This window comes from uncultured Tenacibaculum sp. (assembly GCF_947494125.1).
Taxonomy (GTDB): domain Bacteria; phylum Bacteroidota; class Bacteroidia; order Flavobacteriales; family Flavobacteriaceae; genus Polaribacter.
In genome coordinates this window covers 57,672-173,014 of record NZ_CANLTU010000004.1, presented here as the reverse complement: position 1 = coordinate 173,014, position 115,343 = coordinate 57,672, and the positions used below count along the sequence as shown (strand labels likewise).

The window sequence follows — 115,343 nt, the reverse complement described above, 5'->3', positions numbered from 1 at the left end:
GGTATCGTAAAACACTTCCAGTTCCACCACCAATAAAAACTAATACTAGTTGTTTCATATCTATGCGAAAATAATAAAACCTCACAAATTTTGTGAGGTTTTATTCATATATAGTTTTTGTGCCCTTATTTAATAGGGTAGTATATGTCTGTTTGAATTTCTGCTGGTTTTACCTTACTTGGATCATTAGCATAAAGTTCCCAAATTGGCCATTTTTGAGTAAGTTTATTTTCCTCTAAATACTCGGCTATTTTCATGTGAGCATCATAATCACCGTCACCATAGTTACCAAATTTTGAGATCATAATGTTATTTCCTGCAGGTAATTTAATTACTTCCATTCCTTTGTCAGGTGTAAGATCTTTGTTTAATAACAAGCCAATATAAAACTCTGTTTCTCCAGATGCTTCATCATATTTAGTATATACAGATCCAGGAGTATAATCACCTTCTTTTAAGCCGTTTTTAGCGGCATACATTCCTGCTTTTGGCATGTATTGCATAAATAAACGGGTCATTTCATCATGATCAATTTTAATTTTATGAGGGTAGCCAATAAAAACTTTTTCAGGAAGTTCTTCTGTTGAAATTTCACTTAAAGTAAATTTTGGAGCTTCAGGCATTGTTTCTAAAATTACTTTTTCTAAGTTGTCTAATCCTTTTTCTTCCATTGGTCCAAGCATATTGTCCCAACCTCCAGAAAGTGCTGCAAACATTTTAAATACGAATGGAGAATCTTCAGCCTTCATACCCCAAGTTACATTAGTGCCTTCGGCTACTTCTTCAAAAGTCCAATAAATATCTCCAGGATCATTGTCCATAAAAGAAATTTTTTGATCAATAGATTTGTTTTTAACTAGTGCTACTGTTTCCATTTTCCCTGGCCCGTCTTTACTGGTCCAGCTATCAGAAGCACCAACACCTACAGTTTTTTCACCATAAGTAACAACAATAGTAGTATCTTCATCGTGCCAAGGACCCCATTTTTCCCAAGTTTTTAAATCATTTACGGTATTAAAAGCATGTGATATTGGAGTTTTAATAACTTTACTTCTTTTTACATCATAACTACCAGAATAAGTGCCAATATAAATTAAGCCTATAACAATTACCGCAGCTAGAAGAAGTAGTAAGTATTTTAAGATTTTCATGATTATTGTAGTTTTGTTTATTGTAAAGTTACTGATTTTTAAATCTTTATCTTAAGGTTATATCATCAGCATCTGTCCAATTCCATTTTCCTACTATAACACCTTTTTCTACAGTAACAACACCTGGGTTAGCTCTAATTACAGTTTTTAATGCAGTTTCATCACAAAAACCAAAGGTATAAGGTAGCCCCATTTCTTTTTGAGTAGCAGCTAAATCTTCAATATAAGAAGCAGTTAAAACATAAACTTCATATCCTTTAGTTTTAGCATCTGCAGCTACTTTTGAAATAGCAGGTAATCCTTCTTTTTCTGTTTTATCAAAATTGTAAAGTATAATAAGCATTGCTTTCTCTTTAGCAAGCATATTTTCTAATTGATCTCCATCATCTGTTTCAATAGCAAAATCATGAATAGGTGGAACTTCGTCACTTCCTTCTTGATATTCCATGCCTTGGGCAATGTTTGTTCCTATAGAATATGCTCTAAAATCTATAATAGGCAAGTGATTTAAAACATGATACACAATTACTAGAGAAAAGAATATTGAAGCATACGTAGCTAATGATCCTACTTTTTTAGAAATTAAAGGCTTAATGTGTCTTAATCCTAAAATTAAAATCACAATAAAAATCATGAATACTACATTCTTGTAAAAAGTTTCTTTAGGTGTAAGCTTTAAAGCATCACCAAAACAACCACAATCGGTAACTTTATTATAAGTATAAGAGTACCATGTTAAGAATAAGAAAATTAAATTAAGGCTAAATAAACTCCAAACAGTGAATTTAGGTTTAAAACCAACAAGAAGCATCACTCCTAAAACTAATTCTGATACAATTAATAGAATAGCAAAAGGTAAAGTATAAGGTATTAAAAATTCCATATTTAATACGCCCTCACTAAAATATTCTTGGAATTTATATTGAGAACCAATTGGGTCTACCAATTTTACAAATCCTGAATAAATAAATAAAAGTCCTACTAGAACTCTTGAGATATGTGTTAAAGTTTTTAAAATCATTTTTAAGGGTTTAGGTTTAACTATCTAATTCTGAATGATGAATCAAAGCAAAAATAGCATAATTAATCATATCTTGATAATTTGCGTCTATTCCCTCTGAAACTATTGTTTTTCCTTGGTTATCTTCAATTTGTTTTACTCGAAGTAGTTTTTGAAGAATTAAATCTGTTAAAGAAGAAATTCTCATGTCTCTCCAAGCCTCACCATAGTCATGGTTTTTGTTTTCCATTAACTCTTTGGTAATTTTTATATGCTTATTGTATAAAATGGTTGCTTTTTCTGTATTTAAATCAGGCTGTTCAACAACTCCCTGCTCTAATTGAATTAAGGCCATTATTGAATAATTAATAATTCCAATAAATTCAGATTTTTCACCCTCATCTACTTTACGCTCGGTATTCTCTTGTAATTGACGTATACGCTGAGCTTTTATAAATATTTGATCGGTTAATGAAGGTAGTCTAAGTATTCTCCAAGCGCTACCATAGTCACTCATTTTTTTTGTAAACAAACTTCTACATTCTTCAACAACGGCATCGTATTGTTTGGATGTGTTTTGCATCTTCTTTATTTAAAAGTAATCGACCAAAAATAGTAAATATTACAAGCTTTTCGTTTATTTTTACTTGGAAATTTATTATGATGACAATTAATTGTAAAGGAAGTTTAATAGACCTCACTTCTCCCAAAGTTATGGGGATTTTGAATATTACTCCTGATTCTTTTTTTGATGGAGGTAAATATAAAAATGAAAAAGAGATTTTACATCAAGCAGAAAAAATGCTAAACGAAGGAGCAACATTTATTGATGTTGGAGCTTATTCCTCTAGACCTGGCGCTAAGCATATTTCTGAAGAAGAAGAATTACAGCGAATTACACCTGTAGTTGAATTATTAATAAATAATTTTCCTGAAATTATTATTTCTGTTGATTCTTTTAGAAGTAGGGTAGTGGAAGAAACTATTAATTCTGGCGCTGCAATAATTAACGATATTTCTGGAGGCTTGATGGATGGCAAAATGTTTGAAATGGTTGCAAAATTACAAGTGCCATACATTATGATGCATATGCAAGGTACTCCAATGAATATGCAAGAAAAACCAACTTATAAAGACATAGTTGTTGAAATAACTTCATTTTTTACGGATCAAATATTTAAACTTCGCCAATTAAAAGTTAATGATATTATTGTTGATGTAGGTTTTGGTTTTGGAAAAACATCAGAACACAACTATGAATTATTACAAAAATTAGCATTATTTAAAAATTTAGAGGTTCCAATTTTAACAGGTGTTTCTAGAAAATCAATGTTATATAAGTTGCTAGGTATATTACCTAAGCAAGCTTTAAATGCAACTACTGTAGCTAATACTATTGCTTTGCTAAATGGTGCTAATATTCTAAGAGTTCATGATGTGAAAGAAGCAGTTGAAACTATTAAAATAGTGGAACAATTATCATAAAATGATTACATTTACTAAAACTTCAATAGAATAAATGAGTTTAGATTTTATCGATTTTTCGTTTCTTGATGTACTTGATATTATTTTAGTAGCCGTATTGCTATATTATATATATAAATTGTTAAAAGGAACAGTAGCTATTAATATTGTTATTGGTATTGCTTTAATTTTTTTAATATGGAAGATAACTCAAGCACTTCATATGGAAATGTTAAGCGGTATTTTAGGCTATTTGCTTTCTGGAGGTGTTATTGCGTTGATAATTGTATTTCAACAAGAAATAAGAAAGTTTTTATTAATGATTGGTACCACAAATTTTTCTACTAAACGTGGTTTTTTAAATCAATTGAAATTTTTGCAATCAGAAATTAATTCAGAAATAGATATTGAAACTATTTTAAAGGCATGTATTAATTTATCAAAAACAAAAACAGGTGCGTTGTTAGTTATTGAGAAAACAAATAATCTTGACTTTTTGGTGAATACTGGAGATAAAATGAATGCTTTAATAAACGAGGCTATTATAGAAAGTATTTTTTATAAGAACAGTCCATTACATGATGGAGCTACGGTAATTAGAGATAATTATATTATAGCTACACGCGTTGTTTTACCTGTTTCTGATAGTACTAAGATTCCTTCTCGATTTGGGTTAAGGCATAGAGCAGCTATTGGTGTAACTGAAAAAACAGATGCTATTTGTTTGTTAGTTTCTGAAGAAACAGGAGAAATATCGTATATAAATAACGGAGAGTTTGTGCTGTATAAAACTCCAGAAGAGTTATTTAAGAAATTACAAAAAGATTTAACTGCATAAAGAAGAGCACTAAAATTATAAAAAACTATTGCTATTATTTTTTTACTTCAATAACTGCATTTTCCCAAACAAGTAAAATAACTTTACAGAGTTAGTTGTTTTTCATAATCCTTAAGAACAGTGAAAAACCTAATAATAGAGAAATTAACTGGTTAAGTATTTTTATTAAAAGATTGTAGTTATAATAAGGCTTATTTTTCAATCTTTCCTTTATTTATACACAATATCGTTTACTTTTTTTGAAAATCTTTGTAAAATTTTTATTGTAAAATAGCTTGTTATTATAGTTCCAATTATAAGGATTCCGTTAGCGCCAATAGAATTATGTAGAAAATTTAAAATCTTAAATAGTTTTCCTTTTTCAGGAAAACCAGCATTAAAGAATTTACTATACCCTAAAATTGTTATCGAAATAATCCCTAATACCCAGAGTATATTGTTATTGTAGAAGAGTTTTTTTAGATACCCTTCTGGTTTAATGTTTTTTATTAATGATGTTTTACTGGCAATAAATCCACCTACTTCATGCGCTAATTCTATACTTTCAAAAATAAAACTAATTGATTCCTCTTCTTTTCCTTTATAATCTATATTAATCTTTTTAGAGTCTTCATTCATCTCAATTTTAATAATTGAAGAATAATTAACATTAGCATGATCGTTTAAATACTTATTTGAATTTTTATTGACAATAGATTTTAAAGAAATTTCATCATTAAACTCTTCTGTACTAAACCATAAAGAAGTACTTTCTAATAATAGGGTTTTGGTAATTGAACCTTTTAAGTTTATTAATTTATTAACCATGTAACTTTACTTTTAGAGATTGTTTAAAACTTAACATATTAGATACATTAATTATTAAAATGTTACAGTTTATCAATTTTATTTTGTTACAAAACTGTTACATTTTTGTTTGTTACAATAATTTACGAAACTCAATATTTATGTGAGTTTGCATAGTTGTATTTTTATTTTTTGTTATAAAACTAGAGTGATTTAGTTAAAAGGATAAATAAGAAATTTATATTGATTTGGGTTATTAGAAGTTTTTATAGAGGTTTTGGACAATAGTTATCTCAAGTTCTAATTCAGGAAACTCATGTTATATTTGTTTTCATATGATTCAATAAGTCTCGCAAAAAATGGTTGAGTTTTTTTAAAAATAAATTTTTTAAGTTAAAGTAGTATGAATCAATAATTATTAAACAAAAAAAATTATCGATTAATTAAATTAAAAAATAAAAAAAGCTCGCGTTAGCGAGCTTTTTAATTTTTATAATAATCTAAAATTATTTAGCAGGAGCCATTTTAGATTGAATAGCAGTCATTACACTGTTAAATTTCTTCACACCTTCAGCGTCTAAAGAACTAGCGATTTCTTTTCCTTTAGCAGCTAATTCTACACCTTTTTTAGCTAATTCAGCATTTTTAAGAACATCACCTTTAGCAGCGATATAATCTTTAGCGTATGTAGCATAATTGTTTAAGTATTCTCCAACTTTTTCGTCTTTAAATTCAGGAATTGTAACACCTTCTAATGCAGATTTTACAGCTTCTGTAGCTTTTTCTACTGCCGCTTCAGTTTCTTCTACAACTTTAGTTGCAGCCTCTTTTGTAGCTTCTGCAGCTTTTTCTGTTGCCTCAACAGCAGCATCAGTTGTTGCTTTAGTTTCTTCTTTTGCGTTTTTACATGAAGTTGCTAATAATGCTCCGACAACGAATACTGATAAAATTACTTTTTTCATGATTGAATGATTTTTAGTTTTTAAGATTGAGCAACAAATTTATTGTTTTGAGACTCTTAAACAAATTATTTATGAAATAATTTCGGAGCTAAATTGTTTGTCATAGAGGTTTTTGTAATAGCCGTTGTCTTTTTTTAGTAGTTCAAGGTGGTTGCCTTGTTCTACTATTTCACCTTTATCCATAACAATAATAGTATCAGAATTTTTAATGGTTGCTAGTCGGTGAGCAATTACTATAGACGTTCTATTTTTTGTTATTTTATCTGTAGCATATTGTATCATTTGTTCAGAATGAGTGTCGACAGAAGAAGTTGCTTCATCTAAAATTAAAATACTTGGTTTGCTAACATAGGCTCGAAGAAAAGCAATTAATTGGCGTTGTCCAGAGGAAAGCATTGCTCCTCGTTCTTTAACATTGTATGAATAGTTGTTTGGTAAGCTCATAATAAATTCATGAATACCAATTTGTTTCGCGGCTTTTTGCACTTCTTCAAGAGAAATGTTTTCGTTTTTTAAAGTAATATTATTTAAGATAGTGTCTGAAAAAAGAAAAACATCTTGTAAAACGATAGCTACTTTTTTGCGTAAAGAGTTAATTTCATATTCTTCAACAGGAATTTCATCTATACATATTGAACCATTGTCAATTTCATAAAAACGGTTAATAAGGTTTATAATTGTTGATTTCCCTGCTCCTGTAGCACCAACAATAGCAACAGTGTCTCCTTTTTTAACATTAAAGCTTATTCCTTTTAAAATCTCTTCTCCTTTTATATAGCTAAAACGAACATCTTTAAAGCTAATGTTTCCTTGTAAAGATTCTGTTGTAATGTTTCCTTTTTTATTTATTGAGCTTTCGGTGTCAATTACTTTAAAAACACGTTCTCCAGCTACAATTCCCATTTGTAGTTGATTAAACTTATCGGCAATTTGACGAAGTGGTCTAAATAACATTTGTGCCATTTTAATGAAACCAATAATTGCTCCTATTGTTATCGCACTATTTTCAATTACTTGTAAACCTCCATACCAAACAATTAAACCTATAGCTATAGATGATAAGATTTCGGCAATTGGAAAAAAAATAGAATAATACCAAACAGTTTTTATATGTGCTTTTTTATGCTTGTTATTAATTTTTACAAAATTTTGATATTCAATTTTTTCGCGATTAAAAAGCTGTACAATTTTCATTCCTGTTACTCTTTCTTGTACAAAACCATTAAGATTTGCTACTTGATTTCGTACATCTTGAAATGTTGATTTTATTGCTATTTGAAAAAGTTTTGTTGCATAAATTAAAACAGGTAAGGTTGCTAGTGCTATTATGGTAAGTTTCCAATTGGTAAATACCATTACAATAATAACCACAATCATTTTTAAAATATCACTAACAATCATAAAAACCCCTTGTGTAAAGAAATTTGCAATTGTTTCTATATCAGAAACTACTCGAGTTACTAGTTTTCCAACCGAAGAGTTGTCGAAATAGCTCATTTTAAAATCGAGTATTTTTTTAAATGTTTTGGTTCTAATATCTTTTATAATATGCTGACCTACCCAATTGGCATTGTAAATAAAACTAAACTGAAATAATACTTGAATTAACAATACGACAAGCATTGCTATAGTATAGTATAATAAAGTTGTTGGATTTTTATTAGCTACAAAATCATCAATAGCAGTCATTAAAATAACTGGGCTCAATACCGAGAAACCTGCGAGTAATATTGTAGAACTTGCAGCTATAAAAAATCGAGTGCGGTATTTTTTTGCAAAACTCATAAGTCTTACAAAAATTTTAATGTCGAATGCTTTTCCTGTTGATGTACTCACTATATATAATCGTATGCTACTTGCGTTAAAAATAATCCTTTTGCAGGTACCGATGTTCCTGCGTTACTTCTATTTTTACTTTCTATAATTTTTTTAAAATCGTCAATTGTAATTTTACCTAAGCCAACATCCATTAAAGTACCTACTATAGCTCTTACCATATTTCTTAAAAATCTATTGGCACTAATGTGAAATGTTAGTTCATTTCCTTTTAAAATCCATTTTGCATTTGTTACGTTGCAATTAAAAGTGAAGACTTCAGTTTTTACTTTTGAAAAACATTCAAAATCTTCATAATCATATAAAATAGCTGCTGCTTGATTCATTAGATCAATATTTAACTCTTGTTTATATAATTGCCAAGAGCTATCTAATAAAAAAGGATTGCGGCCAAGCCATATTTTATATTCATAACTTCTACTGCTAGCATCAAAACGTGCATGCGCTTCATCGTGAACCAATTTAGTGCTAAAAATAACAATATCATCAGGTAAAATTGAATTTAGTCTGAAAGCAAAATTATTGTCAAGTTTTTTGTCAGTATCAAAATGTGCAAACATTTGTGAGGCATGCACACCAGCATCTGTTCTACCAGCACCTACAATACTTATTTCTTCTCTAAGTACTGTGCTAATAGCTTTATTTATTTTTTCTTGAACTGTAATTGCGTCTGGTTGTACTTGCCAACCATGATAGTTTTTTCCGTTATAAGCTAACTCGATAAAATACCTCAAATAAAATGAAATTTTAAAAAGCTAAATTATGAAATTATAGACTTAGTTTGATGTCTTAAGTAAATTAAATACTTCTGTATTGTTCATATATAATTATGTGTAGTTTTTTGTTTGTGATTATTGTCTCTACTGTTTTGGATTTATTAGTTTTGTTGTAATGAAAAAAATCCTGTTACTTTCCGATACTCATAGTTTTATAGATGCTCAAATATTAAAATTTGTAAAGCAAGCAGATGAAGTTTGGCATGCTGGAGATATTGGTGATTTAAACGTTACTGATACTTTAAAGAAATACAAACCATTACGAGCTGTTTATGGAAATATTGATGATAAAGATGCTAGAGCTGAATTTCCATTAGATAATAAATTTATTGTAGAAGGGGTATCTGTATGGATTACTCATATAGGAGGGTATCCTAATAAATATAATATGAGAGTAAAAGAAGATTTAAAAAAAGAGACTCCTAAATTATTTATTTGTGGACACTCTCATATCTTAAAAGTTCAGTTTGATGAAAAGTTAAACTTGTTACACTTGAATCCAGGTGCAGCTGGTAAACATGGTTTTCATAAAGTGAGAACAATGCTTCGGTTTGAATTAAGTAAAGGAACTATTACTAATATGGAAGTTATAGAGTTAGCTCACAGAGGATAAACCATGTTGCTTTTGTTGTTGTGTAGGTACCATTATAAAAACTTCGGTACCTTTATTTAATTCAGAGTCAATAGTAAGTTTTCCGTCCATTACTTTGATACGAGCCTCTATTTGATTAAGTCCAATACCATCATTAATAGAAGAAGATGAGGTAGTAAAACCTACCCCATCATCTTTAACAAGAATAGTTAGTTGATTATTCTTTCCTTTTAATATTATTTGTGCATTGCTTGCCTTACTATGTTTTATAATGTTATTTATTAGTTCTTGAATAACATTAAATATTTTAATTTCAAATTCTTGATTGTATCGATTTATATTATTCGCTGCAACTTCAAATTGTAATTGACTGTTTGAGTATTTTTTAACAACATCTTTTAGAGCATATTCTAAACCGAATTTTAATAGAATAGAGGAAATTAAATTATGTGAAAGGTCTCTAACTTTTTGAGAAGCTTCTAAAATAATTTCACGCGTTTTTTCAATTTCTTGAGGTGCATCACCATTGAATTGCTTTTTTGTAGCACTTAAATGCATATTAGCTGATGATAATAAAGCGCTAACATTATCGTGTAATGTTTCGGCTATCTGTTTTCGTTCCGTTTCCTTACCGTCAATTGTAGCGTTTAATATCTTTGTTTGCGCATCCGATTTTAATTTTTCTATACTTTGTTGTTGTAATAAATTACTTTCAGAAAGCTTTAATTGCAGATTTCTTTGGCGTAATTTGTAATTGTAAATTACTACCCCAGATATTATTATTATAAGTAAACTTAAAGTGCCAAAGAGTAATGAGGTTTTAGCTTGTTGGGCCTTTTCCAATTCTGTTTTATTTTTAATTAAAAGAGCTTTTTGTTGTTCTAAGTTCTCTTTGTGCTGATTTTCAATTTTCAATAGTATATCTTTAACTTCTGCTTCTCTAAGGCTATCACGAATATTGAAGGATTTGTCAAGGTAATTATAGGCCTGATATTTTTTTTGATTATACATTGCCCAAGAGATATTTTCGTAAAAGACTTCTTTAAATTTTAAAGATTTTATATCTTCATAGTTTTCAATTAAATATATTGCTTTAAGGTAATATTGCCTCGCTTTTTCATACAGTTTTTGTTCTAGGTAAACATTAGCAAGGCTTGCAATAGAAGCTGCTTCGGATGCTTTGTCTCCTATTTTCTTTTTTATTTCTATCGCTTTTAGAGCATATTTTTCAGCTTTAGGGAAATCTTGTTTTTGCGTGAAATAGTATAAGTTAGAAAGATTATTAAATGCTTTAGCTTTAACTAGAAGTTGATTATTGTTAATAGTTTTAAAATGTATTATTTTATTATAATAATATTCTGCACTATCATTATTGTTCAAATTGTGGAATGAAGAACCAGTTTTAAAAAGTATGTTAATATAGCTTGAATCTATTTTGGGAGAAAAAATAACCTTTCTTCTATTGTCTATAGGATTTTTGCTTTTTTCGTGTAATTTAATAGATTCTTTATAATAAACTAAGGCTTTTTTGTAGTTTCCATTTTCTCTGAAAATATCCCCAATTAAGTCATGTACCAAAATTTGTATATCATACATTTCATTATTCTTACAGTAATCTAGAAAAAACAATGCCTTTTCTAGAGATTGAGAATACTCTTTATTATCAAATAAAGTTTTAATGAGGTTGTATCTAGATATATTAATACTATCATTTTTTGTAAAGTTTTGAGTAGCAATAATTTTAGTTGTACCAAAACTTAATAAAGTAAATAGATATAAAGCTTTTAGTTTATGCATTAATATTAGATTAATATACTTCTTCAATTACTTGTCTAGGTCTTCTTTCTGCTACTGCCATTTCTGTATCATATTTATTAGAATATTTATGATTAACAAAGTCTAACTTAAGAAGATTATTTGAAGAAATATTTAGTTGTCTTGAAAATTCTTTTTGTTTAGATAATCCATTAGATAGGTGTATTTCATAAGTCTCTATATCCTCATTATAAACAAATTCAGTAGTTACATTATCATTAACTTTAAAATCTAAATGAAAAGTACCATCTGTTTTCTTCGTAATACTATAAGAATTTAAAAACTCGGTAATACCACCTTTAGCAAAGGTAATGTTTTCATCTTCAATAAATATTTTAGTTCTTTTTCCTTTGTTAGCTTCTAAAAAACCAATTTTTAACTGGTCGTTTTTAATAGCAAAGTCATTCCTGTGATTGTTTTCTGTATTATGATTTGCTTCTGATAATATAATTTCATTGGAAGCATCTACATTTTTTACTGTAGTAACGTCTGTATTGTTAGTAGTTTTAAAATCAATAGAATATGCACCGTTTGCATCTCTTTTAAGAGTATATGATTTTAATAAATTTTCTTGAGTATTAATAAGACCTTCATTTTCATTAGAAGAACAAGATGCGAAAATTAGACTCAATGCTAGGATTAAAGGAGTGATTTTGTTCATGATGTAATGTTTTAAATTGTTATGCTATTATGGTGAAAAGAAAAAAGCGGTGTACTAAATATAGATAGTGTCGGGGGACGCTCTATTTTAGGGGGTATAAAGAAAACAAAATGAAGGGTTTTTCTAATTGTGTTATTTCAAACACGTACACCGCTATTTTAATATTTTTATATTGAGTAGATAGTTATTAGCGACGCACACTATAAAGTGTGTACTGTATAGATTGCGGGGGACATTTTCTTTTATTTGGGGGATTAAAGAAAAATAATTGAAGGGTTTTCTATACCTATACTATGTTGTTTTTTACAGCGTACATCGCCAAACCTACTACATTTTTAACTTTTAATTTTTTATATAAATTCCTACGATATGTTTCAACCGTTTTGATACTTACTTTTAAGTGATCTGCTATTTCACTTGAACTTTTTTCTAAAGCTATTTGTTTCAAAACTTCCATTTCTCTCTCTGTTAAATCGTTATGAGTGAGTTCCTGTTCTTCTGCTTTAGATTCAGACATATATAATTCAAGTAATTTACTTTTAATATCATCACTAAAATATTGAATGCCATTATGTACAGCTTTAATTGCGTCTATAATGTGGTCACTTGCACAGCTTTTGTCTACAAATCCGTTAGCACCTAGTAGTACCATTTCTTGTACTAATTTGGGGTCGCTTAGACTTGAAAGTATTATCGTTTTAATTTTTGTGTTACGTTGTTTAAACGTTTTTAAAACTTCAATACCATCCATTTCTGGCATGTTAATATCTAAAACTAAAACATCAGCTTTGTTTCTAGTAGACCAATTGACAACCTGTTTTCCTGTTAAGGAATAACCTTCAATTTCTATATCGTCTTCGGTATTTAATAAAGCGATAACTCCATCTATTAAGATCTTGTGGTCATCAGCTATGTGAACTTTTATCTTGTAATCCATCGTTGTTACATTTACAAATCTATAGTATATAAGTGTTGTGTACAATACTCAATACCCCTAAACGTTGCCTAAGGGTTTTCCCTAGTCAGTTAGGGTTAACCCTAAATCCTTTAACATTTCTTTAACATTTAAGTTTCTAAAAGTCAATGAGTGAGTGTGTAACAAAAATAGAAAACCGAGATTAAGAATCTCGGTTTTTTCGCACTAAATATACTAAGATGTTAGGTTTATCGTAATCTATCTACAGATTTTACAAGATCTTCATCCTTCTTAATGGCTTTATTTGCTAAAACTAACAGCAAAATAACAATGACAGGAAAAAACATCCCAATACCTTTCTCAGAAACTAAAGCTTCTCCAGATAATGTTTGTGACAGATATATCAATATTCCTAATAAAAAAAGGTTTATCAATATGTTTAAGCGCCCTAAGACAAATTGTAACTGACGATTTTTAAATAAAAATAAAGTTACAACTGATAATAAAGCTGAAGTGAAAAATAATACAGGAGTCATTTTTTCTAATATAGAAGCTCCAGAGAATAAATCCATAATATATATAGGAGTACTTGTTTTTAAATTTGTCCAAAGACTAAAAATAAAAGTCAAACCACCAGAAATAATTCCGGCTATTAATAGATATATAGATTGTATTCTTTGTATCATGTTTTTTATTGGGTAGCAAATGTAATATTTCTTTTTTTAAAAAGAAATATTACAAGTTAAAATATTTGTATATATTTGTCGTATAAGTAACCGCGCAATTAACTATTATATAGCCCCTATATAATAATAGCAATCATTAAAACTTAATAAAATTCAATTCTTTTTCACAAAGAATTATATAACTTAATTACTTTTACTAATGTTCGAAATTTCGGAATTAAAAACTAAAAAATTAACAGATTTACAAGCAATAGCTAAAACTATTGGCTTAACTAAAGTGAGTCAGTTAAAAAAATTAGATTTAGTTTATAAGATTTTAGACGCACAAGCAGAGGCCAGCGCTAATGAAGCAAAGCCAAAAGTTGAAAAGACTAAGAGAAAAAGAATAGCTAAAACTGAAAATGAGACTGTTGAGAAAAAACAGCCTGAGAAAAAAGTTGTAGAAAAAACAGAAACTAAGACTGAAACTAAAAAAGTTGAAGTTCCTGTAAAAGCTGTTGAAAAGAAAACTGAAACTAAAAAAGAGGTTGTTGCTAAAAAACGACCAGTTGAAACTAAAAAGCAGGTTGAAGGAAAGAAGCAAGTTGAGGAGAAAAAGCAAGTAGCTGTCCAAAACAAGCAATCTTCTGAAGTTAAACAAACAGGAGACGATAAAAAATCTCAACACGCTAATAATAGACAGCAACAACGAAATAATAGAGGCAATAAACCGCATAATAAAAATCAAAACTCTAATAAACCACACCATAAAAGTGGCAATAAATATAGAGATCCTGATTTTGAGTTTGATGGAATTATTGAAAGTGAAGGTGTATTAGAAATGATGCCTGATGGGTATGGTTTTTTACGTTCTTCTGATTATAATTATTTATCATCTCCAGATGATATTTATGTGTCTCAATCACAAATAAAATTATTTGGATTAAAAACTGGAGATACTGTACTTGGAAATGTGCGTCCACCTAAAGAAGGAGAAAAATATTTTCCTTTAATTAGAGTGTCAAAAATAAATGGGTTAAGCCCGAATATAGTTCGCGATCGTGTATCGTTTGAACATTTAACACCTTTGTTTTCTGAGGAAAAATTCAATTTGGCAGAGAAAGGTAGCTCATTGTCTACAAGAATTATTGATTTGTTTTCTCCAATAGGAAAAGGACAACGTGGTATGATTGTAGCACAACCAAAAACTGGTAAAACAATGTTATTGAAAGATGTTGCAAATGCTATCGCAGCGAATCATCCAGAAGTATATCAAATTGTTTTATTAATTGATGAAAGACCGGAGGAGGTTACCGACATGAAACGTAACGTTCGTGGAGAGGTAGTTGCTTCTACTTTTGATGAGCCAGCTGACAAGCATGTACGTGTTGCAAATATTGTTTTAGAAAAAGCAAAACGTTTGGTAGAATGTGGTCATGATGTAGTTATCTTATTAGATTCAATTACTCGTTTGGCAAGAGCTTATAATACAGTTGCACCAGCTTCTGGTAAAATATTATCGGGAGGTATAGATGCAAATGCACTACACAAGCCAAAACGTTTCTTTGGTGCGGCTCGTAATATTGAGAATGGAGGTTCGTTAACTATTATTGCTACAGCTCTTACCGAAACAGGTTCTAAAATGGATGAGGTAATCTTTGAAGAATTTAAAGGTACTGGTAATATGGAATTACAATTAGATCGTAATATTTCTAATCGTAGAATTTATCCAGCTATTGATTTAATTAAATCTAGTACACGTCGTGATGATTTATTATTAGATGATAAAACTGTGCAACGTATGTGGGTATTACGTAAATACTTAGCAGATATGAATCCAGTGGAAGCTATGACGTTTATTAACGATAGAATTAAGTTTTCTAAAAATAACGATGAGTTTTTAATTTCTATGAATGGTTAATACCTTATAGAAATATTAGATAAAAAAAAGTCCTGCATTTATGCAGGACTTTTTTTATTTAGGAACAATTATGTGGTTAAGTGGAATATCATACTGATTACAATCTGAAATGTTATCTATTGGTTGAAAAAAGTTAAGTCCAATACTAACGACTTCTTTTTTACATTCAGATAAAAATCTATCATAAAATCCTTTACCGTAACCAACTCTATAGTTTTGTTGGTCAGAAATTAAAAGAGGGACAAAAACCATATCTATTTTCTTTACATCAATTTGTTGAGCGTTCATTGGTTCAGGAATACCATAAGTGTTTATTTCTAAAGTTGTTGATTTATCAAAAATAAAATGTTGTAAAGTGTTTGTTTTAAAATCACTTTTACTAATAATTATTGTCTTTTTTTGCTTTCTAAGAAAACCAATAATAGGGTAGGTATTTATTTCATTTAACTTTTCTATTGGAAGAAAAATGTGAATATTTTTATAGTTGGAAAAGTCAATTTTTGAAACTTGAGCATAAATGTTTTGCTCAAGGTTCGCTATTTCAGTATCAGATAAATTTTTTCTTTTGAGTTTATAAACTTTTCGAAGTTCCTTTTTTTTCATAATATTATAAATTCTGAAGCTCTTCGCGTAGTTTTTTTGTTAATCCTTTTACTATTAAATCATATGAGTGGTCAATTAATTCAAAAGCAAATTTATCAGAAACATCATTGTTTAAAATAATGGTATTCCAATGTTTTTTATTCATGTGCCAACCAGGATTTATACTATCATATTCTCCTCTTAATTCTAATGACCATTCTGGATCGCATTTTAAATTTATTTTTGTTTCACCTTTTTCCCAACTATCTAATCCTACTAAAGCAAACATTTTATTCATTACTTTAAAAACTAAAGTAACTTCATCGAAAGGAAAATGTTCTGTAACTCCTTTTTTTGTTATACAGTAATTTCTAAGTTGTTCTATATCCATTTGTTATTTTAAAATTCGTTCAAGTACTCTTTCTGGGTGTTTTAGTTCTGTAAAACCATATTGTTTGTATAAACCTTGTGCGTCTTTTGTTTTTAACATCCAGGTTTTACATTGTTGTAATTCCTTTACTTGTGTAATAGTTTCTATAAGTTTTTTTGAATATCCATTACCTCTGTGTTCAGGCAAGATAAATATATCCATTAAATAAGCAAAAACTGTATAATCTGTTGCAACTCTTCCAAAACCTATTTGATTATCATTTATATAAACTCCAAAACATAAACAATTTTCAATTGTTTTTTTTACTTCACTTACAGTTCTCCCTTTTGCCCAATATGAATTAGTTAAGAAAGAATGAATGACATTAATTTGAAGTTTAGTTTTATCTGTAGAAATAGTTATCATTCATTTAATGATTTTGTATTTGGTAATTCTAATGCTGTATAATCTAATTTCCATCCTATGGTTTCTACTAAGTTTTCCATAAGAGATATAGCTTCCAAAGCTTCTTTATTAGCGGTTTGCATTAAATTACTTTCGGGTATTTTTTGTAGAATATGTTCTTTTGCTTCTTTATTTACTTCTGTTAAATCTTCTGAACTAAATTTATTTAACAAGCCATTTTGAATATCATAAAAACGAAGGTTTGGTTCTATTGAAAAAACTTCAGGCTTAGGGAATTCAGATAAAATTAAAGACTTTTTTTTAGTATCGGTTTGTACAATGATTTTTCTAAAATCGAAACCAATATGAACTTTTGCATTGATTAGAATTATAGCCTTTTTTTTACTTGTAAATAAACCTAGAAATTTTTCTTTGGTGTTTTCATGGTGGTAAATTTCTGCAAATTCTCCTTCGACTGTAATTAATTTAGATACTTTTTTTATTTTATCTAATAATACAACAGATTGTTTTTCAGTTAAACTTTTCTTGCTTACTGAAGAAAATTTTTGAAAAATAAAATAAGAGATAATTGCTCCGCCAGCTAAACCTAAAAAAAGTAATTCCATAAAGACGAATTTACATAAAATCTCTTAATGTTTTATAGAGGTAGAAGCTAATTATTAAGTTACTTTTTGTAGGGGTAAGTTTGTGTGTGCTTTTAAATTATAGGTTTTGTAGAGCGTAAATTAGCTAAACATTTTTTTTATTACCCAAGCTGGACCGATTAATAAAAACTGTAAATCTTTTATAAATGAAGGTTTTGCTCCTTCAACTTTGTGTCCATAAAATTGACCTATCCAGGCTATTACGAATATAGCTATAGATGTGTATAATAATGGCACATGTTTTCCTAAGTAGAAATTACCTACAATACATAGTATAGAAAAAATTAACATTTTTAGAAACATAGAAAAAGACAATCGTAAGTAGAATAATAAAACCAATAAAAGCGCTACAGTAGCCCAATTTTCAATAAACGGATTGTTTAGTTGTAATAAATTACTTAGAAATTGGGAAGGAATACTCATAAATATTCCAACAATACTAAAAAAAATGGCAGGAACACAGATATAATGAATTGAAATATTTGTTTCATTTTGATGGCTTACTGCATATTCATCAAACCATTGTTGTAGCGTTTTCATAGTGTGTTAAGTTTTATAGAAACAATTTGGTGTTTCATAAAAACGAATTTACATAAAAAAATGTACTTAATTTATGTATAAAAAAACTCATGTGCATAATTAAATACAACATGAATTTTAAAACAAACATAAATCACCTAATTAATTATTCCGCATTTAAACCTTAAAAACAGAAACGTTATAGTTGTTTTATTTTGTAATTTATCTTTTAAGAAACTAATTGTTTAACAAAGGATAAGAAGTGTTTTAGTATTAAATATGATTTGGAGTGCTTTTTATAATTGAGAGGCTTCTACAAAGGCAGCAGAATCTTCATAAAACTGATACTCTTTAATTTTACTATCTTCTATAATGCAACGCTGTACCCAATCGCTAATAAACATTTTACTTGTTGTTTTTATCTGATGTTTAAATTTTCCGTTTGCAAAAACGACTTGTTTATCAGCTATTATTTCCTCTACAATAAATTCTATGGTATCAAATTGATTAACAATATTCTGTAAAAATTGTTTTGCATTTTCTTTGGTTTTATAAGTGCCATGCAGTTGATCTTTTCTACGATCCTCTTTACGTACACTTATAATCAAACAATCTTCATGAAAAATATTTAGTACTTTTTCCATATTACCTTGTTGGAAGGCTTCGAAATATTCTTGGACTACAGTAATACTCTGTTTTGTGTTTTTCATTTGTATTTTGTTTTTATGATGTTACTTTACAATTAATCTGTCTAAAGCATATTTTCCTCCACCTGAAAAAATTAAAGCAATTGACATTCCTAACCATAGTATGAAGTATTCATAGCCTTCTCCTGCTTGATTTCCGAACCAATTCATAAAAAAACCATGTTCTAAATGTGTAGTAAATACTATGCCAAACCCTATTCCTGTAAATGCTATAGCTAAAAAACGTGTAGCTAATCCTGCAATTAGAGCTAGAGCACCAATGGATTCTAAGATAATGGTTGAAAAGGCGATTAACCATGGTAGGTTTAAGGATTCGGTGAAGTAGTTCATAGTATTTTCAAAACCACTTCCGCCAAACCATCCGAATAATTTTTGTGCGCCATGAACGAAAACTACAACTCCTAATAATGTTCTAATAATTAAAGGGTTTAAATCGGTATTTGTTTTAAAAATTAAGTCTTTCATTTATTATGTTATCTAATTATAACGCAAAGATGACGTGTATTAGATTGATAAAAATTAAGGTATCTTAAGTAAATTGTTAAAAGAGTAAATTACCATATTACAATGTTGCACCAATAAATAAACCTACGTGTTTAGTTCCTGTATTTTTTGTAGAAAAAGGATTAAACCATGGCATTCCTATCCCCATCTTTATTGATTTAAACTCGATGCCAATTCGGTAGAGGTTACTATACTTAATGTTTTTACCGAAATATGTTGTAGTTTGAATTTGGAAACGACTGTAAAATTTTACTTTATCGCTTATTTTTGGCTTATATTCTAAGTATAGCATATTAACAAAAGAAGCAATGTCTGAAACGGTTATATTAGAATAAATACTTACAATAAGTTTTTTGTTTTTAAGTAAATATTGAATACCTAGTCTAATTTTGGCCTCTTTATTTGTTAATTCTCCCGTTAGACCTAAGTTCCAATGTTTGTGTATTTTGTAGAATAATTGATTTCTAAATAAATAGGAGTTGTTTTTTGATTCTTCATCATAACTTTTTTTAATAGAACTCAAATTAAAAAAAGAGAATTTACTATTTCCAATTGTTTTGTAAAATGAATGTTGATAATAAAAATTATCTACTGAGCTAAACACCTCTATAGGTATTGAAACGTTTTGACAGTATAGAGTTTGACTTAAAAGGAACAACAATATACATGTTATTTTGATTCTCATCTTTATTGATTTTTAGTAGACAACAAAGATGAAACTCTATACAATCAAAAAAATTAAGATAACTTAAGAACAGGTTTGTAATTAAGATATTTTGAGAATATTATTTATGTAGTTTTTTTCTAATAGTACTTAAATGTTCAGGTGTTACACCTAAATAAGAAGCTACCATATATTGAGGTACAGATTGTTCTATATCTCTATATCTTTTTATAAAATCTATATATCGAGATTCTGCTGTTTCGCTCATTGATTTAAGTGTGCGATTTTGATTTGCTACATATGCATTTTGCATCTTTATTCTAAAAAATCGCTCCATTGCAGGGACTTTACCAAATAATTCTTCTAATTTATCTCTATAAATTTGAAGTACTGTTGTTGGTTTTAGTGCTTGAACAAAATGTTGAGCAGGAGTTTGGGTTAAATAGCTATATAAATCATTTACCCACCAGTTTTTAACTCCAAATTGGACAATATACTCTTGGCCTTCTTTATTTATATAATAAGACCTAAGACAGCCTTTAGTTATAAATCGCATATGATTGGATACATCACCTTTAAATAGAAGAGTTTCTTTTTTAGAAAGATATTTAGGTTCGAACGCTTCCATAATCAGAGTAGCTTCATTATCGGTAATTGAAACTAATTCTTTTATATTGTCAATTAATGGTAGGTAAGGATTGTCTTGAATCATGTTTTTAGAAAGAATAAGTTCTTTGTTTTTAGCAAATGACAAAGCTAAAGAATTTTGAAACACTCATTTTCATCTTTTGACGATTAATACGATTATAACTCTCTTTGTTATTCTTGATTGTTTGAAATGCCTTAGAGACGTTTCAATACACTTTTATTGTAAAAAAATATTTAGTTTTCTATTCATTTGAGATAATGAAAGAAGAAGTTAATAAGAGATTGCTATTTTTAAAAAAAAACTCTTCACAGGTAGTTGAGAAGAGTTTTTTAGATATTTATTTCTTTATTTTTAAAGAAAAAACGGAAAAAGATATTCCTCCTAGTATAATTAGTATTCCAGCAATTGTTAAGCCAGTTTCAATATTATTTAAAAGCGTCATAAATAAAATAAAGCCTCCAATTAAGTTAAATGCACCAGATATAATTCGAACAACTAACATGTTCATTTTTAGTTTATGATTTGTATTTAACACTGAAAAAGAAAAAATTAACTCTAAGATACCATACACCATTGTAAAAAAGGTGATAATTGTTAAAAATGATTCTAAAGATGTTGGTAGAAAAATAATAGCTATTGCAAAGGAAATCATACCTAAGCCTTGTAATAAATGATAGTTTTTTGCTAAAGAATGTATTTTGTTTGCATTAGCAAATTGTATTGCCAAAACACCACTGATTATAAATAATATTGGTGTTGCAATTTTAGATATCGAGATACCAATATTCTGAGAAAACAGAATAGACAATCCACCTAAAAACATACTGATTCCACTTAATAATAATAAATTTGTTTTGTTCATTTTATATACTTTTTAATAGTTTAGATTTCTTTTTATTGATAGCGTGATAAAAAGAAGTAAATGTTTAGTTGTATTATGGTGTGATTGTATGTAATGCTATTTATTATGTATTCCCATCCAGAAAACCCCTACTTGATGTAATTTATATGTAGCAATACCATTTTTCACAAACGGTAATTTGTTTAGTATAGATTTTGCTTCTTTTTTGGTATTAGTATTTACAAAAAACACAAAATCAGTCTTATTATTAGCAACTTGTGTACCTTCAATATCAAAATAAGCATTTTCAATTATTCCTTTTTTCCATAAGTCAATTACTGTATCACTTTGTGACTTTGTAATTTCATCACTTGGCTTAGATTTAGTTGTCCATACTGAAACATATGATTTAGTAAGTCTTCTTTTGTTTATTTCTTCTCTATTACGCTTTAACCACAGGTTGCCTACAGGATATATACTATAAGTAGCAATTGCATTTTTTACGACAACTAAATCGTTTAAAATAACTTCTGCAGCTTCTTTGTTTTCTGCTTTAAGAAAAAAAGTTATGTTAGGGAAATAAGAAAACTTATCTACTTTTGCGCTACTATCGTAATAAACGTTTTCTATTTTATTTTCTTTCCACATTTTTAAAAGTTGATCAGATTGTTGCATTGCATTATCTTCAACAAGTTTCTCATCTTTTGTAGTCCATTTAAAAACGACAGCATAATTTTGTGAAGCTTTAAATCTTTTTGTTTCTTTAATTTCAGTAGCTTTTTTCTTTTCTGTAACTTTTTCTTTTTTCTTACTGTTTGTGCAACTAATAACACTAATTATTGTTACTGCTAAAACTATTATTTTTTTCATGTTTATATTGTTTATATTGTTTATAATGAGTTTTCACCTTTCTCTCCGTTTACCCAACGTTGCATCATTACTCTTTGTGCGGGAGTTTGTTCTATGCCTCCAGCAAGAATATCTAAAAATTTATCCCAAATGTTTTTCTTTTGTGACGCTTCTTTTTTAATAGCTTCATAAGCTTCTAAGTATTCTTTGTTATATTTCTCAGCTTCCTCAATAGAATACTTTGCAGGAATATGTTTTAAAATAGTATCAGTAAGATTATTAACTTCTTCAGGACTATACTCTTCAATTAGTTTTAATTGTAAATAGCACGCTTCTGCTTCATTTTTTATTTCAGAATGAGAGTTATTTATTTTCTCCCAACATTGATTCCACTCATCAGTTTTATTTTCTGGAATAACATTCCTACCAATAGAATGCATTTCAGATAATGATTGGGTTATTGTTTTAGAAAATTTTTGATAAGAATTCCAGTCACTTGATAAGTTTTCAGAATTTTTACTTTTTATCTTGGTTATTGTATTGGATAAAATTAGTTTTAGTTCATTTAAATTATTTTTGTAATTGCTTTTTTCAATCACCCATTCTTCTTGTGTTTCGCTTTTTGAAAATTGTTTAACCAAAGAAGAAACTGCATTTAATTCATTTTCAAGTAATAAGCCAATAGACTTCATGTTTGACCAATTATTTGATAAGCCTAAAGCTAAATATCTAATCGATACAACTGCTTTGATTACAGCGTTACTATTATCGTTGTTGTCCATTTTATAATTATTTATCTAAATGTAAATTCTTCATCATAAATACTACTTTGTTTAACACCTTCTTGTTTTAGTTGTTTCGTAATATTTTCTTTTAAAGCCTTTGGTCCACAAATAAGATAAGCTCTCTTTTCAGGATCTCTTATGCTTAAATCATCTACAGTAATGTGACCTCTCTTTTCAGAATTCCATAAAATAAATTCGAAAAGAGGATTAGATTTAGCAATTGTTTCTAATGGTGTTTTGTATACAGCTTCACTTTCGTTATTTACACACCAGTATAATACTACTTTATTTGTGTAATAATCATTTATAAGAGCTAGAAAAGGAGTGATACCTATTCCACCAGCTATCCAAACTTGTTCTTTTTCTTTTGAATATCCTGAAGAAAATTTACCATAAGGCCCTTCAACAAAAACATCATCGTTAATATTTACCTTGTTAGCAAAATTATCTGTATAATCACCTAAACCTTTAATTGTTATTTTTAGATTTTTTTGATGCGGATGGCTACTAATTGTAAAAGGATGCTGTTCCCTTTTGTTGATTGATGGAAAAGTAAAAAAGGCAAATTGACCTGCTTTAAAATTCAAAGACTTATTTTGAGCTACTAATTCTAATTCTGTAATATTATTACCAAGATTTTTAACTTGTTTAACAGCGTAATTCAGTTTTTTATTGAATAAATCAAACAAGAAAGCTTTATAAACCCAAGCTAGTATACCTATCATAGCCATGCTAAAAACATAAATTCTTGTAATTGGTAGTTGTTTTATTAAGCTATCTACCATAAAGCCATGAATAACACCTAATGTATAGAAAACTCCCATAAGTTTGTGGAAATTAATCCATTTATGATATGGTATTTTCTTTTTGAAGACAGGTACAGCAGAAACTATTACACCTATAAGAATTAATATTAATGCATAAAACCCTAAAGGTTTTCCTGGATTAAAATCTATTGCTCTTGGAACTACTATAAAATGGGCTAGTAATAATATAACAGCAATAACACCAGAGCGTTTATGTATTAAATACATTTTATCAAGACCTCCAAATAGGTTTTCTACCCATTTGGCTCTAGTCGCCATTAAAAAATTAAAAGCAAAAACTGTTACTACCCATGAAGAGAAAATTTCTCCTATAATTCTATGTGAATTTAGCCCCGAAGCATTTTGAAGCCTGCCAAAAAACATAGTATCTGAATCAACCTCTGTAAAGTTTCCGCTAAAAAAATAAAGATCTATACACCAGAAAATAAGGTGTATTCCTACAATAATAGGGAAGTAAATTTCTTGTTTTAAGATTCGCATATTTAAGTTTTTGTCAAACTTATAGCTTCTCTATATTCTTCAATTGTATAAATTGGTCGTTTTTGCCTTTGAATAATAAAGTAGGTGTATGTCCGGTGTGTTTTTTAACTTCTCTTATAAAATGAGCTTGATCAAAAAAACCTTTTTCAGGAAAAAAATTTCCTTCTCTTATATGCAAATAAGAGCGATAACATTTTTGGATATTTAAATACTTTTTTAATGTTACTCCTACATATTTATTTAAGTATCTGTTTATTTGTCTATGTGTCCAATATATCTGATTAGCAACTTCGTTAGCTTGTACATTTTTGTAATTACGATATAAAAATTGACTTAACCTCAATCTATTTCCTTGAATTTCATTTTCAGAATTTAGTTCTTTGTAAAACCTATCTTCTAACTGTTTAGTAATGCTTTCAAAAGAATTGATGTTTAAATTATTGATGTCAAACTTGCTAAAGTTTAATTGTTCTACTGAGTTTAGTATAGATTTTATTTCTCTTTTTAGGATAGCTTCAGAAGCTATTATTTTAAATTTTACACCATAAGTAGTTACTTTAGCAGGTACAACAATATTTATTTCTTTAGTCCAAATACCAGTTAGGAAATAAGATATTATTTTGTTTTCTTTTACTTGAATTATAAGTTTGAAGTATCCATCTGGGCAAATAGTCATTTCCTCAGGCTTATTAGAAAGGTTTTTTGCTTTAAAATAGAGTGATATAAAATCTTCTAATCCTTCTGAAGGATATAGCTCAGAGTATTGATGATTGTTGTTAGATTCTTTCACTATATAAATTTTGATAAATCTAAAGTAAACTAAAAAATATAAATTGTATAAAATGATCGTTTATGAAAATTGAATACTTTAAGCTAAAAATTATGTTTCTTTATATAATGTGAAAAGTCTAAAAACTAGAAAACCTTGATAATCATAAGATTAACAAGGTTTTAGTTGTAATTGATATTACATTTAGTCGGGGTGGCAGAATTTGAATGTGATTCGTACCGCTCTGTATATCAGTATTTTATTTTACTATTTTTCGAGTAGGACACCTATTAAGACACCTACAACAGCCATTTCAGCTTTCAATATAACAAATGTAAGTAATTGATTATAAAATATATAGATTTAAAGTAGTTTCTGCAAAAGCTATTTAATAAAATATACGTAACTACTTTTTATATACACCACTTTGGAGTTCAAGATCACCAGTTTTCAAATGAGACAGTAAATTCATTAGTTTTGGTTTTGTTGTTTCCCCCATTAAGACATTCAATCCCATTTTAGGAGGACCAAATTCTTTCAATCTGTCTACAAGCGCATCAAAAAAATCAATTCCTGCTTGACTTTGATTAATGGATTGTTCTTTTGTTAATCCTAATTCTTTTAAAATAGTATCCATTTCTTCAGCTTTAAATAAAAAACTAAGACTTGCCGTACTAGCCCAAGGAGTTGGATAATTGATTTCTCCTTTACCTTTTTTTAAAATGTCATAATAAAGGAAATGGCCACCAGTTTTTAATACTCTATTTATTTCTGAATAAAACTTTTTCTTATCTGGTATATTCATTTGAACGTGTTGTGTCCAAACCACATCAAAGGTATTATTATCAAAAGGGAGTTCTGTAGCATTTCCTTGTACAAAAGTAGTTTTGTCATTTAACTTTACAAGTTCTGATAGTTTATTGGCCGTTCTTATAAATTCATTACTTAAATCTATTCCTGTAGTATAACAATTATATTCATCAGCTAGCATTCTACAAGGTCCTCCTAAACCACACCCTACATCTAGCACATTGAGTCCATTTAAGTTAATGCTACTGGCAAGTTCCCTTGAAACAGCTGCTCCACGTACATGAAACTCATCTGTGCCTGCAATATCAGATCTTTTTACATTGTCAAGAGGAATGTTTTGTTCTTTAAGACGATTAATAATATCTTCATAAAGCTTTTCTTTAAGGTAATGGCTTTCTATATTTTGGTTCAAATTTTCCATTCTACTTGAATTTAGTGAATTTCAATTACTGTCTGCAATCATATATGCGTATAAAGGTAATAAGATTACATGAATATTATTTTTCTGTGAAAACTACTCTTTAATCAGAAAGTCAAAATCTAAATTTTCTTAACGGTAGTATCGGCAAATTCTTCTTTAGCCTTTGCTCGATAATTCTTAAAAATTCAAATTTTGACTCGGCATTTTAAGGGGTTTATAATAGATGAAGCCTTTTGTTGTTTTTCGGGGCATCGAAAAACAGGCATAGCATAAACACTTCTAATTTAAACACATCCATTACACTCGCTTAACTCCCTGTATGCTCCTTTCATAAATGCGTTTAAAAGAATTGCTAATCCCATTATGGAACTTATCAAGACTATACAAGTTTTAGAAAAAAATAAGGTTTCTACTTCCTTGAAAATCTAAAGATTTTACTACGTCGAAAACACTCCTGATTTGTTCCCTAAAAGCCTTGACAAAACCCACTTCATCTATTGTGCAAAGCACGAAAGAAATCATACAAACACCCCTTAAAATTTAATTCAGTTTAAACCAAAAAGGGAAATATTAATCTAAAATTTTTAAACCATGAGTACATTAAAAAACAAAGTGCTGTTAATCGGAAACGTTGGACAAGAACCAACAATTACAACACTTGAAAGCGGTAAAAAAGTAGCACGCTTGTCATTAGCCACCAATGAGAACTACAAAAACTCTAAAGGCGAAAAGCAAACAGACACTAATTGGCATACGGCTATCGCTTGGGGTAAAACTGCCGACATCATTGAAAAGTATGTAACCAAAGGCAAAGAAATTGCTATTGAAGGAAAATTAAGCACACATTCTTACGATGATAAAGAGGGAACTAAACGCTATGTAACCGAAGTAGTGATAAATGAAATCCTTTTAATGGGAAGTAATAAGTAAAAAAGAAAGAGGGTAAGATTTTTGAAGAGATTGCCCTCTTTTTCATTATCCATCTTAAATAGAAAAACAATGAAGAACAAAGTTAACGAAATAAAAGTCAGCTACAAAGAGAAAGCAAATGCTTGTGCATCCATAGCAATATCTAGTTCATTAGATGCAGGTAAATTACTTTTTGAAAACTGGAATAAAAAAACGATAGAATTACACGAAACCTTTAAAGTATTGCTTTTAAATAATTCCAATAAAGTAAAAGGAATTTATGAGGTTTCTAGTGGAGGAATTACAGGCACATTGGTTGATTTACGCATCCTATTTGCGGTGGTGTTAAAATCACTTTCGGTAGGTGTCATTCTAGTACATAATCATCCGAGTGGTAAATTAATTCCAAGTGAGGCAGATAAAAGTCTAACTAGGAAAATTAAAAAAGCATCTGCATTTTTTGATGTCAAAGTATTAGACCATTTGATAATTACACCTAATGGCGAGTATTACAGTTTTGCAGATAACGGAATATTATAATTTGAAATTTTGAATTATGGTATATCTAAATTATAGCAATCTCGATGCAGAAACACAGAACGATTTACTTTCAGTCTCTAAAGAAGATATAGAAAGTAAGTTTGGAGGCGAACTTAAAGCCTACGCCAAAGAACATTATTTAGATTATGATGTTTTATTAGACGAAGAAGCGACACGGAATTTATACAACTATCAATATGTGTTTAATATCTAATTTCACAAAGTATAACCATAAAGACCTTTGAATTTTTTTCAAGGGTCTTTTACATGGTAACAACTTCAAATCTGACGTTCTCTTTACCAACTTTTTGTGAAATCATAGTATTTACTACCAAAACAAACCTTTTAATACTATTCTGCGTTTCAGTTTTACAACTCAAATAAATACATTTATAAAACCTGTTATTTAGGGAAAGAGCAACTGATTTTTTAATCAGGTTGTTTGGAATTTTGTCATGCTAAAGCATGACGAAATGGAGAAGCAAGAGGGTAACACGCAGAACGGTGTTACTTATTTGATTTGTTAGCGCAATCTCTTTAAAAACAGGTGATTGAGGTTTTTTTTAAAAAGAAGTGTTTTTGGTTTTTTAGTAAAAAATGCCGTGAACCCAGTAAAACCAATGAATTTTTTTACTAAAAAATGGATGAAGGATACGAAAAAGAGAAATTTGAAACATTTAAACTAAAGGCATCTGTAGCAATGAAGTTTAGAAAGTTTTGCAAGAAATTTTCCAAATCGCAATCGATGACATTACTTTCAATGATGGATTTTTTTGAAATCAATGAGGTATCGCCAAACGAGCGTTTGGGCGAAACGTTTTCCAGTTTAAAGCATCAAATACAAAAGCGATTTAATGCAGTTATTGCTATCATTCGTGACATCGAAAAGAGTCAAATCAAACCCACTACAGCAATGTTGCAACAATTATTTGAACAAGCTTCTACAGATGTAGAAGAAAAGGAATTCGATTTTGGTACACCCGAACTCATTTCAGAAAATGAAGAACTCATCTATTATCGAGAAAATTATTTCAAAATTCAGGAGCAATTCAATACAACGCACAACCATTTTGAGGAATTAATGGACAAGATAAAATATGTAAAAGGAAGTTTAGGAAGTAACTACTTCAAGTTAGAAATAACAAGAGAAGAATACGGAAACTTAAAACAAAAATTAAATAATGTACGTAACTATAACAGCACAACAAACAGGTGAGAATTTTGCCCAAAGTTCGGTTGACTTTGTGAATTATCTCGAAAAGGAAAATGAGGGTAAAACCATTGAAGAACAAGAGCATTTCTTTAACCAATATAGTGAAGAAATTTATGCTGAAGAAGTTATTCGTGAGATTGATGGCAACAAAGCAAAGCTTAAAAGAGATGAGCCAAAATTCTATTCCATTACGGTAAATCCAAGCTCAAGAGAACTAAAGCATTTACAAAACAGTTCTGAAGATTTAAAAGCCTATACCAAAGAACTGATGAAAGAATATGCGAAGAACTTTAACCGAGAAATAAACGGACGCCCTGTAAATGTAGATGATATAAAATACTATGCTAAAATTGAACACAAACGTACCTATAAAGGAACGGATAAGGCTATTATCGAAAATCAATCGTATGCAACTAAAATTCTTGAACTGAAAAAAGATATCCGAAAAATTGAAGAAGGAAACTTGCAAGGAAATAAGAAAGCGCTGCAAAAGAAAATCGCCAAACTTGAACAAAAAGCACTGCATAAAATCAAAGGAAAACGTATTGTAAGAGGCATGCAAAAGGAAGGTTTTCAAACTCACATTCATATTATTGTAAGCCGAAAAGATATGAGTAACAAATACAGTTTGTCACCAGGAAGTAAATACACAGCTTCCAATACTAAAATGCACGGTAAAGCTGTAAAGCGAGGCTTTAATCGAAACAATTTTTTTAAGAAAGCCGAAGAAGTTTTTGACAAGCAATTCAAGTATAAGCGTAATTATGTAGAAACCTATAAAGCACGAAAAGCATTTATTAAAAACCCTAAAAGATATTTTGCTAGTATTATGGGATTGCCAACCAATCAAAAAGTTGTGGCGTTTAAGTTGTTGGGTAAATCTGGAGTAAAAATTCCATTGATGAATATTCCAACCAATAAAGCACAATTAGCCTATAAACTTTTCAAGAAATTAAAACAAACCATTGATAGAGGTATTCAATCAAGTTCTATTGGTGTATGAGTTGGACGATGGCTCATATCATTTTATATGTTGTAATTCCTGTCTTGGTGCTAGGAATGATAATCTCTGTGTATTTATTTTCAGATGAAAAATCAAAGGAGATTAAAAAGTACCAGGTTCACTTTAAATTGAAATTAGGAAGACTTAAGATTGACAATATTAAACGCGGCGTTTCCATAATCGGTTCTGCAGGTAGTGGAAAAACGGAAAGCGTTGTTTATAATTTATTACAGCACTTTGCCAAATACAACTTCTGCGGAATTATTCACGACTATAAAGATTTTGAATTGACCGAAATCGCCTATCCTCTTTTTAAGGACAACGATGTTAATTTCTATACTATTTCATTCGATAAGATTCATCAAAAAGTGAATCCTATTGCACCAAGATATTTACCTAACGAAGAAAGTGTGAATGAAGTTTCCAAAGTCTTAATTGAAAATCTACTAGAACAAAACTTATCAGAAGCCGCTGGTAGTTCAAAGTTTTTTGCTGATGCCGTTGAGGGTTTGTTAAGCGGTTTGATTTGGAAATTAAAGACATCCTATCCAGAGAAATGTACATTACCACATTTAATAGCATTGTATCAAACGATGACTACTAAAAAATTAGTTGCTTTTCTAAAATCAGACTTTACATCCAGAGCTATGGCAAGTGCTTTTATTAACGGTATAGAATCTGAAAAACAAACCGCAGGTGTAAAAAGCACCTTGGCCAATGCCTTTAAAAAGATAAGCTCTCAAAAAATATTTATGGTTCTGTCAGCTGATGAAGTGCCTTTGGACATCAATAGTCCAAATAATAAAGCTGTCATTTCAATTGTAAACAACCCTCGATATGAATCTGTTTACTCACCTATTATAGCAACTATAATACATACGGTGATTAAACAGATGAGCGTACGTAACCGAGAATCATCATTCGTCTTGATGGAAGAAGCACCAACTATTAAGTTACTCAATATGCATCGTATTCCAGCAACATTGAGAAGTTATGATATTGCCACTATTTATGTAATGCAGGACAAAATTCAGAACGATATGCTATATGGTGATAAAGCAAGTAAAGCCATATTAAGTAATTTATCGTATCAGTTTTTCGGCAAAGTAAATGATCCCGATACAGCCAAGTATTACGAACGGTTCTTTGAAATTATTAAGAATTCAACTAGAAGTGTTAGTAAAGGAACTGGACTTTCTTGGGATGCGAGAATTACAAAAGGCGAAAAAGAAATTCCAAAACGCAGAGCAGAAATCTTTTTCAAATTAACACAAGGTGAGTTTATTGCTTTTGCAGATGGGAGGGACAAAAGAATTCAATTAAAATTACAAGTTATTCTGAGGGAACTTCATAAACCAAAAATCCAATATTCAAATAAACTAACTCAGTTGAATTTTAAGACAATCTATAGAGAAATTAGTTATATCGATAATAAATAATATCTCCGTTTGTATAAGTCTCCTAATACTATTAGTTTTCAGAAACAAATAAAAGAAGAAGATATTTAGTCATAAACACAAAACTCTTTGAGAGCTAATAAAAATTACTTCCGGGCAGAAACTATTTTAAAAAAAAGTAAATTGCGCACATGTTAGAAGTTGAGGATATAATAAATATATTAACATTGGGTGGAGCTTTTATGCTTGGCTTACTCTTTTTTACAGTAAGCTCAAGTAATAAAGGAAATATATTTCTAGGACTATTTTTATGGAATATAACTTACATGCTATTAAAGGGTGTGTTGGAAGATCTTCATGAAATTAACTTACAGTTTAATGGGTTATTATTTATTCTTGTTTTTCTATTTTTGTATCTAATAACAACAATTAATAGACCTTTCAAAAAATGGTATTTATTGTTGTTCATTCCTGGTATTATTCATAATTCTGCAAATTTTACACCTAGTATAAGTGAAAATGATTTTTTTCAATTTATAGATTTATTAGATCTTTTTTATGTTTTTGAACTTGTCCTGATCATATACTTTTTCAGAATTTTAAAGAAACATAGAATTAAGTTGAATAATTATTATTCAAATATGGAACTTAAAACACTTTCTTGGTTAAAGGTTCTTGTTTTTTTGGTTTTATTACTACATTTTTCTTGGACTATTGAGGGGATTATTCCAGAAGAGAATGAAATTTTAGAAACGATTTCTAATAGTATTCCTGCATTAATAATGTTCGGTATGGTTTATTGGATAGGGTTTAATGGATTTTCTCAATCAGAAATATTTAAAGATGGTTTCTTTTCCAATGTGAATACTGAAGATAAAAAAGAGTTAAACACAGCTAATTTAGATATCACAATAGCAAAATTTGAATTATTAAAAGAAAAAATCATTATCCAAAGACTTTATGCAAAACATAATCTTTCTTTAAGAGATTTAGCTTTTAGTGTTAATATGAAAGAAAAAGAGATTTCTTCACTTATAAAATTACATACTGGAACCACATTTTATCACTTTATAAATGGTTTTCGTATTGAAGAATTTAAAAGAAGTCTGAATTCTTCCAAATCTGCACAATTATCAATTTTTGGGCTTGCTCAAGAAGTTGGTTTTGCTTCTAAGTCAACTTTTTACAATGCATTTAATACCGTTGAAGGGATGACCCCAAAACAGTACCAATCAACACTAAAAGAGTTCGATTAACGGCAAACGGACTCCTTCTAACATTTTTTAAGAATATAAATATAGATCATTACGTTCTTTTGCAAAAAAACAAAAGTAAATGAATGTAAGATGCTCTCTTTTTATCACTCATTGCTTTTTTATTTCCGTTAGGAAATGCACAAAAAGTGAACCTATTATATGGTGAGTATTTTTTATTGTTAATTTTTTTACTAAAAAAAATAGACTTTCATTAATTCATTTTGTTTTAAAACAACTTAATTTTTTTGCACAAAGCAATAGAGTTTAATTAAAATATAGTAAAAGGTTTGATGAATTTATTTTAAAGTAAGGTGATTTAAAAGGTAAATAAATATGCAAAAAAATGAATCAACAGATAAAAAATGGTGAAGAATAGTAAACTAGAAATCAAAGTAAATGATAAATTTAAGAATATAAGATTAAGGTTATTTTTACCTCCTGTTTCTTTATTGTTTATTATTACTTTTATTCTTTTAAAAGAAAGTTCTTTTTCTATCGAAGGATATGTGAAAATACAAAAAAATATATTCTTCTATCTAAATAGTGAACTATCTGAGTTGCCAATTTTACAGTTCAACTTGACTCAATTAGGAGATGCGCTAATATCTTTATCATTATTAAGTGTTTTTATTGTTTATACGCCAAAGCTTTGGGGCGCTTTATTAACGTCCTCTATAATTTCACTTATAGTATCATTTTTATTGAAAAAAATATTTGCTGTTCCAAGACCTTCAGGAATGTTTGATACCAATAACTTCGTAGTTATAGGTAAAACACTTTCTGGTTCTACAAGTTTACCATCAGGACATAGCATAACTGTTTTTATAGTAGTTACAATATTATTGTTTGCTTTTATGCCAAAAGGACTTGTACCTAAAATAATATGTTTTGTTTGTTTTCTTACACTAGGCGCTGTTATTGCTTTTTCTAGGGTTGGAGTAGGAGCACATTACCCACTTGATGTTGTAATTGGGAGTATTATTGGTTACATAGTTGCATTAATTGGTATTATTATAAATAATAAGGTTAATTGGTGGAATTGGATTCAAGATAAAAAATATTACTCTATTTTTATCTTGTCTTTAACAATTTGTGTATTTGCTATTATTAATAAAATATTAATGAATAATTTGTTGATATTCTATTTTCCTTTAGTCTCTATATTCATAACGTTATATTTAATGATAAAAACCTATGTTAAAAAACAATATAAAATTAAGTCATTTTATATTAATAATTAGTTTTGTTAATTTATTTCTATATCACCTGCCTTTATTTCAGTTTACTTTTACTAATATAGATTATAAAAGTTTAAACGGAATAATGATAATCGTTAGTTTAGCAACTTTAACATTATTTTTAAACACATTTGTTTTTTATATAGTGTTTTTTATATCTCGTATACTTGGTAAGATACTAATAATTTTACTTTTTTGTATAAATAGTATTGCGGTATATTTTATAAATACTTACAGTGTTATAATAGATAAAACAATGATTGGTAATGTTCTTAATACTAGATTTGTAGAGTCTAGTAGTTTCTTGTCATTTAACTTAATAGTTTATCTTTTTTTTTTAGGAATAATACCTGGCATATTTATTTTTAAAATTAAAACGATAAAAGTAAATTTTATAGTTTTTTTAAGACAAATTATACTAGTTTTTATTTTCATTGGAATACTTGTTTATGTAAATTCTAGTAATTGGTTATGGATTGATAAACACTCAAAAACATTAGGAGGCTTAGTTATGCCATGGTCTTATATTGCGAATACTTCCAGGCTTTTTTATCATAAAAATCAAGAAAATCAAAAACAAATATTATTACCAAATGCGACTGTAAAAGATAATAAAAAATCTATTGTAGTTCTTGTAATTGGAGAATCAGCAAGGAGCAAAAATTTTTCATTATATGGTTATGAAAAAAAAACAAATCCATTGCTGTCAAAAATTAATAATATTTATAGTTATAAAGCAAACTCAAGTGCAACTTATACTACAGCAGGTGTTAAATCTATATTAGATCATAAAAATACTAATAGTTTATTTGAAATATTGCCAAATTATTTATTTAGAAATGATGTAGGTGTTATATGGAGAACTACTAATTGGGGAGAACCAAAAGTTAATATAAAGGATTATCAAACGAGAGAAGATTTAAAAAATATAAATGGAGAAAAAAAATATAGGGATGAATATGATGAAGTATTGCTTAATGGTTTAAAAGAGCAGATATTAGCTAATAGTAAGAATAAAATTTTAGTGGTTTTACATACCAGCACAAGTCATGGACCTACATATTATAAAAAATACCCGTCAGAGTTTAATGTGTTTACCCCGGTTTGTAAAAGTGTAGAGTTAGGGAAGTGTACAAAGGAAGAGCTTATGAATGCATATGATAATACTATTCTTTATACAGATTATATTCTTGCGAAATTGATTGATGAGTTAAATAAAATTGATGAATATAACAGCACAATGTTTTATGTATCTGATCATGGTGAGTCTCTAGGAGAAAAAAATTTATATATGCATGGAATACCTATAAGTATAGCACCAAAGGAACAGTTAGAAATCCCATTTATAGTTTGGTTATCGGATAATTCCATGAGACTTAAGAATAATGAAATTTTATCACAATATAATGTTTTTCATAGTGTTTTAGATTTTTTAGCGATAGAAAGCCCTATTTATAATGAAAACATGAGTATTTTTAAAAAATAATTATTTTACATATACATTCATAATATTTAGTTGTGTTTTTCATAAGAATTTTACCGAAAACTTTATGGAAAACAAAATATATCTTTAAGAGATTTAACATTTAGTGTTAATCTGAAAGAAAAAGAGATTTCTTCACTGATTAAACTACATTTTATCACTTTAAAAAGAGATTTCTATCGCTAAAGAATTTAAAAAAGTGAGAATTCTTTCAAACCAATACAATTATCAGTTTTTGGGCTTGTTTAAAAAGTTTTTCTCATAAAATGTTTTTTTTCAGTGTGTTAAGTCTATTCTGATGATGGTTCTAAATAGTGCCAATCAACACTAAAAGAGTTCGATTAACGGCAAACGGACTCTCTCTAACACTTCCTTAAGAATAAAAATATAGATAGCTACGTTCTTTTGCAAATACAAAAAATGAACGTATATGAAACACCTTTTTTTATCACTACTAATTTTCTTTTTTATTTCCGTAGGATATGCACAAGTAAAATTTACTATCAGCGGAACACTTAAAGATCAAAGCAATGGAGAAACACTTCTAGGAGCAACAATTTTTTTAAAAGGCACATCAATAGGAACAACTACCAATGAGTATGGTTTTTATTCCTTGACTGCACCCAAAGGAAATTATGTATTAATTGTTTCATATATAGGCTATAAAACAATTGAGAAAGAAATTGAACTTGATCAAAATGTAAAATTTAATAGTGAATTAGATGAAGATACTGGTGAATTAGATGAAGTTATAATTACTGCAGGAGAATTAAAAAAAGTTAATTTAAGAACTCCACAAATGAGTGTTGCAAAGTTATCATCAAAAGCCATTAAAAAAATTCCAACAGTATTTGGAGAAGTAGATCTAATTAAAGCCATACAGTTGCTGCCAGGAGTTACTAATTCTGGTGAAGGAGCATCGGGATTCAATGTCCGTGGTGGGGCTGAGGATCAAAATTTAGTTTTACTAGATGAGGCCGTTATCTATAATTCATCACATTTATTTGGTTTCTTTTCTGTCTTTAATACAGATGCAATTAAAGATATTAAACTTTATAAAGGAGGCATTCCTGCTCGTTTTGGAGGAAGAGCCTCTTCTGTTTTAGATATTCGACAAAAAGATGGTAATAGCAAAGATTTCAAATTTTCGGGTGGTGTTGGGCTTATATCAAGTAGACTAACCGTTGAAGGGCCTACTTTTAAAGATAAAGGATCTTTTTTAGTATCAGGTAGGTCATCTTATGCGCACTTATTTATGAAGTTATCAAGTGAAACCAAAGATAATAGTGTGAAGTTTTATGATTTGAATTTTAAAACTAATTACAAGGTTAATGAAAACAACAAACTGTATTTATCAGGATACTTTGGAAACGATGAGATTAAGTTTGGAAAATCTTTTAATAACTCTTATGGTAATCTTATAGGAAACTTACGTTGGAACCATCTTTTTAGTGATAAGCTATTTTCTAACTTATCATTAATTTATAGTAAATACAATTACAATCTTCAAATAAAAACGCTAGGGCTAGATTGGAAATCGGATATTAAAAATTACAATTTAAAATATGATGTTGGTTATTATTTAAATGATACTTATAAAATCAGTTTTGGTGCTAGTGGTATTTATTACAATTTCAATCCTGGTCAAATAAATCCGTTAAACGCTAGTTCTGGGATCAACAAACGAAAGTTAGATGATAAATTTGGATTGGAAACAGGGATTTATGCTGATTTAGAGCATAAAATTTCTAATAAACTAACAGCACAATATGGTATTCGTTATAGTAATTTTGCACGACTAGGAAAACAAACATTAGATAATTATGCCAATAATTTACCAGTCGTTTATAATTCAAATTTAGGAATTTATGAACGAACCAGTCCTATTACTCAAACAACATATAATAAAGGAAAGATCATAGCGTCTTTTGGGAATTTTGAACCTCGTTTGGCACTTTCTTATCAGCTAAATGAAAAATCATCTATAAAAGTAAGTTATAATAAAATAGCACAATACTTGCACTTAATTTCGAATACCTCATCGGCAACGCCATTAGATGTATGGGCACCGAGTGGAAAATTTATAAAACCACAGATAGCCAATCAATATGCGGTAGGCTATTTTAGAAATTTTAAAGAGAATATGTTTTCTATTGAGGCAGAAGCCTACTATAAAACAATAGATAATCGAATAGATTATATAAATGGCGCAGATTTAATAGCGCAGAATAACATAGAACGAGAAATCTTAATTGGGAAATCTAGATCTTATGGATTGGAATTATTACTTCGTAAAAACAGAGGAAGTTTTACAGGTTGGATTGCTTATACACTTTCTAAAGCCCAACAACAAACACCCGGAGGAGCAGCTGGTGGTTTGGGAATTAATAATGGAAAATGGTACAATACCCCTTATGACAGAACCCATGATATATCTATCACAGGAAATTATGAATTGAATGAAAAATGGAGTTTTGGAACAAACTTTGTTTTTCAAACAGGTCGTCCAGTTACCTACCCAAATGGACAATTTCAGTATAATGATCTTTCAATACCTATCTATTCAAAAAGAAATGCAGATCGTTTGCCCGCCTATCATAGGTTAGACATATCTGCAACACTTACTCCTCGAAAAAACAAAAAGAGGAAATGGAAAAGCGAGTGGGTATTTGGTATCTATAACTTATATGGGCGTAAAAATGCGGCTTCTATTTCATTCGGGCCGAATGAAAACACTAATGTAAATCAAGCAACACGAACTTCTATTTTCGGAATTATGCCAGCAATTACTTATAATTTTAAATTTTAATACAATGAATATTCTATATAAACAAATAAGTGTTTTATTTATCACAACGCTTCTTTTAATCTCTTGTACAGAAAAAATTGATATAGCTGTACCAAATGGCGGAGCAAGATTAGTTATAGATGCATCCATTGGTTGGGTAAAAGGGACTACAGGTAAAAACCAAATCATTAAACTAAGTACTTCAACTGCTTATTTTGATGCAAATCCCAATACACCAGCTACAGGAGCAAAAGTTAAGGTAATAAAAGAAAATGATGGTACTGAATTTGTGTTTCTAGATCAAGGTAATGGAAGTTATATTGCAACTAATTTTATTCCTGAATTGAATCAAACCTATGTATTAGAGATTGTTTATAACAGCAAAACCTACTCGGCAACTGAAACCTTAATTCCGGTAGTAGATATTACAAAAGTTGAACAGACCATAAGTATGGAAGCAAATGAAGAAAATGTAAAAGTTACTATTTATTTCAATGATCCTGCCAATGAAGCAAATTATTATTTGGGAGAATTTGTTCCTTCGTTTAATCCGTCTCTTAATTTACAGCCTTTAGAAGATCGTTTTACAAATGGAAATCAAAATTTCATGGAATTTGAAGATAAAGATTTAATAACAGGAAGTACTCTGGTTATAAGCTTATACGGAGTCTCTAAACAATATTATAATTTTATCAATCTATTATTGCGTCAGTCTGATTCAGGAGGAGGAAGTCCATTCCAAACAACACCCGTACAACTAAAAGGCAACTGTAAAAATTTAGCAGACCCAAATGAAGAGGTGTTAGGGTATTTTAGGTTAGGTCAGGTTGTTCGAACTACATATACCATTAATTAACCTCTCCAAAAAAGTGTTGTAGGCTGTTAGCTAGTTTATTTAGTTGGCAGTCTAACAACCACAAATATTAATTTAAATATATAAACAAATGAAATATTATTTTAAAAAAGTAACCCAACTTATTGTATTGATAGGAATTTTTACTTATCAATCTTGTAGTACTGATGATGGTACTACTACTCCAATTATTACAGACCCGGTTAATACCGAGCTAATTACCAAAAGAAATGAACAGACAGCTAACCATATAGCTGTTTATGGAACTTCTACAGTTAGCCAAGAATCTTATGATAGGGTATATGCAGATATAAAGTCTGTTATGGATAAAATGGATGATGGTATAAGACAAGGTATGTTAAATGCAAATGCAAAAATGTTGGTTGTACAAAATGAAGAAGAGTTAGAAAGCAATATTAATTATTTTATGACCTTTCTACCAACTGAGTCCATATATACCAATAATGGTGGCACAGATGAATCATTACCATCTTCGACAGGTGTAGGGTTATCTAACACAAAGCTTGAATTAATGTATCTCTGTGTATATTATTCTTTATTAACTGAATCTAATTTAACAGCAGAATATGATGAATTAAAAAAGGCTTATGAAGAGGCTGTAAGTGCTAACATCTTTGCACCTGCGGCTGCTTATGTTGATGGCTTTGTTGACGATATTCATCAAAACGCATCAGATAATAATGCCCTAAAATATGGTAGTTATCTGTTTAATCTATATAAACTATACTTTGGCAATGATAGTGGTCAGGCTGGGGAATTCACTATAACAACTAAAGCTCAGCTGCAAGCCCAAAATCCTTTGGGTTACAATTTTATAAGTACTTATTTCAATTTATAAAAAACAAAAATCATGAAAAAAACGTTTTTAAACAGATTGCTAGTATTATCAATAATATTAACCACCGTATCGTGCTCAAATGATGATGGCACTACAACAACAACTGTCGTGCCTGAGGTTACAAATGAAGTTTTAGGAATAGAAGCAGTGCCGTCATCCTTAGGTAGCGAATACACTACAAATTTCGATCGCTATACAAAGGTCGTTACCCCAAATGGCGGCAACATACATATTGTTGCTCAAAATAACTTGACAAATGAACAAATAGTAAGATGTAGAAGTATTTTAGAGCACTATTTGAAGAATTATGAAGGCTCAGTATATGGCAGCGATAAGAGTGCGGTAGCCAATAAAATGGCAGAAAATAATGCTGTATTAACATTGTTGAATGGACAAGATGACGGAACCAACCCTGTTAATGTTAATGGGCAAGCGCTTTTTCAAAATGAAATACAGGTAGAAGGGCATTCATGGTATATAAATCAAGATTACACACATAGAGATGCTGCTTTTGAAGAAATTTTACACTTTGTACACGATAATGGTATTGGTGTAGATGGTCCAAATACACAGCCTGGTGCGGCTCCAGCTTTTCAAGCTGAAATAAGAGCAGCGCAACAAAATGCATTATCAAATCAGATATGGGCTGTCGGAGATTTTGTTGATATAATTGCAGAATGGACACAAGAAAATAGTTTAAGCCAAGAATATTTAGCATCAGTAATTGATTCTTATTACGGGTTGTGGGGCGCTTGGACCGGGAGTAGTACACATGGCATGTGGGGCGGATATGTAGCTAAGGATAGAAACGAAATTGCAAATGAAGATCCTCAAGGAGCGGCATTGATGGATAATAAATTCTTTCATCCATATCTAACTTATAATGCTAGAATTGATACCACATTTGAAGGGATTTTTTCTTTAAAATTTGATCAGAGCATACCATATACTAATCATTCCAGGTATTTAAAGGACATTACTTTATTAGGAGCAAAAAACACCAATGTTAGGGTTAATGAATTGGATAATGATATTACAGGTAATGAAGGCGTCAATACAGTATTGTTTTCAGGAAACAATAGTGAATATACTATTACTACAGCTTCAGGCGTAACTACTGTAACCGATAATACGGCGGATAGAGATGGTGTAAATACCTTGAGAAGTATTGAAAAAGCACAATTTTCAGATCAAATAATAAATTTATAAATGAAATATATGAAGAAGTTCAAATTAATTTTAAGCAGTATACTTTTAACAAGCATAATGTCATGTTCAAGTGATGACAACACAACAACAACACCTGCAACAGGTTCAATAGATCCGGGAAATGACCCTAACTTTATCATAGTTGCGAATTCAGAATCTTCTACTTTACCAACTTTTAACAGGAAAGTGATTGTTTTTGGAGTAGACATTTATGCCGCTTCAGGAGTCGAAGACGCCAAATTATTACATGCGGCGAATATTATGGCGCAATATCTTGATAATGATGAAGATGGTGTGGTAGATAACCAATTGGTTGTTGATAAAATGATAGAAAACAAGGCCCTTCTGTATATGTGGAAAACGGAAAGTGATCATCCTTCTGATGTTCCAGCTGGTAGAGAAGGACAAGATTTGGGCGCTGATGAAACTGTTCCAGCGTGGCATACCAATGGGCACACAGGTAGATTTGATGCGTCATTAGAAGAAGTATGGCATATTATTAACTTTGCTGGACACGCAAAAGCTTACCCAACGGTATTTGGTTTTGGAGCAGGATCAGAATTAGCTAATGCCATGGATATAGCAAGAGGAGGTCACTTTATAACGATACCTAACCCTTACCCGTCTGCTGCCTGGTATACATATGATGATGCAACTTGTGAATATGCAGATTGTATGACAATTGAATATATGTATTGGGCTATGTCTTCAATATTAGGTGCACAAGAAAACAGGTTGAGCGATATAGGTCATGAATGGAAACCGAATACAAATGCCTTAATGCAAACTACAGATGTAGCGATGTATGCATTATTAACAGATCCACAGTATAAGTTTCCAACTGTATTACCAGATGGCACCTATAAACATTAATCATAAAAATGTTGAGGGCTGTTATCAAAAGTATAGATTGATTAATAGCAAAATGATAGCAGCCAATCTCAACCACAAAAAAGGTAGGAATAAAAATAATTATAACTTTTTAGTAATTCTATTTTACTTGAAAATACTGTCGAGTAAACCTGTATATTACTTTAAAAACGAATATATGAGATTTAAAATCATATAAAACACGGGTTGTTTTAATACTAAACTTTTAATAAATGGGAAAAGAAACAATCGGGCAGATTCTAAGATTTTGGATGGGAATTACTGTTTTGGTACTAGCCTTTGCTATTATCTATTTTTCAAATGCGCTTTTAAAAGTAAATAAAAACCTTCCTTCTATAGTCGATCAGGTTACTTTAATCAACAAAAATATTGATACAATAACCAAAAAAAGCATTCCCAATATTTTAAAGACAATTCCAGAAATAACAGCTCAAATAGATAACGTTCAATCAAAAATTCCATTAATCATTAATGAAACTCAAAATATAAGAGAAACAACAGTTCCACAGATTTTAAAGGAAGTTGAAAACGTTAATAAACAAATACCAAGTATTTTAATGCGTATAGATAGTATTAATTCTAAAGTACCTAGTATTACTACATCAATTTCTGAAGTTATCATAACTGCTAATCAAGCATTATCTAGAGTTGATTCCATAAACAAACAGATTCCAGAAATAATGGCCACTATTAAAATCACCAATGATTCAATAAGTAATTATATGGTACAAGCTAAAGTTTTAGTAGAAGAAGCTAATGAAATTGCTAATTCAGCAGGAAGAGATGCTACTAAAGGGTTTTTAACAGGTATTATATCTACGCCTTTTGATATTACCAAAGGTATTGGAGGCTTTATTTTTGGGAGGAACAGTAATGTAAATGATGAAGATATAAAAGTTTTAGATACCGAAATAAAATCTTTTTTAAATAAGAATAGTAACGAAATAGAAACTCTATGGCAAAATTCTAATACGAAAACTTCTGGAAAAATAACTGTATTAAAAACGTTTACCAAAAAAGGAAAAACGATAAAAAAAATGAAGGTTACGATAAAGCAATCTAATAATGACGATAAAGAGAGAAGTGATAATGTATACTTTTTTAGAAAAGAAGATGGAAAATGGAGTTTTTGGAAATAACTTTATGTAGATTACATCTAGATCATTTAAGATAATCAATTATTAATGTATTCCAGTCTAGATGCAATAATATAGAAGATTTATGCGAAACCTATCAGCGGATTCAACAATTACAAGAACTACTATTGGAAAAACTACAAATTAGAGATCTAACATAATTGTTGAGTACTTTATAACTTGCTTTTAGAAGCGATTCATTATTGTTTATAAATAAAAGTTGTATGTTACAACTTTTATTTATATGTTTGTCTCATAAATCTTTATATCGCTAGGTTATAGATATAAAATCGATAAATTATTAGATGTAGATCATTAAAATATTTTTACTCATCACTGTGGAAGATATTGGGGTTTAAAAATAGATCTATTACCTTCTCTTAAAGTAGGTTACCACAGTCAAGCGTTGCTATATGCTTGATTGTTAACGTGCTTAAAACACTTCAACAATTCAAGCTTTAAACCCAACTAAATTATTTGGTTGACTTAATAGATGTTAAATATGAAGTGTTTAAATTTTTTCAATTGCCTACTAGTACCACCTTAAACTTGTTATAAGACTAATTAATATGGAATTAGAGATAAAAAACTAACAACAATTATTTAAAGAAATAAAAATAATGAAAACAATAAAACTACTTTTATTCGTGTTTTTTTTAAGCCTAGTTACACAGCTTTCTTTTGGGCAAGTTAAAAAAATCATAGGAACGGTTATAAATGATGAACAGATATTACCTGGGGTAAATATAATTGTTAAAGGCACCTCTAATGGAGTTCAAACAGATTTAGATGGAAGATACTCAATCGAAGCACAAGTTGGAAGTGTTTTGGTTTTTAGTCATCTAGGAATGAAGTCCTTAGAGGTTGTTGTGTCTGGCCAAACAGTAATAAATGTTACTTTAGAAAGTGATAACAATACACTAGATGAGGTTGTTGTAGTTGCTTATGGTACACAATCAAAAAAGAAACTTCTACAAAGTATATCAGTGATTGGACAAAAGGAACTTGAAGATTTGAGAGTTATATCTCCTCAAGAAATGCTTCAAGGTCAAGCGTCAGGCGTACAAGTAATTAATTCTTCAGGAGTTTTAGGAGCTTCAACAGCTATTAGAATTAGAGGTACTGCCTCAATTTCTTCCGGAGGACAACCGTTAATTGTAATAGATGGTGTTCCTGTAAATGATGGAGTTACAGTAGATGGTGGTGGTGCTAATCCGTTGCCTCTAAATCCTTTATCGGACATTGATCCAAGTACTATTGAATCTTTCTCTGTATTAAAAGACGCTGCTGCAGCTGCTATTTATGGTTCAAGAGGATCAAATGGTGTTGTTTTAATTACTACTAAAAAAGGCAAAAAAAATCAAAATACTAGAGTTAATATTAATACTTCAACATCTTGGTCAAAATTAACAGATATTCACGATGTGATGAATGGCACTCAGTTTAATGCATTTAGGTCAGAATTTGCAAGTGCAATTTATCCTTTTCCAACACCACCAGAATTTTTTGATGAAAGAGAAGAGTTTGATTGGATTGATGGCGTAACTAGAACAGGTTTTTCAAAAGATTTAAGTTTTGATGTTTCTGGAGGAAATGAGAGAACCACCTATTTTCTTGGTGGGAGCTATAAAGATGAAGAGGGGTTTATTATCGGAAATAGTTTAAGAAGATATGGTATACGCTTAAATTTAACTCATGATGTGAATGATTGGTTACATGTAGGCGCAAATATAGGGCTTACAGATACGTATACAGATCTTGTACCTACTGGATTAGCGAGCGGAGTCCCAATAACAATTGCTCAATTATATCCACCTCATGAGCTGCCAAGAGATACAGATGGTAATTTTTTGCCGAAAAATCCTGCACTAGGTAATGTGATTGCTACTGAGGCTTTAAATAAAAATGACTTACTTAACTATAGAACTCTTGGAAATATTTTTGCAGAAATTGATTTACTTAAAAGCATTAAATACAAAACTGATTTTGGTGTTGATATAGGAAAAATAGAAGTGTTAAATAGAGTTGCCGAATTTAATAGTGTTGGGATTAGAGGGTTTGCATCTAATTCGATAGACCAACAAAAAAGATTTACGTTTACTAATACTTTAAACTACAATAGAACTTTTAACAATGTGCATAGTGTAAATGCTACTATTGGGATGTCTTTTGAGAATTTTGAAATAAAATCACTAGGTGTTTCGGGAAGCGATTTTTTAAGCGATGATCTTATCAACGTAGGGTCTTCTGAAGTTTCAACTAGAAATGGAGCCAATAGTAGAAGTGAAAGTAATTTAGTTGGTTTATTTGCTAGAGCAGGATATAATTATATGGGGAAGTATATTTTTGAAGGTTCAATACGAAGAGATGGATCTTCTAAATTTGGAAAAAATAATAGGTATGGTAATTTTTGGGCTATAGCAGGAGGATGGATTATATCAGAGGAAGATTTTATGCAAAACTTAAATTGGGTAAATTTTTTAAAGTTAAAAGTAAATTATGGTACGTCTGGTAATGATCGAATAGGTAATTTTAGTTTTTTAGCTGGTTTTGGAACAACTGGTTATAATGGAGCGCAGGGTGTATCTCAATTAAGTGCGGCTAATCCAGATTTAAAATGGGAAAAATCAAATTCGTTTGATGCAGGTTTAGAATTTCGATTATTTAATAGATTAAACTTGAATCTAGATTACTATGTTAAGAGAACAGAAGATTTGATCTTAAATCAACCTATCCCGTTTACTAATGGAGGCATAGGAAGTATTCTTAAGAATGTTGGAAATATGGAAAATAGAGGTGTGGATTTAGATATTAGCGTAGATGTTTTTAAAAATGTAGATTTTACTTGGAGATCATCTTTAAATCTTGGCTTTAATAAAAACGAAGTTTTATCACTTCCAGGTGCATCAAAAGATGATCAAGGCAGAGAGTTTATAGGTACAGGTATATCTCGTATAATACAAGGGTTATCTGTTAATACTATTGTTCTACCAAGATATGTTGGAGTAAATTCTGAAACAGGACATGCAGAATGGTTGGATGCAAATGATAACCCTACAACCAATTACGATCAGGCAAATAGAGTAGTTGTTGGAAATGGAGATCCTGATTTTACAGGTGGTTTTACAAATAATTTTCGGTATAAAAATTTCAATCTTAATTTTCTATTTAATTTTAGTGTAGGTAATGATATTTATCTTGACAACATGGGGTTTTTAGATAACGCCGCTGTGTTTTTCGCTAACCAAAGAACTGCTGTGTTAAATATTTGGAGGCAACCAGGAGATGTTAATGCACATGTGCCATCAGCAACAAGCCCAACTTTTTATAATTATACCAATCAGTCAACTCGTTATTTAAAAGATGGTAGCTACGCTCGTTTAAAAAATATAACACTTAGTTATAATTTGCCAAAGAAAATTTCAAATGAAATAGGGTTTACTAAAGTTAAACTATACACATCTGCAAGAAATGTATTAACTATAAAGTCTGATGAATTAAAAGGAATTGATCCAGAACTTACGACGGCAATAGGGAATACAGGTGTAGGAGTGCTTGGTTATTCTCCACCTCAATCTAAATCTTATACATTAGGTATAACATTAACTTTTTAAAACTATAAACATGAAAAATATACTTAAATTATTTTCAATTTTTCTCGTGTTCTCATTTTTATCTTGTGATAGTAAATTAGAATTAACACCAGAAGATCAATCTACACTATCTATTACGTTCTCGAATGCGAGAACAACAGAAGGAGCGCTAAATGGGATATATGATTTATTACAAGGATATAATGTTTTAAATGGTGGATTGCAAATGATGGGAGAATGGCAAGCAGATAATAATGACTTTGTAGGTACTTTTGTAGGGTTTACTCAAGTTTATAACTATAGCATCCCTACTAATCATGATGAAACATTGGGGGTTTGGCAAAGCCATTATGCTGCTATTGGTGCTGCAAACCTTGTCATAAAATTTACACCTTTAGTAAATGATGTAAATTTTAGTGATACGGCTAAAGATAATTTTGTAGCTCAAGCTAAATTTTTAAGAGCTTTAATGTACTTTAATTTAGCTAACTGGTATTCGCAACCATTACAAATGCCTGGTAGAAGTACTGGAGCGGTTCCTTTAGTTTTGGAACCGTTTGAAGGAGAAGTGAATTTTCCATCAAGAAACACTTTAAATGAAGTTTACACACAAATAGAAACAGATTTGCTTGAAGCTTTACCTGATTTAAACAATTTTGACAACTCTAGAGCTACAAGAGGTGCCTGCTTAGCATTTTTAGCACGGTTATATTTATATCAAGATAGGAACGCTGAAGCAGCAGATTTTGCCAATCAGGCTATAAATGATATAGATTTTGCTTTGGCTCCAAATTACGATTTTTATAACACGACTAGTCCTGAACATTTTTTTACATTAGTAAATACAACTTCTGATGGCAGTAATATACAAGCTAGTTATGAAGATTTAAATACCCCAATAAACCCAGATCCTAATGGTATACGAGGTATAGGAAGGGGGGATACTCCTATTAGTCAAAATTTAATTGACGCTTATAATCAGGAACCAGACGATTTAAGGTTCTCTTCTTTAACCCAACAAGGAGCTACTTTTGGCGGTATATTTAGAACATTTACAAATAAATTTTCAAGAACAACAACACAAAGTGATAATGCACCGGTATTTAGAGTTACTGAAATGTATTTAACAAGAGCTGAAGCTAATTTTAAGGAGGGAATCTCTATTGGAGCAAATCCTGTTGATGATATAAATACATTGAGAAATCGAGCTGGGCTAGTAAGTTTACCTGTGATCACGTTAGATGTAATATTGAATGAACGTAGAAAAGAGTTAGCTTTTGAAGGTCACAGGCGTATGGATTTATTAAGGAATAATATGGCTTTAAGAAGACCAGGGATGCCTAATGAAACTGAATCTCAACCAACATCAACAAATAAGGTGATTTTTCCAATTCCTGAAAGAGAAATTGAATTGAATACAAATTTGGCACCAAATAACCCTCCATATTTGTAGTAAGGCCTCAATATTCCATATTTCTGTTTTGAATTAGATTTTTAAAACCTAATATTAATTAAAAATATCAGAAATAAGGATGTTATACCAAACAATTTTGAGATTTGAGTTAGTTATAAAGGCCTGTAGACATATTATGTTTATGGGTCTTTTTTCATACAAAACCAAATTAGGATATTTCTGTTTTTGCCATTTTTGTATTAAATAAATAATAATTGAAGTTATTTTCTAAATAACTCTCTAGATTTCTTTATTGTTTTAAAATTAGAATGTGCCCAATCAGCTATATTGAGTACATGAGGTACTAAACTTTCCCCCATAGTTGTGAGATTATACTCCACTCTTGGTGGAATTTCTAGATAACTATTTCTAGTAACCAAACCATCAGCTTCAAGAATTCTAAGCGTTTTAGCCAGCATTTTAGAAGATATACCGTCAATACATTTTGATAATTCGCCAAATCGCATTTTATCAACTTTGTTTAATTCGTAAATAATTAATGTCGACCATTTGTCCCCAAATCGATCCAATACATAGCGGACAGGACATTGATCATCTGAAATTATTTCTTCATTATTTTTTTTCATAATTAACTGTAAATCAGTTTTAATTACCTCTAGGTTAGTATCTGTCTTAAAGGTAACTTGTTGTTTTTTAATGGATTACTCTTTACCTTTGCTTGCAAATATAAAGTAAGTAACTAAAAGTAACTATTAAAACAAGATATTATGAAAATCGTAACAAAGATTACTCGAATATTTCTCGGAATATTTCTTTTATTTTTTGGATTAAATGGATTTTTCCATTTTTTACCACAACCAGAAATGTCTGCAGAGGCAGGAACTTTTTTAGAAGCCTTAGCCAGTTCGGGATATATATTCCCAATAGTAGGGCTATTAGAAGTTGTTGTGGGTCTATTATTAATAGTAAACAAATTTACGGCATTAGCATTAGTAGTAATCTTTCCAATACTAATAAATGCGTTTTTATTTCATGTGTTTTTAGACATTCCAGGGATTGGAGGTGCTTTAATTGCTTTGTCATTAAACCTTTTCTTATTAATAGGTTATAAAGAAAATTATAAAGAGATATTTAGAACAGACAGTCTTTAAGTAATTTATTAAGATTTAATTAGCTTGCAATTGTACTTTACTAGTTGCAAGTTTATTTATTTAGATTAATGTAATGAAAAAAATAATTTATATAATGGATCCCCATTGTGGATGGTGTTATGGTAATAGTGATAATATGGATAAACTTTCAAAAGAGTTTAAAAATAGTATTGAAATAGAAATATTAGTGGGCGGTATGTGGTTGGGTAGCAATGCCCCTAAAGGAGGAATACATTTAAGCCAATTTATAAGTGAACATTCCCCAAGAATGGAACAAGTAACAGGAGCAGATGTGGGTACTAGTTTTTTTAAACTTACAAAAGACAAAACATATACTTTTAGTAGTTTAGAGCCTAGTTGTGCTATTGTTTTAGTTAAAAAAATGTATTCTGAAAAGGTAATGAATTTCGCCAAAGAAGTTCAGAAAGCCATTTTTATTGAAGGCAAACGATTAGACAAAATAGAGGCTTATTTGGAGATATTAAAGCAAATGGATATTGAAACTACGTATTTTGAAAAATACTGGATGACGGAAATCAATATTTCAAATACAAAAAGCGAATTTGTAAGGGCAAAAAATATAGCGACAGGCTACCCGTCTCTTTTCTTGCAGAGTGATTCTAAATTTGATCTAATTGCCTCCGGTTTTTTTAACGCCGAAGTTGCCGTACAAAAAATAAAAGCTGTTATAAGATAATTCTTAATAGACCATAAGTTTTGATTAATATCCCAAATATCAAAAATATTTTAGTTGCTAGTTACAACTAATGTTGTATATTTGCATTGAAAGAAATTTGTAACAAATTATGTTACTTGCTTATTTTCTATCTTAAGGAAGAACATTGGGAAAATAAGTTTTATCTCTTACGGAAAATCTCCGTATACCTTAATTAGTGAAAACTAATGGGTGTACGGAGATTTTTTATCCGTAGATAATTAGAAACTCAATTATAACAACTTTATTGAATCATAAAAAAATGAAAATATCTAAACTATCTCAAGGACTTAAAGGATCTCAAATAATAAATATTGCAGGAGAGGTTAGCAAGCTAAAGGAATCTGGAACTAAGGTTTATAACCAGACCATAGGAGATTTCGACCCAGAGATATTCCAAATTCCAGAAAGATTAAAAGAATTAATTGTTAATTTTTATGAGAAAAATCAAACCAATTACCCTCAGGCGAACGGAATGGAAACATTGAGAAAGAGTGTCTCAAATTATTTAAATACTAGGTTAAACCTGGACTATTCTCAAGAAGAAATACTAATATCTGGAGGAGCAAGACCCTTAATTTATGCTATATACCAAACAGTATTAGATATAGATGATACGGTTTTATTTCCAGTTCCTTCATGGAACAATGATGCCTATACATATTTGTCGAGAAATAAAGCTATAATTATTCAAACCAAACCAGAAAACAAGTTCATGCCAACGGTAGAAGAAATTCAACCATATATTAAAGATGTAAATTTGATTTCATTATGCTCACCCTTAAATCCAACAGGAACAACTTTTGATAAAGAAACGTTATTAGAAATTTCTGAAATGATTGTTCTTGAAAACAAGGAGAGACTTCAACAAGGAAGAAAGCCAATATACTTACTTTATGATCAGATTTATTGGCAATTAACTTATGATGAAATTCAGCATTTTAATCCTGTCTCTCTTGTACCAGAAATAAAAGACTTTACGATTTTTGTAGACGGAATTTCAAAAGCGTTTGCCTCAACAGGAGTGAGAGTTGGTTGGGCTTTTGGGCCTCAAATAATTATAGATAAAATGAAAGCATTATTGTCTCATATTGGAGCTTGGGCACCCAAAGCAGAACAATTAGCTACGGCTTCCTACTTAAGTGAAGCTATACATGTGAATAATTATCTTGAAGAAATTAAAAACGAATTGAAAGAAAGGTTAAATCAATTTTATAATGGATTTAAAGTGCTAAAGTCTAAAGGTTTCCTTGTAGATGCAATAAAACCAGAAGCAGCATTATATTTAACAATTCAATTTGATTTAATCGATAAAATTACACCTAGTCAGCAAAAGTTAAAAACAACTAAAGAGATAACATCTTACCTTCTTAGCGAGGCAAAACTAGCCATTGTACCCTTTTATGCTTTTGGAGCTTCTGACGGATCAAATTGGTTTAGATTATCAGTTGGAACATCGAAAAAGGAAGAGGTTTCTACAATATTTATATTACTCGAAAAAGCATTATTAAAGCTTAAGTAATATTTAGAGTAGATTAAAACTCATCATTACCTGAGATTTTGAGGTTTTAACACCATTAAACTAAGTGATTTTATTGAAGAATTAAATCTTAAAAAATAGTTAAAAACATATTTTAGTTGCTTGTTACAACTATTTGTTGTATATTTGTGTCTGAGGAAATGAAGTAATATAAACATTGCTCACTTGTTTTCTATCTTAAGGAAGAACATTGGGAAAATAAGTCGATTTCTTACGGAAAATCTCCGTATACCTTAATCAACAAAAGTTGGTTTGGTGTACGGAGATTTTTTTTGCGCTAATTTTAAAAATACAAGAATGAAAAAAGTAATTATTACATTATTAGCAATTCTTTTAATTGGAGTTATTATTATTATATTTTTCCCACAAGTACTATTTGGTTCAGCTCTGGGGCAGAAAGTAATGCTAACAGTTTCTGGAGACCAAGTTGCTGAATTCTATTTTAAAGAAAATCAACCTAAAAAAGACACCTTATACATGAAAGGGGTCATCTACTCAAACACATTAATAGATATTAAAGAAGTATTAGATAAAAACCCTGAAGTTACAACGTTGGTAATGGAAGAAGTTGCAGGATCTATTGATGATGAGGTAAATTTAGTAGCATCACAAGAAATTAGAAAGCGTAATATCAATACCTATTTACCAAAAAATGGGATGGTTGCCTCTGGAGGAACAGATATGTTCTTAGCTGGAAAAGAAAGAGCAGTACACCCAACAGCAAAATTAGGCGTACATTCTTGGTCTGGTGGCGATAAAGCTGCATTAGAATACCCAAGAGAAGATGAAGCGCATAAAAAATATTTAGATTACTATATAAATATGCAAATTCCAACAGACTTTTATTGGTATACTTTAGAAGCAGCACCAGCTGATGAAATGCATTGGATGACTGTAGATGAAATTAAAAAATACCACGTAACTACCACAATACAATCATCTGAATTGTTAGAAATTCAAAAAGAATTATCTTCTAATGCATTTAAAGGAAGAGGCAATGGGTATAACGAAAAAACACAAAATCTAATTAGATCTTACTTTACTACAATTGGTTTAGAAACATTTAATAGTAGTTACAATTCAGTCTTTATTTTTAAAGACAGAGATTCTAAAAAAGAAAGACAAGGCACTAATCTTATAGGTTATGTTAAAGGAAAAACATATCCTAATAAATACATTGTTATTGGTGCTCATTACGATCATTTAGGTGTTGTAGATGGTGTTGTGTTTAATGGCGCAGACGATAATGCATCTGGCACTTCGGCTTTACTTGTTTTAGCGAAGCACTTTAAACAGAATCAACCCGAACATTCTATTATTTTCGCAGCTTTTGATGCTGAAGAAATGGGCTTGCATGGTTCTAAACATTTTGTTGACCACCCTCCAGTGCCGTTAACAGATATAAAAATAGATTTTAATTTTGACATGATAAGTCGTAACTCTAAAAACGAAATATATGTAGTTGGTACGTTTCCATATCCGCAATTTAAACCGCTTATTGAAAAAGTGGCAAAAGAAAGCCCTTTATTAGTTTCTTATGGGCATGATGACCCTAAAGATAAAACAAAAGATTATTGGATGTTTTCTTCGGACAATGGTCCATTTCACAAAAAAGGAATTCCAAATATTACGTTTAGCGAAGAAGATCATCCAGATTACCATAAAGCAACAGATGATTTTGAAAATATAAATCCAATATTTTATGAAAATGTGGTAAAATTAATTCAAAACAGTATTGAACTCATAGATGAAAATTTTCCTAATAAATAAAAATGAAATCTGAAAAAACAAATTTTTTCCTTTATACAGGTATAACACTGATTCTAATTGGAATTGTACTTTTTTTATGGAACCCATTTATTCTTTTTGTTACTGATATACCAATATGGGCTGTACTCGTTGGTGTCATTTTAATTATTATTAGTAAACTTTTACCAAAAAGATAATTAGTTTATTTAAACAAAAAACAAAAACATAACTGCCTGATGAAGCAATTAATAAGGGTAAGTTGTTAAATTAAAATTTTTAAACAATGAAAAAAAAGATATTAATAGGTTTAGGAATACTTATGGTGATATGTGTTCTAGTATACCAAATACCAATGGTAAAAATGGTAACAAATGTAGTTTATGGTGTTGTATTTCCTTCAGAAGAAGCAAAAGTTGTAAATAATAACATTTCAAAAATAAGAGATCAATTTTTAATGACTGTTGAAAAGGAAGGTTATAAAAATCCATATACCCCACAAGTTATAGTTGCATTTACACCAGTATTAATGGCTTTTAATGGAAACCACGAATCAGGATTATTAGTTGCTCCTGTATGGGAAGATACACCCGATGAAATGAAAACAATGATGAACTCCTGGATGGAACAAACAAAAAGTCATTTTACAGGAGAAGAGTTTTTTAAGAAAAATTTCAACTGGTTTTTAGTACCACACGAATTAGGGCATTTTGTTCAAACCACTCAAGAAGTTGGTGCTATCGATGAAAATGATTTATGGGCAGGAGAACTATACGCTAATAAAGTAGCCATTGCTTTTTGGTTACAACAAGGTATGGAAAAAGAGTTAGAAGAATTTATTGCAGAAACAACGAAAGTAAAGGAGTTATTGGGGTCGCCAGCACCAGAAGGAGTCGATGAAAAAAAATTCTTTAATGAAAATTATGGAGAATTATCAGAAGACCCTACTAAATATGGCTATTATCAATTTTTACTCTATAAAGAAGCTTACAGTCAAAGAAATAAATATACGAACATTGTTATAAAAAAAAAGAATAGACCATAAACTTAAGAAATATACAATATGAAAACAAAACTAATTGCAGTATCACTATTTACAGTATTTACATTAACTATAGGGTGCAAGAATACAAAAAAAGAAACAATAAAAGAACAAACCGAAATTACTACTGAAACAGAAAGTGAAGAAAATAAAGAGTCTATAAGAGTGGAAATCGAAGCACTTAAAAAACAACCTGGTCAAACGGCAGCGGATATTTCTGAAGTAGAGAAAAAAGTTTCCGAAATTAGAGATCGATTTTTAAAGGCTGTAGAAGCAGAAGGATATGTACACCCATACAAACCAGAAGTAGCAGTTGTATTTACACCATCGCTAATGTCGTTTAATGGTGATGATAAAGAAGGTTTTTTAATAGCACCAACCTGGGGATTGGCTCCAGAAGGAATGAAAAAAATGATGGACTCTTGGATGGAACAAACAAAGAGTCATTTTACAGGAGAAGAATTTTTTAAGAAAAACTTCAATTGGTTTTTAGTACCACACGAATTAGGACATTTTATACAAGGCACACAGAAAGTAAAAGATATTAACTATAATGATTTATGGGCAGGTGAGTTGTATGCCAACAAAGTAGCCGTAGCTTTTTGGTTGCAGCAAGGTATGGAAAAAGAATTGAAAAAATTTGTTACAGAAACAACTAAAGTAATGAAGTTATTAGGTTCGCCAGCGCCAGAAGGCGCTGATGAGAAAAAATTCTTTAATGAAAATTATCAAATGCTAGGTCAAGATCCTACCAAATATGGTTATTATCAATTCTTACTCTATAAAGAAGCTTATGACCAAAGAGTGAATTTAAAAAAGATTGTACAAAATTAGAAGTTGGTGATAAGTAAAAAAGAGATAGTAAATGCTTATAAAAACATCAAAGCAGATATTGGTAAAACGCCTTTAATTCACTCACATAAATTAAGTGAAATTTCTGGAGCAAATGTCTATTTAAAAATGGAACATTTACAGTTAACGAATTCCTTTAAAATAAGAGGCGTTCTTGCCAAAATAAAGAGTTTGCCAAAAAACGACTTTAGTAAGCCTTTTATTGCAGCTTCTACAGGGAATCATGCGGCAGCATTTGGATATGCTTCTGAAAAATTTGATTTTAAAGGGAAACTTTTTTTACCGGAAAATATTGGAAAAGTAAAGCTAAATGGAATTGCGAAATATGCTTTTGAAAAAGTTTTTTTTGGAAAAAACAGTATGGAAACTGAAGCAAAAGCGACAGCCTATGCAAAGGAAGAGGGCGCTGTTTTAATCCATCCATATAATGATATAGAAATCATAAAAGGCCAAGGTACCATTGCTGTAGAAATAGAAGAGCAATTGCCTAATGTTGATACAATTTTAGCGCCAATAGGTGGTGGTGGACTCATTTCTGGAGTGTGTTCTTATTTTTCTGAAAATGAAAAGGTAAACATTGTAGGATGCCAACCCGAAAATGCTTCTGAAATGCACGATTCAATTCAGGCTGGTAAAATTGTTGTACCTAGTACTTTAAATACCCTTGCAGATGCTGCAGCTGGTGGTATTGAAGACAATGCAATTACATTTAAAATTTGTAAAGAACTACTTACTGAAATTAAACTTGTTGATGAGGAAGCCATAAAAAAAGCAGTGGCATTTTTATATAAGTATCATGATACCACCGTAGAGCCAACAGCTGCATTACCAGTAGCAGCGATATTAAAAGATAATACATTTCGTAATAAAAATGTGGTTTTAATCTTAACCGGAAAAAAAATAAATAAAGAATTATTAACTGAAATAAACGAAAATTATGGCGACTATTATTAGGCTAGAAAAAATAAAATCCATTTTAGAAAACTTAGACTTGGTTACTGCCATTGAAGAAGGATTTGTTCAATACAGTAATAATAATACAGTAGTGCCACCTGTGGGCGAATTGCTTTTTGAAGAGCCTAAAGGCGAAGCACATATAAAATATGGGTATATTAAAAATGACGATTATTTTGTTATAAAAATCGCCTCTGGTTTTTATGATAATGTAAAACTAGGCATCTCATCAAGTCAAGGACTTATGCTTATTTTTAGCCAAAAAACAGGCGAAATAAAAGGTGTGCTGTTAGATGAAGGATATCTTACTAATATAAGAACCGCAGCTGCAGGAGCAGTAGTAGCAAAGTATTTTGCTCCCAAAAATATAAAGGCAATTGGTATTATTGGTACAGGTATTCAAGGAAGATTACAATTAGAATATCTACAAAAAATTTCTCCTTGTAAAACCGTTTGGATTTGGGATAGACATATAGAAAGCGCAGAACAATTCAAGAATGAATTGAAAGGAGATTACGAGATTCATATTGCAAAAGATACTTCAGAAATTGGGAAACACTGTAATTTTATTTTAACCACTACTCCATCTGAAATGGCTTTAATAAAAGCCGTAGATATTCAGGCAGGCACACATATTACAGCAGTTGGCTCTGATACTCCTGAAAAGCAGGAACTAGAAAGTGCTATCTTGCAAAAAGCAGCTATTGTTATTTCAGATAGTATTCCTCAAAGTAAAAGTAGAGGAGAAATTTATAGAGCCACAACTGATGGTACAATTACAGCAGATAAAGTTGTAGAATTAGGAACTGCTATTCAGAACTCTAAGTTGCACCGAAGCAATGAAAATCAAATTACGGTAGCAGATTTAACAGGTGTAGCGGTACAAGATATTGTAATTACAAAAGCAGTTTATCTTAATTATTTAGATGCTAACAGTTAATTCGTACTTAAAATGCTCAAAAAAATAAAATTTCCAGACCCTATAATTTTACTTATGAGCTTCATTGTAATAGCAATGATTGCAACTCATATAGTACAGGCTGGAGCTTTTGAAAGAGTATTAGATGAGGTATCAGGTAGACAAGTAATAGTATCGAATTCGTATGCTATTACATCTTCTAGCCCTGTTGGATTTTTTGATATGTTAGTGGCAATTCCTAAAGGGATGCAACAAGCTGCCTCAGTTATATTTTTTGTGTTTTTAGTAGGTGGCTCTTTTGTAGTTATTAATAATACAGGAGCGCTAAAATCACTCGTGGAATATGTGGTTTCAAAACTTAATGGAAAAGAAATTTGGGGCATTTCTATTTGCATTTTTATGTTTGCATCTTTAGGAGCTGTTCAAAATTTTCAAGAAGAAATTATTCCCTTAGTTCCTGTGTTATTATTGCTTTGTGCTCGATTAGGCTTTGATAATTTAACAGCTGTTGCCATCAGTATTGGTGCAGCTTTTGTAGGAGCGGCATTTAGCCCAATAAATCCCTTTCAAGTTGGTATAGCTCAGAAAATAGCAGATGTGGAATTGTTATCTGGTGCAATTTTTAGAAGTGGTGTGTTAGTTGTTGCAGTTTTAATATACAATTTCATGGTATTTAGGTATGTTAAAAAGACAAGAAAAATACCGCAAACTATTGAAGCTACTCACAAAGTTTATTTTTCCAAAGCACATAAAGTAATTTTACTTTTATTAGGGTTAACATTTATTGTATTAGTTATAGGTGTTTCAAAATGGAATTGGGATTTTGAACAAATGACCGCTTTATTTTTTCTAACAGGAATCTTGTCTGGGATTATTGGTGGATTAAAAACTTCGGGAACTATAAATTCATTCATCGAAGGATTTAAAGATATGGTTTATGCTGGATTATTAATAGGGTTGGCTAGAGCAATTTATGTAGTATTAGAAGAAGGACATATTGTAGATTCAATTGTAAATAGCATGTTTACTCCTATTTCTCAATTACCTACAGAAATTTCTCTTACTGGAATTACCTTGATGCAATCTGTTATGCATTTCCCTGTACCGAGTGTAAGTGGGCAGGCAGTACTGACCATACCTTTACTTGCTCCACTAGCTGATTTAATGGGTGTGTCCAGACAATTAATTATTTTATGTTACCAATATGGTGCAGGTATTGCAGAACTTATTATACCAACTAATGGTGCTTTAATGGCAATATTAGTAGCCTGTAAAGTCCCTTTTGGTAAATGGTTAAAATTTTCAATAAAAGCGTATACAGTGTTAATTATACTCGGTATTCTATCAATATATATCGCTCAATTAATCGGATTTAATTAAAACTGATCGTTAAGTGAGGTAATCAATTTAAAGAAATACAAAAAATGAACTGGAAAAATTGGAAAATGGGGACTACTAAAGTTAAGGTTTCTTCAAAAGAATTTTTGAATGGGGAATTCGATATTTCTCCAACTTTAAAAAGATTTAACCAAAAAAACGATGTCTTTAGTCGTTCATTATGGGATGATTCTATAGACCCCAAAAAGTTCTATGCTAGTTATGATATTGCCAATTATGCTCCGAAAAAATCAAAAGGGTTTGACCATTGGGATTTTGCATTTCGAAATGCAAGTTGGCACATAACAGATTTTGTTGGGGAACGTAATTTTAGTAAAAATGGAAAAGTAGAAGGGTTTACAGATTATTACGCAACCTACACACCTAGTTCGCCTATGAAAGTTGAATTAGAATCAGAAGAAGAGACTACTAATAGAGTAAAGTTAGCAGCCAAAATGTTTGGTGCGGGAATGGTAGGTATTTGTAAAATTGACGAACGTTGGGTGTATTCAGATAATTTTAGTAGAAAAACACAAGATTCTAAGAAATTAGATTTGCCTGAAGGAATGAAGCATGCAATTATGCTTATTATTCCTATGGATTTTGAATTGAGTAAAACTTACCCAGCTGCTTTAAGTGGAGCAGCAACAGGAATAGGGTATACAGATGGTTTAACATGTGCTAATACCTTGGCACAATTCATAACTAATTTAGGATACAATGCAATTGCCTCACTTAATGATACTGCTTTAAATATTCCCATGGCAATTGAAGCTGGTTTGGGTGAATATGGAAGACATGGTTTGTTAATAACACCAAAATATGGTCCTAACATACGTATTGCAAAAGTGTTTACCGATTTGCCTTTAAAAGATGATGTGCCTATTAAGTTTGGTGTAAAAGAGTTTTGTACAGTTTGTAAAAGGTGCGCAAAGAGTTGTCCAGTAAAAGCAATTCCTTTTGATAAGCCACAATCTAAACCTCCAAATTTTTCAAGCCATACAGGTATTACAAAATGGACAATAAACGCGGAAAAATGTTTTAAGTTTTGGGTTGGTATGAATACCGATTGCGCAATTTGTATTCGTGTATGTCCCTATAATAAAGATTTTAGTAAATGGTGGCATCGTATAGGAATTCGTTTTGCGAATAGTCCTTTTCGAAAAATGGTATTATCTATTGATGATATATGGAGATTTGGTGAACGAGTAGCAACTGCTAAATGGTGGAAAAAAGGAATAAAAAGGTTAAATAATTAATAATATATAAATACAATTATAGAAATGCTTCAATTTGTTAGTAATAAAGGCGGTGGTAAACCTGTAGATTTTGAAACGGCAATATTAGATGGTTTTGCAGTAGATGGAGGCTTATATGTGCCTGAAACATTACCTAAAATATCGAAAGAACAATTAGAAAACTGGAAAGGCTTGAGTTATGTAGATTTGGCCTTTGAAATCCTATCATTATTTATTGAGAGGTCTATTATTTCTGAAACGGAATTAAAAGACATACTGCAAACTGCCTATACCCCATTCGAAAAAGAAGAAATAATTCCATTACATAAATTAAGTTCAAGAAATGAAACCTATATTATGGAGTTGTTTCATGGACCAACGATTTCATTTAAAGATGTGGGATTGGCTTTTTTAGTGAATCTTGTCAACTTCTTTTTAGAACGTAAAGACGAGCACCTAACGTTGGTTGTTGCTACTACAGGAGACACAGGGCCAGCAACTGCATACTTTGCAGCAGGAAAATCTAATCTAGATGCTTGGGTATTATATCCTAAAGGACTAATTACCGAAGAACAAGAACGTCAAATGACAACCCTACCACATGCTAATATCCACCCCGTAGGTGTTTCAGATTGCCCAGACGGTGGAGACGATTTAGACGCAGTAATAAGTAAATTATATGCCAATAATCGATTTAAAAAGAAACTAAAATTATCGAGCGTAAACTCTATCAATTGGGGGCGCGTTATGATGCAAACGGTGCATTATTTTTATGGATACTTACAAGTAGTAGACAACGTAGATGAAAAGATAAATGTATCAGTGCCTTCTGGTGGATTTGGTAATTTATGTGCTGGAGGTTTGGCACGAAAAATGGGTTTACCTATAAAAACGCTTGTGGCTGCAAATAATAAAAATGCTTGTTTAGATCGGATATTTTCTGATGGTGTTTTTTCTAAAGCACCAATTTTTGAAACAGCCTCTTCTGCAATCGACATTTTAATTCCATTTAACTTTTGGAGATACTTATATTTTAGTCTAGAAAAAGATACAACCAACATAAAAAAATGGATGGATGGATTTAAAGAAACAGGACATGTTGCATTTGATAAAGAAACCTTTGAAACCTATAAAGAAGGGTTTTTATCAAACAGTGCATCTGATGAAGAAACGTTAGATTTAATCAAAGAAATATATAATAAAGAATCCTATTTATTAGATCCACATGGAGCTGTATCATTACATGCTTCGGATGTGTTGAAAAAAGAATTAGGAGATGAAAAGTTGATTTGCTTGGCAACCGCACATCCAGCCAAATTCCCTGAGACCATTAATAAAGCACTGCATACAAGTATTACACCAAAAGGAGCTACTCATCACACTGTTGAAACTGCTAAAAGATTATGCGAAAAAGTATATTTATGCAAGTATGCTCATTTAGAAGAAGCATTATCAGATGCAATGGAAACAAATTGGGATTTAACAAAAGGTAAATAGTATGGCACAGTATACAATTTTAGACACAATTGCTATGCAATGTGTTTTAGAGAATTATGGAATAGTAGGTTTTTTATCACATAAAATATTGAGTGGTGGTTCAGAGAATACAAATTATTTGGTAAAAACGAAATCTAAAAATTATGTAGTAACTGTATGCGAACAGAAATCTCTTGAAAAAACTATAGAATTAGCATTCTTACTAGAGTATTTGGAACGTAACAAATTTGCCACTTCAAAAATCATTAAAGAAAATAATAAAGATTATATAACAGTATGGAATAATAAACCTGTTATGGTAAAAGAATTTATTGAAGGAAGTATTATCGAAGATTTACCAAAAAACTTATTAATAGCCTTAGGAAAAGAATTAGCAAAATTACATCGAATAGAAGCACCAAGTTACCTCCCTAAAACTGTTAGCTATGGCATAGAGCGATTTGATGAAGTTTTAGACTATGCACCTAACTCTGAATTTTACAAGTGGTTAAAAACCACCCAAAAATATATTGAAAAACAAATCAATCCAGAATTACCAAAAGCATTAATACATAGTGATATTTTTGATAATAATGTAATTGTAAGTGCCGATAGAAGTACGGCTACTATTATGGATTTTGAAGAAGCATGCTATTATTACCGTATTTTTGATATTGGGATGATGATTGTTGGTCTTTGTAGAAGTGAAAAACAATTAGATTTAGCAAAAATGAAGGCTATCTTAATTGGATATCAACAAGAAATACAATTAGTGAATATAGAAAAAAAGGCCTTACAGGCGTTTACTGTTTATGCAGCTGCAGCAACAGCTTTTTGGAGGCATCAGAATTTTAATCATGTAAATGTAGACCCTACAATGAAAGACCATTATTTGGAAATGAAGCAATTAGCAGACGCCATTATGAAATTCCCTAGCAATTCTTTTATTTAAACATTGTCATAAAAAATGAATAAAATTTATTTTTCCTTAGCAATATTATTTTTAAGTTCAATAAGGTTCATAAATGCTCAAAATAATATTTCAGATTTAGTTTTAACCAATGCTATAATTATTAATAACGTAGATGGAACACTTCAAAAAAGTAGCACCATACAGATAAAAGGTAATAAAATCATTAAAATTGATACAAACGCTTATCACCTTTCTAAAAAGAATAAAAAAACAAAAGTGTTAGATTTAAAAGGAGATTATGTGCTTACTGGGTTGTGGAATAATCACTCGCATTTATCAGATTTGCTTCCTGATACTAATAGTCTTCTGGAAAATGAGTCCGCTTTTTCGGCGGCATATAGAAGTGCAAGAAATGCGGCGGATGCTCTGAAAGCAGGATTTACAACATTAAGAGTAGTAGGAGAACAAAAATTTATTGATGTTGCTTTAAAAAAAGCTTTTGATGAAAATGTGCTTGTTGGTCCTCGAATTATTCCTTCAGGTAATCCAATATCTTCTCACGGCGATGGTGATTGGCTAGTTAAAAGCGCAAAAGGGCTGGATGCTATAAAAAAAGCAGTAGAAACAAATGTTGAAAGTGGTGCTGAAATCATAAAAATTATGGTTGATAGAATGAAAAATGAAGAAATAAAAGTGGCCATTGAAACAGCTCATAATTTAAGGGTTAAGGTTACTGGCCATGCTTCTAATGAGAAAGCCCGAATTGCCATAAATTATGGTATTGATATGATAGAGCATGGTTATTTGTTAAGTGATAAGACCATACAATTAATGGCAGATAAAAATGTTTTTTATGACCCAACCATAGTCTGTAATTTAAGTGCAGATTATATTAAAGAACGAGAAAACCGGATTAAATCTGCCGGGTTTATAAGCTCAAAAGATGTTATAGACGGAAGAACTCTTGTGGCTTATGCCGATGAACGCGATAATACTTTCGCTAAAAAGCAACGTAAAATTTTACAAAAAGCGATAAAAGCTGGTGTGAAAATAACTACAGGTAGTGATTCAAACCCTATAAGTGAAATTGGGCTTTTAGAGATTGAACAGCTTGTTTTTTCTGGTCTAAGTGAATTAGATGCCATTAAGGCCGCAACGATAAATTCGGCTGAAGCTATGGGAATGCAAGATCGTTTAGGAACCATTGAAGTAGGAAAATTAGCAGACTTAATTGTATTGGAAAAAAACCCATTAGAGAACATTTCAAATATTAGAACACTAAAAATGGTTATTAAAGACGGAAAATTAGTGAACTTAGAAAAGAATGAAGGAGAGAAATCTTTTTGGGAATTATATATTTTAAAAAAATGAAAGATAAAATAAAAGCATTAGGGTTTATATTTCTTGTATTTATTTCTTGTGTAAAAGCGCAACAAAAAGAGAAAACTCAAGAAAGAATCAATCAGAAAGTTATTGAAGAAATTAAGAAGGAAGCATTTGATAATTCACAAGTAATGCAAACCCTTATATACATAGCCGATGTATATGGGCCACGTATTACAGGATCTGAAAAATATTATAATGCAGCCACATGGGCTAAACAGCGCATGGAAAAATGGGGGCTTGATGACCCTAGATTTGATACTTATGATAATACATTACGAGGTTGGAATTATGAATTCTATAATGTTGAAATGGTAGCCCCTACTTTTATGGCAATAAATGCACTTCCATATCAATGGGTAAAAAGTACGAATGGTGAAGTAACTGGAGAAATTATTGTTGTGAATCATAAAAACCTTAATGAACTTAAAAAATATAAGGGACAGTTAAAAGGTAAAATTCTAATGTCGCCTCATATTCCTGAAGTTGAAGATGTAAATATTGAAAATTTCTCAGATAAACGCTTAGAAGCAGCCTCAAGTAGTAAGCTAGCAGATGATCCAGAAGGATTGGATAATGGAGGCTTACCACCATTTAAAAAGTTTTTAGAATATATAAATAGAAGTCCAGATGAAAGTTATAACAAATTGCAACAATTTCTTTTAGATGAAGAGGTAGCGGCAGTTATTACTTCCAGTTCTAAAGGCTTAGGAATTGTTAGTGTAGAGTCTACACCGTATAAAAATATTGGTGATTTAAAACCGGTGCCTCATTTTTCGATTGCAAAGGACCAATATCTAAGAATGATGAATATTAATAGTACCAGAGTTCAACTAAAATTAAAATTACAGCTGAATGCTCGATTCTATGATAACCCAGAATACCATGTAAATGTATTGGCAGATATTAAGGGCACAGATCCAAAACTTAAAGATGAAATTGTTTTGGTAGGAGCGCATTTTGATTCGAAAGTTGGTGGTACAGGTGCTGCTGATAATGGAGCAGGTTCTGCAACCATTATGGAAGCTATGAGAATTTTAAAAGCCATTGGAGTAAAACCAAGAAGAACAATTCGTATTGCACTATGGGATGGAGAAGAAGAAGGACTTAATGGGTCTTTAGGATATATCAAAAAATATGTAGGAGATATTAATACAGGGGCAACTAAAACAGAGCAATCAAAAATATCAGTATACTTTAATATGGATCAAAACGGACATGATGTCCGTGGTATATTTACACAAGGAAATACAAAAGTGCGCCCCATTTTTGATGCGTATTTAAAATCATTTCATGAATATGGAGCAAAAACCACAACCATACAAAATGCCTGTTGTACAGATCATTTAGGCTTTGATGCTTTAGGAATCCCCGCTTTTGAATGGATTTATGATCCAAGCTATTATTTTAGTCACCAATTACATGTAAGTACGGATATGATCGATTTGGTAAAAGAAGATTCTATGAAACGCAATGCCGCCATTGTGGCTGGGTTTATTTACCATGCTGCGATGCGTGATGAAATGATGCCAAGAAAATAATTAATAAAAACATTATTTTCTGTTTGATTATTGGCTGTTTTTAACAAAAGAGTTGTAAATTGCAACTAATTTTATATACATGAAAAAACAAACATATAATTCATCATCAAGACTAATAAGTGTTACGGAACGGCTTTTAATAAGTAAGCTGCATGAGGAATTTAATAAGAATAATGTGAAAATCACGGTTGAACAATGGAGGCTTTTGTTTTATTTATGGAGTGAAGATGGTGTAAATCAAAGAGATCTTTCTATAAGAGCTAATAAAGAAAAAAGTACAATAGCAAGACAGATTGTTGATTTAGAAAAAAAAGGGTTAATTTTTAGGACATGTTCAAAACCAGATAAGAGAAATAAATTAATTTTTTTAACAGACGAAGGTAGAAATATTAAAAAAAGATCTTTAAAAATAGCTGATTCTATAACAGAGAAAGCCGAAAAGAATATTAGTGTTGCAGATCTAAATACTGTTAAAAAAGTTTTAGATCAAATGATAAAAAATATTATAGATGATGATTTTTAGAAATAATGAACAAGTAAGTCAATTAATATCAATGCAAGAATGCATAGGTGTAATGAAATCTTTATTCATGTTAGATACATCTGTAGATATAGTAAATCCCTTGCGTTCTAAAATGATTGTTGAAAAAAATAAGATTTTCGGGATGATGCCTGCTTATATTAGACCATATAATGTCATGGGAGTTAAAGTGCTAAGTGTTTTTTCGGAGAATTATAAAAAGGGATTAAGTTCACATCAAGGTATATTGCATCTTTTTGAAACAATTACAGGGAAATTATTAATGAGTTTAGAAGCAGACGAAGTAACTGCAATTAGAACGGCAGCAGTAAGCGCTTTAATGACTGATTTATTAGCAGTAAATGATTCAAAAAAGTTATGTGTTTTAGGAAGTGGTAAACAAGCAGAAAAGCATTTAGAGGCCATTTTATTGGTAAGAGATATAGAAGAAGTATTTATTTGGAGTAGGAATAGAAATAATGCTAGTAAAGTCATTAAGAAAGTTTCTAAAGAGAATCGGAGTGTGTCTTTTCAAGTAGTAAATTCAGTAAAAGAAGCGGTTAAAAGTGCAGATATAATTTGTACTGTTACTGCTTCAAACACTCCAATTTTAGAACAATCATGGCTAAAAAAAGGTACACATATCAATGCGGTTGGAGCTTGTACTCCTAATAGTAGAGAATTAAAGAGTGCTATAATACTTAATGCAGATGTGTTTGTGGATAATTATGAATCTGCCATTAATGAATCTGGTGATTTATTAATTCCAGCTAAAGAAAATAATATACCCGTAAGAGATATAATTAAAGCTAATATTAATGAAATTTTACATGATACAACTATAATAAATAAATCCAAGACAACTGTTTTTAATTCTTTAGGGTTAGGAATAGAAGATTTGGCTGTGGCTAATTTTTGTTATAAAAAAATAAAGAAAGCCTTATAATTAATAGTTGTATGTAACAACTAATATATTACATATGATAGAAGATTACTTATACTTTGTGAAAACCTATCCATTATTATCGAGTGCACTTCAAATAGGAGTGTTAGGGACAATAGGAGAACTTATAGCTGTACGTATTAGGATTGGCAAATGGTATTTTTTTGGACCAGGACCAACAAACCTATTATTAAAAGCACTAGTATGGGCCTTTTTAGGAATTACTTTCAAATATGCTTTTACTGGTTTTTTTGCATTCATGGATACGATAATAGCTAAAGGATGGTGGTTTAATTTGGCAGAAGGAACCTTTTTGTATGCACTATCAGTTTCTTTTTTTGCGAATATTATTTATGGTCCTGTCTTTGTTACTTTTCACAGATTTACTGACAATAAAATTGAAAGAAAAGAAATGGATTGGGATAGCCTTCAAAAGGCTTGGTGGTCTTTAATTTGGTTATGGATTCCCGCCTTAACTCTAGTATTTATATTACCAAAACACTTGCAAATAGGTTTGCTATCTGTTTTTAATTTACTGCTTGGTATTATGCTTGGCTATTTTGCCACAAAATCTAAAAATAATAAAAATGACAACACACAGAAGAACATTTCTTAAAAAATTAGGAATGACTGCAGCTGCGGGAGTAGTTTTGCCATCGTTAGTTATGTGTAATACTAAGACAGGCGAAAAAGAACTAGATGCTAAAAAGGGTATGAAAAAAGCTGTTTTACCTGAAAATGATGCTCTAAAAACATACTCTAAAGAAGCTGTACAATTGGTAAGAGATGCCACTTGTATCGATATGCTTGGAGGTTATGGCGATTGGGTTCATCAACGAAATGGAATGTCATTAACTGAACTATGGGAAAGCGTGCCAAATTCGTTTACTGAAAAAGATTATGAATTTGTTAAAAGTTGTGGGATTAATGTGTTTGGTTGGGGAGATATGCGTCCCTCTTATGAAGAAATGCTTTTGTTTATGGCAGCTCAAAACGGAATTATAGCTTCCAATCCTAAGTATTTTGAACGCATAGATACTAAAGAGAAACTTAAAAATATTAACATATCAGAAAAGATTGGTATGCTGATTACCAATCAAGATTCAAAGCATTTTAAAACTTTAGATGATGTAAATCTTTTCTATGGATTGGGGCAACGTGTATCTCAGTTAACTTATAATGATAAAAACAGAATTGGATGCGGCGCTTTTGAAGATGTAGATTCCGGAATAACAGCCTACGGAAAGCAAGTTGTTGAGCGTATGAATCAAGTAGGTATGGGAGTTGATGTTTCTCATTGTGGGGATAATACTACATTAGGGGGCATTGAAGCAAGTAGTAAACCTGTTTTAATTACGCATGGAGCGTGTAGAACTATTGCAAAAGGAGTTGCAAGAGCAAAAACTGATGAAGCCATTAAGGCTATGGCTAAAACTGGTGGTGTTATAGGTATGCCTATTTTACGGTTTATGATAAGTGAAAAAGAACCCGTTTCTTTTGATGATTTTTTAAATCATATAGATCATGTTGCCCAATTAGTTGGTGTTGAATATGTAGGAATAGGTAGTGACCAAAGCTTATACACTGAAGACTATATTCCATTAGAGCAAAGAAAAGCAAGATTAGAAAATGCTCCTGCAAAATATCAAACACACACTAATAAAGATTATTTGCTAACAATAGATAAACTTAATCACCCACATAGAACTTACGATATCGCAGAAGGTTTATTGAAAAAAGGATATAAAGATGAACATATTAAAATGGTTTTAGGTGATAATTTTAAAAGAGTCTTAACACAAATATTTAGACATTAACATAATTTTAATGTAACAAAAAGGATGATTCTTCGTCAAATATAAAAATAGTTGTATTTTGCAACTAATAAATAAATTTAAACTAATAAAAAATGAAAAAAGTTATTGTTGTATTACTTGTAATGTTAGGGTCAAGTCAAATTACTTTTGGGCAAATGGTAATGCCTTCAGAAGTTAAATCAATGATCATTGATTTAACAAAACAGTTGGATTCAGAAAAAGATACTAAAGTAATAGAAACAAAAATTACTGAGTTGTTAAGCAACGCACCGAATGCAGAAATGAAAAAAGAAGCTTTAAAATTAATATTAGAAAATACATCTTCTGCGAAAGTAAGAAAACATGCAGAGAAAGTATTGTCAAGAAATAATGTTAAGAAAGATAAAAAGAAAAGCAAATATTCAAAAAGATTTGAAGATATGTTTACGGGCCTTGATAAAAACGAAGATGGTTTTTTGGTAAAAGAAGAGGTTCCTAATCAATATAAGAGTCAATTTGAAACTATTGACGCCAATGGTGATAAAAAAATTTCCAAAGAAGAACTAGTAAAAGTATTTTAAGAAGACTAGTTATAAATTAATTTTTAAAATATAATAAAATGAAAAAAATAGTAGTAATAGTATTAATTACTTTAGGAGTACATCAATTATCCTACAGTCAAACAGAAATTCCAGGAGCTATTAAGACCCAACTTATAGAAATGACTATAGGTTTAGATAGACTAGCCGAAAATAACGATTTAGATAGTGTTAGTGAAAATATTGCACAGATTGTAAAACAAGCACCAAATGATGACTTAAAAAAAGCAGCATTAAAAATAATACTGGATAGCAGTAAATCTAATAAACTAAAAGAATATATCAATAAAATGTTATCAGGTGAAATTGCGATAGCAGGAGTTAAAGAAGAGAAACCACAAGTTACTGTTTTTAAAAATGTAAACCTTATTGATGGTTCTAGCACTAAAGTAGAGAAAAACACCACAATAATACTTACAGATGGTAAAATATCTGGTATTAAAAAAGGTTCTAATGGCAATTACCCATCTGATGCTACTATTGTAGATTTAAAAGGTAAATATGTAATGCCAGGTCTTATAGACGCTCATGTACATTTAGCTACAGATCCAAATAGTACAACTTATGTAGATGCTTCAAAACATTTAAGAAAGATGTTGGGGAAAGGTATTTTAGGAGTTCGTGATATGGGCGGAGATGGACGAGCACTTGTTTATTATTCAAGACAAGCACTAACTGGGCAAATATTGAGTCCAGATATTCATTATTCTAGTATTTTAGCAGGTTCTCAATTTTTTGGAGACCCTCGTATTATTGCATCATCGTTAGGTGTAAAAATGGGAACAGGTCCTTGGGCTCATGAAGTCAGTAAAGATATAGACCTTACAGCCTTGATGCAACGAGTAAAAGGTATTGGCTCTACAGGTGTAAAAATGTATTTTGATGTTGATGCAGAAACGGTAAAGAGGGTTGCAATAGCAGCAAAAAAAGCAGGATTGAAAGTCTGGTCACATTTGGCGACAACACCAGCCAATGCATTAAATACAGTTCAGGGTGGTGTGCAAGTGCTTTCGCATGCCGATATGATTGAAGGCGTTATTGATTTAAATAAAGAAGATATATCAAATCCAACAGAAGAAATTATCAATAAAAAAGGCGGAGCCAAACTTTGGAAAGAAATGGTGAAGTATAATTCTATTTTGGACGTTACACTGGCGGTATATGAAGAAGATGGAGTGAAAAGAGAGAAATTAACATTACCACAGGTACTTGCAAGTGCTGCCTATAGAGCTGGAGTTAAAATTGCAGCTGGTAGTGATGTAGTGCAGAATGAAGCTGGTGTTATTGGAGCACATATAGAATATCGCTTATTAAATGATAAAATTGGAATGACGCCTTTTCAAACATTAAACGCTGCAGCTATTGTAAATGCAGAAGCAACTGGTTTTGAAAAAGAATTAGGTAAAATAACAATTGGTAAAGATGGATCATTTCTTGTTTACGAAAACAATCCATTAGTATCTGTCAAATCTTGGAATACGCCTTTTTATGTCGTAAAACGAGGCGTTATTTATTCTGGTGAAGAATTAAGAAATAAAGATAGCGCAGTGACACCATTATTTATTGCAAGTGGGGCTAAAGAAATCACTAAAACGAAAACATTTCCAAAAGAATTCGAGAACATTTTTAATAGCCTCGATAAAAATAAAGATGGTTTTTTGGTAAAAGAAGAAGTTCCAAATCAATATAAAAGTCAATTTGAATCTATTGATACCAACGGTGATAAAAAAATTTCAAAAGAAGAGTTAATTGTAGTGTTTTAAGGAAATTGGAATTTTAAAACTTTTTTGCTAATTGAGAAGCTATAAGCTGATGAAAACAATAATTGAAAATTTTTATAAAGCATTCTCAAAAATAGATGCAGAAGCTATGGTACAGTGTTACCATGAAGATATTGTATTCAATGACCCAGCATTTGGAACATTAAAAGGAGATAAAGCCAAAAACATGTGAAAATTGTTATGTGGTTCTCAAAAAAAGAAGATGTAATTGTTAAAGTTTCTAATATAGAATATATAGATGACCTAGCTTATGCCAATTGGCAAACCATTTATATTTATACAAAAACAGGAAGAAAAGTTCATAATAAGGTAAACGCTAGTTTTAAGTTGAAAAACGATAAAATTATTGAACATATAGACGTTTTTAGCCTGCATAGTTGGGCAAAATAAGCTTTAGGTTTTAAAGGATTTTTATTGGGAGGGACATCGTTTTTTAAAACTAAAATGAACGAAAGAACAAAAATGCTTCTTTCAGGATTTGAGAAAAAACAACTTACTTCAAGAAAATAATTAAGTTCGGATAAGCTCATTCGAACTTAATTTTTATAAACAAATTATATAAGAGGTTTACTTTTGCTCTAAATAATTAATAATATGAAAAAAGTCATATTAATTGCATGTTTACTATTAGTGACGTTATTGACATATGCTCAGGATTATCCTTTTGTTGATAAAAGATTAAAATTACTAACCATACAAGAACTTATGTCTAAGCCACCCCCTACAGATGCGCTTCCTGTGTATTTTGAAGATGGTACTAAAACAACATTTTCGGCAATAATACCTAAAATAATGAGTGAAGAATTAGAACCACTTATGTATGTAGACGACAACGGGAATTTTAAAGTTATGATAGTTAAGAAAAAAAAGAAAACTAGTAATAAAAAAGGTAAAAACAATGTTCCAGATGAATTTAAAGATCAAAAAAACAAACTATCAAGCTCACCAGTTGGATATTTTGTTAAATCAGCAGTCGTTTTTGATGCCTATACAATTTATGGAACCAAAAATGTGCCTGATGTCAAGCTTAAGCATGCAGCTCAAGTGGCTGCGCAATGGTTAGATAATGATCAAGATGGTAAAATTGATGATATAAACCTTTTAAATACCCTTAAAAAAACGAAACCTGTTATCCTTATGTCAGACAAAGGTTTTGGTAATAGACAGTATAGTGAGCTCTTTTCAGCGTTTCCAGATAGCGAATTACAAGACTTATCTGCAGAAGAAACAAATAACCCAAGGAGAAGAGATGCTTCTCAAGAAGAAGTACACCATCTTATTATGAATGCTGGATTTGTAAAAATGCTACCTAAAGTATTCAGTTATCAAAGAAATGTAGGTAGTACATTGTTTAAAATCTGGAAGTATGCAAATGATAATGGTCTTTATGCATACGATGATGAAACCTGCGATGATGAGTGTAAAACTATAGAATTTGTCTATTTGGCATCAGCAGCCTATCTCGATTCTCAAGCAGACTTGTTTTCAGATGAAATGCGAGTAAAAACAAGAAAAGCACTTCAAGAAAAATTACCAGAAATTATAAAATTATTTGAATCGGATCAATATGTATATCCAATACATATGTGGCCAAATGGTAATTATAAGTATCAACAGAATATTAAATATTCAGGCATTAAATAAAATTTAAAAATCAAAGAGACATGAAAAAAATAGTATTAATTATAGCAGTTTTATTTTCTACTATAGCAGTTAACGCTCAAGACTATTCTTTTGTCCCTAAAGGGTTAAAGTTGCTAACCATGAATGAACTTATGACAAGGCAGCCACCTACAGATGCACTACCCGTGTATTATGAAGATGGTACCAAAACCAAATTTTCAGCGGTTATGTCTAAAATAATGAATCAGGAATTTACTCCAAAAATGTATGTAAACGATAAAGGAGAGTTTCAAGTATTGGTCATTGTAAAAAATAGGAAAGCACAAGCTTCAACTAAATCTAAAAAAGTAAAAACATCTACTAAAAATGTAATTGATCCTTCGTTAGGTATTGAAGCAGTTCCTAAAAGTTTAGGAAAGGAGTATGTTAATAACTTTAACCGTTATACCAAAGTTATTGCTCCCAATGGCAAAGCAATTCATATCGTTATACAAGATGATGTAACAAACGAACAAGCTGTACGTAGCAGAAGTATTTTAGAGCATTTTTTAAAAGACTATCCAGGCTCAAAATACGGGTCTAATAAAGGGAAAATAGCTAATAAAATGACCGAGAACAATGCCGTTTTAGCTTTAATGAACGGTCAAGATGATGGTAGTAATAAGATTGAAGTAGATGCACAGCCACTATTTAAAAATGAAATGCAAGTAGAAGGCCATTCTTGGTATGTAAATCAAGATTTTGATCATAGAGATGCCTCTTATGAAGAAATTTTACATTTTGTGCATGATAATGGTATTGGTGTAGATGGCCCCAATACGAGACCTGGTACTGCTCCAGAATATCAAAAAGAAATACGCACAGCACAAAAATATGCATTATCAAATAAATTATGGGCTTCAGGCCCTCGTTTTACGAATATTGTAAAAGAGTGGGACGAAGAGAACAGTTTGACTCAAGAATACTTAGCATCAGTAATAGATTCTTATTACGGATTATGGGGCGCTTGGCAAGGAAGTGAAACACATGGTATGTGGGGAGGGTATATTGCTAAAACCAGAGCTGATATTGCTGCAAAAGACCCTAAAGGTGCTGCAATTATGGATAATACGTTCTTTCATCCCTATTTAACCTATAATGCTAGAATTGATTCAGGTTTTAAAGGCACATTCTCTTTATCTTTTAATGAAAGCATCCCTTATACACATCACTCAAGATATTTAAAGGATATTACGCTTTTAGGTGCTAATAATACTTCTGTAATAGTAAATGAATTAGATAATGATATTACGGGAAATAAAGGAGACAATATTATTATTTTCTCGGGTAATAAAAGCGAATATACTATCAGTACAAGAGCTGGAGTTATCAACGTAAACGATAAAATAAGCAAACGAGATGGATCAAATACATTAAGAAATGTTGAGAAATTAAAATTCAAAGACCAGATTCTAAAACTATAGTTATACAAAAAAGGAAATGCATTTAAATCTAAATAATTAATTTATGAAAACAATCAATTTAGCATTAACTAAAAAAATTGCTTACACATTAACTTCTATAGTTTTGATAGTTGTAATTAGTTGTAAAAATGCTTCTGAAAAAAAAGCTAATGATAAGTTAGGGTGGGCAGTTTTGAAAAAGCCTTTGAATAATAAGACAGTAGATGTTAATAACAAAATTGTGAAGATTACTGCAAGTTTAGAATTTAAAGTATTTCCAAAACGCATGGAAACCTATGGGACTATTTTTGCAGCTATGGGCAATGTCTCTGATGAATTTTTACAGGAAGTTGCCACTACCTATCACCAAATGTTTCCTCAAGGTGATGGAATAGATATTAAAAAACAACAAGAAGTATTAAATACATTTATTCAATACGGTTCATTAATTCCTGTTTTAAGCGAACACCATGATTCTGCATCAGAAGATACTAATAAAGGATTAGACGAGGCTTTTATGAGCGATAAATATAGTGTCTGCGATGTTATTATGACTAATGTAGAAAGAAGACAAGCCATGGAAGTAGTAGAGCATCTATTACACTTTATTACCGACATAGGCCTTCATTTTGTGTATCCTGAACAATGGAGTTTTACTGAGGGAAATTCTGAAATTACCAAAGTAATGAATACTGCTATAGAAAAAGGGTTATATAACGTAAGTAGTTATAGTGATATGGTTGCAGATGGTAAAGAAGCTTATCAGCGCGTGATTGTTCAGGAGTTTGCATATTGGTTGATTAGTACGTATTGGAATTTGCAAGAACCTTATGGAAACATTGCCGAACAAGAATGGAAAGTTGACAATAAAAAGCAACTGTTAGAGCAATTACCTAGTGGTTATGCTTTAGTAAAGAATACCGTCGATGAAATTATGAAAGCACCATCTAAAGAGGTATTAGATGGATTTAAGAAATATGAAAAATAGAAAAGGATTAAATAAGATTAAATAAAAAAGAATAATCTAACCTTAAGCAATCTTTTTAATTGATTGCTTTTTTTGTATAAAATGATTAATGATTGTGAAAAAATACAAAAACAACTAGTAACTACTCTTGAAATACTCGAAGTAGAGATAGATGATGTCTTAAAACGAGCTGAAAAAGGAATTGAAATTTCTAAAGAAACACTAAAGAAAATCCGAAATATTGTAGTGGATAATCAATTCAAAACAAAGCAAGATGAAATTTATTTCTTCAAAAAAATAAAACCAAAGGTATATAGTAGGCTTATTTATTATGTTAAGTTGTTTTGCATTGAAAATAGACGACCAAAGAGCAGCACAAAAAATCAGATTAAATTTTTAAGTAATGAAGTAAATAAACTGCAAGAGTATTTTAATCATAATTTAGATTTTTGTCTCTATTATAGAAGAAATTCAACTGTATTTGATAAACAATATTTTTTAAGAGGACAAGAAGATATTCGCTTATTTCCAGATACTTATCATTTTTATACCGACGACGAATTTTCAACAAGTCATGATACATCTGTGGCTACCATTCAAGCTTATGATATGCTTATTGTGTATATAAAAAAAGAAATAGATAAGTTAGAAAATAATGGCTATCATTTAATACAGCAACAAAAGCAAGGTAATATAGTTTGGACAGGAAATAAAACTGATTTAATAGAATTAGTCTATGCTTTATACGCTAGTGGTTCTGTTAACAAAGGAACAGCCGAAATAAAAGATATTGCAAGAATAGCTGAACGCATTTTTAAAGTTGATTTAGGGAATTACTATCATACATTTATAGAAATTAAATCTAGAAAAATTAACCAAACGAAATATTTAGATAAACTCAAAACATCCTTTTTAGATTACATAGAAAAATCTGACGAATAAAACACCATAGTTACACCCAATTTGGGTGTTTTTTATTTTATAACTGTTTTAATATTATTTGAATGTTTTTGCTGTTCTGACATGGAATCAAAAAAATCAAAGTATCTCAATTTGCACTTGAAAAAATGCCCAAGAAAAATCACCCACTATAGGTACAACTATTGAATAAAACCCATCAAATCACTCCAACTTTGTAAAACGAAAGTCAAATCTGGGTAAAGTCGTCATTTAAAAATTAAGAATCCTTGGCGGCTTTACTTTTTAAATCGTTTTACTATGGCAGCAACAATTATAACTACAGAAGATCTTCGAGATTTTAAAATAGAATTACTCGACGACATCAAACAATTATTAAACAACCAATCTGGAGAAATAACCAAGAAATGGTTAAAATCCCCTGAAGTACGAGATTTACTGGGTATCTCTCCAGGAACATTACAAAATTTGAGAATTAATGGTACACTACCTTATACTAAGGTTGGGGGTGTATTGTATTATGATTATCAGGAAATAATGCAAGTGTTAGAAAAGAATAGAGTTCATAACAAATTCTAATCTGTTTTGGAAAATATCAATTATAGGGTCGAGTGTAAAGAAACAGTCCAGTGGACTGTTTTAACGAAGGAGCCAGCTGGCGCATCGGCATTTTATTGTTAATAATATTATGGAAGAAGTTAATTACATAAAACACCTTAATGCCGTTTTCTTGCATATTTCTAAAGATTCTCGATTAAATCCTACACATATAAGCTTGTATTTTGCTTTGTTCTACTTGTGGAATAACAATTTTTTCAGAGATGAATTTTTCATTAATAGAGATGATGTAATGAAGCTTTCGAAAATTGGTTCAAGAACAACCTATCATCGCTGCATTCGAGAATTAAATCATTGGAGTTATTTTGAGTACTTGCCCTCACACAATTCATTTCACGGTAGCAAAATTCGGATGTTCAATTTTTGTACTAGTGGTGGACTAGCAATGGACTCTAGCCAGACCAAAAATTGTACTAGCGATGGACAAGCGCTGGTATCTATAAACAAACATATACAAACAGTAACAAACCAAAAAAACAATAACAAACAGCAAAATTTTAAAAATTCAAATGCTAACCATTCAAAAAAGCAGAACAAACAACAAACGGTTAACCAATATCAGGACAACCTAAAGACAACTACCGATAAGGATTACAACGAACCTCTTTAGTTTCCACGAAAGTGGAAATCTCATGATTGAATCTAAATGAATAATAAAACACCACATATCATTTTTGAAGCTGACAAGCATTATGAACTCGGCAAGCTAAAAGGAAATCATATCCTTTATGATTTTGAAAAGATTCTGGTGTATCTGGACGCCAAAGGAAAATTGTTATTTGGTAGGAAGTTTAAAATCTACAAAGAAGACCGAGAGATACTTTACAAGCTTTGTAATTACCAAATTAGAGATTGGCAAGCCTGTAAAAAATTGAATATTGATATACATAAAGGTGTTTTGCTTTCTGGGCCTGTAGGCTGTGGTAAAACGTCTTTGATGAAGCTTATTCGTCATATCACACCACATTACCAATCTTACGAAATGATTCCTACACGTAATGTCACTTTTGCTTTTAATCATATCGGCTATAAAATTATTGAGCAATATGGCGATAGCCGTTTTTATTGTTTTGATGATTTAGGCATCGAACCAACAGGACGTTATTTTGGTAAAGACTGTAACGTCATGGGTGAAGTCATACTTTCTCGTCATGAACTGTTTTTAAAATACAAGTTTAAAACGCATTGTACTACAAACTTAAATGCTAAAGAAATTGAAGAACGTTATGGCAACCGAGTACGTTCTCGAATGCGTGAGTTATTTAATTTGATTGGGTTTGATAATGGGAGTAAGGATAAGAGAGATTAACTATTCGTTAATATTTCATCAGCTCGTTTTCGGAATAATTCCAAATCTGATTTTAGACGAGAAATACCATAAACTAATAAGCTATTTGAAATTGGTTTACAGCATTTTTTATATTTAGGCTTTCCACATATTGGGCATTCTCTATTTGGTTCAGCTTTATATTCACCTACGGCGAGTTCAATATGTTTAATAATTACTTCTACATCTATAAGTCCAAATTCTTCTTTATAGAATTGAATTATGCCTTTATCGTAATGTTCGTACTCTCCATTAGCATAGGATCCTTTGGCTAATTTAAATTGATGATTGGCAAAAAAAGGATAAATAACATTTTTGTAGAATTCAGTTAAATTAATCCCTCGCCGTTTCTGCTTGATTAATTTGTGAGGAATGTCAAGACAACAATAACCTTTTTTTGAAACATGATAATCCCAATCTCTTTCGATAATGTCAGTTAATTCAAATACTTTGGGGATTATATTCGGATAATTTTCTTCATTTAGAAGGATAACTATTTTATATGATTTCCAATGAACACCAATTTCATCTACTACATCAACAGTTCCTACAATAGCAAGTTCATCTGAATTATCAAGTTTTACTCTCTCGAACTTATAAAAGCTACTTAAAAAACTATTTAAATCTTTTCTTAACCTAGCATTCATCAGAAATCAAAATAAGGTTTACTTTTTTCTGCTATTGGTGCTAGATTGATAGGGTTAAAATTGGTTGTACGAGATTCTGTTTTCAAAAACAATTTTCCATCATAATTTTGAACTGCCAAATCATTATCAACAATATACCTTTCCCAATCAAAGTCAAATTGATAATAGTACCTACCATCTTCAAAATCCCAAATTGGTTTTGATTTCTTATTGAAATACTTATCCTTTGAAAGCTGACTAACAATGTGTTGACCTACAACAATACCATTAGTTACTGCATTTGATTGCATTTTAGGAACTAAACTGGTATACAAACTGCATGTCGTAACTTCTCCAGCTTCACCTAAACCAGAATAGAGCCACAACACTTGATTGTCATGCCCTAAGTCAATAGCTGCTCTTGTATGAATCTCTTTAATACCATTGGTTTCGAAATACTCTTTCAAATCGTTTTTCACAAAGTATGAAATTAAAGAAAAAGCTTTCAGAGCGTTTTTTGTTGCTTCTAATTTTTCAATACCTCGACCTCCAAAGTATACCATTAAACCATCTCCTTGTATTCTGTGAACATAACCACCACATAAATTGACTGCAAAAATTGAAGCTTTGATTATACCTTCTGTTATTAATGCTACAGTTGCTTTGGTAAATCGATTAAATAATTGTGTGCTTTTTTTAACATCCACAAAACCTGCAATTATCCAATGATTTTCGGTTTCTTGTGTTCCGCGTAAATGACTAAAATTTGGATGACATCCTAAACTAGGTAAATCATTAACTATTGAAGGTGTACCTAGTCCTTTCATCAATTGCACAGATTCGTTCATGTTTTTAAGAGTTGGTAATTCAGCTCTCAAATCTTTAATATAACTTAAATCAAAATCTGAGTCGCTATTACTGTACAATCGATTTATACTTTTTGGGTCTTTATTTACCGCTTTTTTAATGACATCTAGGTACGGATTAAATATATTATTCATTATGCTATTAATTTTTTAATTATTAAATATGTTATTGGAACTAACAGAAAAAATTGACTTATGAGTAGTATGCCAACCCAAGTTAGTTTTTTGAATTTCTTATCAAGACCGCATGATAATTCATGTACTTGGGTTCTAAGGTCTTTAGTATCTTCTTTTTCTTTTCTGCCTTTAGATTTTTCAAAAAATGTCTCTGACTTCATTTCACTAATAGAACGGAAGTAATAGAGTGAGTTAGCTTTATATGGGAAATATGGAATGCATATTCTAGCTAAAATCAGTAAGTTCAAAATACCAAGTATCATAATAGCTGATATAAAGAATATCAACCAATGATTATTAATTAAAGTATCTTTAAACTGAATTGTAAAAGTTAGGATAGCACCTGTAAAAAAAGTATTGATAGCTATATAAACTGCTGTCTTATTATTTACACTTTCATAATAATGATCGAGCCTATCAATTGTATATTTCAATCTATCATTTTCTTTCTCCATTGGTTGCAATTTTTAAAGTGATTAATCCTGCTAACAATAGAAAACCATAGGTAACCTGTGTACTTTTCTCTTTACCATGTTGAACCCAGTTTGCGAAGTGTTCACAGTTAAATCCTAAGAAGCTATATCGTTGTCCAATCTTTTGATAAGCTCGTTGGGTTGCTCTTTGGATATCGAAGTGATTTCCAGTAAACCTTCTAATTTTAATAGGTTCGTAATCTTGAAGTAGTTCTAATAATTCATGTTGAGGAATTGTTTTGACACCATCTTTCAAGTTTCCTATAAAAACTCCATTCCCTAAATAAACCACATAGTGATTCAAAATTCTACCAAGTCCATTTTTTTTCTTGGCCACAATCACGTCAATTGGACGTAACTGATTAACTAATTGTAATTGTTTTACCATATACTATTTATTAAATTAAACATCTATTTCTCTTTACGAACGCCTTTAAAGGGAGTTTTACTAGATGTTTTACCATCCATAAATCTTCCTGTTTCTGGGTTTCTTTTTACCCAAATTCCAGTTTTTGGGTTTTTTACTTGTGAGCGATTTTTAACTGCTCCATGTCTGCGATTGTCACCGCTTTTTCCATTTGTTGCCATTATTCAAAATTTAAAATTATACTAATAATCATTGCCTTTCTTTTGCAAGAGAGGCTGTGGGAAGTACTTTAAGAAATAGAAAAATTATCGTGAAGAGAGAATATCTACCCAATATGTAGTATATTCGTGCTGCAAAACATTCTTTACGATGAATTTCAATTCATCTAAAGTACAAAGGCTGGTATCAGTATTGATGTCAGCTTTTTTTATACTATTAATTTATCTTTATTACTCATTAAAAAATTATAATACTGTTCGTTTTTTATTACTTCTTTATTGAATTCTTCAATAGAGATTGTTTCTATTTTTAGTTTACTACATAAAGCTATTTGTGAGCGCCTAGTATTATCAATTACAAGTGCAAGGTTTTTAATTTTACAACAATGTAATAGAAATAAAAAACCTTTGCCAAAAACACTATCGTTTAACTCATTCTTATTTAAAAAACTTGGAAATCCAACACAATCTAACATTTCAACTAAATTGGTTTCTTCACAAGTTCTAATTTTCTCTTTTAAATCGACACTATATCCTTGCATTTGCAAATGAGGAACAAAAACCTTGTAACCATCTTCGATTATTATAGGTAATTGCTTTACGTCATTTAGTAAGCACAAATATTCTATGTCGTAAAAAATAAACACTAATTAAGGTTGAAATTTTTTATGGTTAATTCTTTAAGTTTATCTATTGGTATAGAGCTTAATTCAGAAGCTTTATATTTTTCTATTCTTTGCTCTGTTAAAGCAGTTCTGAGTAATTCAAAAAACCTTTTTGGCTTTTCATCACTTTTAATATATTCTCCAAAATCTTTCCTGTCAGAATACCAAATTTCATACTCACTTATAATTCTATCTTTAATATTGTCATCAATCAGTTTTAAACTATTCATTCTATAAATAATTGACTTAATAGAAATTCCATAAGTAGTTTTAATTTCCTTAAGCTCTCCCAAAGAAATTGAAGTCCTGTCCTTGCCAATAAATGAATGAGCTACTTCATCTACTAATAAAAATGCTGCAGCAAAACGGTTGCAGAAAGACTCTTCCTTATCTTTATCAATAGTAGCATCATTAAATTTCATCAACAAATGCCCCAATTCATGTACTATTGTGAATCTTCTCCTAGTAGTTTCTCTTGTATGTTCAAGGTAATCATTAAGTATAATAACAGGTATATTATTTACCCATGCGCAAAGACCACCCGAACCGGTATTCCTATTTACTGTGACAATTTTTATCCCTTTACTTTCTAATAGATTACAAACACTATCTATTGGAGAGTTACCTAACTTCCATTTTTTTCTAACTTTTTTGACAGCTTTTTCAATATCATTATAATTAGAAATAATCATATCATTAATAGGATTTTCAAAGACAATTTCGCTTCCAATTATTGTTTCTAACTCCAAATAATTTTCAATGTAATTTATTACATCTTTCTTTATTGTACTTGCTTCTTTATTTGCATCTGATAAAGTATGGGCATCTCTAAATCTTACAGAGTTTAAATCTAAGCTGTATTTCGGTATTCTATAAAAGTCCCAAACATTTACAGCTAGAGCTGAAGCAATATTCTTCAATACAAGATTACTTGGTTTTGTGGAACCGTTCTCATATTGTTGAATTGCAGCCTTGGAAACATTAACTAATTTAGCTAAGTCTTGCAACGATAAGTTCATTAAGGTTCGTAACTCTTTAATTTTATTACCTATATCATTCATTATGATTTAATTTATTGTTAAATCGTATAGCAAATATAATAAAAAATACATTTTACTATACGGTGATGCGACTTAAGTTTTCAACACCATGTTAATAAGTGAATTAAGTTTTATTAATTAGTATCTTAAATATCTTATTTAAAATTTCCTTCAAATTCTTCACAATCTCAATAAAAAAATCCTTCATATTCCAACATTTAAATAATTAGCAATCCCTATTAAAATAGCCAAAGCCATCGCTTTTACATTTTTAGGATTGGTAAAATAATCAGCTTCGTCAGTATTTGTTATATACCCCATTTCCACAAGAACAGCAGGATAATTGCCTGCTTCTCGTAAGACTTGAAAGTTTGCAAACTTTGCACCTCGCATTTTAAAACCTAAATTTTGAGTGCTTTCATTTAATATCGATAACCCTAATTCAATGGAAGATTTGGTATTTGAGTTATCGTTATTATGTACATAAACTTCCATTCCTTTAGAGGTATTTGGAGAAGCATTACAATGCAACGACACAAATACATCTGCACTCAAAACTTTAGCTAATCGACTTCTATCTGATAAAGAAATTAAGGTGTCTCTATAACGAGTTAGATAAATATCCAACTCATTATCAAAAAGCTTTTTATTAAGCCTTAAAATTTCTTTGGCAACATTCAAAACCACTTCTTTTTCTTGAATGTTATGTATACCAATTGCGCCAGTATCTTTTCCACCATGTCCAACATCAATCACAATTACTTTTTTTTGACTAAAAACAAAGCACATTTTAAGCATCAAAATCGTAAAACAGACGTTTTTGAGCTTCGCGTACTTCAAAAGTTTTTGAGTTATCAACATAGCATTTTCCATTTTTCATACAATTTGATGCCAATTCACATCAAAGAAATACAATCCAACTTGAAATTTATTTTATTCACAAATTACTGATTGTCAATATTTTGAATAACAATATACAGTATTTTTCGAATGTCAAAATCAAGTAAATTTTAAATCTATTTAGATATGAAAAAATCACTCTATGTAACCGCTTTATTGCTACTCATTTCAAATGCCTTATTTGCACAAATTGGAGGTATTGAAGATTCTGTTAATGATGTTTCCGATACCATTCGAGCCATTTTCCCAATCATTTTAGGTGTCATCTTTTTAATAGGTTTTCTATTTAATGCAGGGCACTTCTTTGGTGAAAATGCCGACCTCAAAAAAGGTATTACACGTGTATTAGTGTTTGTACTTATTGCTGGAGCAGTAGTTGGAATTTTCACATACCTAATTGGAATCGTTGTTTAGTATGAAACGATTCGAAGTCTATAAAAACATACGAAAGCGTGCGGTGATAATGGGTTTACCCATTTCACTGTTCGCTCTTATGATGACAGCAGTTATTGGCTCATTATTATTCATCATTTTCTCATTCAGTTTTACGGTTATCATTTCGGTTTTTGTGTTTAATGCGGCACTCTATGTTGCCTTAACACATATTACCAAGAACCCAACGCTCTTGCAGTTTCAAAAAATATTTCCACAAACCATCAGCAACAAAAAACACAGTCGTTTACATTATGAACAAGATTAATCTATCTGCATACCATCCTATTTTGAGCATTGAAGAACACATCGTGTTTGCCAACAATGGCAATGTGGTATTGTGTTATAAAGGTGACTTGCCTGAAATATATTCTTTGTCTGAATCGGATTTAGAAGACATTCACGGTTCGTGGTTTCAAGCCTTTAAATCCTTACCAACAAGTACGGTTATTCATAAGCAAGATATTTACCAAAAGGCTAATTATACTTCGGAAGTATTGCCAAACAAAACCTTTTTAGAGAGAGCAACACACAATTATTTTAAAGGAAGAAACTATCTAAAACATAGTTGCTATTTGTTTTTTATTCTACCATTTAACAAAGCATTGAATGCTTCAAAATTTACGAACCCTTTCAGAAAAGTAGAGAAAGGGATTCATAAAAAAATGGACCACAATGTTCAGGAATTTATTACTTCGGTAAACGATGCCATTTCATTTATAAATAATAGCCGAAAGGTGAAGTTTACACCTCTTAGCGAGAATCAAATTATTGGTATCACTGATGCCTATTTCAACGGATTTAATGAAGGATTTGATACTGATATTCAGTTAAAAAAATCTAACATTGAAATCGCCGAAAATCATTTTGATGTATTGGCTGTAAATAGTGAACTCTGTTTTGGCGATGTCGTACAAAGCAGTAAAACTAATGATAAATTCACTTCGGATGATTTTGTATTCCATCAAGGTTTTATCGATGGATTGGGATTAAACCTCAATGAAAATCATATCATCAATCAGATTATTTATTTAGATGATAAGTATAAATGGAGAAAATTACTCGATAAGAAAATTGAAGAACTTAACAAGAGTTCCAACTTCGGCACACAGAATAAAGTCATCCTAAAAAAGATTGAAGACATCGTTGCTAAAATTAACGAAGATGACTCTGCACGAATTATTAGAGGGCATTTGAATATTATCTTTTGGTCAAAGGATGAAAACGAATTGGGGAGAATCGCATCCAAAATAAAAACAGAATTTAAAGAACTTGATATTGTACCATATTACCCTAAAGACGAAGAACGGAAAAACTATTTTTTAAATTCCTATTGTTGCTTTGCATCCAACTTTTCAAATGAAGATTTGTATGTAACCGATTTAAAACACGCACTTTGTTTATACATCAATAACAGCAATTATAAATCGGATGAAGTCGGTATCATCTTCAATGACAGACAGCATAATATTCCTGTTTTAAAAGATGTTTGGGATGAACAAAAGAAACGCATCAAAGCACGCAATTTTGCCATTTTTGCGCCAACTGGCGAAGGAAAATCGTTTTTAGCGAATAATATACTTCGCCAGTATTTTGAGAGTAATGTACGCTTGGTAATTATCGATTTAGGAGGTTCATATTCCAAGTTTGCTAAACTCTATCCAGACGACCATATCATTTTACGCTACGAGCAAGGAAAGAATTTAGGTATCAATCCGTTTTATATTTCATCCATTGAAGATTTAACGCCTGAACGGTTAGAAGATTTAGGTGTTTTCTTATTAGAATTATTGGCTTCAGGAAAGGAAGCTACCAAAGCAGAAGAAGTTGCCATTAAAAAAGTACTTCGTTATTATTACAATTCTATAAATGAGAATCACTCATTAGCATCACTATATCAATTTGTAGATGATAAAAAGGATACACTTATCCAAGAACTTAAAATTCAAGAAGAGTATTTCAGTATTTATAATTTTCTGCACATCCTTTCGGAATATGTAGATGATGGTTTATACAGTTTCTTATTCAATGTATGCGAAGACCAAACTTATAAGATTGAAGACAAACGTTTGATTGTTTTTGAACTCGATGAAGTCAAAGATAACAAGGAGATTCTTTCAGTAATGTTGAAGTTGATTAAGTCAGCTATTCAACGTACCATTTGGCGGAATCGTTCCGAACGAGGAATTATCCTCTTTGATGAGTTTGCAAAACAACTCAAATTCGGAAATGTATTGGAGAGCGTAGAATTCTACTATCAAGCCATTAGAAAACAAAACGGAGCGATTGGCATTATTCTGCAATCCATTAATCAGTTACCTAACAATTCCACATCAGCAAGTATTCTTGAAAATACACAAGTGGTGTATAGTCTTCGGAATGAAAAAGGTTATGCTGAATTACAAAAACGATTGAATTTTTCAAGTCACGATTTAAACCAGTTAAAATCCATTAGAAACAATTTAACTGGCGCAAGAAAATACACCGAAATGTTTATCAAAATCGGAAAGGAAAGTAACATTTTTCGTCTCGAAGTCCCTAAAGAAGTCTATGCAGCATACTTAACAGATGGAAAAGAGAGTGAGGCAATAATGCAACTTTATGAAGAACATAATTCGATGGAAAAAGCCATCAACATATTCACTAAGCAGTCATAGACAGCCTTTAACACAAACAATTAGTAATCTATAAAAACAAAAATTATGAAAATTAAAACATTAATTATCGCATTCACATTGGCACTTTTATTATTGCCTGCTCGTGCTACGAGTCAGGGATGGCCAGTTTATGATAATACCAACTTTATCAGTTTAGGTAAATCATTATTAGAATCCGCTAAACAAACGTCACAACTATTAAAAACAGTTGACTTTTTAAAGAAGCAAAAAGAGCGCATTGAACAAGTCAGCAATGTCATTCAGCAATTGAGTGCTGTGCAAGAAGTGATTCAAAACAATCAGCAATTATTCAATATGGTGCAGGGTGATTTGCAAGAAATATTGAACTCACCACATATTAAACCCGATGAGATAAATCGGATTACCGATTCCTTTACGGAAATCATTGAAAGTTCAATGTCAAGTGTTAATTATATCAATCAAATTCTATCAAGTGGAAATCTAAAAATGAGTGATGCCGAACGTGCCGAAGTTCTTAAAGAACACGAATTAAAATCTAAAGAAATGGTAGCCGAAATTCAGTCTAAAACTAGACGATACAAAGAAATTATTGCCTTTAGAGATATGCAAGATAAAATCAATAATAGAGAAACCAATTACTAATGAGTGGTATTTTTTTAGGAATAGGGTTAGAATATATTGATGCGGTTTTTACCACCATCAAAAACAGTGATTTTTCACAGTATACCATTACTGGAATGAAAACACTGGCTATTTTATTCTTCCTGATTAACATCCTAAAAAAATACAATGAAGGTGTTGCTAATAATGAGGGTTATACTTGGGGGTTGACTCCTTCAGAATTGGCAAAGAATTTCGCAGTCATTATCATAGTAATTTTCTCTACACAGGTGTTGGGTGTTTTCGATAGCATATTGGTCGCTATCGAATCCCAGTACCGTGATACGGCTCCAGCACTCCTTCCGCTACAGATGCAAGATATTGATTTGGAGCAGGATGTGGGTGCCTTGGAAGCCGCCAAAAAAGCATTTGCATTGCTATACGAAGCATTGGTAACACCATTGTATGGATTGAAAATATTATCATTTATCGCCGCAATGTTCTTATGGTTATTGGACTTGTTTATCTATCCATTATTCCTAGCAGAACGCTACTTTTTATTGGGGATAATGCAAGCCTTTTTTCCTTTAGTAATTAGTCTGGCAGTATTTGAAAAGTTTAGAACATTGGCATACAATTTCTTTAAACTCTATGCTGGAGTCTATATGCTAGTACCTGCTTTTTTCTTGGTAAATGTTTTTGTAAATAATCTCTATACGGAAATCAACACCAACTTTTGGGGAGACTTATTCGGAACAGATTGGGGAAGTAACTTTTTTGCACCCTTATTGGAATTTGGCTCTATAGGATTTATTGTACTCCTCAAATTCAAACTCTATCGTCGTGCTACTTCTTTTGTTTTTAGGCTTTTTAGCGCGTAATAATTATATAAAAATGAAAACACCTTATAAAAATATATACAACATATTGAAGTTAAATCGCTTCATAGTTTTGGCTGTAGTTATAGCAGTAGCAGTTACCTGTATTGTTTCTGTGGTACTGGTTGTAAAACTTCATAAAGAGACCGTTAACAATGCTTTTGTTGTCAATACAGATGGAAGTGTAATTCCTTTAAAACTGGTGTCACAACAAGAAAATTTAGGTGTAGAAGCATTGGCACATTTAGAATTGTTTCATACCTATTTCTATCATATTGATGCCAGTAATTATGAAAAGCATTTAGAAAAAGCACTTTGGCTAGGAAATAGTTCTGTGGATGCCTTATACAGACAGAAAAAAGCAGATGGCGTTTACAATCGATTATTGCAATATTCTTTAGTGCAACGCGTGTTAAGTATCAATTCTAAAATTAATATTCAGTCTAAGCCATATCGCTTTGAAACCAAGACCATTTTTGAAATCAATCGTGGTTCAATAGTCGACACATATGAATTAACAACAACAGGAAACCTTATCCATGTTGATAGAAATTTTCCCAAAAATACCCACGGATTATTAATTACCAACTTTTTTGAAAACACGTTACGAAAATTAGAAGATTATGAAGATAGAAAAGAATAAACTCGTTTTTGGCGCTGTCATTTTATGCGTGGTACTTTTTATAGGTTCTTACTCGGTATTAATGTTAGGAGAGGATGAAGATCCAACCATAGAAAACAATCAAGTTCCTGTTCCAAAACTTAAGGATGAACAAAAGGAATACGAATCTAAATTAGAAGCTCTAGATGATTTAAAAGAAGTCAGACAAACCAATGCACCAAGTATTTATGATGAAGCGTTATTAGATTCCACAGGGATTTATGATGCTGATTTATTAGATAAGAAAAAAATGAAAATGATAGATAGTATCTACAAACAAGGGCGCATTAATTATACAGATGCATCGTATCGAAAGCCAAGAAAAAACTTTGTAAAATCAGAAGTTGAAACTCAAAAGGACTCTCTTCCAATTAAAGAAGTAGAATCTATTATAACGACTAAAGAATTGGCATTAGAACACCAACTCTTTTTTGCTTCCAATCCTGTAAAAAATGACATTTATGATTCTCAAAATACAGATGCTTCAATTTACGTTCGTGTTGATGGAACACAAACTGTAAAAAATGATTTTCGTTTACAAATGCGATTGACAAAAGAAGCCACCATTAATGGAATTTTACTTCAGAAGAATGCACCTATTTATGGCTTTGTCAGTTTTAAACCCAACAGAACTATGATAACGATAGAGCATATAAATCATCAACCAGTAAAGCTAAAGGCATTCGATTATCAAGATGGTAGTGAGGGTGTTTACATTGAAAATAGTTTTCGCGCTGAAGCCAGAAAACAGATTGTTGGAGATATGGTAAATGATATTAATGTTCCTGGTGTACCACAAGTAAGTGGGCTAAAAAAAATATTTCAACGTAGTAATCGGAATGTGAAAGTGACGATTGCTGATAACTACAGATTAATTCTAAAACTAAAACAATGAAATTTATAATATCATTTCTATTAATAATAGTTTGCTTTTCAGTGAAAGCACAACAAAAATTAGATACTATTTATGCAAACGAGCAAAAGAATGTTGCTTTGTTTTTCCCTAATCCAATTCGTCAAGGAATAACTGGAGCTGACCATTTTGTATTTACTTATAATAGAGAAAAAGAACAATATTTTGGTTTATTGCAAGCGCAACCTGGAACAGAAAGTAACCTATTAACGGTTACTAATGATGGGCAAGTGTATTCCTATATTTTGAAGTATGCTGATAAGTTACCAAGGTTGAATTATTTTATTCCAGAAAATGAAAGTATCGGAAATGAAATGTCTAAAAAAATAAAACAAAAACCAGTAATTAAAACAGTTGATGCCTATAAAAGCCGAATCACATACTTTCAAAAATTTAGCGAGTATGTATTGAATTCAACACCTGAACGTATTGCTACAAAACGTAAAAAAGGAATAAAATTACGTTTGCAAAAGATGGTATATAATACTTCAGAAGTGTATTTGGTTATCGAAGTTCAAAATACTTCAGGAATTGATTTTGAAATTGACTACTTAAATATTTACAGAACTAATGGAAATAAGAAGCGAAAAGCATCCTATCAAAAACTACAGTTAATTGAAATTTACAAGCACAAAATGCCTTTAATGATTAAGAATAAGCAATCAAAGCGATTTGTATATGTACTGCCCAAATTTGTATTAGGAAATAATGAGAGATTAGGAATTGAATTGAAAGAACTTAAAGGAGATAGAAAATTAGAGTTAAAATAATATAAGCCTCTCAATTTTGAGAGGCTTATATTAAGACTCTACTATTTAACAATCTGTAAATGATTATACGGCGTAGTTTTATAAGAACAATTCTGTTTCATATTAGCCTTTAAGATATCCTTTAATTTACCGAAATCGTTACTGATTTTCTTTTCAACAACTCTAGCATAGCGCTGTGTTGTTGATAATTTTGTGTGCCCTAAAAGTTTTGAAACAGTCTCTAACGGAACATTATTTAATAGGGTAACAGTTGTGGCAAAAGTGTGACGAGCAACATGAAAAGTTATATGTTTGTGTATTTTTGCTATTTCTGTAATGGTTTTTAAGTATCTATTAACTACTTGATTAGTATATACTGGTAACAACGAATAATTATTATTAACATTAGGATATTCAGTATATTTATCTAGAATACGTTTGGCATCATCAAGTAATGGAACTTTCACTGGAGTTTTTGTCTTTTTTCTAGTAACATTAATCCATTGTTCACCGTCAATTCCTGTAACGATACCATCCTTTTTCAATAATTTAACTTCAATGTAGCTTAACCCTGTATAGCATGCAAACACGAAAATATCGCAGACTAATTGTAGTCCAGAATCTTCAAAAGTCAAATTTTTAAAAATTTCAAGCTCGTTTGCCTCTAGAAAATGACTATCATATTCATCAAACTTTAATTGATACAATACAAAAGGGTTATGTTGAATCCAGCTAAACTTCATGGCTATATTCAATATCTTTTGAAAACGCTCTTGATGTTTCATAATTCCATTGTTTGTTAAAGGTTGGGAAGCTCTTAATGGTTTGCAAGCACGCAGATAATTTTCAAAACTTGTTATAAATGAATAATCGATTGTAGCCAATTTAACATCTGAAATTCGCAATTTTTTAGTCAAAAACTTCAGTAAATATTTTTCAGTTGCGCCATAATTTTTAGCTGTACCTGGTTCTAACTTTGGTAGTTCGTTTTTAAAATGATAATCCAACAACTCTTTTAAAGTAGTTACTTCCTTATCTGTCCCTAAGTAGCGTAGTTTAATGGCTTGTGCTGTAATTAGCTTATTTTCTATGTGTAATTGCTTATGACAATCTATAAGTTTGGTATATACATCATCTAAATATTGGTTAATAACTTTCGCGCCAGAAATACGCGGATTAATTCTGTTTGCCTTAGATATCCAATAGTGTGGTAGCGTACATCTCTTTGTACTTACATCTGCCCGAATACCATCAACAGTGATTCGTGCATAAATTGGAATTTTTCCATTACTTTTTTCAGCTGATTTTTTCAGCCAGAAGTGAATACTAAATGTCTTTGAAGTTCTCATTACTTTCGTTTTTAGTGAAACAATACTTTAAACGAAAGCCAAATCAGCTTGTGAAAGTCAAATGCACGATTGAGAATACAAGATACGAATTTTATCAGGATTAGAATAGGACACCGATTAGGACACCTTAATATATACTCTCAAAACGAAACAAATGGAAATAGTAAAAATGTAATTTACTGATTTCCATTTGATTAAATATTTATTGGTTTATAGTAAACCTTTAAAAGTCGGGGTGGCAGGATTCGAACCTGCGACCTCCTCGTCCCAAACGAGGCGCGATGACCGGGCTACGCTACACCCCGATTGATTATCGGGTTGCAAATGTATAAAAAATACTTTGTTTGCAAACAAAAAAAACAAAAAAATATAAACTTTTGTAAGATAGGTGTAATCTATCGTCTAATAGCGAAAATATATTTCAAAAAAACTTAATAGAATTAAAAAAAAATTACATTTGTAATCATAAAATTTTTTAGAAGATGGCAGAAAAAATAAAATGTTTAATCATTGGATCTGGACCAGCAGGATATACTGCTGCTATATATGCAGCTAGAGCTGATATGAAACCAGTTATGTATACAGGAATGCAAATGGGAGGACAGTTAACTACTACTACTGAAGTTGATAATTTTCCTGGGTACCCAAATGGAACTGATGGTACTGCAATGATGAATGATTTAAAAAGTCAGGCAGAGCGTTTTGGTACGGATGTACGTTTTGGTTTAGCAACTAAAGTTGAATTTTCTAAAGAAAAAGGAGGTGTTCATAAAATAACTGTAGATGAAAGTACTGAGTTAGAAGCCGAATCTGTTATTATTTCAACAGGAGCTACAGCAAAGTATTTAGGACTTGAGAGTGAACAACGTTTAATAGGAGGTGGGGTTTCTGCTTGTGCTACTTGTGATGGTTTCTTTTATAAAGGACAAGACGTAGTTGTAGTTGGAGCAGGAGATACTGCAGCTGAAGAAGCTACATATTTGGCTAATATTTGTAATAAAGTTACAATATTAGTACGTAAAGATTTTATGCGTGCTTCAAAAGCAATGCAACACCGTGTTAATAAAACAGAAAATATTACTGTGATGTATAACACAGAAATTGATGAGGTATTAGGAGATAATGTAGTTGAAGGTGTACGTGCTGTAAACAATCAGTCAGGAGAAAAAACTGATATTCCAGTAACAGGAGTGTTTATTGCAATTGGTCATAAACCTAATACAGATTTATTTAAAAATGTTTTAGATATGGATGATACAGGTTATTTAATAACAAAAGGTAAATCTACTAAAACAAATTTACCAGGGGTTTTTGCAGCAGGTGATGTGCAAGATAAAGAATATAGACAAGCTGTAACAGCTGCTGGTACTGGTTGTATGGCAGCTTTAGACGCTGAACGTTATTTAGGAGCTTTAGAATAAGTAACTAAGTTATTTTAGATATAAAAAAAGCTTACCAATTTAATTGGTAAGCTTTTTTTTGTACCTATGAATTATTTTTAATTATTTAATTCTGAAATCATTTTTTTAGCTGTAGGATTATCTGAATTAAATTTTAAAGATTTTTCAAAAGCTTTTAGAGCTTCTTCCTTTCTACCTAATTTAACTAGACTGTTTCCATAGTAATTATAAATGCGATGTGTATAATATCCGTGATTAGGGTAGAGCTTTAAGTTTAACTCAAAAAATTTGATAGCCTCTTCATATTTTTCTAGGTCTGCTAATGACTGCCCATATTCATTTATTAAACGTTCAGAAATAGCATATTCTGAATCTGTATTGTATTCTTTTTTAATAAATTCAATTATTTCATCTGTAGATTTTTCTGGAGATAGTTCAGCTATTTTTTTTCTATTCAACATTAGTTTTCTTAAAATCCACCAATAACGCCAAGAGGGAGTTTTAGTTCTATCAGAAAGCTTAATTTTTGTTAGATAGTCTAATTTAGTTTTATGAACTACTACAACATTTCTTTTTGGGATTACAGTAATAAATTGGCCAGAATTGTCCAAGGCAGTATAAGCACCATTAAAATCTGGATTGTCATAAAAACGATCAAATCCCCACCATAAATAACCATAAGTTTCTTGTAAAGGACTAGAAATATCTCCTCCTATTCTAACTCTTACAGTGTCGATATTAATTACCGGAGACGTTGTTTTTTTAATCCAGTTTTTAGAAATAATTTGTTTCCCTTTCCAATTTCCTTCTTGCAACATAAGTTGCCCTATTTTAGCCATATCTCTTGTTGAAATATGGGTTTGGTAGGTGTTATACTTTGAGTTTTTAGTATATTCTTCAGATTGATTATCAATATTCCAATCTTGAAAACCTAATGGGATAGCCAATTGCTTTTCTACTTCTTTATGAAAATTATTTCCAGATTTATTTTCAAGAATATAGCTAGCAACATTATAGTCCCAATTATTAAAAGAAAAATATTCACCAGGTTTCACACTTCCTCTTTCTTTTCTTCTAGAAAGAGTATATTCTGTACTGTTATTTTTAGCGTATAAAACTCCAGAAGTTGACGTAAGTAAATTATTTATTGTTGCCTGTTTTTCTATGGGTAATAGCCCTAAATAATCATTTATATTATTACTGCCAATAGTCTCTTGAAGATTAATTGTTCCATTTTCAACATATTTACCAAACAAAATACTTAGAATACTAATTTTAGCATCCTTTAAATTACTAATTTCAGATACATCTCCGTATTCATAAATAATTTTACCATTTTCTAAAACCATCATACTTGTGGTTTCTGATTCTTCTTTTAAATAACTGTCAATTTCCTTTAACTTTTTTTCAGTAAAGTATGAGTTATTATCTATATGTGTTTTTTCAATAGGAATTCCTTCAAAGTCAGCACTTTTATAAAACCAAGTATGTAAACTTGTATATGAAAGAATAACCATTAGTGTGGTTATTGCTACAGTTCCTTTTAAGATATAATGAACTTTGTATTTTTTGTAAAAATGTATAATCACTTCTCTTTTTTCTAAAAATAAATAAACAACAAACAAATTAGGAACCCAACTTAACCAAGCCACTACTTGGTATGCTAAAGCAAATTCTCCAAAGATATTTATTAACAAAGGTAACCAAAGACGTAATGTAACTGCACCAAATGTACCAGCATAATTATAAATCATATATTTTTTATGAGCAATTACATTTCCTTTTCGAATGCTAGTATATCCTAAAATGGCTAGAGTAATCCAAATAATAGAACCAATTGAAAAACCCAATTTAGGCGATAGCCCTGCAGAAGCATGAAATGCAATATAAAACCCAGGAATTCCACTAATAAGAATTGAAACAATATAAATTTTACCAATCCACCTATGTATATTTAAATATTTTTTTCGAAATTTTTCTATGAATTGTACCCATCCAATTAATAAGGCAATTCCTCCAAAAATAATATGAAGGTAGAAGCATATTATATAAAAATTACTATTTAATAATGAAATAGTTTTAGCAGTTAAAAGTAGAATAGGTTCATCTGCTAAAATGTATTTTAAAGGGTAAGAACTAAAAAAGATGCATAAACTCCCAAAGAGAATCCAAAGTAAAATAACTGTAATTTTTTTCATTTTTTATTGTTTTGATATCACCAAAATAGAATCAAAAAACAGGTTAAAATAAAAACAGACACCCTAAGGTATAAAACATAATTTTTTAGGTGAAAACATAGAGTATTGGTATAAAACTATCGTTTTTAGGTATAAAAATTATAATGATAAAAGACGATTTTTATAACTTTTAGATACAGGAAGTACAACTTGTGTAAGTGAAATTGTAGTAGAGTCTTCCCAAGATTTAAAATGAGAAGGATTGATTAAATGAGAACGATGAATTTGAATTAAAAAATCAAACTCATATTGAATTTTCTTTAAAGAACTTCGAATTAATTTTGTTTTGAGAGTTTCATTTTCTAAAAAGAAAATCTCCACATAATTTTGAGAGTTAGAAACACAAATTAGCTCCTCTTTTTTAATTTTTAAGAAATCTAATTTATTCTCTCCTTTAATAATAATATAGGCTTCTTTTTTAGGAATTAATTTAATTGCATATTTTCTTAATAAAAAAATAATTGGGCTAATAATTAAAGTTATATTGAGTATAATTTCAGTAAAGAATCGAGGGAAATCATAAAAACCATGAACCATAGAACTCTTATAGAAATAATAAGTTATGATAGTATAGATTATATAGTATACTATATAAATACTTATTTCTAAAAAAACATTCCACTTGGAAATTTTAGTATATATAATCTTTTGATAGATAGCGACTACACTATAAGAAAAAAAAGCAGCAAAACTAAAACCTAAACTTACACGAAGCCAAACTCCTAAATCCATGTTTCCATGCTCAAAAGGCCTTGCGAAAAAGCCAAATAAAAAAGCCCACACAGCTAATAGAAAAGCTATAATTATATTGTGTTCTATTTTTGGGTTTAATTTCATTTGACAGTTTTGATAAAAACTCAAAAATACATTTTATAATGAATTTAGAAAAAGATAAATTCATCATACTAAAATTAGTGCAGATAAAAAGAGCTTAGATTTTGTATAAGCTCTTTTTTATTATTTAATAATTCTGATCTTCTATAGATTTCGTTATTGATGATTTTATGGTACCAGTATGCTTAGTAGTTTTACTTTCAATTAACATAATACAACATTCTTCTTCGGAAGAAACTCGGTGATTTACTCCTTTAGGAACTACAAATAAATCTCCTTTATGCATGGTAAAACTAGGTTTGTTTTCAATCTCCATTAATAATGAGCCTTCAACTATATAAAATAATTCATCTTCATTTTCATGATTATGCCAAGGAATATCTTCACCTTTTATTTTCGCAAGCTTTACGTATTGATCATTAACCTCATTAATTATTTTAGGAGAAAAGTATTTTTCTACTGAATTGAACTCATCTTTTAAATTCATTTTTATAATTTTAAATACTAGTTGTTTGTATTGTTTTCTTGATGTGTTTTCTATTTAATAACAGAAAAACCGATATGAATATTGCCAGTTTCTTCGTCTACAAATAGTTCTCTATTTTTTACAGTTCCATGGCAAGTAGTTTCAGAACAAAATAACGAGCCCCCAGCAAGTCGAACTAAATCACCTCTTTTAGTTTCTGTAATATCCCATACATTTCCTAAGATATTTACATCTTTAACAGGGGAAATAGGAAGTTCATTGTTGGAAACTACGGTTCTTTTATCTGTTTTTATAAAATCCCAATATTCATTATACTTTGGAAGTCTCGTTTTTGACCATTTACAATAGGCCATAGCATCATTATAACTTACTTGTGTTATAGGTAGTTCTTTTGAGCTTGGAATATTTATGCCGTCTGGTTTTTTCCAATTAGCACTGTCTACTTTTTTAAAATCATAAACATTTATTTGTACTATAGACCAACCATATTTTTCAGCATCGGTTATGTAGCCAGTTTGTTTAACAAATGTTTCAAATTGAGCATAGGAAACCGGGATTAATTTTTCTTTTTTCTTAGCACAAGAATATACGGACAGCAAAAACAGAAGCATACTAATTGAAATTAGAAATCTACTCGATTTGTCTATAGTGATGTATTTATTTGAGGAAAAACTCATTAATATTAAGTTTTTAAAGTTTTAAGGTGTTGTTTTTAATTAGAATATTATTCTTTAGCACCATGACTTTTTGCTATTTCTATCCAATGCTCTGAAATTCCTTTTGTGTCGGCTCCTAAGCCTCTAGATAAATGTAATGCTACACCAATTAATAAAACAGAAGCTTTATGAAGTTCTTCTAGTGTTTGTATACTTCCAAATTCTTCTTGCGCTTTTAATAGAATTAAATCATTGTGTTTTTGTGCAAAAATAATAGGGTCTTCGGTGCTTTCTGTTATTGCTGGAGTCATTAAACAATCCATCCATTCTTTACCTATTCTTTTTACCGATAATTCATGAGATTCATTACCAATTATTCTCCACATTGATAATGTTTTAGTGTCTCCAGAAGCTGCTAATCCTGAATCTAAAAGTAACTCAAAACCAATGTCAGCTATATTTTGCATTACGATTAAATATTCATCTAATGCTTTTTCAAATTGACTCGCTTGTTGCCCTTTTAGATATTCGCCTACGCTAAGTTTAGGTAAATCTAAAACTTCGGAACAGTCATTTAAACAAGGGAATTTATCTCCTTCATAAATATAATGAGCTTTGTCAAATTGTACTTGCCTGCCTAATGGATATAAACGACAAGCTAATGGGCGACCCTGGTGAACACTGCAACCAGCATTATCTATATATAAGCTACATGCATTTTGTCCTTTTTTGTCTTGTTTTCCGTTAAAACGTAATTGGATACCTCCAAATTCAGAATAAAGATCTCGAAATTCCCTCTGTGTAATTTGCTTTTCTTTGCTAAAACGGAACAATTCCCAAGGATTAAGCATTACATCTTTACCAAAACAGCATGTTCCAGATCGAGAGCAGGTAAGTGGTAATATACTTTGGGTACTGAGTTTCGTTGTTTGCATTTTTATTTAAACTTTGTAAGAATATTTTGTTTAGTACTTGATTTTACAAATATAAGCCTACTTACGAAAATCTAGGAAGATTTTATAAATAGGCTTATTAGTGATTAATTTTTTATCAGAAGGTCTAGGAGCATTTGAATTCACAATATTACCTGAAGGATCTACTAAAATAAAACGAGGAATTAATTGAACCCCATAATCAGTAACAAATTTTGATTTCCAATCATTTGTATCCATGTGTCATGCTCTTTTTTAACATCAATAGAAAGATTTACAAACACTATGTTTTAATTCATGATATTCTTTTTCTACCTTTTTTAAAGATGGAATTTCAGCTTTACAGGGCCCGCACCAAGTAGGTCATACATCGATATACACAAACTTTCCTTTTATATCACTTAATGAAGTTGTTCCTCCTGCATTGTTTTCGTAATTTACAAACACTGGGTAAGCTTTTCCTTTGGCTAATTTCTGAATATTATTAAATTGTTTTGTCAAGCGTTCTTTCAAAATATTATTTACATCACTACCATTATCAAAATACACGATACTTTCGTCAAATTTTTTAGCGTCATCTTTAAATTGATGTTGTATACGTTTTTTAAATACATAGCAGTACTTTCTTTTCCATCACTAAAACTGTAATAGCCGTTTGTATTAAAAATAATATCAGTAAATGTTCCTGTGCCTGAAACTTTAATTTTTCTAACAGCTTTATTTGAACTGTTAATTATAGTTAGTTCATTACTGTTAGGATTATTAATCGTTTCCTGTAAAAAAATGTGTACTCAACAGGTTTTGAATTGTTACATGAAATAATAGTGGTAGCTAAAATTTCTAAAATTAGTTTCTTCATAGTGTTTTTTTAAAAAATTAGTATTAAGTATTTGTGTATGATTTTCCATTTGTTTTCATTCTTTTTTATAAAAAATATTAAAATTGAATGACCGCGTCCTCCATTATCAACTTTGTGACATAAAAAACACCCATTTTTCATAGATTTATCGAATGCCATTTTAGATAATGTTATACGAGCTTAATAACATATACTGTCAATATTGTCTTCAAAAAAATATTTATCTAAAAGTTTCCCTATTTCTGATGATTTTAATAACTCAAAACGTCCTGTACTATTTATTTTTTCAAAGTTTATAGCTTTTGGAAGTTTATTTATTTTGTATAGTTTTTTATGAGATTTGTTTCAAACTCTTTAATTTTTTTCCATTGATTATTTTATGCTCTATCTTTTTTTGTAGGTAAATTATAATTAAGAAGCATAAATAGATTCTGAGTAATTGTTAGACAATCATGTAGGTCAATGAATAACTTTCTATTATCAAAAGGTCTGTTTTTAGCAAATATGTATTCATCGTGAATACTATCTTGAGCTAAATAGTCAAGTTTAAAAAGGTGAATAAAAGGAACTTGTAGATTGTCTGTGCCATATAATTCTATAAAAATATCATTAAAAACTTTATACTGTTCCTCTTTACAACTATCTCAGCTATTATTTTTATACAGTGTTATGTGTAGATTTAATTCATTTTCAACATTTCACCTACTTTCAATAGGGTTTTTTTGGATTTAAGTGGGATATTGCCATTACCATCTGGTCCTACATTTAATAGAAAGTTACCTCCATTACTATTTATTTCATTAAGTTTATTATAAATTGTTACAGCCGATTTCCAATTAGTGTCATCAATCTTAAAGCCCCATGAATCATTCATGGTGTAACAAGCCTCCCATTCATATTCTACATTGTTAGACAGATGTTCTTGCTCTGGCGTACCAAAATCCTTTTTAAAGGACTTTCGTTTTCCAACCCTGTTGTTAATAATTATTTCAGGTTTTAATCCTCTGATATAATTATAAAGATCAATTCCTTTATCATTATTCCACCAATCCACCCAATCGCCATCAAACCATAATATGTCGGTATCATAATTATCAATAAGTTCTTTTATCTGATTTTTTATGTATTTGATATATACTGGTCTTTGGCCAGCCTTCATTTGCACATTTCCCCAGCGACTCCAAGAATCATTTCCTGAAGTATTACGTTGTTGACTACTATGATGCCAATCGATAATACTGTAATAAGTGCCAAACTTAATTCCATTTTCTTGGCAAGCCGTACTGAGTTCGGCAAGAATATCCCTTTTAAATGGTGTATTGGCAACATCAAAATCAGTGTATTTGCTATCCCATAAGCAAAAACCTTCGTGATGCTTTGTGGTGATTACGATGTACTTCATCCCAGCTTTTTTAGCTATAGATACAATCTCATTAGCATTGAAGTCTTTTGGGTTAAAGGAATGGGTGAGCATAGCATAATCTTGTGCTGCAATATCAGATTTAGCTTGTATCCATTCGGCATAACCTTTTATGGTGTCATTTTGATAAACTCCACTTAGTTGACTATAAAGACCAAAATGTATAAACATCCCATATTTAGCTTCTTTGAACCATTGCATACGTTTGTTAAATGCTTCTATTGATTCGTCACTAAAATATTTTTTCTCTTGAGCATTAGAAAAGCAGCTAAATGTTAAAGATAAAATAAGTATATATACTGTTTTTTTCATGTTATTCTGTTTGTAATTTATACAAAACTTATAGGTTTATTACGGGTATATTCCTCTTTTGGTTGGATATGCAGAATTTTAAAAAGGGATAAGAATTCTTTCATAGTAGTGAAAAGAAGTTGTTTTAAATGTACTATAATTTTTTCTAAGAATAAAATAAAAAAAGACCGCTAAACTTAATCAGCGATCTTTTAAACAAACAACTAAATTCTAAAACCTATAAAGTTATAGAAGATTTTTAAAAATAGTTTACCTTAATAAATTACACAATGTGATAAACTATTTTAGTATTTTCTAAAAGCAATATTTGTTTTCTGCTTTTAATTTTTCTGCAATTATATTACGCAACTCAACAACGTTAGGGTAGTTAGCGTATTTTGTAAAACGCTTTAATCCCATTAACATCATACGTTGCTCATCACCTTCAGCAAAAGAGATAATTCCTTCTCTTCCGTTTTTGGTAATAATTTCTACAGCATTATATAAATATAATTTAGCCATAGCAATCTGTTCTTTTTGAGAATCCTCACCAAAACGCTTAGCATTCTTTTCAGTTCTCAAAATAGCAGACTCTGCCATGTACGTTTCAATTAATATGTTAGATGCAGCCGTTAATAATTGTTGGTGTTGTTCTAATTCTGTTCCAAATTTTTGGATGGCAGCACCAGCAACCATTAAAAATACTTTCTTTAATTTTCCAATAATCTCTTTTTCTTCAGCAAATAATTCTGAATAATCTGGAGTATCGAAAGAAGGAATACCTAATAATTCTTCACCAACTGCCATGGCAGGGTTTAATAAATCAACGTGACCTTTCATTGCCTTTTTAACTAACATTCCTACAGATAATAATCTGTTAATTTCGTTAGTTCCTTCATAAATACGAGCAATACGAGCATCTCTCCAAGCAGATTCCATTGGAGTCTCTTCAGAGAATCCCATTCCTCCAAAAATTTGAATTCCTTCATCAGCACAAGCTTGTACATCTTCAGAAACAGCAACTTTTAAGATAGAACATTCGATAGCATACTCTTCAACACCTTTTAATTCAGCATCTTGATGAGAGCTTCCTTCAGATTCACGAATAGCAATACGATCTTCAATATTTTTAGCGGCTCTATACGATGCAGATTCACCTACATACGCATTAGTAGCCATTTCAGCTAATTTCATTTTAATAGCACCAAACTCAGCAATAGGAGTTTTAAATTGCTTACGCTCTGCAGCGTATTGTGTAGCGTAAGAAATTACTCTTCTTTGAGAATCTAAACAAGCAGCTGCTAATTTAATACGACCTACGTTTAACGCATTCATAGCGATTTTAAATCCACCACCACGAACAGATAACATATTTTCTACTGGTACTAATGTATCGCTAAAGAATACTTGGCGCGTAGAAGATGCACGAATACCTAATTTGTGTTCTTCTTCACCTAAAGTTACTCCGTTAGGATTGTTTTTATCATATTCTAAGATAAAACCAGTAATGTTTTTATCATCACCAATACGAGCAAAAACGATAAAGATTTCAGCAAAACCTGCATTTGAAATCCACATTTTTTGTCCATTAATTTTATAGTGCTTTCCATCTTCAGTTAACTCAGCAGTGGTTTTACCAGAATTTGCATCCGATCCAGCTCCTGGTTCTGTTAAACAGTAAGCTCCAAAACGTTCACCCATGGCTAAAGCAGGAACGAATTTTTGTTTTTGTTCTTCGGTACCGTATAAAGTAATTGGCATAGTACCAATACCTGTATGTGCACCAAAAGCAGTACTAAAAGAACCTGTTCCACTTGAAATATAATCACAAGTTAACATAGTAGAAACGAATCCCATTCCTAATCCGCCATAAGCTTCAGGAACAGAAACACCTAAGAAACCTAACTCACCAGCTTTACGCATAGTTTCTTCAGTTAAAGCATAATCTTTCTTTTCAAAACGTTCTTTATGAGGAATGATTTCACGGTCGTTAAATTCTTTAACCGCATCCTTCATCATATTTTGCTCTTCAGAAAAATCTTCTGGAGTAAAAACGTCTTCACACTTTGTTTCTTTTACAAGGAATTGACCTCCTCTTAATAAATCTGCCATTTTTGTTATTTTTTTGTTAGTTTAAGAATTCGAAAATACCTGCAGCACCTTGACCTGTACCTACACACATAGTTACCATACCGTATTTTCCTTGCATATTACGCTTACGCATTTCGTCGAATAACTGAACCGATAATTTAGCTCCAGTACAACCTAATGGGTGTCCTAATGCAATTGCTCCACCATTTACGTTAATGATATCTGCATCTAATCCTAATTCTCTAATTACAGCTAATGATTGAGAAGCAAATGCTTCATTCAATTCAATTAAGCTAATATCTTCTTGTTTTAATCCTGCTTGTTTTAATGCTTTAGGAATAGCAGCTACAGGTCCGATTCCCATAATTCTAGGAGGAACACCAGCGGCAGCATAACTTACCATACGAGCGATTGGTTTAATGTTTAATTCTTTAACCATGTCTTCGCTCATTACCATTAAAAATGCAGCACCATCACTTGTTTGAGATGAGTTACCAGCAGTAACACTACCACCTGCAGCAAATACTGGTTTTAAACGTTGTAATCCAGCAATGTTAGATCCTTTACGAGGTCCTTCATCTTTTGTTACTGTATATTCTCTTGTTGCACGTTTTCCTTTAGCATCCACATAAGTTTCTTCAACTTTAATTGGTACTATTTGATCTTGAAAACGATTTTCCTCTTGTGCTTTTAACGCTTTTAAATGAGATTGTAAAGCAAATTCATCTTGATCTTCACGAGAAATGTTATACTTCTGAGCTACTTCTTCAGCTGTATTTCCCATTCCCCAGTAATAATCTGCATGACCTGCAGCAACTGTATCATAGTTTAATTCTGGTTTAAAACCTGTCATTGGCACAGAACTCATACTTTCAGCCCCACCTGCAATAATACATTCAGCCATTCCTGATTGAATTTTAGCAACTGCCATACTTAAAGTTTCTATTCCTGAAGAACAAAAACGATTTACAGTTACACCAGGTACATCTTCTGTTTTTAATCCCATCAAAGAGATTAAACGTGCCATATTTAATCCTTGTGATCCTTCTGGCATTGCGTTACCAACGATTACATCGTCAATACGACTTTTATCGAACTCAGGTAACTGCTCCATCATGTATGCGATAGTTTCAGCAGCTAACTCATCAGCTCTTTTAAATCTGAACGCACCTCTTTTAGACTTTGCTACGGCAGTTCTATATCCTTTTACTATATATGCTGTTTTCATCTTTTAGTTTCTTAATGGTTTACCAGTTTTTAACATGTGCTGAATACGCTCTAACGTTTTACGTTCTGTAGCTAAGCTTAAGAATGCTTCACGTTCAAGGTTTAATAAATACTGTTCAGAAACTTTTGTTGGTTCTGATAAATCTCCACCAGCCATTACGTAGGCTAATTTGTTTGCAATTTTCTGATCGTGTTCAGAAATAAATCTACTTGCGTGCATAGAATCGGTTGCTACCATAAATGCACCTAATGCTTGTTTACCAAGAACTAATACATCTTTACGAGCAGCAGGTTGTGTATAACCAGCTTCAGCTAGTAATACAGCATGTTTCTTTGCTTCTGCAATTTGACGTTCTCTGTTTACAACAACTACGTCTTTACCTTTTTCTAATAATCCTAAGTCGAAAGCTTCATAAGCTGAAGTACCAACTTTAGCCATACCAATAGTTAAGAAGTATTCTTGCAATACATTTAATTGAACATCTCCTGTACGGAAAGTGTCAGATGCACGTAATGCCATTTCTTTAGAACCACCTCCACCAGGGATCACTCCAACTCCAAATTCTACTAATCCCATATAGGTTTCAGCAGCAGCAACCACTTTATCTGAGTGTAATGATAATTCACATCCACCACCTAACGCCATTCCATGAGGAGCAGCAATTGTAGGAATTGCAGAATAACGCATACGCATCATGGTATCTTGGAAATACTTGATAGCCATATTTAATTCATCATACTCTTGCTCTACAGCCATCATAAAAATCATTCCGATATTAGCACCAACCGAGAAGTTTGCCCCTTGGTTACCAATTACTAATCCTTGGAAATCTTTTTCAGCTAAATCAACTGCTTTATTTAATCCTGCTAAAACGTCTCCACCAATAGTGTTCATTTTAGATTGGAACTCACAGTTTAAGATTCCATCACCTAAATCTTCAATAACAACTCCTGAGTTTTTAAATACCTCAGTAGTTTTACGAATATTATCTAAGATGATAAATGAATCTTGACCTGGCTTTTTAGTTTGAGCTTTGTCTTGAACATCATAATAATATGTTGCTCCGTTTTTAACTGTATAGAAAGATGTAGATCCTTTTGCTAACATTTCTGTAACCCAAGCAGCTGGTTTTTTTCCTTCAGCTTTCATTAATTCAATACCTTTTTCTACACCTACAGCATCCCAAATTTCGAAAGGTCCATTTTCCCATCCGAAACCAGCTTTCATGGCATCGTCAATTTTGTATAAATCGTCTGAAATTTCTGGAATTCTATTTTGAACATACGCAAACATTGCTGCGAAGTTTTTACGGTAGAATTCTCCCGCTTTATCTTTTCCACCAACTAATACTTTAAAACGATCAATTGGTTTGTCAATAGTCTTTGTTAATTCTAAGGTAGCAAACTTAGCACGTTTTTTAGTACGATATTCCATCGTATCTAAATCTAACGATAAGATTTCTTTCTTTCCTTCAGCGTTTACTGATTTTTTGTAGAATCCTTGTTTTGTTTTACTACCTAACCATTTGTTTTCCATCATTGTTGTGATGAAATCTGGTAATTTGAATAAATCGTGAGCTTCGTCGTTAGGACAGTTTTCGTAAATACCATTAGCAACGTGTACTAAAGTATCTAAACCTACAACATCAACAGTTCTAAAAGTAGCTGACTTTGGACGTCCAATTACTGGACCTGTTAATTTATCAACTTCTTCAATAGTTAATCCTAATTCTTTTACTTGGTGAAATAATGATTGAATTCCGAAGATTCCAATTCTATTTCCAATAAAAGCTGGAGTATCTTTAGCTAATACTGAAGTTTTTCCTAAGAACTTAGAACCGTAATCCATTAAGAAGTCAGTTACTTCTTGCTTACAGTTTGGTCCTGGAACAACTTCAAATAATTTTAAATAACGTGGAGGGTTAAAAAAGTGAGTAACCGCAAAATGCTTTTGGAAATCTTCACTTCTACCTTCATTCATAAATTGAATAGGAATTCCAGAAGTGTTAGATGAAATAATAGTCCCCGGTGTACGGTACTTTTCTAATTTTTCAAAAACGATTTTTTTAATATCTAATCGCTCTACAACAACTTCCATGATCCAATCTACATCAGCAACCTTTGCAATATCATCTTCTAAATTACCAGTAGTAATTCTACTTGCAAATTCCTTTTTGTAAATAGGAGAAGGTTTCGATTTTAAAGAAGCAGTTAACGCATCATTAACCAAACGATTACGAACAGCTTTGTCTTCTAACGTTAATCCTTTTGCTTTTTCTTTGTCGTTAAGTTCTCTTGGAACAATGTCTAATAATAAGACTTCAACGCCAATGTTTGCAAAATGACATGCAATACCACTTCCCATAATTCCAGAACCGATAATTGCTACTTTTTTAATTCTTCTTGTCATTTGTTGGTTTGTTTTTATACAGCTTTTTTGTCGATATCATCATATACCAACTTGTCTGTAATAAGTTTGTTTATTGTTGTTGTTACTTTAAAGAAGGTTTCTAATTCTTCTTCAGTAATATATTCTCTTACTTTATTGTTAAATTGATAAACATGGCCTTTTGATACTTCACGCATTTCTTTACCATAATCGGTTAACTTAATAATAACACTTCTACCATCATTCGGATTTTTCTCTCTACAAATAACTCCTTTGTCTTCCATTGTTTTTAATAAACGCGAAAGACTTGTTGGCTCCATACCCATTAATGGACCCAATGCTGTTGAAGGTGTACCGTTTTCAAAATCTATGTTCAATAAAACAAAAGCAGTTGCCATAGTGCTATCATGCTTTGCTGCCTGTTCATTGTACAGTTTTGCAACAGCTTGCCAAGTAGCTCTTAATTGGTGATCTATTGATTTATTTTTATCCATCGTTGTCAAAGATATAAAAATTTATTATGCATGCATAGTATTTTGTAAAAAAGTTATGCATGCATAGTAAATTAAATTAAAAATAATGTAACAAAGAAGGATAGTTGTTTACTAATTAGTAAGTTAAATAAGAGGGGGTGAATCGTATAATAGGTATTGATGTAGCAAGAGCTTTTGCTATAATAGGTATGATAATAGTTAATTTTAAAGTAGCCTTTGGAAATAATGGAAATGAAGCTTTAAAATATTTTACAGGTTTGTTTGAAGGTAAAGCTGCTGCAACTTTTGTAGTGTTAGCAGGAATTGGTTTGGCTTTTATGTCCAATTCGAGTATTATAAAAGGAGACAAGCTAAAATTAAAGAACGTTAAAAAGAAAATATTAAAAAGAGCTATTTTACTTTTTGTAATCGGTTTATTATATCTTCCTATTTGGATTGCAGATATTTTACATTTTTATGGCATATATATGTTAATAACTGTGCTTTTTTTAACAACGAGCAAACGCAAAATATTATTTGCGGCTGGTGCTATTATTCTTTTATATCCAATTCTTATGCTATTCTTTGATTACGATATTGGATGGGATTTTAAAACATTTGAGTATCATAATTTTTGGACCGTCCCTGGATTCGTTCGAAATCTATTTTATAATGGTTTTCACCCAGTTATTCCTTGGACAGCTTTTATGCTTATTGGTCTTTGGTTTGGGAAACAGAATTTAACAGATGAAACTTTTGTTAGGAAGTCTATTAAAATAAGTATGTCAATTTTTGTAATAACATGGTTAGTATCAAAAATGTTACTTTATATTTTTTCAGAAGGAAATACAGAAATAAAGGAGGAGTTGAATTTAGTTTTAGGAATGAGTCCTATGCCGCCTTTGCCAATTTATATGATTTCTGGGAGTAGTTTTGCTATAGGTATTATTTCAATATGCATTTTGATTTCCTATAAATTTAAAAATCATTTTATAATACAAGTTCTAAAAAAAACAGGTCAGTTAGCATTATCCTTCTATGTAGCTCATGTAGTTATAGGTATTGGAATTATTGCGGTTTTTGCACCAGAAAAAATGGGAAAATATTCAATTACGTTTTCTTTTATTTATGCTTTGTTATTTAGTATTTCTTGCATCGTATTTGCATATGTATGGAGTAAGAGTAAAAAGCAAGGTCCATTAGAATGGCTAATTAGAAAAATAACAAATTAGAATTGTCTTATTTAAAAAAAGAATAAGGAGTGTAACAAAATAGGAAAGAAATATACTAATCTATATAAAATATGTAAGTTTGTCATAGCTGTTCTTTGACAAACAGCAATTAATCAACTTTAAAATCTATGGATAATTTATTAGAAATTAATAATGTAGTAAAACGCTATGGCGATTATACTGCATTAAATGATGTGTCTATGCACATACCTAAAGGAAGTGTATTTGGTCTTTTAGGACCCAATGGAGCAGGAAAAACATCTTTGATTAGAATTATTAATCAAATAACAATGCCCGATAGTGGAGGCATTATTCTAGATGGTGAAAAACTAGCACCAAACCACATAGAGCATATTGGGTACTTACCAGAGGAAAGAGGTTTGTATAAAAGTATGAAAGTTGGTGAACAAGCTCTGTATTTAGCGCAATTAAAGGGGTTAAGTAAATCTGAAGCGAAAAAAAGATTAAAATATTGGTTTGATAAATTTGATATTGGAGCTTGGTGGGGTAAGAAAATAGAAGAGCTTTCTAAAGGAATGGCTCAAAAAGTACAGTTTATTGTAACTGTTTTACATCAACCTAAATTATTGATTTTTGATGAGCCTTTTTCTGGATTCGATCCAATTAATGCACAGTTAATAGCTAAGGAGATTTTACAATTACGAGATGAAGGAGCAACTATTATTTTTTCAACACACCGTATGGAAAGTGTTGAAGAGATGTGCGACTATATTGCTTTAATTGATAAATCAAATAAAATATTAGACGGTAAATTAGATGATATAAAAAGAGAATTTAGAACGAACACTTTTCAGGTAGGATTAAATACTTCTAATGGAAAAGAAGTAGAAGCAAAATTAAAACAGAATTTTAAAGTTTTGCCTGCCGATTTCAGATTATTAAACGATGGATTAAAATTAAATGTAAAGTTAACTGAAGGGAATTCGGCAAACGATTTACTATCATTTTTAACAACACAAGGACAAGTACAACATTTTGTAGAATTAATACCAAGTGCCAACGATATTTTTATTAAGGCGGTAAATAAAAACAGTTAAGCTATGAGTAGATTAAAGTTAATTATAGAACGCGAGTTTATTGCTAAGGTTAGAAATAAATCATTTTTAATGATGACTTTTTTAAGCCCTTTATTAATGGTAGGTATGGGTGCTTTAGTTTTTTTCTTAATGAAAAAAAACGATGAAAAAGTTAAAAAAATAGTTTATGTAGATGAATCAGGTTTATTATTTAAAGATGTATTTAAAGATTCTGAAACTGTAAAATACGAAGATTTTACTTCATTAGGTATTACTGACTCTAAAAAGAAAGTAGAAGAGGGAGATTATTACGGAGCATTATATATTCCTAAACAAGATAGTTTAGAGATTTTAGCGAACTCGATTGAATTTTATTCTGAAGATTCTCCAGGTATGAATGTAATGAATGGTTTAGAGAGTAAAATAGAGTCAAGACTTAGAAATGAAAAACTAAACAATTTTGGTATTGATTTAGTGCAAATAAAAGCATCGAGAATTAGTGCAGATATTAAGATGTTCAATTTTTCTGGAGAAGAATCCTCTAAGGCAAAGAATGTTGCAAGTATTATAGCAGGTGGAGCAGCAGGATATTTGTTATTCATGTTTGTTTTAATTTACGGAACTTCTGTAATGCGTAGTGTAATTGAAGAAAAAACGAGTAGAATTATTGAGGTAATTGTATCGTCGGTAAAACCATTTCAATTAATGCTAGGTAAAATTATAGGAAATGCATCTGCAGGTTTACTACAATTCTTTATTTGGGGAGTTATTATGTTTATTATAAGTATAGTTGCTTCTTCTCTATTGGGAATAGATATGGCAGAAATGCAAGCATCTAGAGTTCCTGCAGAACAAATGGAAGCAATGAAAGAAGTAGCCAAAGCAGGAAAATTAGAACAAATAATTACAGAGCTGTTAAATTTACCATTGTTTAAAATGTTCTGTTTATTTATTTTCTATTTCTTAGGAGGGTATATGTTATATAGTTCTCTATTTGCAGCAGTAGGGGCAGCCGTTGATAATGAGACAGATACGCAGCAGTTTATGATGCCAATAATGTTACCATTAATGTTAGGTGTTTATGTTGGTTTCTTTACTGTAATTAATGACCCACATGGACCAATATCAGTTATATTTTCTTATTTACCATTTACTTCACCAATAGTTATGCTAATGCGTATTCCTTTTGGTGTTTCATGGTATGAAATCGTACTATCTATGCTATTATTATTAGTTAGTTTTATGTTTATGGTATGGTTAGCAGCCAAAATTTATAGAGTAGGTATTTTAATGTATGGTAAGAAACCATCGTATAAAGACCTTTGGAAGTGGATTCGATATAACGGATAAAAACAAAGTTTTAGAAAGCAGTTATCATAAAAAGATAGCTGCTTTTTTTAACTAATATTATATATTTACTACAAATCTATTTTTGTGAAAGAACTTAATAAAATACTCAACTATACTTTTCAGTTTAATAAAGAGATAGGTATAAGCGTAAAATCGATTCTAGTGCTTATCATAGTATTAATTTTAGCATCGTTTTTATTAAAGTATTTTAAAAGGTTTGTAAAAAAGAGATTACAAAAAGAAGATAAGAATAAGTTTGATACTGTTTTTTCTTTTGCAAGTTGGTTACTTTATATAGTAATTTTCCTAACTACATTAAATACCTCAGGTGTTAATGTAACTGCAATATTTGCTGCATCTGCAGCTTTATTGATAGGTGTTGGTTTGGCATTGCAAACTTTATTTCAAGACATCATATCAGGTATTTTCATTATCGTAGATCAAAGTGTACATGTAGGAGACATTATTGAAATAGACGGAAAAGTAGGTCGTGTAGAAGAAATAAAACTTAGAACCACCAGAGCGGTTACTATAGATAATAAAGTATTGGTAATACCAAACCATAAATATTTATCGAATAGTTTATATAATTGGACTCAAAATGGAACTACTACTCGGGAGAGTGTTGAAATTGGCGTGGCGTATGGTAGCGATGTACAATTGGTAAAAGAGTTGTTATTAAAAGCAGCGAATGAACATCCAAAAGTATTTCAATATCCAGCACCTTTAGTAGTTTTCGAAAACTTTGGAGATAGTGCACTAGAATTTAAGTTAATTTTTACCTTAAATGATAGTTTTCAGGCATTAATACCACAAAGTGAAATTAGATTTAAAATAGATCAGTTGTTTAGAGAACATAATATTACAATACCGTTTCCACAAAGAGATGTTCATATTATAAGAGAGTAAATCGTGTTGGCGCGGTTATTGTTTATCTTTAAAAAATAAATTTAGAAAAGAATGTCAAAAATATTAATCATAGAGGACGAAGCGGCAATCCGTAGAGTTTTAAAAAAGATCATTTCAGAAGAGAATGATGCATATGAAGTAGAGGAAGCTGAAGATGGTTTGGCTGGAATTGAAATGATTAAGAATAAAGATTATGATTTAGTACTGTGTGATATTAAAATGCCAAAAATGGATGGCGTTGAGGTATTAGAAAAGGCTAAAAAAATAAAACCAGAAACAGCAATGGTAATGATTTCTGGTCACGGAGATTTAGATACCGCAGTAAATACAATGCGATTGGGGGCTTTTGATTATATATCGAAACCACCAGATTTGAATCGTTTATTAAATACGGTTCGTAATGCTTTAGATCGTACAGAATTGGTGGTAGAAAACAAGCGACTTAAGAAGAAAGTAAGTAAAAGCTACGAAATGATTGGTGAGAGTGATGAAATTACTCACATTAAAGATATTATAGAAAAAGTAGCAGCTACCGATGCACGTGTTTTAATTACGGGACCAAATGGAACCGGAAAAGAATTGGTTGCACACTGGTTACATGAAAAATCAGATCGTTCTAAAGCACCAATGATTGAAGTTAACTGTGCTGCAATTCCATCAGAATTAATAGAAAGTGAATTGTTCGGTCATGTAAAAGGATCGTTTACTGGAGCTAATAAAGACAGAGCAGGAAAATTTGAAGCAGCAAATGGCGGAACTATTTTCTTAGATGAAATAGGGGATATGAGTTTGTCTGCACAAGCAAAAGTATTACGAGCATTACAAGAAAACAGAATTTCTAGAGTTGGTTCTGATAAAGACATTAAAGTAAATGTTAGAGTTGTTGCTGCAACGAATAAAGATTTAAAAACAGAAATAGCAGAAGGTCGTTTTCGTGAAGATTTATATCATCGTTTGGCAGTAATTTTAATTAAAGTACCTGCTTTAAACGATAGAAGAGGAGATATTCCTTTATTAGTAAATTTCTTTGCAGATAAGATTTCTAAAGAACAGGGAATGCCAAAAAAAGAATTTTCTAAAGATGCTATAAAGTTATTACAAGAATACGATTGGACTGGTAATATCCGTGAATTAAGAAACGTAGTAGAACGTTTAATTATTTTAGGAGAAAAAACAGTATCTAAAAACGATATAAAGCTTTTTGCAAGTAAGTAAGAAGATATGGAAAAATAAAAAAGGTGATCAGCAGAAATGATCACCTTTTTTTATGTATTTAACAAAGTTCTATTTTAAGTCAAAACGATCAAGGTTCATTACCTTGGTCCAAGCAGCAATAAAGTCATTAATAAATTTATCTTTAGCATCATCGGCAGCATATACTTCAGCAATCGCTCTTAGTTCAGTATTAGAACCAAAAATAAGATCGGCTCTGGTGGCAGAAAACTTCATAGCTCCAGTACTGCGGTCTCTACCAATAAATTCTTTATCGCTAGAAGAAGCAGCTTTCCAAGTATATGAAAAGTCAAGAATGTTGGTAAAGAAATCATTAGAAAGTGTTTCTTTAGTATCAGTGAAAACACCAAAATCAGAACCATCATAATTAGCGCCTAAAACACGTAAACCCCCCACTAAAACAGTCATTTCAGGAATAGAAAGTGTTAATAGATTAGCTTTATCAACTAGTAACTCTTCGGCAGCAACATTTAAATCGTTTTTTATATAATTTCTAAAACCATCGGCTCTTGGCTCTAAATACCCAAAAGAAACCACATCGGTTTGTTCTTGAGAAGCGTCACCTCTACCAGGAGTAAAAGGAACAGCTACTGTACGGCCAGCATTTTTAGACGCAATTTCAATACCTACAGAACCACCTAGTACAATTAAATCGGCCATAGAAACGGTACCGCTAAAATCTTTTTTAATGCCTTCATAAATAGCAAGAACTTTAGCTAATTCAGTAGGATTGTTTACTTCCCAGTCTTTTTGAGGCGCTAAACGAATGCGTCCGCCATTAGCACCACCACGTTTGTCAGAACCTCTAAACGTAGCAGCCGAAGCCCATGCAGTACTAACCATTTGCGAAACAGTTAATCCAGAAACTTCAATATTTGCTTTTAAGTTAGCTACTTCAATATCTGATAACATATTTCCAGCAGGAATTGGATCTTGCCAAATTAATTCTTCTGTAGGAACTTCTGGACCTAAATACAATGCAATAGGTCCCATATCACGGTGTGTTAATTTATACCAAGCTCTAGCAAAAGCTTCTTCAAAGGCTTTATGATCTGTATGAAAACGCTTAGAAATTTCTAAATACGCAGGGTCCATTTTTAAAGCCATGTCGGCAGTAGTCATCATTAAGGCTTGTTTTCCGTTGGCATCACCAGCTTTCGGAGCCATTCGAGCATTCGAAGCAGCAGTTGGTGTCCATTGATGTGCTCCAGCCGGACTTTTAGTGAGCTCCCAATCGTAATTTAAAAGTACATCAAAGTAATCGTGATCCCATTTTGTTGGGTTTGGTGTCCAAGCGCCTTCAATACCACTAGTAATTGCATCGTCTAAAACACCCGTTCCAAAGGTGTTTCTCCAACCGGTACTCATTTCTTCTATTGTAGCTCCAGCAGGTTCAGCACCTACATAGGTATCAGGATTTGCAGCACCGTGTGCTTTCCCAAAGGTATGCCCACCAGCAACTAATGCAACGGTTTCTTCATCATCCATTGCCATACGACCAAACGTTTCTCTAATATCTATACCCGAAGCTAGAGGATCTGGTCTTCCGTTAGGCCCTTCTGGGTTTACGTAGATGAGCCCCATATGTACGGCACCTAAATCGCTTTCAAGGTTCCCGTCTTCATAACGTTCTTCGTTTCCTAACCATTCTGCTTCGCTTCCCCAGTAAATATCTTGTTCTGGTTCCCATACATCCTCACGTCCTCCAGCAAAACCAAAAGTTTTAAAGCCCATAGACTCTAAAGCACAGTTACCTGCAAGAATCATTAAATCTGCCCAAGAAATTTTATTCCCATACTTTTTCTTTACGGGCCATAATAATAAACGCGCTTTATCTAAGTTTCCGTTATCTGGCCAACTATTTAAAGGAGCAAAGCGTTGTGTTCCCGAACTAGCACCTCCACGACCATCTCCAACACGGTAGGTTCCTGCACTATGCCATGCCATTCGTATCATAAGTCCACCATAATGTCCATAGTCAGCAGGCCACCAATCTTGCGAGTCGGTCATTAAGTCAATAACATCTTTTTTAAGCGCTGCATAGTCAATACTATTAAAGGCTTTTGCATAGTCAAAATCGGAATCCATAGGATCCGATTTTGTTGCATTTTGTCGTAGAATATTTAGCTTTAATTCGTTGGGCCACCAGTCTCTATTTCTAGTTCCTCCACCTGCGGTTTCTTTCTGTGTTCCACCCATAAATGGACATTTTGTTACATCTCCAGTTGAGGTATTTGGTTTTTTATCTTCCATAATATATTGTTTTGTAAGTTGTTGCATTCCAAATTTACAATATTTCATTGAATAATTTTTATCTATATTTTTTATTTAATTATAAGTTAATGTTATTCTTGTGTTTCTTGATTGCTATGATTATGCTGTTAACTTATTGATTTTAACAGTATAATATTTGTGTTTTTAAGAGGTTAAAAAGGACTGTTTTTTGTTCTTTTTAGAAACATCGAAAAAACCTATAGTGGAATAAAAAAATAAAGTTGATTTTAGTCTTTTAAACCTTCGATAAAAAAATATCTTTGCGGCTGTAAAAAAAGAATATTAATAATTTAAATAATATAAAATGGCTACATTAGTTGGTAAGAAATTCCCAAATTTAAGCGTTGATGCAATGAACGAAATGGGAGATACTTTTAAAGTAAATGTTTTGGAAGAAGCAGCAAATAATAAGAAAAAAGTTTTATTATTCTGGTACCCAAAAGATTTTACTTTTGTTTGTCCTACTGAATTACATGCTTTTCAAGCTGCTTTAGGTGAGTTTGAAAAAAGAAACACTATGGTAATTGGAGCTTCTTGTGATACTCCTGAAGTACACTTTGCTTGGTTAAACCAATCTAAAGATAATGGAGGAATCGAAGGTGTTAGCTACCCTTTATTAGCAGATAGTAACCGTAACTTATCTTCAATCTTAGGTATTTTAGATATTACGAATGAAGTTTTTGATGAGGCTACTCAAACTGTACAAGTTGAAGGTGATAACGTAACTTATAGAGCTACGTATTTAATTGACGAAGAAGGTACTGTATTTCATGAAGGTGTAAACCACATGCCAGTGGGTCGTAACGTAAACGAATTTTTACGTTTAATTGATGCCTATGCTCACGTACAAGAAAAAGGTGAGGTTTGTCCTGCAAATTGGGAAGAAGGAAAAGAAGCTATGCAACCAAATGCAAAAGCTACTGCTGAGTATTTAGCTGTAAACTAATAACTAATTAAAGAAAGGATTTAAGTTCGTGTGAGATACGTGAAGGGGTCGAGCACGAGCTCCTTTCGGAAACAATATAAACTATGGTACAAGAATTAAGTCAAGATAATTTAACGGAAG

At 30.8% G+C, this 115,343-nt stretch carries 115 protein-coding genes and 1 tRNA gene (2 of these 116 cut by a window edge); 65 read left to right on the top strand and 51 right to left on the bottom strand.

The window, feature by feature from the left end:
* The 4 genes from crcB to Q0881_RS09345 form a co-directional block, all read right to left on the bottom strand.
* Positions 1-58 carry the 5' portion of a fluoride efflux transporter CrcB gene (gene crcB / locus Q0881_RS09360; RefSeq protein ID WP_299159361.1) on the bottom strand. 314 nt of this gene lie to the left of the window's left edge, so 58 of the gene's 372 nt are visible here — the first part of the coding sequence; the start codon lies at positions 56-58; the stop codon falls past the left edge of the window.
* A gap of 67 nt (positions 59-125) precedes the next feature.
* On the bottom strand, positions 126-1,151 hold the full coding sequence (locus Q0881_RS09355) for a GyrI-like domain-containing protein (RefSeq protein WP_299159359.1): 1,026 nt from the start codon (positions 1,149-1,151) through the stop codon (positions 126-128).
* A gap of 46 nt (positions 1,152-1,197) precedes the next feature.
* Complete coding sequence (locus tag Q0881_RS09350) at positions 1,198-2,172, bottom strand: DoxX family protein (protein WP_299159357.1); 975 nt, start codon at positions 2,170-2,172, stop codon at positions 1,198-1,200.
* Between the two features lie 16 nt (positions 2,173-2,188).
* Entirely contained in the window at positions 2,189-2,734 is a 546-nt protein-coding gene (locus Q0881_RS09345; RefSeq protein ID WP_299159355.1) for a DUF1599 domain-containing protein, read from the bottom strand.
* Positions 2,735-2,814: 80 nt separating this feature from the next.
* On the opposite strand from Q0881_RS09345, the gene folP reads away from it, so the two are divergent.
* Together folP and cdaA are read left to right on the top strand one after the other, a co-directional pair.
* Positions 2,815-3,636, top strand: a complete 822-nt coding sequence (gene folP / locus Q0881_RS09340) for a dihydropteroate synthase (RefSeq protein ID WP_299159521.1) — start codon at positions 2,815-2,817, stop codon at positions 3,634-3,636.
* Positions 3,637-3,670: 34 nt separating this feature from the next.
* Entirely contained in the window at positions 3,671-4,453 is a 783-nt protein-coding gene (gene cdaA, locus Q0881_RS09335; protein ID WP_299159351.1) for a diadenylate cyclase CdaA, read from the top strand.
* A 210-nt stretch (positions 4,454-4,663) separates the two neighbouring features.
* On the opposite strand, the gene Q0881_RS09330 is transcribed toward cdaA, so the two are convergent.
* From Q0881_RS09330 to truA, 4 genes are all read right to left on the bottom strand, one after another.
* Positions 4,664-5,260 carry a hypothetical protein gene (locus Q0881_RS09330; RefSeq protein ID WP_299159348.1) on the bottom strand — a complete coding sequence of 199 codons (597 nt, stop codon included), beginning with the start codon at positions 5,258-5,260 and terminating at the stop codon, positions 4,664-4,666.
* Positions 5,261-5,745: 485 nt separating this feature from the next.
* A complete protein-coding gene (locus Q0881_RS09325) occupies positions 5,746-6,201 on the bottom strand; it encodes a hypothetical protein (protein WP_299159346.1) in 456 nt (151 codons plus the stop codon).
* Between the two features lie 69 nt (positions 6,202-6,270).
* On the bottom strand, positions 6,271-8,037 hold the full coding sequence (locus Q0881_RS09320; protein WP_299159343.1) for an ABC transporter ATP-binding protein: 1,767 nt from the start codon (positions 8,035-8,037) through the stop codon (positions 6,271-6,273).
* A complete protein-coding gene (gene truA / locus Q0881_RS09315) occupies positions 8,037-8,771 on the bottom strand; it encodes a tRNA pseudouridine(38-40) synthase TruA (RefSeq protein ID WP_299159341.1) in 735 nt (244 codons plus the stop codon). The genes Q0881_RS09320 and truA overlap by 1 nt, the downstream gene beginning before the upstream one ends.
* A 157-nt stretch (positions 8,772-8,928) precedes the next feature.
* On the opposite strand from truA, the gene Q0881_RS09310 reads away from it, so the two are divergent.
* Positions 8,929-9,426, top strand: coding sequence for a metallophosphoesterase family protein (locus Q0881_RS09310; protein WP_299159338.1), 498 nt, complete (start codon positions 8,929-8,931; stop codon positions 9,424-9,426).
* On the opposite strand, the gene Q0881_RS09305 is transcribed toward Q0881_RS09310, so the two are convergent.
* The 4 genes from Q0881_RS09305 to Q0881_RS09290 form a co-directional block, all read right to left on the bottom strand.
* Positions 9,409-11,202, bottom strand: a complete 1,794-nt coding sequence (locus Q0881_RS09305; protein WP_299159335.1) for a tetratricopeptide repeat protein — start codon at positions 11,200-11,202, stop codon at positions 9,409-9,411. The two genes, Q0881_RS09310 and Q0881_RS09305, sit on opposite strands and share 18 nt — an antisense overlap.
* Before the next feature lie 10 nt (positions 11,203-11,212).
* A complete protein-coding gene (locus Q0881_RS09300) occupies positions 11,213-11,881 on the bottom strand; it encodes a hypothetical protein (protein ID WP_299159332.1) in 669 nt (222 codons plus the stop codon).
* A 286-nt stretch (positions 11,882-12,167) separates the two neighbouring features.
* Positions 12,168-12,818 carry a response regulator transcription factor gene (locus tag Q0881_RS09295; protein ID WP_299159329.1) on the bottom strand — a complete coding sequence of 217 codons (651 nt, stop codon included), beginning with the start codon at positions 12,816-12,818 and terminating at the stop codon, positions 12,168-12,170.
* A gap of 227 nt (positions 12,819-13,045) precedes the next feature.
* Positions 13,046-13,483 carry a DUF4293 domain-containing protein gene (locus Q0881_RS09290; protein ID WP_299159326.1) on the bottom strand — a complete coding sequence of 146 codons (438 nt, stop codon included), beginning with the start codon at positions 13,481-13,483 and terminating at the stop codon, positions 13,046-13,048.
* A 199-nt stretch (positions 13,484-13,682) separates the two neighbouring features.
* On the opposite strand from Q0881_RS09290, the gene rho reads away from it, so the two are divergent.
* Entirely contained in the window at positions 13,683-15,383 is a 1,701-nt protein-coding gene (gene rho / locus Q0881_RS09285) for a transcription termination factor Rho (protein ID WP_299159324.1), read from the top strand.
* A gap of 54 nt (positions 15,384-15,437) precedes the next feature.
* Here the strand turns inward: rho and Q0881_RS09280 are convergent, their stop codons facing one another.
* The 15 genes from Q0881_RS09280 to Q0881_RS09210 form a co-directional block, all read right to left on the bottom strand.
* Entirely contained in the window at positions 15,438-15,986 is a 549-nt protein-coding gene (locus tag Q0881_RS09280) for a 5-formyltetrahydrofolate cyclo-ligase (RefSeq protein WP_299159321.1), read from the bottom strand.
* Between the two features lie 4 nt (positions 15,987-15,990).
* The gene (locus Q0881_RS09275) at positions 15,991-16,356 is read right to left on the bottom strand and encodes an MmcQ/YjbR family DNA-binding protein (RefSeq protein WP_299159318.1); all 366 of its coding nucleotides are present in this window, start codon (positions 16,354-16,356) and stop codon (positions 15,991-15,993) included.
* A gap of 3 nt (positions 16,357-16,359) precedes the next feature.
* The gene (locus Q0881_RS09270; protein WP_299159315.1) at positions 16,360-16,761 is read right to left on the bottom strand and encodes a GNAT family N-acetyltransferase; all 402 of its coding nucleotides are present in this window, start codon (positions 16,759-16,761) and stop codon (positions 16,360-16,362) included.
* Positions 16,758-17,366 carry a DUF4230 domain-containing protein gene (locus tag Q0881_RS09265; RefSeq protein WP_299159312.1) on the bottom strand — a complete coding sequence of 203 codons (609 nt, stop codon included), beginning with the start codon at positions 17,364-17,366 and terminating at the stop codon, positions 16,758-16,760. The genes Q0881_RS09270 and Q0881_RS09265 overlap by 4 nt, the downstream gene beginning before the upstream one ends.
* A 120-nt stretch (positions 17,367-17,486) precedes the next feature.
* Positions 17,487-17,945, bottom strand: coding sequence for an Mpo1-like protein (locus Q0881_RS09260; RefSeq protein WP_299159309.1), 459 nt, complete (start codon positions 17,943-17,945; stop codon positions 17,487-17,489).
* Between the two features lie 275 nt (positions 17,946-18,220).
* A complete protein-coding gene (locus Q0881_RS09255) occupies positions 18,221-18,634 on the bottom strand; it encodes a nuclear transport factor 2 family protein (protein WP_299159306.1) in 414 nt (137 codons plus the stop codon).
* A gap of 21 nt (positions 18,635-18,655) precedes the next feature.
* Entirely contained in the window at positions 18,656-19,096 is a 441-nt protein-coding gene (locus tag Q0881_RS09250; RefSeq protein WP_299159304.1) for a DoxX family protein, read from the bottom strand.
* A gap of 97 nt (positions 19,097-19,193) precedes the next feature.
* The gene (locus Q0881_RS09245) at positions 19,194-19,820 is read right to left on the bottom strand and encodes a hypothetical protein (RefSeq protein WP_299159301.1); all 627 of its coding nucleotides are present in this window, start codon (positions 19,818-19,820) and stop codon (positions 19,194-19,196) included.
* A 100-nt stretch (positions 19,821-19,920) separates the two neighbouring features.
* The gene (locus Q0881_RS09240) at positions 19,921-20,553 is read right to left on the bottom strand and encodes a Crp/Fnr family transcriptional regulator (protein ID WP_299159298.1); all 633 of its coding nucleotides are present in this window, start codon (positions 20,551-20,553) and stop codon (positions 19,921-19,923) included.
* Between the two features lie 232 nt (positions 20,554-20,785).
* The gene (locus tag Q0881_RS09235; RefSeq protein WP_299159295.1) at positions 20,786-21,310 is read right to left on the bottom strand and encodes a hypothetical protein; all 525 of its coding nucleotides are present in this window, start codon (positions 21,308-21,310) and stop codon (positions 20,786-20,788) included.
* A 96-nt stretch (positions 21,311-21,406) separates the two neighbouring features.
* Positions 21,407-22,159 (bottom strand): hypothetical protein, encoded by a 753-nt coding sequence (locus tag Q0881_RS09230; protein ID WP_299159292.1) that lies wholly within the window; start codon positions 22,157-22,159, stop codon positions 21,407-21,409.
* 20 nt (positions 22,160-22,179) lie between these two features.
* The gene (locus tag Q0881_RS09225; protein WP_299159289.1) at positions 22,180-22,920 is read right to left on the bottom strand and encodes a hypothetical protein; all 741 of its coding nucleotides are present in this window, start codon (positions 22,918-22,920) and stop codon (positions 22,180-22,182) included.
* A gap of 11 nt (positions 22,921-22,931) precedes the next feature.
* Positions 22,932-24,230: a ferric reductase-like transmembrane domain-containing protein gene (locus Q0881_RS09220; protein WP_299159286.1), complete on the bottom strand. Its 1,299-nt coding sequence runs from the start codon at positions 24,228-24,230 to the stop codon at positions 22,932-22,934.
* A gap of 19 nt (positions 24,231-24,249) precedes the next feature.
* The gene (locus Q0881_RS09215; protein WP_299159283.1) at positions 24,250-25,020 is read right to left on the bottom strand and encodes an AraC family transcriptional regulator; all 771 of its coding nucleotides are present in this window, start codon (positions 25,018-25,020) and stop codon (positions 24,250-24,252) included.
* 385 nt (positions 25,021-25,405) lie between these two features.
* Positions 25,406-26,230: a class I SAM-dependent methyltransferase gene (locus Q0881_RS09210; RefSeq protein ID WP_299159280.1), complete on the bottom strand. Its 825-nt coding sequence runs from the start codon at positions 26,228-26,230 to the stop codon at positions 25,406-25,408.
* A 591-nt stretch (positions 26,231-26,821) separates the two neighbouring features.
* Between Q0881_RS09210 and ssb the strand changes: the two genes are divergently transcribed.
* The 17 genes from ssb (at position 26,822) to Q0881_RS09125 (ending at position 48,051) form a co-directional block, all read left to right on the top strand.
* A complete protein-coding gene (ssb, locus tag Q0881_RS09205) occupies positions 26,822-27,160 on the top strand; it encodes a single-stranded DNA-binding protein (protein WP_299159277.1) in 339 nt (112 codons plus the stop codon).
* A gap of 69 nt (positions 27,161-27,229) precedes the next feature.
* The gene (locus tag Q0881_RS09200) at positions 27,230-27,679 is read left to right on the top strand and encodes a JAB domain-containing protein (protein WP_299159274.1); all 450 of its coding nucleotides are present in this window, start codon (positions 27,230-27,232) and stop codon (positions 27,677-27,679) included.
* A 16-nt stretch (positions 27,680-27,695) separates the two neighbouring features.
* Positions 27,696-27,893 (top strand): hypothetical protein, encoded by a 198-nt coding sequence (locus Q0881_RS09195; RefSeq protein WP_299159271.1) that lies wholly within the window; start codon positions 27,696-27,698, stop codon positions 27,891-27,893.
* Positions 27,894-28,319: 426 nt separating this feature from the next.
* On the top strand, positions 28,320-28,895 hold the full coding sequence (locus tag Q0881_RS09190) for a BfmA/BtgA family mobilization protein (protein WP_299159268.1): 576 nt from the start codon (positions 28,320-28,322) through the stop codon (positions 28,893-28,895).
* Positions 28,861-29,895, top strand: coding sequence for a MobB family relaxase (mobB, locus tag Q0881_RS09185; protein ID WP_299159265.1), 1,035 nt, complete (start codon positions 28,861-28,863; stop codon positions 29,893-29,895). The genes Q0881_RS09190 and mobB overlap by 35 nt, the downstream gene beginning before the upstream one ends.
* Positions 29,892-31,334 carry a type IV secretion system DNA-binding domain-containing protein gene (locus Q0881_RS09180; RefSeq protein WP_299159262.1) on the top strand — a complete coding sequence of 481 codons (1,443 nt, stop codon included), beginning with the start codon at positions 29,892-29,894 and terminating at the stop codon, positions 31,332-31,334. The genes mobB and Q0881_RS09180 overlap by 4 nt, the downstream gene beginning before the upstream one ends.
* A 149-nt stretch (positions 31,335-31,483) precedes the next feature.
* The gene (locus tag Q0881_RS09175; RefSeq protein ID WP_299159259.1) at positions 31,484-32,548 is read left to right on the top strand and encodes an AraC family transcriptional regulator; all 1,065 of its coding nucleotides are present in this window, start codon (positions 31,484-31,486) and stop codon (positions 32,546-32,548) included.
* A gap of 362 nt (positions 32,549-32,910) precedes the next feature.
* On the top strand, positions 32,911-33,789 hold the full coding sequence (locus Q0881_RS09170) for a phosphatase PAP2 family protein (RefSeq protein ID WP_299159256.1): 879 nt from the start codon (positions 32,911-32,913) through the stop codon (positions 33,787-33,789).
* Positions 33,743-35,272 carry a phosphoethanolamine--lipid A transferase EptA gene (gene eptA / locus Q0881_RS09165; protein ID WP_299159253.1) on the top strand — a complete coding sequence of 510 codons (1,530 nt, stop codon included), beginning with the start codon at positions 33,743-33,745 and terminating at the stop codon, positions 35,270-35,272. The genes Q0881_RS09170 and eptA overlap by 47 nt, the downstream gene beginning before the upstream one ends.
* 427 nt (positions 35,273-35,699) lie before the next feature.
* The gene (locus Q0881_RS09160) at positions 35,700-38,078 is read left to right on the top strand and encodes a TonB-dependent receptor (RefSeq protein WP_299159250.1); all 2,379 of its coding nucleotides are present in this window, start codon (positions 35,700-35,702) and stop codon (positions 38,076-38,078) included.
* A gap of 4 nt (positions 38,079-38,082) precedes the next feature.
* Positions 38,083-38,913, top strand: coding sequence for a DUF4249 domain-containing protein (locus tag Q0881_RS09155; protein WP_299159248.1), 831 nt, complete (start codon positions 38,083-38,085; stop codon positions 38,911-38,913).
* 88 nt (positions 38,914-39,001) lie between these two features.
* The gene (locus Q0881_RS09150) at positions 39,002-39,769 is read left to right on the top strand and encodes a hypothetical protein (RefSeq protein ID WP_299159245.1); all 768 of its coding nucleotides are present in this window, start codon (positions 39,002-39,004) and stop codon (positions 39,767-39,769) included.
* Positions 39,770-39,781: 12 nt separating this feature from the next.
* Positions 39,782-40,978 carry a hypothetical protein gene (locus Q0881_RS09145; RefSeq protein WP_299159243.1) on the top strand — a complete coding sequence of 399 codons (1,197 nt, stop codon included), beginning with the start codon at positions 39,782-39,784 and terminating at the stop codon, positions 40,976-40,978.
* Between the two features lie 9 nt (positions 40,979-40,987).
* Positions 40,988-41,851 (top strand): hypothetical protein, encoded by an 864-nt coding sequence (locus tag Q0881_RS09140; protein WP_299159241.1) that lies wholly within the window; start codon positions 40,988-40,990, stop codon positions 41,849-41,851.
* 230 nt (positions 41,852-42,081) lie between these two features.
* Positions 42,082-43,008: a hypothetical protein gene (locus Q0881_RS09135; RefSeq protein WP_299159239.1), complete on the top strand. Its 927-nt coding sequence runs from the start codon at positions 42,082-42,084 to the stop codon at positions 43,006-43,008.
* A gap of 617 nt (positions 43,009-43,625) precedes the next feature.
* Positions 43,626-46,619, top strand: a complete 2,994-nt coding sequence (locus Q0881_RS09130) for a TonB-dependent receptor (RefSeq protein WP_299159237.1) — start codon at positions 43,626-43,628, stop codon at positions 46,617-46,619.
* Between the two features lie 10 nt (positions 46,620-46,629).
* Positions 46,630-48,051, top strand: coding sequence for a RagB/SusD family nutrient uptake outer membrane protein (locus tag Q0881_RS09125; RefSeq protein WP_299159235.1), 1,422 nt, complete (start codon positions 46,630-46,632; stop codon positions 48,049-48,051).
* Positions 48,052-48,272: 221 nt separating this feature from the next.
* Here Q0881_RS09125 and Q0881_RS09120 read toward each other — a convergent pair whose 3' ends face one another.
* Positions 48,273-48,581 carry a helix-turn-helix domain-containing protein gene (locus tag Q0881_RS09120; RefSeq protein ID WP_299159233.1) on the bottom strand — a complete coding sequence of 103 codons (309 nt, stop codon included), beginning with the start codon at positions 48,579-48,581 and terminating at the stop codon, positions 48,273-48,275.
* A gap of 198 nt (positions 48,582-48,779) precedes the next feature.
* On the opposite strand from Q0881_RS09120, the gene Q0881_RS09115 reads away from it, so the two are divergent.
* The 29 genes from Q0881_RS09115 to Q0881_RS08975 all read left to right on the top strand — a co-directional run bounded on the left by Q0881_RS09115 (position 48,780) and on the right by Q0881_RS08975 (position 77,375).
* Entirely contained in the window at positions 48,780-49,163 is a 384-nt protein-coding gene (locus Q0881_RS09115; protein ID WP_299159231.1) for a DoxX protein, read from the top strand.
* A gap of 73 nt (positions 49,164-49,236) precedes the next feature.
* Complete coding sequence (locus Q0881_RS09110; RefSeq protein ID WP_299159229.1) at positions 49,237-49,860, top strand: DsbA family protein; 624 nt, start codon at positions 49,237-49,239, stop codon at positions 49,858-49,860.
* A gap of 280 nt (positions 49,861-50,140) precedes the next feature.
* Complete coding sequence (locus tag Q0881_RS09105; protein ID WP_299159227.1) at positions 50,141-51,400, top strand: aminotransferase class I/II-fold pyridoxal phosphate-dependent enzyme; 1,260 nt, start codon at positions 50,141-50,143, stop codon at positions 51,398-51,400.
* A 315-nt stretch (positions 51,401-51,715) separates the two neighbouring features.
* Entirely contained in the window at positions 51,716-53,188 is a 1,473-nt protein-coding gene (locus tag Q0881_RS09100; RefSeq protein WP_299159225.1) for a M20/M25/M40 family metallo-hydrolase, read from the top strand.
* 262 nt (positions 53,189-53,450) lie between these two features.
* Positions 53,451-54,209 carry a hypothetical protein gene (locus Q0881_RS09095; RefSeq protein WP_299159223.1) on the top strand — a complete coding sequence of 253 codons (759 nt, stop codon included), beginning with the start codon at positions 53,451-53,453 and terminating at the stop codon, positions 54,207-54,209.
* Between the two features lie 18 nt (positions 54,210-54,227).
* Positions 54,228-55,040 carry a hypothetical protein gene (locus Q0881_RS09090; RefSeq protein WP_299159221.1) on the top strand — a complete coding sequence of 271 codons (813 nt, stop codon included), beginning with the start codon at positions 54,228-54,230 and terminating at the stop codon, positions 55,038-55,040.
* 6 nt (positions 55,041-55,046) lie between these two features.
* Positions 55,047-56,012 carry a threonine/serine dehydratase gene (locus Q0881_RS09085; RefSeq protein ID WP_299159219.1) on the top strand — a complete coding sequence of 322 codons (966 nt, stop codon included), beginning with the start codon at positions 55,047-55,049 and terminating at the stop codon, positions 56,010-56,012.
* Positions 55,996-56,952: a hypothetical protein gene (locus tag Q0881_RS09080; RefSeq protein ID WP_299159217.1), complete on the top strand. Its 957-nt coding sequence runs from the start codon at positions 55,996-55,998 to the stop codon at positions 56,950-56,952. The genes Q0881_RS09085 and Q0881_RS09080 overlap by 17 nt, the downstream gene beginning before the upstream one ends.
* A 12-nt stretch (positions 56,953-56,964) precedes the next feature.
* Positions 56,965-58,311, top strand: a complete 1,347-nt coding sequence (locus Q0881_RS09075; RefSeq protein WP_299159215.1) for a YfcC family protein — start codon at positions 56,965-56,967, stop codon at positions 58,309-58,311.
* 44 nt (positions 58,312-58,355) lie between these two features.
* Positions 58,356-59,567, top strand: a complete 1,212-nt coding sequence (locus Q0881_RS09070; RefSeq protein ID WP_299159213.1) for a reductive dehalogenase — start codon at positions 58,356-58,358, stop codon at positions 59,565-59,567.
* A 24-nt stretch (positions 59,568-59,591) separates the two neighbouring features.
* A complete protein-coding gene (gene thrC, locus Q0881_RS09065) occupies positions 59,592-61,043 on the top strand; it encodes a threonine synthase (protein ID WP_299159211.1) in 1,452 nt (483 codons plus the stop codon).
* 1 nt (position 61,044) lies between these two features.
* On the top strand, positions 61,045-61,974 hold the full coding sequence (locus Q0881_RS09060; RefSeq protein ID WP_299159209.1) for a homoserine kinase: 930 nt from the start codon (positions 61,045-61,047) through the stop codon (positions 61,972-61,974).
* Positions 61,975-61,989: 15 nt separating this feature from the next.
* Positions 61,990-63,306 carry an amidohydrolase family protein gene (locus Q0881_RS09055; RefSeq protein ID WP_299159206.1) on the top strand — a complete coding sequence of 439 codons (1,317 nt, stop codon included), beginning with the start codon at positions 61,990-61,992 and terminating at the stop codon, positions 63,304-63,306.
* Entirely contained in the window at positions 63,303-64,859 is a 1,557-nt protein-coding gene (locus Q0881_RS09050; protein WP_299159204.1) for a M20/M25/M40 family metallo-hydrolase, read from the top strand. Before Q0881_RS09055 ends, Q0881_RS09050 begins: the two co-directional genes overlap by 4 nt.
* 79 nt (positions 64,860-64,938) lie before the next feature.
* On the top strand, positions 64,939-65,382 hold the full coding sequence (locus tag Q0881_RS09045; protein ID WP_299159201.1) for a MarR family transcriptional regulator: 444 nt from the start codon (positions 64,939-64,941) through the stop codon (positions 65,380-65,382).
* Positions 65,369-66,325 (top strand): ornithine cyclodeaminase family protein, encoded by a 957-nt coding sequence (locus tag Q0881_RS09040; protein WP_299159198.1) that lies wholly within the window; start codon positions 65,369-65,371, stop codon positions 66,323-66,325. The genes Q0881_RS09045 and Q0881_RS09040 overlap by 14 nt, the downstream gene beginning before the upstream one ends.
* Before the next feature lie 34 nt (positions 66,326-66,359).
* A complete protein-coding gene (locus tag Q0881_RS09035; RefSeq protein ID WP_299159195.1) occupies positions 66,360-66,938 on the top strand; it encodes a hypothetical protein in 579 nt (192 codons plus the stop codon).
* Entirely contained in the window at positions 66,910-68,139 is a 1,230-nt protein-coding gene (locus tag Q0881_RS09030; RefSeq protein ID WP_299159193.1) for a membrane dipeptidase, read from the top strand. The genes Q0881_RS09035 and Q0881_RS09030 overlap by 29 nt, the downstream gene beginning before the upstream one ends.
* 92 nt (positions 68,140-68,231) lie before the next feature.
* Positions 68,232-68,699 (top strand): hypothetical protein, encoded by a 468-nt coding sequence (locus Q0881_RS09025; RefSeq protein WP_299159191.1) that lies wholly within the window; start codon positions 68,232-68,234, stop codon positions 68,697-68,699.
* 38 nt (positions 68,700-68,737) lie between these two features.
* Positions 68,738-70,480, top strand: a complete 1,743-nt coding sequence (locus Q0881_RS09020; protein ID WP_299159188.1) for an amidohydrolase family protein — start codon at positions 68,738-68,740, stop codon at positions 70,478-70,480.
* A gap of 49 nt (positions 70,481-70,529) precedes the next feature.
* Positions 70,530-70,670 (top strand): nuclear transport factor 2 family protein, encoded by a 141-nt coding sequence (locus tag Q0881_RS09015; RefSeq protein ID WP_299159185.1) that lies wholly within the window; start codon positions 70,530-70,532, stop codon positions 70,668-70,670.
* An 8-nt stretch (positions 70,671-70,678) separates the two neighbouring features.
* On the top strand, positions 70,679-70,888 hold the full coding sequence (locus Q0881_RS09010; protein ID WP_299159182.1) for a hypothetical protein: 210 nt from the start codon (positions 70,679-70,681) through the stop codon (positions 70,886-70,888).
* Between the two features lie 315 nt (positions 70,889-71,203).
* Complete coding sequence (locus tag Q0881_RS09005) at positions 71,204-72,142, top strand: hypothetical protein (RefSeq protein WP_299159179.1); 939 nt, start codon at positions 71,204-71,206, stop codon at positions 72,140-72,142.
* Positions 72,143-72,162: 20 nt separating this feature from the next.
* Positions 72,163-73,584: a hypothetical protein gene (locus tag Q0881_RS09000; protein WP_299159176.1), complete on the top strand. Its 1,422-nt coding sequence runs from the start codon at positions 72,163-72,165 to the stop codon at positions 73,582-73,584.
* A gap of 43 nt (positions 73,585-73,627) precedes the next feature.
* Positions 73,628-74,551, top strand: a complete 924-nt coding sequence (locus Q0881_RS08995; protein WP_299159174.1) for a hypothetical protein — start codon at positions 73,628-73,630, stop codon at positions 74,549-74,551.
* 81 nt (positions 74,552-74,632) lie between these two features.
* Positions 74,633-75,472 (top strand): RteC domain-containing protein, encoded by an 840-nt coding sequence (locus tag Q0881_RS08990; RefSeq protein WP_299159172.1) that lies wholly within the window; start codon positions 74,633-74,635, stop codon positions 75,470-75,472.
* 276 nt (positions 75,473-75,748) lie between these two features.
* On the top strand, positions 75,749-76,027 hold the full coding sequence (locus Q0881_RS08985; protein ID WP_299159170.1) for a helix-turn-helix domain-containing protein: 279 nt from the start codon (positions 75,749-75,751) through the stop codon (positions 76,025-76,027).
* Positions 76,028-76,136: 109 nt separating this feature from the next.
* The gene (locus tag Q0881_RS08980; RefSeq protein WP_299159168.1) at positions 76,137-76,676 is read left to right on the top strand and encodes a hypothetical protein; all 540 of its coding nucleotides are present in this window, start codon (positions 76,137-76,139) and stop codon (positions 76,674-76,676) included.
* Positions 76,677-76,712: 36 nt separating this feature from the next.
* Complete coding sequence (locus tag Q0881_RS08975; protein ID WP_299159166.1) at positions 76,713-77,375, top strand: ATPase; 663 nt, start codon at positions 76,713-76,715, stop codon at positions 77,373-77,375.
* On the opposite strand, the gene Q0881_RS08970 is transcribed toward Q0881_RS08975, so the two are convergent.
* From Q0881_RS08970 to Q0881_RS08935, 8 genes are all read right to left on the bottom strand, one after another.
* Complete coding sequence (locus Q0881_RS08970) at positions 77,372-78,040, bottom strand: hypothetical protein (RefSeq protein WP_299159163.1); 669 nt, start codon at positions 78,038-78,040, stop codon at positions 77,372-77,374. The two genes, Q0881_RS08975 and Q0881_RS08970, sit on opposite strands and share 4 nt — an antisense overlap.
* Positions 78,040-79,020, bottom strand: coding sequence for a hypothetical protein (locus tag Q0881_RS08965; protein WP_299159161.1), 981 nt, complete (start codon positions 79,018-79,020; stop codon positions 78,040-78,042). Before Q0881_RS08965 ends, Q0881_RS08970 begins: the two co-directional genes overlap by 1 nt.
* The gene (locus Q0881_RS08960) at positions 79,020-79,496 is read right to left on the bottom strand and encodes a hypothetical protein (RefSeq protein WP_299159160.1); all 477 of its coding nucleotides are present in this window, start codon (positions 79,494-79,496) and stop codon (positions 79,020-79,022) included. Before Q0881_RS08960 ends, Q0881_RS08965 begins: the two co-directional genes overlap by 1 nt.
* Positions 79,497-79,500: 4 nt before the next feature.
* Positions 79,501-79,923 (bottom strand): lecithin retinol acyltransferase family protein, encoded by a 423-nt coding sequence (locus Q0881_RS08955; protein WP_299159158.1) that lies wholly within the window; start codon positions 79,921-79,923, stop codon positions 79,501-79,503.
* Positions 79,924-79,946: 23 nt separating this feature from the next.
* Complete coding sequence (locus Q0881_RS08950; RefSeq protein ID WP_299159156.1) at positions 79,947-80,123, bottom strand: hypothetical protein; 177 nt, start codon at positions 80,121-80,123, stop codon at positions 79,947-79,949.
* Positions 80,124-80,329: 206 nt separating this feature from the next.
* Positions 80,330-80,767, bottom strand: a complete 438-nt coding sequence (locus tag Q0881_RS08945) for a hypothetical protein (protein ID WP_299159154.1) — start codon at positions 80,765-80,767, stop codon at positions 80,330-80,332.
* Entirely contained in the window at positions 80,767-81,846 is a 1,080-nt protein-coding gene (locus Q0881_RS08940) for an XRE family transcriptional regulator (RefSeq protein ID WP_299159152.1), read from the bottom strand. Before Q0881_RS08940 ends, Q0881_RS08945 begins: the two co-directional genes overlap by 1 nt.
* A gap of 183 nt (positions 81,847-82,029) precedes the next feature.
* Positions 82,030-82,614 (bottom strand): N-acetylmuramoyl-L-alanine amidase, encoded by a 585-nt coding sequence (locus Q0881_RS08935; protein WP_299159149.1) that lies wholly within the window; start codon positions 82,612-82,614, stop codon positions 82,030-82,032.
* 237 nt (positions 82,615-82,851) lie between these two features.
* Between Q0881_RS08935 and Q0881_RS08930 the strand changes: the two genes are divergently transcribed.
* The 7 genes from Q0881_RS08930 (at position 82,852) to Q0881_RS08895 (ending at position 89,618) form a co-directional block, all read left to right on the top strand.
* Positions 82,852-83,139: a hypothetical protein gene (locus Q0881_RS08930; protein WP_299159146.1), complete on the top strand. Its 288-nt coding sequence runs from the start codon at positions 82,852-82,854 to the stop codon at positions 83,137-83,139.
* A 272-nt stretch (positions 83,140-83,411) separates the two neighbouring features.
* A complete protein-coding gene (locus tag Q0881_RS08920) occupies positions 83,412-85,814 on the top strand; it encodes a TraG family conjugative transposon ATPase (protein WP_299159142.1) in 2,403 nt (800 codons plus the stop codon).
* 45 nt (positions 85,815-85,859) lie between these two features.
* Positions 85,860-86,438, top strand: a complete 579-nt coding sequence (locus Q0881_RS08915; protein WP_299159140.1) for a conjugal transfer protein — start codon at positions 85,860-85,862, stop codon at positions 86,436-86,438.
* Positions 86,438-87,277, top strand: coding sequence for a hypothetical protein (locus Q0881_RS08910; protein ID WP_299159138.1), 840 nt, complete (start codon positions 86,438-86,440; stop codon positions 87,275-87,277). Before Q0881_RS08915 ends, Q0881_RS08910 begins: the two co-directional genes overlap by 1 nt.
* 13 nt (positions 87,278-87,290) lie before the next feature.
* Positions 87,291-87,917 carry a conjugal transfer protein TraK gene (locus tag Q0881_RS08905; RefSeq protein ID WP_299159136.1) on the top strand — a complete coding sequence of 209 codons (627 nt, stop codon included), beginning with the start codon at positions 87,291-87,293 and terminating at the stop codon, positions 87,915-87,917.
* Positions 87,898-88,830 (top strand): conjugative transposon protein TraM, encoded by a 933-nt coding sequence (gene traM / locus Q0881_RS08900; RefSeq protein ID WP_299159134.1) that lies wholly within the window; start codon positions 87,898-87,900, stop codon positions 88,828-88,830. Before Q0881_RS08905 ends, traM begins: the two co-directional genes overlap by 20 nt.
* Positions 88,827-89,618 carry a DUF4138 domain-containing protein gene (locus tag Q0881_RS08895; RefSeq protein ID WP_299159132.1) on the top strand — a complete coding sequence of 264 codons (792 nt, stop codon included), beginning with the start codon at positions 88,827-88,829 and terminating at the stop codon, positions 89,616-89,618. The genes traM and Q0881_RS08895 overlap by 4 nt, the downstream gene beginning before the upstream one ends.
* A 41-nt stretch (positions 89,619-89,659) precedes the next feature.
* On the opposite strand, the gene Q0881_RS08890 is transcribed toward Q0881_RS08895, so the two are convergent.
* Together Q0881_RS08890 and Q0881_RS08885 are read right to left on the bottom strand one after the other, a co-directional pair.
* Positions 89,660-90,946 carry a site-specific integrase gene (locus Q0881_RS08890; protein WP_299159129.1) on the bottom strand — a complete coding sequence of 429 codons (1,287 nt, stop codon included), beginning with the start codon at positions 90,944-90,946 and terminating at the stop codon, positions 89,660-89,662.
* A gap of 230 nt (positions 90,947-91,176) precedes the next feature.
* Positions 91,177-91,251: transfer RNA gene (locus Q0881_RS08885), tRNA-Pro, on the bottom strand.
* Positions 91,252-91,428: 177 nt separating this feature from the next.
* Between Q0881_RS08885 and trxB the strand changes: the two genes are divergently transcribed.
* A complete protein-coding gene (gene trxB, locus Q0881_RS08880; RefSeq protein WP_299159127.1) occupies positions 91,429-92,367 on the top strand; it encodes a thioredoxin-disulfide reductase in 939 nt (312 codons plus the stop codon).
* Positions 92,368-92,444: 77 nt separating this feature from the next.
* Here the strand turns inward: trxB and Q0881_RS08875 are convergent, their stop codons facing one another.
* The 12 genes from Q0881_RS08875 to Q0881_RS08820 form a co-directional block, all read right to left on the bottom strand.
* Positions 92,445-94,544 carry a DUF2306 domain-containing protein gene (locus Q0881_RS08875; RefSeq protein ID WP_299159125.1) on the bottom strand — a complete coding sequence of 700 codons (2,100 nt, stop codon included), beginning with the start codon at positions 94,542-94,544 and terminating at the stop codon, positions 92,445-92,447.
* 138 nt (positions 94,545-94,682) lie between these two features.
* Complete coding sequence (locus tag Q0881_RS08870) at positions 94,683-95,420, bottom strand: LytTR family DNA-binding domain-containing protein (protein ID WP_299159123.1); 738 nt, start codon at positions 95,418-95,420, stop codon at positions 94,683-94,685.
* A 124-nt stretch (positions 95,421-95,544) separates the two neighbouring features.
* On the bottom strand, positions 95,545-95,904 hold the full coding sequence (locus tag Q0881_RS08865; protein ID WP_299159121.1) for a cupin domain-containing protein: 360 nt from the start codon (positions 95,902-95,904) through the stop codon (positions 95,545-95,547).
* Positions 95,905-95,954: 50 nt separating this feature from the next.
* Entirely contained in the window at positions 95,955-96,581 is a 627-nt protein-coding gene (locus Q0881_RS08860; protein ID WP_299159119.1) for an SUMF1/EgtB/PvdO family nonheme iron enzyme, read from the bottom strand.
* Positions 96,582-96,628: 47 nt separating this feature from the next.
* The gene (locus Q0881_RS08855) at positions 96,629-97,495 is read right to left on the bottom strand and encodes a YkgJ family cysteine cluster protein (protein ID WP_299159117.1); all 867 of its coding nucleotides are present in this window, start codon (positions 97,493-97,495) and stop codon (positions 96,629-96,631) included.
* Positions 97,496-97,552: 57 nt separating this feature from the next.
* On the bottom strand, positions 97,553-97,732 hold the full coding sequence (locus Q0881_RS08850; RefSeq protein ID WP_299159115.1) for a hypothetical protein: 180 nt from the start codon (positions 97,730-97,732) through the stop codon (positions 97,553-97,555).
* Positions 97,733-97,855: 123 nt separating this feature from the next.
* Positions 97,856-98,041, bottom strand: coding sequence for a hypothetical protein (locus Q0881_RS08845; protein WP_299159113.1), 186 nt, complete (start codon positions 98,039-98,041; stop codon positions 97,856-97,858).
* Between the two features lie 989 nt (positions 98,042-99,030).
* Positions 99,031-100,083: an alpha-L-fucosidase gene (locus Q0881_RS08840; RefSeq protein ID WP_299159111.1), complete on the bottom strand. Its 1,053-nt coding sequence runs from the start codon at positions 100,081-100,083 to the stop codon at positions 99,031-99,033.
* Positions 100,084-100,377: 294 nt separating this feature from the next.
* A complete protein-coding gene (locus Q0881_RS08835) occupies positions 100,378-102,174 on the bottom strand; it encodes an acyl-CoA dehydrogenase family protein (protein WP_299159109.1) in 1,797 nt (598 codons plus the stop codon).
* A gap of 16 nt (positions 102,175-102,190) precedes the next feature.
* The gene (locus Q0881_RS08830) at positions 102,191-103,381 is read right to left on the bottom strand and encodes an acetyl-CoA C-acyltransferase (protein ID WP_299159107.1); all 1,191 of its coding nucleotides are present in this window, start codon (positions 103,379-103,381) and stop codon (positions 102,191-102,193) included.
* 3 nt (positions 103,382-103,384) lie between these two features.
* Complete coding sequence (locus Q0881_RS08825) at positions 103,385-105,790, bottom strand: 3-hydroxyacyl-CoA dehydrogenase/enoyl-CoA hydratase family protein (RefSeq protein WP_299159105.1); 2,406 nt, start codon at positions 105,788-105,790, stop codon at positions 103,385-103,387.
* A 14-nt stretch (positions 105,791-105,804) separates the two neighbouring features.
* On the bottom strand, positions 105,805-106,263 hold the full coding sequence (locus Q0881_RS08820; protein WP_299159103.1) for a MarR family transcriptional regulator: 459 nt from the start codon (positions 106,261-106,263) through the stop codon (positions 105,805-105,807).
* A gap of 137 nt (positions 106,264-106,400) precedes the next feature.
* Between Q0881_RS08820 and Q0881_RS08815 the strand changes: the two genes are divergently transcribed.
* From Q0881_RS08815 to Q0881_RS08795, 5 genes are all read left to right on the top strand, one after another.
* On the top strand, positions 106,401-107,474 hold the full coding sequence (locus tag Q0881_RS08815; protein WP_299159101.1) for a heparan-alpha-glucosaminide N-acetyltransferase domain-containing protein: 1,074 nt from the start codon (positions 106,401-106,403) through the stop codon (positions 107,472-107,474).
* 128 nt (positions 107,475-107,602) lie between these two features.
* Positions 107,603-108,532, top strand: coding sequence for an ABC transporter ATP-binding protein (locus Q0881_RS08810; protein WP_299159098.1), 930 nt, complete (start codon positions 107,603-107,605; stop codon positions 108,530-108,532).
* A 3-nt stretch (positions 108,533-108,535) separates the two neighbouring features.
* Positions 108,536-109,861, top strand: coding sequence for an ABC transporter permease (locus Q0881_RS08805; RefSeq protein ID WP_299159096.1), 1,326 nt, complete (start codon positions 108,536-108,538; stop codon positions 109,859-109,861).
* Between the two features lie 84 nt (positions 109,862-109,945).
* Positions 109,946-110,770 carry a mechanosensitive ion channel domain-containing protein gene (locus Q0881_RS08800; protein ID WP_366139561.1) on the top strand — a complete coding sequence of 275 codons (825 nt, stop codon included), beginning with the start codon at positions 109,946-109,948 and terminating at the stop codon, positions 110,768-110,770.
* A 51-nt stretch (positions 110,771-110,821) separates the two neighbouring features.
* Positions 110,822-111,985 carry a sigma-54 dependent transcriptional regulator gene (locus Q0881_RS08795; protein ID WP_299159094.1) on the top strand — a complete coding sequence of 388 codons (1,164 nt, stop codon included), beginning with the start codon at positions 110,822-110,824 and terminating at the stop codon, positions 111,983-111,985.
* 69 nt (positions 111,986-112,054) lie between these two features.
* On the opposite strand, the gene katG is transcribed toward Q0881_RS08795, so the two are convergent.
* Positions 112,055-114,256, bottom strand: coding sequence for a catalase/peroxidase HPI (gene katG / locus Q0881_RS08790; RefSeq protein WP_299159518.1), 2,202 nt, complete (start codon positions 114,254-114,256; stop codon positions 112,055-112,057).
* 325 nt (positions 114,257-114,581) lie between these two features.
* Here katG and Q0881_RS08785 point away from each other — a divergent pair, with 325 nt between their 5' ends.
* Both Q0881_RS08785 and Q0881_RS08780 read left to right on the top strand, forming a co-directional pair.
* Positions 114,582-115,223 carry a peroxiredoxin gene (locus tag Q0881_RS08785; protein WP_299159091.1) on the top strand — a complete coding sequence of 214 codons (642 nt, stop codon included), beginning with the start codon at positions 114,582-114,584 and terminating at the stop codon, positions 115,221-115,223.
* Positions 115,224-115,306: 83 nt separating this feature from the next.
* Positions 115,307-115,343: the 5' end (the start) of a thioredoxin family protein gene (locus Q0881_RS08780; protein WP_299159088.1), read on the top strand. It continues 272 nt past the right edge of the window; only the first 37 of its 309 coding nucleotides appear in the window; its start codon is at positions 115,307-115,309; the stop codon falls past the right edge of the window.

Excerpts from the sequence above, each read along its gene's own strand:
- Q0881_RS09355 (WP_299159359.1), bottom strand. The coding sequence starts at position 1,151 with ATGAAAATCTTAAAATACTTACTACTTCTTCTAGCTGCGGTAATTGTT.
- Q0881_RS09350 (WP_299159357.1), bottom strand. The coding sequence starts at position 2,172 with ATGATTTTAAAAACTTTAACACATATCTCAAGAGTTCTAGTAGGACTT.
- Q0881_RS09345 (WP_299159355.1), bottom strand. The coding sequence starts at position 2,734 with ATGCAAAACACATCCAAACAATACGATGCCGTTGTTGAAGAATGTAGA.
- folP (WP_299159521.1), top strand. The coding sequence starts at position 2,815 with ATGACAATTAATTGTAAAGGAAGTTTAATAGACCTCACTTCTCCCAAA.
- cdaA (WP_299159351.1), top strand. The coding sequence starts at position 3,671 with ATGAGTTTAGATTTTATCGATTTTTCGTTTCTTGATGTACTTGATATT.
- Q0881_RS09330 (WP_299159348.1), bottom strand. The coding sequence starts at position 5,260 with ATGGTTAATAAATTAATAAACTTAAAAGGTTCAATTACCAAAACCCTA.
- Q0881_RS09325 (WP_299159346.1), bottom strand. The coding sequence starts at position 6,201 with ATGAAAAAAGTAATTTTATCAGTATTCGTTGTCGGAGCATTATTAGCA.
- Q0881_RS09310 (WP_299159338.1), top strand. The coding sequence starts at position 8,929 with ATGAAAAAAATCCTGTTACTTTCCGATACTCATAGTTTTATAGATGCT.
- Q0881_RS09305 (WP_299159335.1), bottom strand. The coding sequence starts at position 11,202 with ATGCATAAACTAAAAGCTTTATATCTATTTACTTTATTAAGTTTTGGT.
- Q0881_RS09300 (WP_299159332.1), bottom strand. The coding sequence starts at position 11,881 with ATGAACAAAATCACTCCTTTAATCCTAGCATTGAGTCTAATTTTCGCA.
- Q0881_RS09295 (WP_299159329.1), bottom strand. The coding sequence starts at position 12,818 with ATGGATTACAAGATAAAAGTTCACATAGCTGATGACCACAAGATCTTA.
- Q0881_RS09290 (WP_299159326.1), bottom strand. The coding sequence starts at position 13,483 with ATGATACAAAGAATACAATCTATATATCTATTAATAGCCGGAATTATT.
- rho (WP_299159324.1), top strand. The coding sequence starts at position 13,683 with ATGTTCGAAATTTCGGAATTAAAAACTAAAAAATTAACAGATTTACAA.
- Q0881_RS09280 (WP_299159321.1), bottom strand. The coding sequence starts at position 15,986 with ATGAAAAAAAAGGAACTTCGAAAAGTTTATAAACTCAAAAGAAAAAAT.
- Q0881_RS09275 (WP_299159318.1), bottom strand. The coding sequence starts at position 16,356 with ATGGATATAGAACAACTTAGAAATTACTGTATAACAAAAAAAGGAGTT.
- Q0881_RS09270 (WP_299159315.1), bottom strand. The coding sequence starts at position 16,761 with ATGATAACTATTTCTACAGATAAAACTAAACTTCAAATTAATGTCATT.
- Q0881_RS09265 (WP_299159312.1), bottom strand. The coding sequence starts at position 17,366 with ATGGAATTACTTTTTTTAGGTTTAGCTGGCGGAGCAATTATCTCTTAT.
- Q0881_RS09260 (WP_299159309.1), bottom strand. The coding sequence starts at position 17,945 with ATGAAAACGCTACAACAATGGTTTGATGAATATGCAGTAAGCCATCAA.
- Q0881_RS09255 (WP_299159306.1), bottom strand. The coding sequence starts at position 18,634 with ATGAAAAACACAAAACAGAGTATTACTGTAGTCCAAGAATATTTCGAA.
- Q0881_RS09250 (WP_299159304.1), bottom strand. The coding sequence starts at position 19,096 with ATGAAAGACTTAATTTTTAAAACAAATACCGATTTAAACCCTTTAATT.
- Q0881_RS09245 (WP_299159301.1), bottom strand. The coding sequence starts at position 19,820 with ATGAGAATCAAAATAACATGTATATTGTTGTTCCTTTTAAGTCAAACT.
- Q0881_RS09235 (WP_299159295.1), bottom strand. The coding sequence starts at position 21,310 with ATGAACAAAACAAATTTATTATTATTAAGTGGAATCAGTATGTTTTTA.
- Q0881_RS09230 (WP_299159292.1), bottom strand. The coding sequence starts at position 22,159 with ATGAAAAAAATAATAGTTTTAGCAGTAACAATAATTAGTGTTATTAGT.
- Q0881_RS09225 (WP_299159289.1), bottom strand. The coding sequence starts at position 22,920 with ATGGACAACAACGATAATAGTAACGCTGTAATCAAAGCAGTTGTATCG.
- Q0881_RS09220 (WP_299159286.1), bottom strand. The coding sequence starts at position 24,230 with ATGCGAATCTTAAAACAAGAAATTTACTTCCCTATTATTGTAGGAATA.
- Q0881_RS09210 (WP_299159280.1), bottom strand. The coding sequence starts at position 26,230 with ATGGAAAATTTGAACCAAAATATAGAAAGCCATTACCTTAAAGAAAAG.
- ssb (WP_299159277.1), top strand. The coding sequence starts at position 26,822 with ATGAGTACATTAAAAAACAAAGTGCTGTTAATCGGAAACGTTGGACAA.
- Q0881_RS09200 (WP_299159274.1), top strand. The coding sequence starts at position 27,230 with ATGAAGAACAAAGTTAACGAAATAAAAGTCAGCTACAAAGAGAAAGCA.
- Q0881_RS09195 (WP_299159271.1), top strand. The coding sequence starts at position 27,696 with ATGGTATATCTAAATTATAGCAATCTCGATGCAGAAACACAGAACGAT.
- Q0881_RS09190 (WP_299159268.1), top strand. The coding sequence starts at position 28,320 with ATGGATGAAGGATACGAAAAAGAGAAATTTGAAACATTTAAACTAAAG.
- mobB (WP_299159265.1), top strand. The coding sequence starts at position 28,861 with ATGTACGTAACTATAACAGCACAACAAACAGGTGAGAATTTTGCCCAA.
- Q0881_RS09180 (WP_299159262.1), top strand. The coding sequence starts at position 29,892 with ATGAGTTGGACGATGGCTCATATCATTTTATATGTTGTAATTCCTGTC.
- Q0881_RS09175 (WP_299159259.1), top strand. The coding sequence starts at position 31,484 with ATGTTAGAAGTTGAGGATATAATAAATATATTAACATTGGGTGGAGCT.
- Q0881_RS09170 (WP_299159256.1), top strand. The coding sequence starts at position 32,911 with ATGGTGAAGAATAGTAAACTAGAAATCAAAGTAAATGATAAATTTAAG.
- eptA (WP_299159253.1), top strand. The coding sequence starts at position 33,743 with ATGTTAAAAAACAATATAAAATTAAGTCATTTTATATTAATAATTAGT.
- Q0881_RS09160 (WP_299159250.1), top strand. The coding sequence starts at position 35,700 with ATGAAACACCTTTTTTTATCACTACTAATTTTCTTTTTTATTTCCGTA.
- Q0881_RS09155 (WP_299159248.1), top strand. The coding sequence starts at position 38,083 with ATGAATATTCTATATAAACAAATAAGTGTTTTATTTATCACAACGCTT.
- Q0881_RS09150 (WP_299159245.1), top strand. The coding sequence starts at position 39,002 with ATGAAATATTATTTTAAAAAAGTAACCCAACTTATTGTATTGATAGGA.
- Q0881_RS09145 (WP_299159243.1), top strand. The coding sequence starts at position 39,782 with ATGAAAAAAACGTTTTTAAACAGATTGCTAGTATTATCAATAATATTA.
- Q0881_RS09140 (WP_299159241.1), top strand. The coding sequence starts at position 40,988 with ATGAAGAAGTTCAAATTAATTTTAAGCAGTATACTTTTAACAAGCATA.
- Q0881_RS09135 (WP_299159239.1), top strand. The coding sequence starts at position 42,082 with ATGGGAAAAGAAACAATCGGGCAGATTCTAAGATTTTGGATGGGAATT.
- Q0881_RS09130 (WP_299159237.1), top strand. The coding sequence starts at position 43,626 with ATGAAAACAATAAAACTACTTTTATTCGTGTTTTTTTTAAGCCTAGTT.
- Q0881_RS09125 (WP_299159235.1), top strand. The coding sequence starts at position 46,630 with ATGAAAAATATACTTAAATTATTTTCAATTTTTCTCGTGTTCTCATTT.
- Q0881_RS09115 (WP_299159231.1), top strand. The coding sequence starts at position 48,780 with ATGAAAATCGTAACAAAGATTACTCGAATATTTCTCGGAATATTTCTT.
- Q0881_RS09110 (WP_299159229.1), top strand. The coding sequence starts at position 49,237 with ATGAAAAAAATAATTTATATAATGGATCCCCATTGTGGATGGTGTTAT.
- Q0881_RS09105 (WP_299159227.1), top strand. The coding sequence starts at position 50,141 with ATGAAAATATCTAAACTATCTCAAGGACTTAAAGGATCTCAAATAATA.
- Q0881_RS09100 (WP_299159225.1), top strand. The coding sequence starts at position 51,716 with ATGAAAAAAGTAATTATTACATTATTAGCAATTCTTTTAATTGGAGTT.
- Q0881_RS09095 (WP_299159223.1), top strand. The coding sequence starts at position 53,451 with ATGAAAAAAAAGATATTAATAGGTTTAGGAATACTTATGGTGATATGT.
- Q0881_RS09090 (WP_299159221.1), top strand. The coding sequence starts at position 54,228 with ATGAAAACAAAACTAATTGCAGTATCACTATTTACAGTATTTACATTA.
- Q0881_RS09080 (WP_299159217.1), top strand. The coding sequence starts at position 55,996 with ATGGCGACTATTATTAGGCTAGAAAAAATAAAATCCATTTTAGAAAAC.
- Q0881_RS09075 (WP_299159215.1), top strand. The coding sequence starts at position 56,965 with ATGCTCAAAAAAATAAAATTTCCAGACCCTATAATTTTACTTATGAGC.
- Q0881_RS09070 (WP_299159213.1), top strand. The coding sequence starts at position 58,356 with ATGAACTGGAAAAATTGGAAAATGGGGACTACTAAAGTTAAGGTTTCT.
- thrC (WP_299159211.1), top strand. The coding sequence starts at position 59,592 with ATGCTTCAATTTGTTAGTAATAAAGGCGGTGGTAAACCTGTAGATTTT.
- Q0881_RS09060 (WP_299159209.1), top strand. The coding sequence starts at position 61,045 with ATGGCACAGTATACAATTTTAGACACAATTGCTATGCAATGTGTTTTA.
- Q0881_RS09055 (WP_299159206.1), top strand. The coding sequence starts at position 61,990 with ATGAATAAAATTTATTTTTCCTTAGCAATATTATTTTTAAGTTCAATA.
- Q0881_RS09050 (WP_299159204.1), top strand. The coding sequence starts at position 63,303 with ATGAAAGATAAAATAAAAGCATTAGGGTTTATATTTCTTGTATTTATT.
- Q0881_RS09045 (WP_299159201.1), top strand. The coding sequence starts at position 64,939 with ATGAAAAAACAAACATATAATTCATCATCAAGACTAATAAGTGTTACG.
- Q0881_RS09040 (WP_299159198.1), top strand. The coding sequence starts at position 65,369 with ATGATGATTTTTAGAAATAATGAACAAGTAAGTCAATTAATATCAATG.
- Q0881_RS09035 (WP_299159195.1), top strand. The coding sequence starts at position 66,360 with ATGATAGAAGATTACTTATACTTTGTGAAAACCTATCCATTATTATCG.
- Q0881_RS09030 (WP_299159193.1), top strand. The coding sequence starts at position 66,910 with ATGACAACACACAGAAGAACATTTCTTAAAAAATTAGGAATGACTGCA.
- Q0881_RS09025 (WP_299159191.1), top strand. The coding sequence starts at position 68,232 with ATGAAAAAAGTTATTGTTGTATTACTTGTAATGTTAGGGTCAAGTCAA.
- Q0881_RS09020 (WP_299159188.1), top strand. The coding sequence starts at position 68,738 with ATGAAAAAAATAGTAGTAATAGTATTAATTACTTTAGGAGTACATCAA.
- Q0881_RS09015 (WP_299159185.1), top strand. The coding sequence starts at position 70,530 with ATGAAAACAATAATTGAAAATTTTTATAAAGCATTCTCAAAAATAGAT.
- Q0881_RS09010 (WP_299159182.1), top strand. The coding sequence starts at position 70,679 with ATGTGGTTCTCAAAAAAAGAAGATGTAATTGTTAAAGTTTCTAATATA.
- Q0881_RS09005 (WP_299159179.1), top strand. The coding sequence starts at position 71,204 with ATGTCTAAGCCACCCCCTACAGATGCGCTTCCTGTGTATTTTGAAGAT.
- Q0881_RS09000 (WP_299159176.1), top strand. The coding sequence starts at position 72,163 with ATGAAAAAAATAGTATTAATTATAGCAGTTTTATTTTCTACTATAGCA.
- Q0881_RS08995 (WP_299159174.1), top strand. The coding sequence starts at position 73,628 with ATGAAAACAATCAATTTAGCATTAACTAAAAAAATTGCTTACACATTA.
- Q0881_RS08990 (WP_299159172.1), top strand. The coding sequence starts at position 74,633 with ATGATTAATGATTGTGAAAAAATACAAAAACAACTAGTAACTACTCTT.
- Q0881_RS08985 (WP_299159170.1), top strand. The coding sequence starts at position 75,749 with ATGGCAGCAACAATTATAACTACAGAAGATCTTCGAGATTTTAAAATA.
- Q0881_RS08980 (WP_299159168.1), top strand. The coding sequence starts at position 76,137 with ATGGAAGAAGTTAATTACATAAAACACCTTAATGCCGTTTTCTTGCAT.
- Q0881_RS08975 (WP_299159166.1), top strand. The coding sequence starts at position 76,713 with ATGAATAATAAAACACCACATATCATTTTTGAAGCTGACAAGCATTAT.
- Q0881_RS08970 (WP_299159163.1), bottom strand. The coding sequence starts at position 78,040 with ATGAATGCTAGGTTAAGAAAAGATTTAAATAGTTTTTTAAGTAGCTTT.
- Q0881_RS08965 (WP_299159161.1), bottom strand. The coding sequence starts at position 79,020 with ATGAATAATATATTTAATCCGTACCTAGATGTCATTAAAAAAGCGGTA.
- Q0881_RS08955 (WP_299159158.1), bottom strand. The coding sequence starts at position 79,923 with ATGGTAAAACAATTACAATTAGTTAATCAGTTACGTCCAATTGACGTG.
- Q0881_RS08950 (WP_299159156.1), bottom strand. The coding sequence starts at position 80,123 with ATGGCAACAAATGGAAAAAGCGGTGACAATCGCAGACATGGAGCAGTT.
- Q0881_RS08940 (WP_299159152.1), bottom strand. The coding sequence starts at position 81,846 with ATGAATGATATAGGTAATAAAATTAAAGAGTTACGAACCTTAATGAAC.
- Q0881_RS08935 (WP_299159149.1), bottom strand. The coding sequence starts at position 82,614 with ATGTGCTTTGTTTTTAGTCAAAAAAAAGTAATTGTGATTGATGTTGGA.
- Q0881_RS08930 (WP_299159146.1), top strand. The coding sequence starts at position 82,852 with ATGAAAAAATCACTCTATGTAACCGCTTTATTGCTACTCATTTCAAAT.
- Q0881_RS08920 (WP_299159142.1), top strand. The coding sequence starts at position 83,412 with ATGAACAAGATTAATCTATCTGCATACCATCCTATTTTGAGCATTGAA.
- Q0881_RS08915 (WP_299159140.1), top strand. The coding sequence starts at position 85,860 with ATGAAAATTAAAACATTAATTATCGCATTCACATTGGCACTTTTATTA.
- Q0881_RS08910 (WP_299159138.1), top strand. The coding sequence starts at position 86,438 with ATGAGTGGTATTTTTTTAGGAATAGGGTTAGAATATATTGATGCGGTT.
- Q0881_RS08905 (WP_299159136.1), top strand. The coding sequence starts at position 87,291 with ATGAAAACACCTTATAAAAATATATACAACATATTGAAGTTAAATCGC.
- traM (WP_299159134.1), top strand. The coding sequence starts at position 87,898 with ATGAAGATAGAAAAGAATAAACTCGTTTTTGGCGCTGTCATTTTATGC.
- Q0881_RS08895 (WP_299159132.1), top strand. The coding sequence starts at position 88,827 with ATGAAATTTATAATATCATTTCTATTAATAATAGTTTGCTTTTCAGTG.
- Q0881_RS08890 (WP_299159129.1), bottom strand. The coding sequence starts at position 90,946 with ATGAGAACTTCAAAGACATTTAGTATTCACTTCTGGCTGAAAAAATCA.
- trxB (WP_299159127.1), top strand. The coding sequence starts at position 91,429 with ATGGCAGAAAAAATAAAATGTTTAATCATTGGATCTGGACCAGCAGGA.
- Q0881_RS08875 (WP_299159125.1), bottom strand. The coding sequence starts at position 94,544 with ATGAAAAAAATTACAGTTATTTTACTTTGGATTCTCTTTGGGAGTTTA.
- Q0881_RS08870 (WP_299159123.1), bottom strand. The coding sequence starts at position 95,420 with ATGAAATTAAACCCAAAAATAGAACACAATATAATTATAGCTTTTCTA.
- Q0881_RS08865 (WP_299159121.1), bottom strand. The coding sequence starts at position 95,904 with ATGAATTTAAAAGATGAGTTCAATTCAGTAGAAAAATACTTTTCTCCT.
- Q0881_RS08860 (WP_299159119.1), bottom strand. The coding sequence starts at position 96,581 with ATGAGTTTTTCCTCAAATAAATACATCACTATAGACAAATCGAGTAGA.
- Q0881_RS08855 (WP_299159117.1), bottom strand. The coding sequence starts at position 97,495 with ATGCAAACAACGAAACTCAGTACCCAAAGTATATTACCACTTACCTGC.
- Q0881_RS08850 (WP_299159115.1), bottom strand. The coding sequence starts at position 97,732 with ATGGATACAAATGATTGGAAATCAAAATTTGTTACTGATTATGGGGTT.
- Q0881_RS08840 (WP_299159111.1), bottom strand. The coding sequence starts at position 100,083 with ATGAAAAAAACAGTATATATACTTATTTTATCTTTAACATTTAGCTGC.
- Q0881_RS08835 (WP_299159109.1), bottom strand. The coding sequence starts at position 102,174 with ATGGCAGATTTATTAAGAGGAGGTCAATTCCTTGTAAAAGAAACAAAG.
- Q0881_RS08830 (WP_299159107.1), bottom strand. The coding sequence starts at position 103,381 with ATGAAAACAGCATATATAGTAAAAGGATATAGAACTGCCGTAGCAAAG.
- Q0881_RS08825 (WP_299159105.1), bottom strand. The coding sequence starts at position 105,790 with ATGACAAGAAGAATTAAAAAAGTAGCAATTATCGGTTCTGGAATTATG.
- Q0881_RS08820 (WP_299159103.1), bottom strand. The coding sequence starts at position 106,263 with ATGGATAAAAATAAATCAATAGATCACCAATTAAGAGCTACTTGGCAA.
- Q0881_RS08810 (WP_299159098.1), top strand. The coding sequence starts at position 107,603 with ATGGATAATTTATTAGAAATTAATAATGTAGTAAAACGCTATGGCGAT.
- Q0881_RS08805 (WP_299159096.1), top strand. The coding sequence starts at position 108,536 with ATGAGTAGATTAAAGTTAATTATAGAACGCGAGTTTATTGCTAAGGTT.
- Q0881_RS08795 (WP_299159094.1), top strand. The coding sequence starts at position 110,822 with ATGTCAAAAATATTAATCATAGAGGACGAAGCGGCAATCCGTAGAGTT.
- katG (WP_299159518.1), bottom strand. The coding sequence starts at position 114,256 with ATGGAAGATAAAAAACCAAATACCTCAACTGGAGATGTAACAAAATGT.
- Q0881_RS08785 (WP_299159091.1), top strand. The coding sequence starts at position 114,582 with ATGGCTACATTAGTTGGTAAGAAATTCCCAAATTTAAGCGTTGATGCA.